The sequence below is a fragment of the Rhizobium sp. YTUHZ045 genome, assembly GCF_051124255.1.
GTDB lineage: Bacteria > Pseudomonadota > Alphaproteobacteria > Rhizobiales > Rhizobiaceae > Rhizobium.
The window spans coordinates 849994-965336 of the sequence record NZ_CP101433.1; the positions used below are offsets into that span (position 1 = coordinate 849994).

Here is a 115343-nt window from a genome sequence, read left to right on the forward strand (position 1 = left end):
GAAACATTTCGGCTTTGCCGTCCCCCGCAACCATGGCCACAATGTTCTTGCCGCAATTGGGGCGATGCTTGATGGCTCGGCCGAAGCTTTCATCGGCCTCGGCGGCAATTTCGCCCGCGCCACGCCCGACAGCGCGCTGGTCGAAAAGGCGCTGCGGCGGCTGAAACTGACGGTGCACATCGCCACCAAGCCGAACCATTCGCATCTGATGCCCGGCGAGGCGTCCTTCATTCTGCCCTGCCTCGGCCGCACCGAGATGGACCTGAACGCTGCCGGCAGTGGCCAGCTCGTCAGTGTCGAAGATTCGATGAGCATGGTGCATGGATCCGCCGGAATCAACCGGCCGGCCTCGCCGCATCTCCTCTCGGAAGTCGCCATCATTGCCGGCATTGCGCAGGCGACGGTCGGCTCCTCCGTGGTCGACTGGGCGGAACTCGCCAACGACTACGACCGCATCCGCGATCATATCGCGGCGACCATTCCCGGCTTTGAAAACTACAATGCCCGCCTGCGCAAGCCGCGCGGTTTCCATCTGCGCAACTCGGCCGCCCATCGGGAGTGGCAGACGCCGGCAGGCAGGGCATCATTTTCTTGCCCGGCGCTTCCAGAGGAGACCGTGCATCAGCGTGCGCGAAGAGGCGAGGGGCGTTTCGCTCTGCAGACGTTCCGGTCGCACGACCAATACAATACGACTGTCTACGGTCTGGATGACCGATATCGCGGTGTCTACGGAGAGCGGCAGGTCATCTTCATTCATCCGGCGGATCTGAAAGCGATGAATGCCGAGGCCGGTGACCGTGTCGACGTGATCGGCGAGCACGATGACGGTATCGAGCGTATCGCGCGGGATTTCCGCTTCGTGCCCTATGATATTTCGCGGGGCAGCATTGCCGGCTATTACCCTGAACTGAATGTGCTCGTGCCGCTTGGCAGCGCCGGCGAGGAAAGCGATACGCCGACCTCGAAATCGATCATGGTTTCCTTGCGCAAGCGAGACGCCGCGTGAGCAACGAGGCTATCGGCTCCGACCGTTTTCTTGCCCTTGTCGCTGCGGCGCAGGATAGGGACCTCCGACTGACCTCCTTGCAGGCCGGTCTGCTCGTCGCTGCCGAGCTCGGGATCGCGTCCGACAGCCGCTCCTTTGCGCGCATGCTGGGGATCGCGCATGCCCTTGTGTTGCGGGACCTCAGCGCGCTGGCGGAGCGTGATGATATGCTTCAAGTCGTCAATCGGGATCCGAGGACAATGCGAGTGCACTACCGATTGGCTAAGCCCTAAAAACCGAAAGCGCAAAGAGCGAAGCTGAAAGATTGCGGTGCGCTTCAGCTGCAAGTTACCGGCGGCTCATGCGCTTTCTCGTTTCGGACGGGTATTCGCCATAGGTTGCCTTGTAGACCGCAGAAAAGCGGCCGAAATGAAAGAATCCCCATTTGAGGCAGATGGCCTTCATCGTCTCCCTGCACTCGGGATCGATCAGATCCTGCCGTGCGGCGCGCAGACGAAGCGTCAGCAGATAAGCGGCGGGGGACGTTCCCTTGAACGCGCGAAAACCGGTTTCGAGGGCTCTGCAGGAGACGCCGGCCGCTTCCGCCACCTTTGGCATGGTGATCGGCTGATCGATATTGGCCTGCATGAACTCGATCGCTCTGCGCACATGCCTCGGAGCGATAAGGGCGGCGCCTTTGTCAAGGAAATGCGACAGCCGGTGTGGCACCATGCGCACGACCAGATCGGCGAGCGCCTGGGTCATGTGAGCCATAGCGATCGGCGACTGCAGCAGGGGACCGTCGTCGCGCATCCCTGAAATGATCGTTTCGGTGAGGTTGCCGATCGTCCGTCCGGCCGGCGTCGACAGATCCAGTTCGGGCAGAAGGTCGAGCGAGCCGCTGAACGGCATTTCGAACGTACGGCCGATCGTCTGGAGGATGACGGGCCAGTTGATCAGCAGTTCGTCGATGACGTTGCCTTGCCCGTGCATGAGAACGCTGTCGGGTTCGAAATTATTGTAGAGAAGCAGTTTGCCTTGCCCGGCCTCGGCCTTGCGCGTCCCATAGGTGACTCCCATGCCGCCACGGCGCGGCACGACGAGCGACAGATACTCCGCCGTGCTGACAGTCGGCTCGATGTTGAATTGGAACTCCGCCTCATGATAGCCCGTCAGCAGGACGGCGCTCTCGGCTACCGAAAAATCCAATCCCCAATGAAAGTCCTTGGCGCGGCCGACAGGCTCGGCATCAAACGCGCCGAAAGCGCCGCCGAGGGTTTCCACCATATTGTCGAAAGACGAACCGTGGAATCGGAAGGAGAATGGCTGGGCGCTGTTTTCCGTCATGCTCTCCTCCTTATTTCATCTGACGTCGCGCATAACGCGACACCTCGGCCACTTGGATCAGAATGAAGTACGTCCCTCTTTTTGTTCGCACGTCGCCGAGCGTCATCTTTCTCCTCACCCTTGCCAGGGCATGACGGACGAGGCTCGGCTGTATATTAGCGGATAAGAAGCCAGAGCGCAGTAAGCGGCAGCCAGACGGGCAAGTTTCAACCTGATCCAGGTGCCGGTATTGCTGGCCGGGGCAAGCCGATCCAGGCAGAGCTCGCGCGTGGCGGGCGTCGGCAACGCAGACCTTTTAAATGTTTTATCGATAATTCCCATCTGTCGGATTTTCCTGGCCAGTCGGCAGGAACTGACAGAACCGGCTGCACTTGGCAAGGCCTTGGAACTGCTGCTTTGATGGTGATCCCGTGATGAAACGATTAGCCAGCGTGCGCATAGGGCACATTCAAGGCGCCATCCAAGAGTCGCCTGCCGAAGGTTCTGAAGTGGACCGCTCGAGATAGCCTTCGGCAGGCTGACAGGCAGTTGGCATACGCACGGGATGGAGTGCGTATGGATGTAATCCCCGTCCATCATATGGGGTGATCGATGGAGCGGTGGCTTTCAGACCGTAGACCATCATGGCCCCGGTCGGGCTTAGTTTAGTGTTCCCTGGCGATGGAGCAATTGGCGCGCGCCGATATTGTCCGTCAATCGGCTTTTCGTGACGCAGTCTGGACTGGTCCTGCGCAATATGTACAGGTTGACGCTTTCCGCGCCGCTTTTCGGGGCCGGGAATCAGATCTCCAGGTCCGACTCGCCGGCCCTTGGCGAAGCGCAGCGCAGCCGCCGATCTCGACGGCGTCGATACCTAACGAGCGCAATTCCTCGCCCCGCGCGCTGGCCGCCGCGTTGGTCGTGGCGAGCACCAGCTGTCGCCCTCCTCAAAGGTGCGTTCGCCGGTATTGAGATCCAGAAACTGACGCCATTTGGTGCCATTCCATGCTGAGCCATTTGAAGCCCAGCCTCTTCAGGGTCTGGCGCAGCGGTACGTCGGCGGTCGTGCGCTGAGAGTATTGTCGCCGAATGCCCGTCTTCGGCAGGTTTCCAGGCGGTTCCGCAGCCGCACCAGCCGCCATCTTCGTCCAGCAGGAGGACTTGCCGGCCGGACTTGCCTGTCGCGCTATGACCGGCCTCGTGATTGCCCTTTTCGATGCCGGGTAGCGTCTCAACGGATGGCAGGCCTTTCTGGAGGCCGGTTTCGGGAGAATATGAGCCTGTCGCCAGGATCGCGCATCGGCGCCGACGGTCTCGATATTCGATAGGAGTTGAACCTGACGTCGAGTCCGAGCTTTGTCAGTTGCCGCTCGTACTAGCCGATGAGGTCGAGGATCTCCCCCTGGCGAGGCTGCATCCCGGCAAGCAGGATCTCGCCGGCCAGCCGGGAAAGGCCGCCTGCGGAGGTTCACAGCGCGACCGAAAGGGTGTTGTCGTGTCGGGAGGCCACCTCCTGCGAATTCACCATTGCGCCAGCGAGCTGGCGGAAGGTGACAAGGCCCAGTGTTTCCCCCGAAGGCGAAACCACCCTGGCATCATCGTCCGGTGTCGAAGCCAGCATTCGGAGGGCCTCTTCCACCGTCGTGCCCGATGCGATCGTCAAACCGCCCGGCGCCACCACGGTGTGCAGAGGTGTCATGACGGCCTCGACATGGATGACCCGGCCTCGGTTGACCTCCTTGACGAAGTTGGCGATGTAGTCATCCGCAGGGCGCAGCACGATATCTTGGCTGGTGCCCTGCTGGATAACCTCGCCGTCGCGCAGGATCGCGATCTGGTCGCCCAGGCGCAAAGCCTCGTCGAGATCGTGGGTGATGAAGACGATGGTCTTCTTGATCTCTTTCTGAATATCGAGAAGGACCGTCTGCATATCCGTGCGGATCAATGGGTCGAGAGCCGAATAGGCCTCGTCCATCAAGAGAACCGGGGCATCGTTGGAGAGCGCCCGCGCCAGGCCGACGCGCTGCTGCATGCCGCCGGAAAGCTGGTTGGGGTATTTTTGTTCGAAGCCCTTCAGGCCGACGCGCTCGATCCAGCGCATAGCGACGTCAACGGCTTTCGCGCGCTCCATACCCTGCACTTCGAGACCGAAAATGGTGTTGTCGAGGACGTTGCGGTGCGGCAGAAGCGCGAACTTCTGGAACACCATGGCGGTCTGCTGCCGCCGGAACGTCCGCAATTCGGTCTCGTTCATCTTCACGACATCGATGCCGTCGACCAGCACTTCGCCCGATGTCGGATCGATCAGCCGGTTGATGTGACGGATGAGCGTCGATTTGCCCGATCCGGAAAGGCCCATGATGACCTGGATTCGGCCGGAGGGAATCTCGACATTGATATCCCTGAGCCCCAGCACGTGCCCATGTTTTGCGTTGAGCTCGGCTTTCGTCAGGCCCTTCTGCACCGCTTCGACATAAGCCGTGGGATTGGGGCCGAAGATCTTGTAAAGATTGCGGATTTTGATGCCGCCGAAACGATGCTCAGCCATGGACGGTCTCCCGATGCTTCTGGAGCCTTTTGCCATATGCCTGGCTGACCCGGTCGAAGATGATGGCGATGCCGACGATGGCAAGGCCGTTGAAAATGCCCAGCGTGAAGTATTGGTTGGCGATCGCCTTCAGCACCGGCTGGCCGAGGCCCTGAACGCCGATCATGGAAGCGATGACCACCATGGCGAGCGCCATCATGATCGTCTGGTTGATGCCGGCCATGATGGTGGGAAGCGCCAGCGGCAGCTGCACCTTGAAGAGCTTCTGCGACCTGGAGGTGCCGAAGGCATCTGCGGCCTCGAGCACGTCCTTGTCAACGAGCCGGATGCCGAGATCGGTCAGGCGGATCATCGGCGGGATGGCGTAGATGACAACGGCGATCAGGCCCGGCACCTTGCCGATACCCAAGAGCATGACGACGGGGATGAGGTAGACGAAGCTCGGCATGGTCTGCATGACGTCGAGGATCGGATTGACGACGCGCTGCAGCCGGTCGGAACGGGCCATCAGGATGCCGATCGGGATACCGATGGCGATGGAAAGAACCGTGCAGACGAAGATCATCGAGACCGTCCGCATCGTGTCGTCCCACATGTCGAAGTAGCCGATCAGCATCAGCGTCACCAGACAGCCGAGGACGATCTTCAAGCTGCGGCTCGCAAACCAGGCAATGACGAGGATGATCAGGGTAATGATCGGCCACGGCGTTTGCGTCATGAAGCGCTCGGCAGCGATGAGGAAATGCTGCAGCGGGACGAAGAGGCTTTCGATGCCGTCGCCGTAGCTGCGGGTAAATCCGCGAAAGCCGTCATCGATCGCTTTCTTCAGATTGCGAAGCGCGTCATCGTTCATGTGTGGGAATTTATAAAACCATTCCATCTCGTTCCCCTTTCGTCAAAGTGCCGCGGCAGTCTTTTTTGATTTTGTCGGCGCGTGAGAAGCGGTGCGCTTTCGCGCACCGCTATTTTGGCTCAGAGAGCAGCTTCGATCTTCTTGGCTGCCTCGGGCGAGACCCACTTGGTCCAGAGGTCCTTGTTTTCCTCCAGGAAGTGCTTGGCGCCGTCTTCGCCGGTTGCCTGGTTGTCGGTCATCCAGGCCATCAGCTTGTTGACCGTATCGTTGCTCCATGAACGCTTCTTCAGGTAGTCCATGACCTCGGGGCCGACCTTTTCAGAGAAAGGCTTGGCAACGAGAGTCACGACGTGATCGACCGGCCATGCCGCCGGCTTCGGATCGGGGCAGTCGGCAACCGTGATGCAGCGCTTCCACTCGGCAGCATTCTCCGGCACACCGGCTTCGAGCTTGACCATCTGATACTTGCCGAGCAGCGCGGTCGGCGCCCAGTAATAGCCGACCCAGCCTTCCTTGCGCTCGTAAGCCTTGGCGATCGAACCGTCGAGACCGGCGGCAGAGCCGGTGTCGACAAGGGTGAAGCCCGCCTTTTCGGCATCAAACGCCTTGTAGAGCTGCGAGGTGACGACCGTGCCGCCCCAGCCCTGCGGGCCGTTGACGATGGCGCCCTTCTTCGGATCTTCGGGATCGGGGAAGAGTTCCGGATGCTTCAGCGCATCGCCGATCGTTTTGATATCGGGATGGGCGTCGGCGAGATATTTCGGAATCCACCAGCCCTGTACGCCGCCATCCGGCAGCGGCGAGCCGACCTGAACGATGCGGCCTTCTTCCGTGCCCTTCTTGACGACGTCAGGAAGCAGGTCGATCCATGCTTCGGGCGCAATATCGGGCTGGCCCTTTTCAGCCATGGAGGTGATCGTCGGGACGGTGTCGCCAACGGTGATGTCGGCGCTGCAGCCGTAACCTTCGTTCAGGATGAACTTGTCCAGGTTGGAGAGAACTTCGGCGCTCTGCCAGTTCATGCTGGCGATGGTGACGCTGCCGCATTCGGCGGCGCCGGCGAAGGACGCGCCGCCGATCAGGCCGAACGTCAAGCATGTCGATGCAAGTAGTTTCTTCATTCTCGTTCCCTCTATTTAGCGGCTGATCTGGCCAGGCGGGGTGCCGCAGTACCCGCCCTCAACGGTCGTCAGGAAACAGCTCCCATACCCACCGATTTCTTGAATGCTGCCGATAGTCCTTCCCCCACCGCAGCGTCGAACCCGGCGGCGCGCATGCCTTCGATGGCTGCCGCGGTGGTGCCGCGATAGTCGAGAAAGGTTTGGACGATGTCTTCGGGACATTCGTTGCGGCGCTCCAGCAGCCGGCCGGCGCCTGATATCACCGTATTGACGGCGCGGCGCGCAACTTCGGCCGGCAGGCCGCGGGCGACGGCATCGCGCATCATGGCGGCGGCGAGCAGCGCCGGGAATGCCGGCCCGGAGCCGGAAAGGCCTGTGAGATAATCGATGTCGCTTTCCCTTGCGACCTCGTCCTCAGATCCGCAGGTCTCGAAGATCGCGCGGACGACGGCCCGGTCATCTCCAGTGATGTCGTTCGCGCCGATCCAGGGGGTATAGGATTTCCCCACTTCGGCAGCGGCATTTGGCAGGGCGCGGACGACGCGGCCTGTCTTGTGGCGTTGCGAAAGGTCGCCCAGGCGAATGCCGGCCATGACCGAAATCAAGAGCTTGCCGGAAGCATCGAGAGCGAACGGACGCCAGTCGTTGGGGCGAACGGCGAGGAGGATCACATCCGAGCAGTCGGCAAGTTCCTGACTGTCGGTGGTCCAGAAGGAATCCGGGAAACGGTCGGGCTGCCGGCTGCGATAGGAGAGGCAGAGATTTCGAGGATCGACCAGGCCGGAATCGACGATCGTGCCGGCGATGGCTCCACCCAGCCAGCCGCCACCGCCAACAATACCAATCCTCAAGGAAACGCTCATCTCGGTTTCCTCAGCCGGGCCTATAGCCATGCCGCGCGAAGAAGCGGTCGAGCTCCCTCTGCAGCGGCACTTCGCCCGTGTAGATCGCAATATATTCGGGAATCCGTTTCATGCGGACGGCGAGTTCCTCCTTCGACTGCATGGAAATGTACCCGATCTGAACGAGGTAAGTTGTCCGCGCTCTGACATCCGATGTCGTTTCTGGTAACCCGAACCGCATAAACATGCGTTTGAGCGCCTCCAGCCGGATCTGATCCGCCTGCTGGACCTCGGCCAGAAGTTCGTCCGACTGCAAGGCCCAACTGCGCACGGCAAACTCGAATTTGGCGTCGAAGAGGTTGGTGTTCAGCCAGCAATCGAAAACGTTGAGCATCGCTTCTGCGAGCGACTCCGCATAGGCTTCGGACTGCTTGACGATATTGCCGGTGTTTTTCTCGCGCCACCGCGCCACGAGCGCGCTCAAGAGTTCCTCCCGATCCTTGAAGAACCAGTAGAAGCTCGTTCGCGAGAGATTGAGTTTCTTTGCGAGCGGCAAAATTTTCACCGAATCCACGCCGGATTCCAGCAATGACTGGTAAGCTGCCTCCAGCCATCCTTCCTGCGATCCGCGCCAGCCGGTGTCGTTCAAAGCCTGGTCCATGCATTATCTCCTATCAACTTCCGCGGCTTGGCACAAGAAAAATGTACATCAGTGTCGAAAATAATGACCTTCGTGTTTTCAATGTTGACACATATGTACATCACCCTTAGCGTTTGCTTCGATGTTTTAATCCGGAACCACGGTCCATGTCGAACGATCCCCTACTTCAGCCCTATCAGCTCAAGCATCTGACGCTGCGCAACCGCATCATCGTAACCTCGCACGAGCCGGCCTATCCCGAGGACGGCATGCCGAAGGAAAGGTATCGGGCCTATACGGTAGAGCGGGCAAAGGGCGGGGTGGCCTTGACGATGACGGCAGGCTCCGCCGCGGTTTCCAGGGACAGTCCGCCTGTTTTCAACAACCTGTTGGCCTATAAGGACGAGATCGTGCCCTGGATCAGGGAAATGACCGACGCCGTGCATGAAGAGGGGGCGGCGATCATGATCCAGCTCACTCATCTCGGCCGGCGCACGCGCTGGGACAAGGGCGACTGGCTGCCGGTCGTCGCCCCGTCGCATCATCGCGAGGCTTCGCATCGCGCCTTCCCGAAGAAGTTGGAAGATTGGGACATCGAGCGCATCATCAAGGATTTCGCCGATGCGGCCGAACGGATGAAGGCCGGCGGTATGGATGGAATCGAGCTGGAGGCCTACGGCCACCTGATCGACCAGTTCGCGTCTCCGCTCACGAACGAACTTGACGGCCCCTATGGGGGTGCGCTCGAGAACCGCATGCGCTTCTGTTTCGACGTGTTTAGGGCGATCCGCGAGAGGGTCGGGAACGAATTCATCCTCGGCGTGCGCTATACGGCGGACGAATGTCTGCCCGGCGGCAACGGGCAGGCCGAAGGCATAGAGATTTCCAAGCGGCTGCGCGACAGCGGGCTTATCGACTATCTGAACGTCATTCGCGGCCACATTGACACCGACCCGGGTTTGACCGACGTCATCCCGATCCAGGGCATGGCGAACTCGCCGCACCTGGATTTTGCCGGTGAAATCCGCGCCGCGACCAACTTCCCGACCTTCCATGCGGCGAAGATTCCCGACGTCGCCACGGCGCGTCATGCGATTGCAGCAGGCAAAGTCGACATGGTCGGCATGACCCGAGCCCACATGACCGACCCGCACATCGTCCGCAAGATCATCGAGAAGCGGGAAGAGGATATCCGCCCCTGCGTCGGCGCCAATTATTGTCTCGATCGCATCTATCAGGGCGGGGCGGCCTACTGCATTCACAATGCCGCCACGGGCCGCGAACTGACGATGCCGCATATCGCGGCAAAGGCCGAGGTCAGAAAGAAGGTCGTCATCGTCGGCGCCGGCCCGGCCGGGCTGGAGGCGGCGCGCGTCGCGGGAGAGCGCGGCCACCAAGTGACCGTTTTCGAAGCGGCGAACAATCCAGGCGGTCAGATCCGCCTCACCGCCCAAAGCGAACGCCGCCGGGAAATGATCAGCATTATAGACTGGCGCATGAGCCAGTGTGAGAAATACGATGTCACCTTCCACTTCAACACCTGGGCGGAAGCCGACACGATCGAGGCCGAAAATCCTGACGTCGTCATCATCGCCACCGGCGGCCTGCCGCATACCGAGGTTCTCTCAAAGGGCAACGAGCTGGTGGTCTCGTCTTGGGACATCATCTCCGGCGATGTGAAACCCGGTTCCAACGTGCTTGTTTTCGACGACGCCGGCGATCATGCAGCGCTGCAGGCGGCGGAGTTCCTCGCCAAATCAGGCGCCAAGGTCGAGATCATGACGCCGGACCGGTCCTTCGCGCCGGAGGTCATGGCCATGAACCTGGTGCCCTATATGCGTTCGCTCCAAAAGTACGACGTGACCTTCACCGTTACCTATCGGCTTGAGGCCGTCGAGAAGAGCGGTAATCAGCTCGTCGCCCATATCGGCAGCGATTACGGCGGAATTGCTCGGCAGCACAGCTACGACCAGATCGTCGTCAATCACGGGACCATCCCGCTCGACGAACTCTATTTCGAGCTGAAGCCCAAGTCGAAAAATCTGGGCGAGGTCTCGCACGATCAGCTTCTCCAGGGGCAACCGCAATCGATCATCCGCAATCCCGAGGGCAAGTTCCAGCTGTTCCGGATCGGCGACGCCGTCGCTGCTCGCAACACACATGCCGCTGTCTATGACGGTCTGCGCATCGCGAAGGATATATGATTGTCAGAGCGGCCGCCTGTTGGCCGATCGGGAGGAACTGATATGAGTTTGCGAAACGAAAGCCTCCAGCGTTTCCTGGAAGCCGCTTCGATCGCTTTCGGCCAGTTCGCCAGGGCTCCGGCAGCCCGCCGCTCGATCGGGCAGTTCTTCGCGGCGCTGGAGCGGCCGGGGACTGCGCGCGCGGGAGAGGGAAGCCGGTTACCGGTCTGCGCTCACCTCGATATGGCGCTCGCAATCGATACGTCCTATGCTTCGCTGGCGCGATTGATCGAGGGGTTCAAAGGCATCGAGCCAATGCTTGAATGGCGTCGCCGCACAAAGTATGACCACACCACGGCCAGCGACAATTTCGTTGATGGGCATGCCAATGCCATGATCGTCGGGCCGGGTGGATTGGAGGAGCGAAGTGACCTGTGGTTCGGCGTGACATTGATGGCGCCTCACGTGCGCTATCCCGATCACGACCATGCGCCGGAGGAAGTCTATCTCGTGCTGTCCAAGGGAGAGTTCCAGCAGGGGGAGGGGAACTGGTTTTCGCCTGGTATCGGCGGATCGTTCTATAATATTCCCGGGATCAAACATGCCATGAGGTCGGTGGAGGTGCCGCTCTTCGCCTTCTGGGCGTTGCTTGCCGAGCGGTCGCATTGACGGACGGCTGTCTAAAGCATGTCGCGCAAAGCTGTGCGGCGGTTGTGACAACGGCTTACGTAAAAACAAAGAGCGCAGAGCAAGCGAATCTGAAAGATCGCGACGCGCTTTGGATATAGGGGTTTGCCATGAAGATTCTCGTGCCCGTCAAGCGGGTTGTCGACTACAACGTGAAGATCCGGGTGAAGCCGGATGGCACGGGTGTCGAGCTTGCCAATGTGAAGATGTCGATGAACCCGTTCGACGAGATCTCGGTGGAAGAGGCGCTGAGATTGAAGGAGGCCGGCAAGGCGGAAGAAGTGGTGGTGGTGTCGATCGGCCCGGCCAAGGCCGAGGAAACGCTGCGCACGGCGCTCGCGATGGGCGCTGACCGGGCGATCCTAGTCGAGACCGACGACGCCGTCGAGCCGCTCGCCGTCGCCAAGATCCTTAAGGGGGTCGCCGATGCCGAGCAGCCTAGCCTTATCATCGTCGGCAAACAGGCGATCGACGACGATTCGAACCAGACCGGCCAGATGCTGGCGGCATTGCTGGGCTCGGCCCAGGCGACCTTTGCCTCGAAGATCGAGATCGGTGACGGTAAGGCTCAGGTCACCCGCGAGGTCGATGGCGGCCTGCAGACGATCGAGATCAAGCTGCCGGCGGTCATCACCACCGACCTCAGACTGAACGAGCCGCGTTACGCCTCGCTGCCGAACATCATGAAGGCGAAGAAGAAGCCGCTCGACAAGAAGAGCCCTGCCGATTTCGGCGTCGACACGACGCCGCGGCTGAAGGTGCTGAAGACCGAGGAGCCGTCCGGCCGCAAGGCCGGCGTCAAGGTCAAGTCGGTCGCCGAACTCGTCGACAAGCTGAAGAACGAAGCCGGCGTGCTGTAATCGGGCTGGAACAGGAGCAACTATCATGACCATTCTTCTTCTGGCCGACCATGACGGCAATCACCTTTCCGACCAGACCGCCAAGGCGCTGACGGCGGCAAGCCAGATCGGCTCCGACGTGCATGTGCTGGTTGCCGGCAAGGCTGCCAGGGCTGCGGCCGATCAGGCGGCAAAACTCTCCGGCGTCTCCAAGGTGCTGCTCGCCGAAAGCGACGCGCTTGCCAACAATCTCGCCGAACCGCTGGCCGATCTGATCGTTTCGCTCGCCGGCTCCTATGACACGATCGTCTCGGCCGCCACCTCGGTCGGCAAGACGGTGCTGCCGCGGGTGGCAGCCCTTCTCGACGTCGCCCAGGTCTCGGAGATCATCGAAGTCGTCTCCGCCGACACCTTCAAGCGGCCGATCTATGCCGGCAACGCCATCCAGACGGTGCAATCAAGCGACGCCAAGAAGGTGATCACCGTGCGCACCGCTTCCTTCGCCTCGGCAGCGGAAGGCGGTTCGGCAACGGTCGAGGCGATCCCGGCCGTCTCCGATCCGGGCCTGTCGCGTTTCGTCTCCGATGCCCTGTCGGCGTCGGAACGTCCGGAATTGACCTCGGCCAAGGTCATCATCTCGGGCGGCCGCGCACTCGGTTCGGCCGAGAAGTTCAGGCAAGTCATCCTGCCGGTGGCCGACAAGCTCGGTGCTGCCGTCGGCGCCAGCCGTGCCGCCGTCGATGCCGGTTATGCCCCGAACGACTGGCAGGTCGGCCAGACCGGCAAGGTGGTGGCGCCCGATCTCTATATCGCCTGCGGCATCTCCGGTGCCATCCAGCATCTGGCCGGCATGAAGGATTCGAAGGTGATCGTCGCCATCAACAAGGACGAGGAGGCGCCGATCTTCCAGGTTGCCGACTACGGCCTCGTCGCCGATCTCTTCGACGCGCTGCCGGAATTGCAAAAGGCGCTCTGAGCGAGGAGACCGAACGTGGCGCGAGCGGTGGGACGTCCAATCAGACCTGGTGCCGACCTTCTCCTGAACGATGAGGAAAAGCCGGCCTATATCAGGCTGCACGACATCGGCAGGGAAAGGCGTCCTCGGCCGCTGCAGGAATTCCTCAACGATATCGGCGGACTGATGCTGTCGGCTGAGGCTCCCGCCGTTGCCAGTTTCGTTGCCGGCAAGGTGCTGCAGAGGCTGCTCAAGACAGGCAAGGTGCGGCCGGAGGGCGACCCTCTTCCTGGCGTGCCGGGAGGGCTGGATGACGCCATTGGCCATCTGGCAAAATCCGGACGAAAATATGAGGCGATCGCCGGCCAGTTCAAAAGTCTCGCCGACAAACTGCTGTGGAGACGTGGCCGGAGCGGCCCCTTTGCCAGCCTGAACTTCGGCAACACCCACTCCCACGCCGTCCTGATCGGTCCGGGCGGCCTGGAGGAGCGGGCCGATCTCCGGGTGGGCGTGATCTATATGGATCGCTACACGCGCTTTCCCGATCATGTTCAGACGCAACCGCGTGCCTTCATTCTGCTTTCGCCGGGCGAAATCTGCCTCGACGATTCCCAATGGTTTTCCGCCGCGACCGGAACAGTTTTCGCGAATGATGCGGGGCAATCTTTTGCGATAAGATGTACGGCCCAGCCGCTTCTCGCGGTCTGGTGTCAGGTCGAGCCGGGATAACGAGGATGAGGCGGAAGCAGCTCGTTTCGATGTCTAGGTCGTAGCTCTGCATATCTCGCTATCGAAATGATTCAACAGAAAGGATTATCAAATGGACGTTCGCGCCGCCGTAGCCGTTCAGGCCGGAAAACCGCTGGAAGTGATGACCGTGCAGCTGGAGGGGCCGAAGGCCGGCGAGGTGCTGGTGGAGGTCAAGGCGACGGGCATCTGCCACACCGACGATTTCACCCTGTCGGGCGCCGATCCGGAAGGCCTGTTCCCCGCCATCCTCGGCCATGAGGGCGCCGGCATCGTCGTCGATGTCGGCCCGGGTGTGACGTCGGTCAAGAAGGGCGACCACGTCATTCCGCTTTATACGCCGGAATGCCGCGAGTGTTATTCCTGCACGTCGCGCAAGACCAATCTCTGCACCGCCATCCGCGCCACCCAAGGCCAGGGCGTGATGCCGGACGGCACCTCGCGCTTTTCGATCGGCAAGGACAAGATCCATCACTATATGGGCTGCTCGACCTTCGCCAATTACACGGTGCTGCCGGAGATCGCGCTCGCCAAGATCAACCCCGACGCGCCCTTCGACAAGGTCTGCTACATCGGCTGCGGCGTCACCACCGGCATCGGCGCCGTCATCAACACCGCCAAGGTCGAGGTCGGATCGACGGCGATCGTCTTCGGCCTTGGCGGCATCGGCCTGAACGTCATTCAGGGCCTGCGGCTTGCCGGCGCCGACATGATCATCGGCGTCGATATCAACCCGGATCGCAAGGCCTGGGGCGAGAAGTTCGGCATGACGCATTTCGTCAATCCGAAGGAGGTCGGCGACGACATCGTGCCCTATCTGGTCAACATGACCAAGCGGGGCGGCGACCTGATCGGCGGCGCCGACTACACCTTCGACTGCACCGGCAACACCAAGGTGATGCGCCAGGCGCTGGAGGCCAGCCATCGCGGCTGGGGCAAATCGGTCATCATCGGCGTGGCCGGCGCCGGCCAGGAGATCTCGACGCGGCCGTTCCAGCTGGTCACCGGCCGCAACTGGATGGGCACCGCCTTCGGCGGCGCGCGCGGCCGCACCGACGTGCCGAAGATCGTCGACTGGTACATGCAGGGCAAGATCCAGATCGATCCGATGATCACCCACACCATGCCGCTCGAAGACATCAACAAGGGCTTCGACCTGATGCACAAGGGTGAAAGCATCCGCGGCGTGGTGGTGTATTGAGAATGAAAACGATCTCGACCGACAAGTCCTACGGCGGCACTCAGGGCGTCTACGTCGAACGCTCCGAGGCCTGCGATTGCGACATGACTTTCGCGGTATTCGTGCCGCCGCAGGCCGGCGCGGGCAAACTGCCGGTTCTATGGTATCTGTCCGGCCTGACATGCACGCATGCCAACGTCATGGACAAGGGCGAGTATCGGCGGCTTGCCGCCGAACTTGGTCTGGTCATCGCTTGCCCGGATACCAGCCCCCGCGGTGACCACGTTGCCGATGAGGCCGACAACTGGCAGTTCGGCAAGGGTGCGGGCTTTTATGTCGATGCCACTGAGCCGCCCTATTCGGCCAATTACCGCATGTACAGCTATATCGTCGACGAGCTGCCGCGGCTCCTTGCTGCGGAATTTCCGGTCGACATGGACCGCCAGGGGATATTCGGTCACTCGATGGGTGGACACGGCGCGATCACGATCGCACTCAAGAACCCGAATCGCTTCCGCAGCTGTTCGGCCTTCGCGCCGATCAGCCATCCCTCGGTTTCCGGCTGGTCGAAGCCGGCCCTGCGGAAATATCTTGGTGCCGACGAGGCGGCCTGGCGGGCCTATGACGCCTGCTCGCTGATCGAAGACGGGCATCGCTTTCCCGAACTGCTCGTCGACCAGGGAACTGCCGATAGCTTCCTGGAGGACGGGTTGCGTCCCGACGAGCTCAGGCAAGCCTGCGAGGCGGCTGATATCAACCTCAAGCTTCGCATGCAGGAAGGCTACGGCCATTCCTACTTCTTCATTTCGACATTCATGGAAGACCATCTGCGCTGGCATGCGCAGAGGCTGGGAAACTAGTTGCAGAGCTCGGCCGGGCATTTCGCAAACGGCCAGGGAGGGAAGGAGAAGCAATGACCAGCATAGCCATACATCCGGCAGTGGATTCAGGCTTTCGAGCGACTGACGCTGCTTTCGCCGGCGGAACGCTTGTGTGCAACTGCGCAAGCAATCCGGTCAAGGTGAGGATCAAGGGTGAAATCGCCCACAACCATGTCTGCGGCTGCACCAAGTGCTGGAAGCCGAAAGGCGCGGTCTTCTCGCTCGTGGCTGTCGCGCCGACCGAAAGCGTCGAGGTGCTGGAAAACAGCGACAAGCTCGCAGTCATCGATTCCGCAGCTTTGATCCAGCGGCATGCCTGCAAGGAGTGCGGGGTGCATATGTACGGACCGGTCGAGCGCGAGCATCCCTTCCAGGGGTTGTCCTTCGTCCATCCGGAGCGCTTCCAGGAGGGCGGCTGGGCAAAGCCGACCTTCGCAGCCTTCGTGTCGTCGATCATCGAAAGCGGCTTCGACCCTTCGAAGATGGACGCCGTCAGGGCGCAGCTGAAATCATCGGGCCTCGAGCCCTATGATTGCCTCTCGCCCGGCCTGATGGACTATATCGCCACCTGGACCGCCAAAAAGAGCGGCGTCCTGGCCGCCTAATTCTTCGGGGGGCGCCGAACAGGCGCTCCCCGGATGCAGCCGTCATCCGCATGTCGTAACCTCCGGCGATGGCCGGCGTCTTGAGGTCCTGTAATCGACCTTGGCTGGAGCCAATCCAGCCCACCTGCCACGACAACCCATGAGAAGAACTCCGCGAAGGCTGCCGCCGCGGAGCTTTTGCCATGCCCGTCATTTCCGAAAATAAGCAGCGGCATCAAGCCTCCCGCTATCGGCGGCAACAGTCTCCCTTGTCGTCGGGACACTGATCATCGTCCGCGCTCATAAACATGCTCTTCGCAAATTGTGTAATCGAGGAATTATTAATGTGTACAGAGAGTACACAATTATTGACTCTGTCTGGGCGGCGTGTCATCTTCCCCGGCGTAGAGCAACAAGCGACCGGAGATCGACGATGGCGAAGACACCCAAGAGCAATCTCTACGAAGACCTGAAACGCCAGATTCTGACGATGGAGCTGGATCCGGACGCTGATCTCGACGAGGTCAGTCTGAGCGAGAAGTACGGGCTGTCGCGCACCCCGGTGCGGGACATATTTCGTCGCCTTGCCGGCGAGGGCTATATCGACATCCGCGAGAACAGGGGTGCGCGGGTCATTCCGATGAACCACTCCACGCTGCGCAATTTCTTCCTTGTCGCGCCGATGATCTATGCGGCGATCGGCCGTCTCGCCGTGCAGAACTTCAAGCCCGCGCAGCTTGTCGACCTGAGGCAGACCCAGGAACGGTTCCGGGCCGCCAGCGAGACTAAGGACCCGCTGGCGATGGTTCTGGAGAACAATCGCTTTCATGAAATTTTCGGTGAGATGTCGGGCAATGACTACCTGCAGCCGAGCCTCGGCCGGCTGCTCATCGACCACGCACGCATCGGCCACACCTTCTTCCGCCCGAGAAACGATGACATGCGGCGGCGGCTGCAAATTGCCGTCGACCATCATGACGGGTTCATCGAGGCTCTCGGTGCTCACGACGAGAGCGCCGTGGTCGACCTCGTCTTCGAACACTGGGAACTGTCTCGCGAGAACATGGAGATGTTCATCGCCCCGCAAGGCCTTAAGGCGGATGCCCATCTTGGCGGTCCGGCCACGCAGTTATTGGAGAAGTCATCGTGAAATTTGAGGGGATCTATACACCGGCGGTGACGCCGCTCGATCAGGATGGACAGATCGACCGGCCGGCATTCGCTGCCGTGCTCGAGTCGCTGATTGAGGCCGGCGTCCACGGCATCATTGTCGGCGGTTCGACGGGCGAATACTACGCCCAGAGCAGCCAGGAACGTTACGAGCTCGCCGCCTATGCGAAGGAAGTCATCGGGACGCGGCTGCCGCTCATCATCGGCACCGGCGCCACGCGCACGGAAGATTCGGTCGAATACGCCAAGTCGGCGAAGGAAATCGGTGCGGATGCGATCCTGGTGTCGTCGCCGCCATACGCATTGCCGACCGAACGCGAGAATGCGGTGCATGCGCTGACGGTCGATCGGGCGGCCAACCTGCCGATCATGCTCTACAACTATCCCGCCCGGATGGGTGTGGTGATGGGCGAGGAGTATTTTTCTCGCGTCGGCAAGTCGAAGAACGTCGTCGCCATCAAGGAAAGCTCCGGCGACATGGGCAATCTTCACCTGCTCGCTCGGAAGTTCCCGCACATTTCGCTCTCCTGCGGCTGGGACGACCAGGCGCTCGAATTCTTCGCATGGGGCGCGAAGAGCTGGGTCTGCGCCGGTTCCAATTTTCTGCCGCGCGAGCATGTCGCCCTCTATGAGGCCTGCGTCGTCGAGAAGAACTTCGACAAGGGCCGGGCGATCATGAGCGCGATGCTACCGCTGATGGATTTCCTAGAATGCGGCAAGTTCGTCCAGTCGATCAAGCACGGTTGCGAGATCATCGGCCTGACGGCCGGCCCGGTACGCGCGCCGCTGCGCGGACTGAACTCCGAAGAGAAAAGAACCCTTCAGACCGTCGTTTCCACGTTGAAGCGCACGGTCGGCCAGATCACGTCGGGAGCCAACCAATGCATGAACCCTTGACCGCAGCCGAATACAAGGCGATTGCCGCCGGTCTTCAACTTCCGACCAACGCTTTCATTGACGGCGCATTCCGTCCGGCAAATTCCGGCAAGACCTTCACCTCCACCAACCCGGCGACGGGTGAGGTCCTTGCCGAGATCGCAGCCTGCGATTCCAGCGACGTCGACTTCGCCGTTGAGAAGGCGAAGGACGCGTTCGACGACGGACGCTGGCGCCTTCGCTCGCCGGGTGAGCGTAAGGAAGTGCTCTTGAAGCTTGCCAAGCTCATGGAGCAGAACAGGCACGAACTCGCCGTTCTGGAAAGCCTCGACAGCGGCAAGCCGGTGCGCGAATGCCAGACGGTCGACGTTCCCGATACGATTCATACGATCCGCTGGCACGCCGAGCTCATCGACAAGCTCTATGACAACACCAACAATGTCGGCGCCAATGCGCTGGCCATGGTGGTGCGCGAGCCGATCGGCGTGGTCGGCTGTGTTTTGCCGTGGAACTTCCCGCTGCTGATGCTGGCCTGGAAGATCGGTCCGGCGCTCGCCGCCGGCTGCTCGGTCATCGTCAAGCCGGCGCAGGAAACGACGCTCACGACGCTGCGCGTCGCCGAGCTTGCCCATGAGGCGGGTATTCCGGCTGGTGTGTTCAACGTCGTTACCGGCTCCGGCCGGGAGGTTGGCGAACCGATCGGCCTGCACATGGACGTCGATATGGTGGCCTTCACCGGGTCGACGCCGACCGGCCGCCGCTTCCTGCGTTACGCCGCGGACTCCAACCTCAAGAAGGTCGTGCTCGAATGCGGCGGCAAGAACCCGGCGGTGGTGCTGGCGGATGCGGAAGACCTCGATCTCGTTGCCGAGCAGGTGGTCAACGGCGCCTTCTGGAACATGGGCGAGAATTGCTCGGCCACGTCGCGCCTGATCGTCCATGCCAGCATCAAGGACGAACTGCTGCAACGCATCGGCGCCTATATGCGCGAATGGAAGACGGGCGATCCGCTGAACCCGGAAAACCGTATTGGTGCACTCGTCAGCAAGACCCATTTCGAGAAGGTGAAATCCTTCCTCGATGATGTGAAGACCGAGAAACTCTCGCTCGCCCATGGCGGTGAGACCTATGAGGGGGCCTTTATCGAGCCGACCGTTGTCGATGGCGTCACGCCGAAGAGCCGGCTGTTCCAGGAGGAAATTTTTGGACCGATCCTTTCGGTCACCACCTTCGAAAACCTGGCCGAGGCTACCGCACTTGCCAACGATACCAATTACGGCCTGACCGCGTCGATCTATACCGGCAGTCTGCGCAACGCGATTCGGCTCTCCCGCGATATCCGCGCCGGCCTCGTCACCGTCAATTGCTTCGGTGAGGGCGATGCCTCGACCCCCTTCGGCGGCTATAAGGAGTCCGGTTTCGGCGGTCGCGACAAATCGGTCTTCGCCCACGACAATTACTGCGAGCTCAAGACCATCTGGATCGACATATCCGAACGGTCGGTGGACGAGACGATCCGATGAGCCGCCGTGTGATCAAGCACCTGCCGACCGACACCGGTGTTTCGGGGTGGGAGGCGACCAGCGAACGTGCCTTTCCCGTAACGGCGCTTGAACACGACATTACCGCAGACTGGCTGATCATCGGCGGCGGATTTGCCGGTCTGTCGGCGGCACGCCGCCTCTTGCGATCGCGGCCCCAAGACAAAATCGTCGTCCTGGAGGCCCGCGAACTCGCCAAGGGTCCGGCCGGAAGGAATTCCGGCTTCATGATCGACGTGCCGCATAATCTGTCCTCGGGCGAGTATTCGGTCGCCGACGAAGCGGCGACGAAGGACGAGATTCGCCAGAACCGTCTGGCGATCTCCTTTGCCGCCGATGCCGCAGCCGAATACGGCCTGTCCGCAGAGACATTCGATCCGGCGGGCAAGGTGAATGCCGCAGCCTCCGAGCGGGGGCTGGGGCTCAACGACAACTACCGGAAGTCGCTCGAAAAGATCGGCGAGGAACATCGCGTTCTCGACGCCGATCAGATGCGGGAAATGACAGGCTCGCGTCACTATCTCGGCGGGCTCTATACGCCCGGTGCCGTGATGATCCAGCCCGCCGATTATATTCGCGGCCTGGCACACGGGCTTTCTTCGAAAGTCGCGATTCACGAGCATTCGCCGGTTCTGGAGCTTGCGCGCGAGGGCCGAACCTGGAAGGCAAAGACCGCGCGCGGTTCCGTATCTGCGCCCAGGGTCATTCTGGGTGTAAACGGCCATATTCAGAGCTTCGGCCACTTCCGAGGCCGGCTGATGCACATCTTCACCTATGCGTCGATGACATCGGCCTTTTCCCAGAACGAATTCGGCGGCGACGTCACCGGCGTCGATCGCTGGGCGCTGCTGCCGGCCGATCCGATGGGCGCTACGGTGCGCAAGATCACCAAGAACGGGCGTTCGCGGATCGTCGTCAGGACCAGGTTCACCTACGACCCGAGCCTCAAAGTATCGGAGAAGCGGGTCGCCGGCATTGCGGCCGAGCAGCGCCGCTCGTTCGATGTCCGGTTTCCGGGGCTGGAGCGCCTTCCGATGGAATACAGCTGGGCGGGTGCACTCTGCCTCAGCCGAAATCATGTGCCGGCGTTCGGTGAGGTCGAGGAAGGGCTCTTTTCCGCCTGCTGCGAAAACGGTCTCGGCACCGTCAAGAGTACCTTTGCCGGCATGATGGCGGCAGATCTTGCGACGGGAGCCGCAAGCCCCGAGCTCGACAAATACAAGAACCAGCCGAAACCGACGAGACTGCCGCCCGAGCCCATCGCATGGCTCGGCATCAACTCGGTCATCCGCTTTCAGGAATTGCGAGCCGGCCGCGAGGGATGATCCCTCGGCCGGCGCAATATGAAGACTGCCGTCCGCAGGCTTCAATGAGAATGGGAACGAAAACCAGGAGTAACAACAATGAAGACTTTGTGGAAGGCGCTTTGCGCCGCTGCGGTGATTGGGATCAGCATCCTGCCTGCCCGCGCGGAAGAGAAGACGATCAATCTGGGAACGATGGCATGGGAAGACCTGACCCCCATCACCGGTATCACCAAGAAGGTTCTCGAAGATGCCGGTTACACCGTGAAGGTCACTGAATTCTCCGAATGGGGCATTGCCTATGCCGCCCTTGCCAAGGGCGACATCCAGGCACTCACCTCGCAAACCGACTACGTCGCTCAGGACTATTGGGACAAGAACAAGAACCGCCTGGAAAAGATTTCCCCGGTGTCACACGGCCTCTATCAGGGCGTGGCCGTCCCGAAGTATGTTCCGATCGACTCGCTCGAACAGCTCAATGAAAACGCTGACAAGTTCGGTGGCAAGATCATCGGCATCGAACCGGGCGCCGGCCTGATGCGTGATACCTCGAATGCGGTCAAGGAATATGGCCTCAAGCTCCAGCTCGTCGAAGGCAGCACGGCTGCGATGACGGCGGCGCTGAAATCCGCTTACGATCGCCAGGAGTGGATTGCGGTCACCATCTGGGAGCCGTCCTGGATGGTTCAGAAGTACGAGGTCAAGTACCTCAAGGATCCGAAGGGCGTCTTCCCGCCGCCGCAGAGCTACTACTGGATCGGCCATAAGGGCTTCTCCGAGGAATACCCGCATGCCCGCGAGGTCATGGCCAGTGTCTACGTGCCGATCGCCGATATCACCGCCATTAACGGCGCGGTCAAGGATGGCAAGACCATGGACCAGGCAGTGCAGGATTGGATCGGCACCCACGCCGACCTGATCAAGCGTTGGGAAAACATCAAGAAGAAGTGAGCACCTCGTGGCCGCCCGATCCGTCGGGCGGCCATCTTGAAACCTAATGAGAAGCCAGCGCCATTGGCTCAAAGGGGATCGCCATGAAAACCGTCAATATCGATGCCGAGGATGTCCTGATCGACTGCCAGTCCCTTTGGAAGGTCTTCGGGGGCAAGTCCGCTGCGGCGATGAAGTCGATCAAGGAGCGTGGTCTCGGCAAGAAAGAGGTCCTGCAGGAGTTCAATTGCGTCGTCGGCGTCTCGGATGCGAGCATTCAGGTGCGGCGCGGCGAAATCTTCTGCATCATGGGGCTGTCGGGCAGCGGAAAATCGACGCTCATTCGCCTGCTCAACAAGCTGATTACGCCGAGTTCCGGCAAGGTTCTCGTCAAGGGGCGTGATCTCGCCAGCCTGTCGCCGGTCGACCTCCGGCAGATGCGCGCCAAGAATATCGGCATGGTGTTTCAGAGCGTCGCTTTGCTGCCGCACCGGACAGTTCTGGAAAATGCGGCCTTCGGCCTCGAAGTCCAAGGCATCGCGAAGGCGGAGCGAAACAAGACCGCCGCCGCCGCCCTCGAGAAAGTCGGCCTCGCCGACTGGGTGAGCCGCTATCCCAGCGAACTCTCCGGCGGCATGCAGCAGCGCGTCGGGCTTGCCCGCGCGCTTGCCTCCGACCCCGAGATCATTCTGATGGACGAGCCGTTCAGCGCGCTTGACCCGCTGATCCGGCGCCAGCTTCAGGACGAATTCCGCCAGCTGACGAAAGCGCTCGGCAAATCCGCGGTCTTCATCACCCATGATCTCGACGAGGCGATCCGCATCGGCGACCGCATCGCCATCATGAAGGACGGTGTCATCATTCAGACCGGCACGGCCGAGGAAATCATCCTCAACCCGGCCGACTCCTATGTCGCCGAGTTCGTCGCCGGCATCTCCCGCCTGCATCTGATCAAGGCGCATTCCGTCATGCGCAGCGTTGCCGAATTCCAGCAGAGCGCTGCGAATTCCGATATCGCGTCGCTTGCGCGCACGACGCCGGATGCCGATATCGACGAGCTTATCTCCCTGACGATGCAATCGGACCGCGACGCCATTGCCGTCGTCGATAACGATCGAGTCGTGGGCGTCGTTACACCGCGCAGCCTCTTGATGGGTGTCAAGGGAACCTCCGCCCCCGATCTGACGGCGGCGTGACCCAGGGAGCTGATTGACATGGACAGTTCAGCCTTCACCGATCTTTTCGACGAATGGACGGACTCCGCGCTCGAGTGGGTGAGCGACAACGGGGAATTCCTGTTTGACTACATCAGACAGCTTCTCGAGGGTCTCTATGACGGGATCCTCTGGCTGCTGGAGCTTCCGCCGTTTTACGTGGTCGCCGTCATTGTGGCGCTGATCGGCTGGCGGCTGGTCAATGTCTGGTTCGCGCTGCTGAGCGGCGTCGCGCTGGCGCTTTGTTTTTCGATGGGGCTGTGGCCGGAGACGATGAGCACGCTGGCTCTGGTCCTGACCGCCACCACGATCGCCCTGGCGATCGGCATTCCGGTCGGCATTGCCGCCGGCTTCTTCACGGCTCTCGATCGCTTCATGGAGCCGGGCCTCGATCTCATCCAGACCATGCCACCCTACATCTACCTGCTGCCGGCGATCGCCTTGCTCGGCTACGGGCCGGCGACGGCGCTGATCGCCACCGTGATCGTCGCCGTGCCGCCGGCCATCCGCCTGACCTCTCTCGGCATCCGCATGACGCCTAAGGAATTCATCGAACTCGGAGAGGCACTCGGGATGACGCCGGCGAAAATGTTCTTCAAGATCCGTCTTCCCTTTGCGCTGCCGAGCATCATGGCGGGTATCAACCAGAGCCTGATGATGGCTTTCGGTATGGTCGTCATCGCCGGCATCGTCGGCTCCGGCGGGCTCGGAGAGACGATCTATGGCGCGATCAGGACGCTCGATATCGCGACCTCGATCAATGCCGCGATCGCAATCGTGGTACTGACCATGGTGATTGACCGGATAACCCAGAGTGCTGCCCGCCTGGGAACAGGGAGGAAGTCATGAATCCTGCGATCCTGCAGTTTTCGCCGGGCGCCTTCCTAGCCCCAGCCGTCGATTGGCTCAACACCAATCTTCATCCGCTGTTTGCGGCCATCAGCACCGTGGTCGAAACGGTCCTGTCGGCAATCGAGACGGCACTGCTCTTCGTGCCGCCTTATGCGCTGATCGTCATCGTCGTCCTGCTGGCATTCTTCGCAGTCAGCCTGCGCGCCGCGATCCTCGCCGGCCTTTGCCTCGGCTTCTGCCTGCTTGTCGGGCTGTGGACGGCGTCGATGCAGACGCTTGCTCTTGTGACCGTCGCCGTTGTGATTTCCGTCCTCATTGCCTTCCCAATCGGCGTGCTTTGTTCGCGCTACAAGACATTGGAGGCGGTGGTTCGCCCGATTCTCGACGTGATGCAGACCGTGCCGCCATGGGTCTATCTCATTCCGGCGGTGATGATCTTCAGCCTCGGACGGGTGCCGGCCATTATCGCCACCATCGTCTATGGCATTCCGCCGATGCTGCGACTGACGACGCTGGCCTTCAATCAGGTGCCGAAGGTGTTCCTCGAGCTCGGCAGCGCCATCGGCGCACCGCCCCGCTCGATCCTCTGGAAGATCGAAATTCCGCTCGCCAAGCAGACACTGCTCGTCGGTCTCAATCAATGCATCCTTCTGTCGCTTGCGATGGTGGTGCTCGCCGGCCTCGTCGGCGCAGGCGGTCTCGGCGCGGAAGTGACGCGGGGCCTGACGCGCATGGAGTTGGGGCTCGGCCTGAGAGCAGGCCTGGCGATCGTCGCAGTCGCTCTTCTGCTCGACCGGCTGTCTCGCGGCCTGCTCGACCGCGGCAGTCTGCCGAAGGCGAGATGAGCAAGGAGATGGTGGAATGAGACACAGCTTCTTCTGCATCGATGCGCACACCTGCGGCAACCCGGTTCGTCTCGTTGCTGGCGGCGGCCCCCTGTTGCCGCACGTGCCCATGGGCGAACGACGCGAGATCTTCGTCCGTGACCATGACTGGGTGCGCAAGGCGCTGATGTTCGAGCCGCGGGGGCATGACATCATGTCGGGTTCGATCATCTATCCCGCCTATCGGCCCGATTGCGACTTCGCCGTGCTGTTCATCGAAGTAAGCGGCTGCCTGCCGATGTGCGGCGCCGGCACCATCGGCACCGTGACCGCCGCGATCGAGGAAGGCCTGATCAAGCCGCGCGAGCCGGGAAAGGTTGCGATCGAAACGCCGGCGGGCAGGGTCGACGTCACCTATGAGGAGAGGGATGGATATGTCGATTCCGTCCGTCTCCACAATGTCGCAAGCTATCTTCATGACGCCGATGTCGCGGTGGATGTGCCCGGAATGGGTCGCCTGCGCGTCGATATTTCCTATGGCGGTAACTATTATGCAGTCGTCGAGCCGCAGGAGAACTGGAGCGGACTCGGCGGCATGAGCGCATCCGACATCGTCGGCTGCAGCCAGAAGCTCAGGACAGCGCTTGCCGATATCTGCAATCCCGTTCATCCCGACGATGCCAGGATATCGGGCGTGCATCACGCGATCTGGTGTGACGGCCCCGTGAACGACGTGTCGGACGGGCGCTGCGCGGTCTTCTACGGCGAGAAGGCGATAGATCGCTCGCCGGGCGGCACCGGCACATCGGCGCGCATGGCCCAGCTGCATGGCAAGGGACGGCTTACCGTCGGGTCGAGCTACCGTCATGAAAGCCTGATCGGAACCATCTTCGAAGGCCGTGTGGAGGCCGATGCAAACATCGGGCCTTATCGCGGCGTCCTCCCGAGTATCGGAGGCTGGGCGCGGGTCATCGGCCACAACACCATTTTTGTTGACGACCGCGATCCGCTGGCGCACGGTTTTCAGATCAGATGAGCGCATTTAGGAACGGTGATGAGATGAATATGCGACCCGGGCAGCATCGGCAGGCAGACGGCGCCGCAAAGCCCGCCGCCCGGCTCAAGGTCGGATTCGTTCTGTCGCGGTCGTTCACGCTGTCCGCCTTTGCGCTGTTCGTGGATACGCTGCGGCTAGCCAGCGACGAGCAGGACCGTTCCGGAAGAGTGCTTGCCGACTGGCAGGTGATCGGCAGCACGCGGCATCTGATCACCTCGAGCTGTGGCGTCCAGGTCGCTCCGACGTCTGACTTCGTCGATCCCACGCGCTTCGACTATATCGCCGTCGTCGGCGGCCTTCTGAGCGTGGAGAACCCCGTCGATCAGCAGACCATCACCTTCCTCAAGCAGGCGGATGCCAAGAAGGTGCCGCTGATCGGCGTGTGCACCGGTACGTTCATCCTTGCCGCCGCGGGCCTGATGAAGCGGCATGAATCCTGCGTCAGCTGGCTGCATTATAAGGAGTTCCGCGAGCGCTTTCCCGATCTCGCCGTTCGCTCCGACCGGCTCTTCAATCTCGATCGCCAGCGCGGATCCTGCGCCGGCGGCAGCAGCAGTGCCGATATGGCGGCGCTGCTGGTCAGGAAATACATCAGCCGCGATGCCGAACGGAATGCGCTTGAAGTGCTGCAGATCGAGAAGGCCCGTGCTCCGGCCGACATTCAGCCCCGGCGTCCGCTCTATGACGATTATGACGACGCCCGCGTCAAGGCGGCGATGATCACGATGGAGCAGTTCGTCGACGGCAGCATGCCGATCGAGAAGCTTGCCGCCATGGTCGGGCTTTCAAGACGGCAGCTGGAGAGGATCTTCATCGAGAAGACGGGAATGTCTCCCGCCAAGGCCTATAATCGGGTTCGCATGGAGCGGGCAAAATCGATCCTTGCCCAGTCGAAGGCGCCGCTGATCGAGATCGCGCTCGATGTCGGCTTCGAAAACGCCTCGCAATTCACGAGGACGTTCAAGCGCACATTCGGGCAGACGCCCTCGCAGCATCGCGCGGCAGCTGCGAGAGCGCACTGAACATAGCGAGCATCAGATATTCTCCCAGGGGAAGCTGTCCAGCCGCGCCATTCGTCGTGACCAGGGAGTGTCGCTCAGCGCTCGATGATCAGATCGCTGAGCGGCTTTGAGCAGCAGGGCAGGAAGAAGCCGGCGTCGATTTCCCTCTGGCGGATTCCGCCATTGTGGTTCATGTCGACCGTGCCGGACGTCAGCTTCGACTTGCAGGTGCCGCAGACGCCGTTCGCGCAGGAGGATGGAATCCGGACGCCCGCTTTCTTGGCGCAGGAAAGCACGCTCTGGTCGCTGGAGACCTCGATGCTGCGGGCCTGCTTGGCGAAGCTAACCTGAAAGACCTTGATAGCCGCTTCCTGAACGGCGGGGACCTCAGGTTCGTCGATGACAGCGGCGTCGAAGCTTTCCTCCACATAGTTCGAGGCGGGTACGCCGAGTTCGCCAGCGATGCCGCGCGCCGCCGCCATGAACGGCGCCGGGCCGCAGCACATCACGCTGCGCTCGACGATGTCGGGAACGGCAAGCCGCATATACTCCGCCGAAATACGGCCGGATAGCCCTGGCCAGGATGCTTCGCCCGCGACGGTCTCGGGCAGAAAGTGCAGCCGAAGGCCTCTTAGCCTACGGGCGATGCAGGCAAGCTCGTCCCGGAAAATCAGATCCTGCGGCGTGCGTGCGGCGTGCATGAAGACGACATCGGCGGGGTCGCAACTGTCGGCGATCTCACGCAGAATGGACATGACAGGCGTGATGCCGGAGCCGCCCGAGAGCAGCAGGAGCTTTTGGCTCGTACCGGATCGCACGAAATGACCGAGTGGGCCGTTCGCCTTGACCGATGCCCCCGCAACCAGCGTGTCGTGCAGCCAGTTGGAGATCTTGCCGCCGGGAACGCGCTTCACCGTTACCGAAAAAGCGTTGGTGCGATGCGGCGAGGAGGAGATGCTGTAACAGCGGCTTTCGGCCTCTCCATTATGATCGAGGTCGAACAGGAAATACTGCCCCGCCTTGAACGCGAACCGCTTTCCCTCGGGCGATGCGAAGGTGAAGGTCTTGACGTCATGGGTCTCCTGCTGGACGTCGAGGCAGACGAGCGTGTCGTCTTCCTCGGGGTTCCAGAGCGCGGCGGGGGCAGCCTTTCTGATCGATACCTGTGGGCTTCTAGTATCCATGGGCGCGCATCCGATCGATGTACCAGGTGGCGAACTTGTCGAGGTTCGTCTCGGAGAAGCGGGAATAGGGGCCCGGCTGATAAGCGGGATCGAGCGTGCCGGCGTGGGAACGCGCGACGAGATTGGCGTCCTGATCCGTCGTTGCGATCCAGACATCCGTCAGCTTGTCGAGATCGTAATCGACCCCTTCGACGGCATCCTTGTGGACCAGCCATTTAGTGCGCACCAGCGTCTTGCCCGCCGAAAGCGGGATGACGGTTGCGACAACCGCATGGTCGCCCATGAAGTGGTTCCAGCTGTTATGACCCCAGAGATGCGTGTCGCCGAGATCCTTGCGGGTCATCTGCCCGAGCAGCTTGGAGGAGGCTGCGGTGGCGTCGTGGGTCTGGGATTCGCCGGCGCCTGCTATGATCAGCCGCTGCGTGCGGAAGTTTGTGGCGCAGTCGGTGAGCTGCTCGATGGCAGCCGAGGGAAAGCCGTCGGCCTCCCATGCCTGCGTGCGCTCCTCGTAAAGCCGGAAATGCTCTTCCGCCTGCTCACGATCTTCGGGGCTCAGCGTCTCCGGATCGAAGCCGAAGTCGAGATCGACAAAGGAGACGCAGAGTTCGGGGTGGTTGGCGGAGCAATGGTAGCATTCGCGATTGTTTTCCATCGTCAGCTTCCAGTTGCCATCCTCGATGACGTCGGTCTGGTGGGCGATTTTGGCATTGCGGATGTCATAGGGAGCGAGACGCTCGGCCATCGCCTTTTCGAGGCCGGCAATGTCCTCGGGCGGATTGTCGGACAGGCAGACGTAGATCAGGCCGCCGATCGATTTGAAGGTAACCGGCTTAAGGCCGTGACAGTTCTTGTCGAAATCCTTGCCCATATGAGGGGCGTAGCTGAGTTCGCCCGTCAGTTCATAGGTCCAGGTGTGGTAGGGACAGACGAGCTTCGAAACGATCGTCTTGCCCGGATTGAGAAGGCGGGAGCCGCGATGGCGGCAGACATTGTGCAGGACGCGAATTTCGCCGTCGTCGTCACGCAGGAGGATCAGGCTCGTCTTGCCGATATCGATCACCGTTGCGTCGCCGGGCTCGGGAACGTCACAGTCGAGGCCGACGCAAATCCAGTGCTTGTGGAAGAAGACGTCGATGTCCGCTTCGAACACATCTTCCCTGGTGTAAAGGCCGGCCGGCAGAGAATGACCGTCGGCACGGGCGTCGAGAAGGGCCGAAATCGAAGATGGAAGCTTGTTCAGCATGAGAACCTCTTATGTGAGAGTTTCCCTAAATTGCCCTTGCAGTTACAGGGTTTCAACGCCATAAAAAATTACGCTTGCATAATATTTTCTCATGTGAAAAGGGTTCGAGATGCAGTTTCGACGGCGGCTCCCCTCGCTGACGGCACTGGTGACGCTGGAAGCGGTTCTGCGCAGAAAGAGCTTCACCACGGCCGCGACCGAGCTCGGTGTCACCCAGGCGGCGGTCAGCCGGCAGATCGCCTTGCTGGAGGCGGAGTTCGGCCAGCCCTTGTTCGTGCGCAAGCACCGGGCAATTGAGCCGACTGCAGCCTGCATCAGCCTCGGCGCGACGCTCGCCAAGAGTTTCGCGGATATCGCCGAGAGCGTGGAAGCAATGCAGTCGCGCAGCCAGGACGTGGTGACGATTGGGGCGACCGTCGCCTTCTCGTCCTTCTGGCTGCTGCCCCGGCTGGCGGAGTTCCGCCGGGTGAATCCCGGAATTCTCGTGCGGGTGATTTCCCAGGACAACCCGATCGCGCTCGACGACGGAGAGATCGACGTGGCCATCCGCTACGGCATGCCGCCCTTCAGCGACGGAACGGTGATCGCGTCGCACGGCGACGTCATTACCCCTGTCTGCTCACCAGATTATCTCAAGCGTCGCGGAAATGGCCCGCTGGGCTCAACCGACGAATTCATCGAAACCGACGTTCTCGACCGTTCCTGGTACAGCTGGTCGCAATGGGTATCGCTCACCGGCGCCAATATCGAGGTCAAGCCATCGCTTCGCTTCAACCACTATACCGAAACCATCGCCGCCGCGCGCGCGGGGCAGGGGATCGCGCTCGGATGGCGCATGCTGATCGGCACGTTCCTCGAAGACGGAACCCTGGTGAGCGCCGAGGCAAGCGAACTTGCCGCCGAAGATCGCTACAATGTAATCGTGCCGGTCAAAGCCAAGCGCAGCAATGCCCGCAATCTCGCCGCCGCCTGGCTGACGGCATCGCTGCATGGTTGATCACAGGCCGAGCCCGGGCGTTGCCGTCCGATGCACGCCCTTGGGGACGAAGGCGAAGTGATCCGCAAGGCCGAGAAAATCGGCTGAGAGGTGAATGACCGAAAGCCACATCTCCGTTCCCTGCAGGCTCGGCTCGGCGCCGTCGGCGAAGGGGAAGCCCTCGCCGTCCCGCCATCTGTCCAGGGCTCTTGTTATGAGATTGCGGGCAATCGCCTCGCCGTCGGCCCGCCGGCAATCGGTTTGCCGGGCAATCAGCAGCAGGGGATGGATCGTATCGAGCAGATTGCAGGCATTATACTTCGCGCCGACAAAACCCTTGTGGTTACGATAGTTGAGGTGAACCGTTTCGAGCGCGGCGTGCGGATGCGGAAGTGCTGCGCCGAACTGGGCGTAGGTGCCGCGCGTCAGGCGATAAAAACCGTTCACCGGCTGGAGCCATCCCTCCAGCACCGTCGGCTCGCCCCATAGGCCGGAGACGCTGTTGGCATTGCGGTTCAACCATTCGAACAGCGCCTGGCGTGATTGCCGGATGCCGAAATACCTGGCGTTGAAATAGATGGCGGTGCCGATGACATCGACCACGCTGCCGGCATGCCACGCCCGGCTTTGCCAGGGCAGGGCGCTCAGCCACGCGTCGAGCCCTGCGGCGTCGAGCTCGACCGCGCGGACAGGGTGCCGCGGATTCGAGCCGAGCAGTTCAAGCGCATAACCGACCGAAAGGACGTTGTAGAGCGCCTTCGGATCATCCCTCAGCAGCGTCCCATGTGCAGGCGCATATTCTTCCGGAAAAAGGCCGGTCTCCCGGTCTTGCAGGCTTTGCAGGCGCTCCACGGTCTCCGACTGATCGAGGCCCGGCGGCAGTTGGCCGAAGCCGGCGGCGATTTCGATCGCGTCGCACAGATGCCGGATCGCCGGTCTCTTCACGCCGTCCGCTTCCAGCGATTCATAGGATTCGGCCTTTTTCCAAAGAGAGAGAATATCCGGCCATTGCTCATTCGCCTTCTGCCCTAGGCTGACCAATTGGTCTTCGACATCTCCCGCGCTCGATTTCCTGGCCGCCGAGCCTCGGCTGCGCAACACTCGGGCAGGCACACCGCCGGCAATCGCCATCGCGGGAATGTCCCCGGTGACAACCGCCCCGGCAGCGATGACGGCGCCGTTCCCAATCGTGACGCCGTCGAGGATCACGCAATTGGCGCCGATCCATACATCGTCGCCGATGACGATGCCGAGGCTGACGACGCCCTGGCGGTGTATGGGCAGATCAGGATCGTCGAAGCCATGATTGAAGCCGACGATCGACGTATGCGAGGCAATGCGGACCCCATTGCCGCACGTCACCTTGCCGGAAACGCAGGCATAGGGATTGATGGAACAATCATCGCCGAGGATCACTTCGCCGCGCACCAGCGCGTGGCCCGCAATCCACGACCGCTCGCCCATCGTCAGGCTTTCGGTGAAGATCGCGGCATTCTCGGCGATATAAGAGGTCTCGGCGAGCGCGGCGGCGCATGATCGCCGGAGCGCGGCTTTGCGGGCGAGGTGAGCGGGATGATCGAGGTCCGACGAGATACGCTCCCACGGAAGATATTGTAGCCGGCGGGCTTCCTGATCTTCGCTTGCTGATGCTTGCGAACGACTGGCGTGGTCCATCCTGTTCCTCATCTTGAATTCTTAGCTCCGGCCGCCGAATATGCATCTGGCTCTAGCGGTTCGTTGCCTCCGTTACGAAAGCAAGACCGTCCCCGATGACTTGGGGATAAGGCAATCGGCGGCAACGCGCCGTAAACGGACATTGCCTCCGTTATAGAACGTTGTTAGGCATACTCAACTTCAATGTCCGCACGCCTTTCGAAACTTCCTATCATTTCCTCAGCGACCTGCGAGCGCGCATGAATCTCTTCGTTGTTATATTAGGCGCGCTCGCCATTTGCGCCTTGCTGTTCATAGCCGCTATCGCAATTCTCTTTCTTGGGCTGCGCCGCCTTTGGCGACGGACGCGACCTGACCAGCTCTTCCTGAGAACTCTCATCATAGCTTTTGGTCTTGGGAGTATTGCATTGCCCTGCCTGGCCTTCAAAATTCATGAGCGAAATTACATTCTCGCACGGGTTCCCGAACCACTCGAAGTGGCGGAGATCGAATATCGCCTGGAAGAATCTTGGGGCGTCGGATTTATGCCGGGGGACAACGAGACCGGTTTCGTTGTCTACAGACTGACCAATGACAGCGCGGACTGGGCACGCAAGCAGGGGAGCCAACTGGGCGATATGCTTTCGGGAGCAAAAGGAGCGTGGTTTGAAACACCTGTCGATGACGGTAGCAATCAGGCTGCCATAAGTCGTTGGCACCCCTACGACGATGATCCGGAAATGCTGGCAACAGGCCGTATACGGCGCCACCCTCCTACGATACTTGAATATCTGGAAAAGTACGGCTTCTTGATCCCGATTGAAGGGCACGATCACGAAGCCAACCAGTCAATCCAGTCAAGCGGATCGTTTTACTCCTACGGGGAGGGCGGCAGTGTCACAATCGTTGATCCGCGCCAGGGCAAGGTTTATTTCGCCTATGCTGGGTGAGTTTCCGCGGGTCATATGCAATGCATTATTCTTTCGGTCCGAGGACTGCTTCGGATCGTAGCGATCGCAAAGGTCGCTTCGACTAGAGTCATTCTCATAAGTCTCTCGCCGCCATCGCCCTCGTATTTGATCCGTGTTGCCCATCGCTTGGTAGCCGCGATCCACCTACCAGATTCACGAAAGAGTCGACCCAAATTTGTCCCAGCCTTCCTTGATCGTCTCCATCGCGACGTTGGTCGACGTGTTGGCTACATGTGGCAGGGTTGAGATGCGTTCGCCGAGGACGCGGCGGTAGCGGCCGATATCGCGGGTGCGGATCTTCAGGAGATAGTCGAACCGGCCGGCGATCATGTGGCATTCCTCGACTTCCCTGATCTTCTTGATGGCCTCGTTGAAGCTTTTCAGCGCCGCCTCGCGGGTATCGGAAAGTTTCACCTCGACGAAAGCGATGTGGTCGAGCTGCATTTTCGCCGGATTGAGGACGGCCTTGAAGCCTTCGATGTAGCCGTCGTTGATCAGCCGCTTGAAGCGGAGCTGGCAGGGCGTCTTCGAGAGGCCGACACGTGCCGCCAGATCGGTGATCGACAGTCTGCCGTCCTCGGCCAGCGCCGCTAGGATCTTTCTGTCGAACTGGTCCAATTCACTAAAGACGTCCGGTTCTGTGGCCATTTGAACTCTCGTTGATCATTTCATAAGTTCATACAGCTTGAAAACCGCTAAAATCAAGTGAGATCGCGATTTATGGCTGTGGTAGATTATGCGTCGGCAATGGGAGGAAGGCGCGAGCGCCTGGCGCATTGCCGGGATCGGCAGCGTCGTCGCACCAAAGGGGGATCACGGATGCATGAGAAACAAGCTGATGACGATCGGAAACCCGACTTGCTCGTTCACTATAGGCCGGTGGCGATAAGAGCGGTTGCGGCGGCATTCATCGTCAAGCGCGACAAGCCGGATACGCGCCCGCTTCGCGAGACGGAATATTCCGGGCCCGCTTTTATGGATGATGCGCTCTGGGATGACGACCCCAGTGTTCCATTTATCCGTTAGACGAAACATTCTTTGATCAGGGACTCCCATGTTGAACGCAGCGATCGACCCCGCATCCTCCAATGATCCCGACGAGGGCGCGCCATTCGCCGCCTTCGCGCCGCCGATCCGGCCGCAATCCGAGCTTCGCCAGGCAATCACCGCCGCTTATCGCCGCCCGGAAACCGAATGCCTGCCGCCGCTTGTTGCGGCCGCGCGCGTTTCCGAGGCGAAGCGTTATGACATCCGCAGCACCGCCCGCACGCTGATCGAGGCGCTGCGCGCCAAGCACAAGGGCACCGGCGTCGAAGGGCTGGTTCAGGAATACTCGCTTTCCAGCCAGGAAGGCGTGGCGCTCATGTGCCTTGCCGAAGCACTGCTGCGCATTCCCGATACGGATACCCGCGATGCGCTGATCCGCGACAAGATCGCCGAGGGCAACTGGACCTCGCATATCGGCGGCGGCAAATCCATGTTCGTCAACGCCGCCACCTGGGGTCTCGTCGTCACCGGCAAGCTTACCTCGACGGTCAACGACCGCAGCCTGTCGGCGGCGCTGACGCGGCTGATCGCGCGCGCCGGGGAGCCGGTGATCCGTCGTGGCGTCGATATGGCCATGCGTATGATGGGCGAGCAGTTCGTCACCGGCGAAACGATCGAGGAGGCGCTGAAGCGCGCTCGTCCGCTGGAAGCCCGGGGGTTCCGCTATTCCTACGATATGCTGGGTGAGGCGGCGACAACTGCAGCAGACGCCGAGCGCTATTTCAAGGATTACGAGAAGGCGATCCACGCCATCGGCAAGGCGGCGCATGGGCGCGGCATTTATGACGGCCCCGGTATTTCGATCAAGCTCTCGGCCCTGCATCCTCGCTATGTGAGAGCGCAGGCCGGCCGGGTGATGGGCGAGCTGCTGCCGAAGGTCAAGGCGCTCGCCGCGCTCGCCAAGTCCTATGATATCGGCCTCAACATCGATGCCGAGGAGGCAGACCGGCTGGAGCTTTCGCTCGATCTTCTCGAAGAGCTGTGCTTTGCCCCCGAGCTCGGCGGATGGAACGGACTCGGCTTCGTCGTGCAGGCCTACGGCAAGCGCTGCCCCTTCGTGCTGGATTACATCATCGATCTCGCCCGCCGCTCCGGGCGGCGGATGATGATCCGTCTCGTCAAGGGCGCTTATTGGGATGCGGAGATCAAGCGCGCCCAGCTGGATGGTCTTGACGATTATCCGGTCTATACCCGCAAGATCTATACCGACGTCGCCTATATCGCCTGCGCACGAAAGCTGCTTGCCGCAGCCGATGCCGTCTTCCCGCAGTTCGCCACCCACAATGCGCAGACGCTCGCCACGATCTATCATCTGGCAGGGCCTGATTTCGCAGTCGGCAAATACGAATTCCAGTGCCTGCATGGCATGGGCGAACCGCTTTATGACGAGGTGGTCGGGAAGGAGAAGCTCGACAGGCCCTGCCGCATCTATGCGCCTGTGGGAACGCATGAGACGCTGCTCGCCTATCTCGTCCGCCGCCTGCTCGAAAACGGCGCCAATTCCTCCTTCGTGCACCGCATCTCCGATCCGAATGTTTCGGTCGAGGCGCTGATCGCCGATCCGGCCGAGACCGTCGCGGCCATGCCCGTCGTCGGCGCCCCGCATGTGCAGATCGCCGCGCCCAAGGCGCTTTACGGCAGCGCACGCGCCAATTCGAGCGGCCTGGATCTCTCCAGCGAAGCCACGCTTTCGGATTTGGCGCAGACGCTCGCTTCCACGGCTGCGACGCCCTGGCATGCGCTTCCAATTCTCGCCGACGGGTCCACCGACGGCGTGACGCGCGAGGTCCTCAATCCCGCCGATCACCGGGATGTCGTCGGCACCGTGACCGAAGTGAAGGTAGAAGAGGCTGCCCGTGTCGTTGCGATGGCGGCGGATTACGCGCCGCAATGGGCGGCCGTACCGCCGGCCGAGCGCGCCGCCTGCCTCGATCGGGCCGCCGACATCATGCAAGCCCGCATTAAGGTGCTGATGGGCATCGTCATGCGCGAAGCCGGCAAGTCCGCCGCCAACGCCGTCGGCGAAGTGCGCGAGGCGGTCGACTTCCTACGCTATTATGCCGATCAGGCGCGCAAAACCCTCGGTCCGTCGCATCTGCCGCTCGGGCCGATCGTCTGCATCAGCCCGTGGAATTTCCCGCTGGCGATTTTCACCGGCCAGGTTGCCGCCGCACTCGTGGCCGGCAATCCCGTGCTGGCGAAGCCGGCCGGGGTCACGCCAATCATCGCTTCGGAGAGCGTCAAGATCCTCCACGAGGCCGGCGTGCCTGTCGGCGCCCTGCAATTCGTGCCCGGCAGCGGCCGCCTCGGCGCCGGCATGGTTGGGGCGCAGCAGACGGCGGGCGTCATGTTTACCGGATCGACCGAAGTTGCCCGCATGATCCAGGCGCAGCTCGCCGAACGCCTGTCGGCGACCGGCAAGCCGATCCCGCTGATCGCCGAAACCGGCGGTCAGAACGGCATGATCGTCGACTCCTCGGCACTGGCCGAGCAGGTGGTGGCCGACGTCATCACCTCCGCCTTCGATAGCGCCGGCCAGCGCTGCTCGGCGCTTCGCGTTCTCTGCCTGCAGGACGACGTTGCCGACAGGACGCTCGCCATGCTGAAGGGCGCCTTCCGTGAATTGACGATCGGCCGCACGGATCGCTTGAGCGTCGATGTCGGCCCTGTCATCAACGACGGCGCGAAGGCGGAGATCGACCAGCATATCGAAGCAATGCGCAGCGCCGGCCGCAAGGTTGAGCAATTGCCGCTGCCGGAAGGCGCTGCAGCCGGCACTTTTGTTCCGCCGACGATCATCGAGATCAAGTCCCTTTCGGACCTGACGAAGGAAGTCTTCGGGCCGGTCCTGCATGTCGTCCGCTTCAAGAGAAACGGCCTCGATCGCCTGATCGACGACATCAACGCCTCGGGTTACGGCCTCACCTTCGGGCTTCACACGCGGCTTGACGAAACGATCGCGCATGTGACGAGCCGTATCAAGGCCGGCAATCTCTACGTCAATCGCAACATCATCGGCGCTGTTGTCGGTGTGCAGCCTTTCGGCGGCCGCGGCCTGTCTGGAACGGGGCCGAAGGCCGGCGGCCCGCTTTATATCGGCCGGCTGGTGCAGCGCCCGCCCGTGCCGCCGCAGCAGGATTCCGTCCATACCGACCTCGCCCTTCGCGATTATATCGTCTGGCTCGATAAGAAGGGCCTGACGGGCGAAGGTGAAGCGGCGCGCGGTTATGCAAGCCGCTCGGCGCTCGGCCTCGAACGTGAGCTCACCGGCCCCGTCGGCGAACGCAATCTCTACGCGCTCCATCCGCGCGGCCGCATCCTGCTGGTGCCGCAGACCGAAACCGGATTGCATCGCCAGATCGCCGCAGCGCTTTCCACAGGCAACCACGTCGTCGTCGACGCGGCTTCCATATCGAAGTCGGTGCTGGCGGATCTTCCGGCGGCTGTCGCCAGCCGCCTTTCCTGGACATCGGATTGGGAAAAGGACGGGCCTTTCTCCGGCGCGCTCGTCGAAGGGGACCGCGACAGGGTTCTTGCCGTCAACCGGAAGATTGCCGCGCTGCCCGGCCCACTTCTCTTGGTCCAGGCCGCGACGAGCGAGGAACTGGCAAGCGATCCGGAAGCCTATTGCCTCAACTGGCTGCTGGAGGAGGTGTCGACCTCGATCAACACCGCCGCTGCGGGTGGCAATGCGAGCCTGATGGCCATCGGCTGATCGATAGGCCGAGGGGGCAGAAAGGCCGGCTGCCCAGGTTCCAACTCCCCTTTCGTCATGCTCGGGCCTGTTCCGAGCATCTGCGAGCGGTCGAAAGGCAGCAGATCCTCGGCACAAGGCAGCACAAGGCCGAGGATGACGCCGGGTAAAGAGCGAGCTTTGTCAGCGAGTCTGATGAGGCAGAAAATGCGGCGCCTCGGCCACGCCTCCGATGCTCCGAACAAACTCGACACCATTGACCATTTTTTTAGCAGTTGCGGCTATCGTCGCGCCATGAGGCGTGACCATTCCTGGGGGCGGGGCTTTCTATGGCGTTGATTGATCGACTGTTGCAGCGTATGCGGATTGTCACGAAGGTTCTCTTCTTCGTGGTGCCTCTGATCGTCCTCATAGCAGGCATAGGGCTTTTCGGCTATTTCACCGCCGGCACGCTCAAAGGCCAGATGACCCTGACGCGGCAGACGATCGACACGCTTTCCAGTTTCCAGCAGCTCAGATCCTCGCTGACGGCCTTTACCGATCTTCCGACGGCGGCCACGCGCGATCGGCTGATCGCTGGCATTTCCGATCAGGAGAAGGGCGCTGCGACGCTCGATGCCATGCTGATCGATCCGTCCCAGAAGCAGCAGATCTCGGCGGTGCGCGAGCTCGGCGGCAAGATGCAGGGGAGCGCCGACGCGCTTTGGGCCGTTGCACAGGAGCGCACGAATACCGAACAGGCGATCGATACGGCTGTGGCGCAGCTTTTCAAGGAGAGCCAGACTGCCCGCAAGCAGCTCGACGTCCTTCAGGATCAGGCGAACGGAAAGGAAGCCTTCGTCCGGGCGCTTCTTCTCGATGCCTCCGCTTACAAGAACATCGCCCAGCGCATTGCGAAATTGCGCAAGGCGACCGCTCAGGCGACGGTACCCACGGATATCGCCGGCGCACTCGGCAGCCTGCTGCCGCCGCTCGTCAAGGAGGTCGGCGGGAGCGCCGCAGTCGCCTCCGACAAGGCCCAAAGCCAGATTGCCGCGCTGAAGCCGGCATTGGACAAGCTCGCGGCAATGGCCAAGGACAGCGCTAACCTTACGCTCGACGGCTATGCCCCCGTCGACCAGGATCTGCAGGGCTTTGAGGAGAAGTTCGTAAAGCTCGCCTCAGGGAATGCGGATACCGCTATCGAGCGTTTTGTCGGCATGGATGCGAACATCGGCACGCTTCGCTCGATGGTGGCGATCGTCGGTGCCGCTTTCAAATCGATCGACGATCTGCGCCTGCATCTGAGTGAACTGAACAGGCGGGTCGATGCCGAGGCGCGGGACGCCGTTCTCGCCGATCTCAAGGCGCTGCGCGAAAGCGCTGCTCAGCTTGTACCATTGAGCGGGAAAAACGCCGCCTTGCAGGAACTTGCGAAGAAGATCGAGCCCTCCCTCGCCACGATCGAAAAGGATACGTCGCTGCTGATATCGGTCGCAGACCGGTGGCGGGCAGAGCGGGGGACGGCGACCGAGCTCGTGGCCGCCGCAAGCCATACTCTGGAGCAATTCGTCAGCACCGCGCAGGAGAGCGGCAAGGACATCAGCCAGCGTTCGGCCACCATGTCGCTCGCGGCGATGATTGCCGGCACGGTGCTTGCGATCATCGGCGGCCTCATGCTGATCGAAACGCTGCGCGGACCGCTGAAGCGGATCACCCAGACGATGACGAGACTTGCCGCCGGCGATCTCAACGTGCCGATCGGCGATGGCAAGCGTGGCGACGAAATCGGCGATATGATCCGCTCGGTGACCGTCTTCCGCGACCAGGCGCTCGAAAAGACCAGGCTCGAAGAGGTCGCTGAAACGAACAGGGCGCGGGACGAACAGGAGCAGGCTCGCCGCGCAGCCGAGCAGGCGCGCATCGAAGCCGAGCAGAGCGAGGCCCTGGACGCACTCTCAGACATGCTCGGCAAGCTTGCCGACGGCAACCTCGCAGCCGTGATGAGCGAGGAGCTGGCCGCCGATTATGTCGCGATGGCCAGGACCTATAACCAGGCGATCGATGCGCTTCGCCGCACACTCGCCGAGGTTCGCAACACCACCTACGAAATCGCCGAGGGCAGCACCAATCTTTCAGGCGCGGCCGACGATCTGGCGCGGCGCACGGAACAGCAGGCGGCCGCCCTCGAAGACAGTTCACGTGTGCTTGGCGAACTCACAGCCAGCGTTCGCACGACAGCGGAAAATGCGCGCCAGACATCGGTTTCCGTCGCCGAGGCGCATCGGCAGGCGGAGCATTCCGCGGCCGTCGTCGCCAAGGCCGTCGACGCCATGGACGCCATCAACCGTTCGTCGGACAAGGTCTCCAGCATTATCGGTGTGATCGACGAGATTGCCTTTCAGACAAATCTTCTCGCCCTCAATGCCGGCGTCGAGGCGGCGCGGGCAGGGGAGGCGGGCAGGGGTTTTGCCGTCGTCGCACAGGAAGTGCGCGAGCTTGCACAGCGCTGCGCCAAGGCTGCCCGCGAAATCAAGGATCTCATCTCCAACAGCGCATCGCAGGTGGGCACGGGCGTCAGGCTCGTCGAGGAGACCGGCCAGGCGCTTTCGGCGATCATGGAGCATTTTACCTCTATCAACGGGCTGGTGCAGGTCATCTCGACTGCCACCAGCACGCAGTACAAAGGCATCGACGAGGTCAACAGCGCCGTTCGCGACATCGAGCATATCACGCAGCACAATGCCGCAATGGTGGAGGAAAACACCGCCGAAATTCACAGGCTTCGGCAGCAGGTGGAACTGCTGAACGAGCGGATTTCCCGCTTCCAGACCGCCGACGCCCGCAAGGCTCCGCCTGCCGTAAGCCCACGGATGGCCTTGGCCTCCTGAGGGACTCGGCCTTCTCTTTGCGACGCGCTCTAGAAATCGGCGACTTTGCCCCAGGCGGACGCCGCGAAGCGGTTGGGATGATAGGGCCTGGGATCGACGATCGGCTCGTCGCCCGTGACGATATCGGCGATCAGATGACCGGCGCCTGGTCCGATGCCGAAGCCGTGGCCGCTGAAGCCCGCAGCGAGGATGAAACCTGGAAGGGTGGCGATTTCGCCGATCGCCGGCACGCCGTCCGGCGTGCTGTCGATATAGCCCGCCCAGGCGGCGTTGATTTCGGTGTTCTTCAAGGCGGGCAGCAGCTTGAGCGCCCGTGAATGCGTGAGGGTAATGGTGGCCTGATCGACTGCCGGATGGAGGATGCGCATGCGCTCCATCGGCGTCGGCCTGTCGAGCCGCCAGCGCGCCAGAGATTCGTGGCCCGAGCGAATCCCCTCCAATCCGCCGGGTGCCAGACTCCGCCAGCGGCGGGCGAACATGGGCAGGAACTGCGGCGCGAAACGAAACTGCTGCGCGGTGGGATCGACGCGGCCGCGGCCGCTGATCGCCAGCGTGTAACCGCCGTTGCCGCGACGTGTCACGGAAACCGCCGATGTATGCAGCGCATCCGGCAGGCCGGCTGCGCCCGGCGAAACCGACAGGATCGATGAGCGGATCGAGGCCTGCGGAAATCGAATGTCGAGCTGGCGGCAGAAGGAGGAGGCCCAGGCTCCGCCCGCCAGGATCGCGACCTTTGTCTGAATCGTGCCATGTTCGGTGACGACGCCTGAAACTCTGCCGCCTTCAATGTCGATGCCGCGGGCCGCACAGGATTGATGCACCGTGCCGCCGAGCTTCAGGATCGCACGCGCGATGGCAGGCGCGGCTCTTGCAGGATCGGCGGTGCCGTCGGTCGGCGAAAAGACCCCACCTTTCCACGCCGTGCCGGTGGCCCGCCCGCGTTCGGTTGCCTCCGCACCGCTCAGCATATGCGTCGTGACGCCGACGGATCGGGCGAAATCGCGCCAACGCGCCCAGCCGGAGAGTTCCTCATCGCTGTTGCTGAGATAGAAGAGACCGCATCGGCGGAAGCCGGTGTCCTCGCCGGTCTCAGCGGCGAAGCGCTCCCACAGATCGAGGCTCTTCGTCGACATCGGCAATTCGCGGGCGTCGCGGTTCTGCTGCCGGCACCAACCCCAGTTGCGGCTCGATTGTTCCGCCCCGACAAGGCCTTTCTCGACGAGGGCGACCTTCATTCCACGTCTGGCCAGATAATAGGCCGCGAAAACGCCGACGATGCCGCCGCCGATCACGACCGCATCGGCGGCAGCGGGCAGCTGCGGTGTGGTGTTGACGCGCGTGAGCGGTGCGGGCATGGTATGGTCTCCGTTTCAGGCCAGTCTAGCGGATCCGATGCGGCACCTTTGCCGGAGTTCATCCAGCGACAGCAGAAGATTCCGTCTTGCGGGCCAGCCGGCAGCCATTTGTGCTTCGGCATGTCCCGCAATCCGATCGACACCCCTTTGTAATGTGTTAAGCTCGACGTTGAAAAGGCTGCAGCATAATCTGCTGCATCCTTGGCGATCTCGAGCAAGCAAAGGCGCATGTGATGATGAAACTTGACCGGATCGACATAAAAATTCTCTACGAACTGCAGAAGAATGGCCGCGTCACCAATGTGGAGCTCGCCGAACTGGTCAATCTGTCGCCGAGCCCCTGCCTGATGCGGGTGAAGAAGCTGCAGTCCGAAGGTTACATCGAAGGCTATTCTGCTCAGATCAACGTCAGCAAACTCGGGCAGACGCTGACCGTATTTACCGAAATTACCTTGAAAAACCATCGGCAGATCGATTTTGCCCGCTTCCTTGCTGCGATCGAGAAGGTCGACCAGGTGATCGAATGCCATCTCGTTTCAGGCGGCTATGATTATCTGCTGAAATTCGTCACCGCCGGCATCGACGAATATCAGACGATCATGGAGCGGCTCACGGACATGGACGTCGGCATTGATAAATATTTCAGCTTCGTCGTCCTGAAATCACCGATCATCAAAGCGCACATGCCGCTGACCACATTGTTTCCGCATTAGAGCTATCGAAAGCAAAATGATATAGCGGTTTTGCGTCCGTCATCCCGCGTGCATATCGGTTTTCTGTGTCGCAGGTTGTTCCCCCCATAATATAAGCTTCCTACCGGTTGGAAGGACTTGCGACAAAATCTCATTCTTGCCTTCCGGAGCCATGTTGGCTGCCACTTGCTGGGGTTCTGCAGCGGTGTCGAGGCTTTCCAGCACGACCCGACCCGGCGAGCGCTCGATCCGGCAAGCGCCTTGCTTTGATTTCAAGAAGGGCGGATCAGTCGCTCATAGAACGACTGCATGATTCTTGAGGCAAAGCTGAGCTAGGAAATTCGCGTGAGACCGGCACTCAGTGCCTGCAATAGGCCCGCACCAGTTCCGGATCTTGCTGGAGTTCGTCAAGCCAGGCCGGATCGAGGGTCGGTACCGACGAGAAGAGCAGCTGCGAATAGGGATGCTGCGGCGCCTTCACCTTGGCGGGCGTGATTTCTTCGACCTTCCGGCCGCCATACATGACGACGATCTCGTCGCAGATCGCTTCCACCACCGACAAGTCGTGGCTGATGAAGATGTAGGAGAGGCCGAGTTCGCGCTGCAATTCCTTGAGGAGATCGATGACGGCGGCAGCGACCACGGTGTCGAGCGCAGAAGTGATCTCGTCGCAGAGGATGAGCTTCGGGTCGGCGGCGAGCGCCCGGGCGAAGTTGACGCGCTGCTTCTGCCCGCCCGACAGTTCCCCAGGCCTGCGGTGGCGCAGATTGCGGGGAAGGCGCACCATGTCGAGGAGTTGGTCGATCCGGGCGTTTCGCGCCTGTCCATCCATGCGGTGGTAAAAAACCAGGGGCCTGGCGAGGATGTCTTCGACGGATTTTGCCGGGTTGAGTGCCGTATCGGCATATTGGAAGACGATCTGCATCTCGCGCAATTGATCACGTGAGCGTTCGCGAGCGCTACGGCGCAGTTCCGTGCCATCGAAGACGATCTTGCCGACGGCTGCCGGCAGGATGCCGGCGATAGTCCGGGCGAGCGTCGACTTGCCGCAACCGGATTCTCCGATGATGCCGAGGTTGCGTCCCTTTTCCACCGTCAGGCTCACATGCTCGACCGCGCGAACCAGAGGAAGGCCGTCGGCCTGGCGCTGTCCGTACCCCGCGACGAGGTTTTCGATCGTCAGAAGCGGCGCCGGCGCGGCCTCTATTGCGCCCGCCGTGCCGCGTGATTTCGGCTCGAAGGCTGCAAGCAGCTCTCTGGTATAGGGATGCTTTGCATCATTGAGGATTTCTTCGGTGGTGCCGGTTTCCTGGGTCTCCCCGCCCTTCAAGACCACGATGCGGTCGGCGATCTGTGCGACGACGGCCAGGTCGTGCGAGACATAGACCCCTGATATGCCGCCCTTTTTCATCACCGATTTGAAAGCGCGCAGGACTTCGATCTGGGTCGTCACGTCCAGCGCCGTCGTCGGCTCGTCGAAGATGACGAGAGTGGGATTACCGATCAGTGCCATGGCGGCTGCCAAACGCTGCAACTGGCCGCCGGAAACCTGGTGCGGATAACGGCTGCCGATCGTCTCCGGTTCGGGCAGGGACAACGCCCGGAAGAGTTCGACCGCTCTGGCGCGCGCCTCTTCCGGCGACATCAGGTGATGAATACGCGTGACTTCGATCACCTGATCCATGATCGATGTGGCCGGGTTGAAGGCGGCGGCCGCCGATTGCGGGACATAGGCGACCTCGGTGCCTCGCACCTTGGCGCGCTGCTTTTCACCGAGCTTGACCATGTCCTTCCCGCCGACCGAAACGCTGCCACCGGTTATGCGGCAGCCCGCGCGGGTATGGCCCATGAGGGTCAGGGCAATCGTCGTTTTGCCCGAACCGCTTTCGCCGATCAGCGCGACGATCTCGCCTTCGGCAATATCAAGACTGACGCCCTTGATGATCTCGACGCGGCGGCCGGAATCGGTGGTGGCTTCGACCTTCAGGTCACGGATTTCGATGAAATTGCTCATGACACGCTCCGGTCGCGAATTTTCTGCGGCAGGTTGTCGATCAGCAGGTTGACGCTGATCGTGAGGCTGGCGATGGCGATCGAAGGGAACATCACCGCCGGCGCGCCGAAGGGGAGGCCACCGATGTTCTCACGCACGAGCGCGCCCCAATCGGCATAGGGCGGCTGGACGCCGAGGCCAAGGAAGGACAGTCCCGACAGCAGCAGGACGATGAAGACAAAACGAATGCCGAGATCGGCAAGCACCGGGCCGACGATGTTGGGCAGGATTTCCGAGCGAATGAGATAGAGGGTGCTTTCACCGCGGATGCGCGCGACGGTGATGAAATCCATTGCATTGATGTTCACGGCGAGTGCCCGGGCGAAGCGGTAGGAGCCAGGGATGTAGATCACCGACAGCGTCAGGATCAGAACCGGGATCGAAGAGCCGACCGCGGCGACCACCACCAGGCCGAAAAGCTTGCTCGGAATGGAATTCATGGCATCGAGGAAGCGGCTGAGGATCGTGTCGAGCCAACCGCCGACGGCCGCCGCGAACATGCCGAGCACCACACCGCTGAAACAGGCGATCGTTACCGCCGCCAGCGAGATGCCGACCGTATAACGCGCGCCCATCAAAATTCGCGACAGCATATCGCGGCCGAGATAGTCGGAGCCGAACCAGAGCTCCCGGCTCATCGGCCCGAAGTAATCGAGATCGACAATTTCGCCGACGGGATAAGGGATAATCAATGGCGCGAAGATCGCGACGAGCGCCCAAGCGAGGATGACGATCAGGCCGATCGCTCCGACGAGATTGAAGTGATAACCAAACCGGGTTCCGGGCAGCCGGTCGGAAGTGGTCTCGGAGCGGGTCATGGTCATCGGAGCCTCGGATTGGAAAGAATGGCGATGATGTCGGCGATGGTGATCAGCAGCAGATAGCCAAGACAGAAGATCATCGCGCAGCTCTGGATCAGCGGCAGGTCGCGGGTGGCTACGGCATCCAGCATCAGCTTGGCGATACCGGGGTAGTTGAAGATGGTCTCGACGATGATGACGCCTCCGAGCAGATAGGAGAGTGACAGCGCGACCGCATTGACGATCGGGCCGAGCGCATTCGGCAGCGCATGGCGAAAGACGATGCGAGGCCGGGAGGCGCCCTTGAGCAACGCCATCTCGACATAGGGCGTGTTGAGCGTCTCGATCACCGCTGCACGTGTCATTCGTATCATCTGGGCCGAGACGACGAAGGTGAGCGTGATCACCGGCATGGCATAGACGCGCAACAGGTCGCTCAGACTGTGGACCTCGTTGGCCAAGGAGAGCGCGGGCAGCCATTTCAGGTAGACGGCGAAAATGAGCGCGGCGGAGGTCGCGACCATGAATTCCGGCACCGAGATGACGCCGATGGTGATCACGGTGACGATCCGGTCATAGACGGTGCCGCGCAGCATTGCCGCGGTGATCCCGAGCGTCAGCGCAATAGGCACGGAGAACAGCGCGGTGACGCCGGCAAGTTTCAGCGTATTAATGAAGCGGCCGGCAATCAGGGCGGCGACGGGCATTTCGTTGGCATAGGACGTGCCGAGGTCGCCCTGCAAAAGACCGACGACCCAGCGCAGGAACCGAAAGAGCGCCGGTTCATCGAGATGCATGGCCTTGCGCAGGCCTTCGACGGCTTCAGGCGTGGCGGCCTGACCGAGCAGGATCGTCGCTGTATCGCCCGGCAGGAGCGTTGTCGCGAAGAAGACCGCGAAAGAGACGATCAGCAGTGTGATCACGGCGACGAACAATCTGCTCAGCACAAGGGATAAGACCTGGTTGTTCACGGGTGGCTCCCCTTTCGTCTCGGTCGGTTTCGAAAGAACCGGGGCTGGGCTGCAGCCCCGGTCCTTTATCTATCAGGCTTCAAGCCAGACGTACTCGGCGAAGGCATATCCCATCTGACCGCCGAGCGGGTTGGGCTCCAGACCCTTGAGCTTGGCAGTCGTGGCATCGACATTCGAGAGGTAAGCCGGAATGATAGTGCCGGCTTCATTGGCAATCATTGCCTGCATCTCGTCGTAAATCGCCTTGCGCTTCTCCTGGTCGAGCGAGCCGCGTGCTTCGATCAGCATCTTGTCGAACTTTTCCGACTTGTATTGGCTCTCGTTCCAGGGGGCCTGCGAGGAATAGAGCAGCGAGAACAGGATGTCCGGCGTTGGACGCGGATTGATATTGCCGAAGTGGATCGGCGCCTTGAGCCAATAATTGTCCCAGTAGCCGTCGGAGGGAACCCGCTGGACATCGAGCTTGAGACCGATTTCGGCGCCTGACGCCTGAATGATCATCGCCATGTCGATGGAGGAGTTTGCCGCCTCGGAGGCGATCACGGGAATGGGTTGACCGAGCACGCCGGCCTTATCGAAGTGGAACTTCGCCTTGTCCGGATCGAAGGCGCGCGGCTTAAGCTCGGCGTTGCGGTAATAGTTGGCGGGGGAAACGGGCTGGTCGTTGCCGATTTCGCCAAGACCACGAAGCGCGGATTTGACGATCTGTTCGCGGTTGACGAGATACTTCATGCCCTCGATGAAATCCCGTTTGTTGCCGGGATCCATGTCCAGCCGCATGTTGAGGTTGGTATAATTGCCGGACGTCGTCTTCGACAGGGTGAAGCCGTCACCTTGGGCTTCGACGAGGCGCATAGAGCGTGGATTGATCGATGCCGCGAGGTGGATATCGCCCGAAAGCAGGGCGTTGACGCGGGCATTGTCGTCGCTGATGGCGAAATATTCGAAAGAGTCGACGTTGGGGCCTGATTTCCAGTAATTCTTGTTCTTGATCCCGACCGAACGAACGCCCGGCTCGAAGACTTCCCTGACAAACGCACCGGTGCCGTTGGCCTTGGTGAAATCGGTCGTGCCGTCGGCAACGATCATGAAGTGATGCATCGACAGGATGGTCGGCAGGTCGGCATTCGGATCGGCAAGCGTGATCTCGACGGTCTGCTTGTCCACAGACTTGAAGCCGGTCATCTGGGCGGCGATCTTGGCGACCTTCGAGCCCACCGAGGGGTCGAGATGACGTTTCAGCGAGAAAACCACGTCATCGGCCGTTAGCGGCTTGCCGTCGTGGAAGGTGACGCCCTTCTTCAGCTTGACCGTCCAGGTCTTGGCATCCTTGGATTCGATCGCCTCTGCGAGCTCCATCTGCGGCGTACCGCTCTTATCGAGGAAGGTCAGGCGGTTATAGAAGGAACAGCAGCGGACATAATCGGTAGAGAGCGACGCCTTGGCAGGATCGAGGGTATCGGCGGTCGAGGACGACCAGCCGGCCGCCTTGAGCGCTCCGCCGGAAACGGGCGTGGCGGCGAGCGCCTTGCCGGCGCGGCCGAGCACAAGCCCGCCGGCGGACATGGCAACGCCGCCCGCAAGCATCATATGTAGCAGCTCGCGACGGGTTGCGCCACGACGGATGGCGGTTTCGATCATGGCGTCGTCGGATCTGGTCCAATTGGTGATCTTTTCGTTCATCTCATTCCCCTTTTCTTCTGTGACGGGGCTGCCTGCTAGGCGAGCCCGGTCCGGTGCTAAAAGTCATGCGCGCGCGGCGGCCACGGCCTCTGCGAGGCCTGCCATCGACGTGAAATGATAGTCGGGTGCAGTGAACTCGGCCGGCTCGATCGTGCCGCCGTAGCCTTTCTGGGCATGCCGTCGCTCGATCCAGCAATTGGTAAGGCCGAGTTTCCTGGATATTCCGATGTCGTGATACTGGCTCTGGGCGACATGCAGGATGTCATCTTTTGAATGTCCCTCCGAGGCGACGTAGTAGAATACCTTCTCGAAGAATGCGGGATCGGGCTTCTCAGTGCCCGTATCGTCGGCGGTGAAGGCCGCGTGGAAGGGACTGCCGAGCTCCTTCTCGAAGAATTCAAATGCCCAGCGGCGGGCGTTGGTCATCGCCACGAGGCGGTAATCTTTCGCGAGCTCCGCCAGTGCTGCGGCGCTGTCTGCGAAACCTTTCCAGCTCTTTGCCGAGTCCCGCAAACGTTCGCCGTATTTGCGACCGTTGGGCAGGCCGAGCTTTGGCGCGATCGCCAGGTAGACGCGCACGAGGTCGTCGGGAAAGAGGTCGGCGTCGTCGGAGTAGCGGGCCTCGCGATAGAGGCTAAGCGCTCGCTCGCTATCGATTTCACTTCCTGTTTCGGCAGCAATCCCGGCAAGGCAATCCTTGAGGCCGCCCTCGAAGTCGATAAGTGTGCCGACGACGTCGAAGGTCATGTACTTGAATTCCGGAAGGCTCTTGTTCACGCGAATTCCCCAGTGTTCGGCTCCGTTGGGAGCGCGGCTTCTCAAAGGAAGAATATTCCGTTCCCGGCGGGATCGTTGTCCCGCTCTTGTATTAAGGCCCGTAATTGTCGTGATCGGGGCCTTTCTTGGCTTTCAGTTTGTCACCTGCGCTGCGCCGGATTCTCCGAAATGGCGCCATGGAGCGGCACAAAATACCGAATCTGGCTGTTTCGCGGTATTCTCAGGCCCGCAGCGCCCGACGCACATCCGGGTCCTCCAGCGTCTCGTCAAGCGTCAAACGTGTGCGTTCGACGATCGCATCGATCTCGGTTTCGGTGCAGCACAGCGGCGGTGCGTAGCCAAGGACGCCATTGCCGAACGCGCGGATGACGAGGCCGTTTTCCCAGGCGCGATCGAAGATGCGGCGCGCCGGCTCGGCGGATGCCGGCATCGGCGTCCTGTTGACCTTATCGACCACGAGCTCGATGGCAGCAAGCATGCCGCGGCCGCGGACATCGCCGACGAGCGGGTGATCCTTCAGCGATTCCAGCCCCTGCATCAGCCGCCTCCCGGCCTTGACGCCATTGTCGAGAAGGCCGTTTTCGTAGAGGTTCAACACTTCGAGGCCGACGGCGGCGCTGACGGGATGGGCCGAATAGGTGTAGCCATGACCAATGGCGGTAGCACCCGCGCCCTCGGCAATCGTTTCATAGACGTGATCGGCCATGAAGACGGCGCCCATCGGGACGTAGCCGGAGGTGAGGCCCTTGGCGGTCGTCATGAAATCGGGCACGACCCCTTCCTCGTCGCAGGCAAAAAGCGGCCCGGTCCGGCCAAAGCCGGTGATCACCTCATCGGCGACAAAAAGGATGTCGTGCTCGCGGCAGAATTCCCGCATTGCTTTAAGCCAGCCTTTCGGCGGCACCAGTACGCCGCCCGAACCCTGGATCGGTTCGACATAGAAGGCGGCGACGCGTTCGGGCCCGATTGCCTCGACCTTGCCTTTCAGTGCCGCGAGCGAGGCCTCGATGATCGCCCCCGGGCTGTCGCCGACTGGATTGCGGTAGGCGTAATGTGACGGAATTTTATGCTGCCAATCGAAGGGAAGGCCGAAGCCGGCATGGAAGGCAGGCAGGGCAGTCAGGCCCGCACCCACCGTCGAGGAGCCGTGATAACCCTGTTCGACCGAGATGAACTGATCGCGTTCGGGCCGCCCTCGAGCATTCCAATAGTAGCGGATGAAGCGGACTGTGCTGTCCACCGCATCTGAGCCGCCGAGCGTGAAGTAGACATGGTTCAGATCGCCCGGCGCCCGGTCAGCAAGCTCGGAGGCGAGCCGGATGGCAGGCTCGGAGCCGAGGCCGAAATAGGCCGTCGCATAGGGAAGCTCCCGCATCTGCTGGGCCGCCGCCTCGACGATGCTCTCATGGCCGTAACCGGCATTGACACACCAGAGGCCGGCGAAACCGTCGATCAGTTGTTTGCCCGAGGCGTCGGTGACCGTCGCTCCCTTGGCTGAGGTGAGCACGCGCACGCCATGCTTTTCATGGCTGCGGTAGGATGCAACGGGATGAATGAGATGGGCGCGATCGAGTTCGATGAGCGAGTTGCTGTACATGGGATCTCCGGATCAGCCGAGGGCCTGACTGGCAAGGGCAAAGGTGGTGGCGGTCCGGGCGGCGACGTCGCCGGCCGATGGCTTTCTCATGGCGATGCCACCTCCGACATGGGCTAGCCCCAGTGTGTCGAGCCATGGAGAGAGTCCGGTTTCGGCAGTCGTGTCCACCCTGAGGAACCTTCCTAGACGACCGGCGATGTGATGTTCGATGAGTTTCCTGGCGTCGTCGATGTCTGCGGCGACCACGGGTCCGATCACCTCGCCGCGACCAAAGGGACGCAGGCAGGCAAAACCCGAGACAACGCCGTTGCGGCGAATGACGGCGAATTCGCCCACCTGTGCGAGATAGGTGATGAGCTTTTCGCGGTCGGCGCCGAAGGCAAGGCGGTCGAGCCCAATGATGCCCGGGAGATCGCCCGCGGTGGTGGCGCTCGTGCCGGCCGGCGCTCCGATTTTTCCGGCAAGGCCTTGGTGCTGCAGCACTGTCCCGGTTTCATGAAAGCCGAGCTTCTCGTAGAGCGGCAGGCCCTCCGTTGTCGCGACCAGCCGCAAAGGCCGGTCGCCTGCGATCTGCAAGGCGACCTCCATCAGCCTGCGGCCGAGGCCCCGGCCGCGCATGGTCTCGTCGACGATCACCATGTTGATGGTCGCACAATCCCGCTTGTATGGAGTGACGAGGACGGTGCCGACGACCCTGTCGTTTTCGATTGCAACAACGCCTTCGCTCAAGGTCAGCGCCATCTGCCAGTCCTGCGGCCGATGCGGCCAGCCCGCCTGCCTGGAGAGCGCAACGGCTGCCTCCAGATGATCTGGGCTAAATGCAGCGATTTCGATCTGACGTGTTTGCATCGGGCCGTCCTTCATGTCGTGCCCGCAAGTCTGCCGGAGCCCCGGCGGGCAGATCGTCTGAAGGCCGCGGTTCAGGCAGTATCTTATAGCATTAGGCCGAGGGGCTGCCGCATCTTATGCTGGAGCCAATCGATATCCACGCTATCCAAACGGGCTCGGGGCCAAAATGGCTGGGCTCGTCGGGGCAGGTCAGTGCATCATTGCCAGCGCTGCCGCAAAGAAGTCGTCGCCACCGAAATTTCCGGATTTCAATGCCAGAAGCATGTCGCCCTGCCGATTGCCGACCGTGCGCAGCACCGGCACGCCGGGAGCAATCTCGGGGCCGATCAGAAATGCCGGGATGGCGAGCCTGTCGACGGCGGCCCCCGAGGTTTCACCGCCGGCGACCACCAGGCGCCGCACGCCTCTCTCAACCAGTTCGGCTGCTATGATCGAGGTCGCGGTCTCGATCGCGTGGCCGGAGGCCTCCCGCCCATATTGCGATTGCAGGCGGGATACCGTTTCCGGCGTCCCGCTCGCGGCGACTATGACGGGACCGGCGGAGATGCGGTCTACAGCCCAGGAAATCGCGGCGGCGATCTCATCCGGGCCTGACATCAGCCGCTCCGGATCAAGCCGCAGCACAGGCATCGACCGTTCGGCGACCTCGAGCTGGCGTAGTGTTGCCTTCGAACAGCTGCCGGCAACGATCGCCGAAAACCCGCCGACAGGGCGAATGACGTCTTCAGCTGTTGCACGGCCGGATATGCGGCCGGAACGGACGAGCGCCCGGGCAAGGCCGAGGCCAAGGCCGGAGGCACCGGTCGATACCGGCGTTTCGAGCGCAATCTCGCCGAGCGTTTCAAGATCGGTTTCGAAAATCGCGTCGGCGACAGCCATGGTCACGCCCGTCGTGCGCAACGCATCGAGCCTCGCCCTCGCGGCGGCAGGGCCGGCCGCGATAGCTGCCAGATCGATCAAGCCGACGGCGCCTCGCGATTGCCGAGTAAGAACCCGCACGAGATTGGCGTCGTGCATCGGGTTGAGGGGGTGATCCTTGAGCGGGCTTTCGTTCAATGGTTGGTCGCCAACGAAGAGATGGCCGAGATAGACGGTACGCGCTGTTTCCGGAAAGGCTGGTGTAACCAGTACGCTGCCGCCGCCCGCAGCATCGCGCAAGGCCTCGGTGACGGGCCCGATATTGCCGGCATCAGTGGAGTCGAAGGTCGAGCAGATTTTGTAAAGCACATGCCCGGCGCCCCGCTGGCGCAGCCATCGGTCAGCTTCCGTGGCTGCCTTTACCGCCTCCGAGGCCGGGACGGAGCGGATTTTCAGTGAGACGACAACGGCGTCCACGTCGGGCAGTGTGAGCGAGGGATCGGGGATGCCGACCGTCTGCACTGTGCGCAAGCCGTTCTTTGTCAGCGTGTTGGCGAGGTCCGATGCGCCCGTGTAGTCGTCAGCGATCGATCCGAGTGAAATAGCCATCGTCTAGCTCCGTGCAAAAGGGGCGAACCAGCCCAGGCCGTCCAGCGTGCGGCCTCGCGGAATATATTCGCAGCCGATGAAGCCATCATAACCCAGCCCGTCGATTTGGCTGAACAGATAGGGATAGTTCAGCTCTTCCCCATCCGGCTCGTTGCGTGACGGCACGCTGGCGATCTGGATGTGGCCAGTGATCGGCAGCAGGCGCCGCAATGCCATGGCAACGTCGCCATGGATGATCTGACGGTGATAGATGTCGAATTGAAGCTTCAGGTTCGGCAGGCCGCATTCGGCGATCAACCGCTCGGCGATGCCGAAATCGTTTAGGAAATATCCTGGCATGTTGCGCCCGTTGATCGGCTCAAGCAGAAGATCGATTCCCTTTTCTCCGAGCCGGCCGGCGGTATAGGCGACGGAGCGCCGGTATGAGGAAGAGGCGTCCTGATCATGAGGATCGGCGATGCCTGCCATCAGGTGCAACCGTTTGACGCCCGTCGCCGCCACATAATCCAGCGCCCGCTCGACATTGGCCTTCAGCTCGTCGAACCGTCCGGGAAGGGCAGCGATGCCGCGTTCGCCGGCGCCCCAATCGCCCGGCGGCAGGTTGAACAGGGCCTGCTGCAGATTGTTGCGGGCGAGCCGTTCGGCGATGGCCTCCGGCGTGACTTCATAGGGAAAGAGATATTCGACGGCGGAAAAGCCGGCTTCGGCTGCGGCGTCGAAGCGGTCGAGGAAGGCCCATTCGTTGAACATCATCGTCAGGTTGGCGGCGAAAGCAGGCATGTCGACTTCCTTTACAGGCTCTGCGGCTCCTTGGCGGGGCCGGGCAATTCTGCGCCGGAAAGCATGGCATAGAGGCGTGCGAGTGAGGAATCGTCGTCGCGGCCCATGCCGGCCCCAGCCGCCGCCAGATACATTTGCAGAGCGGCTGCCGCGAGCGGTGTCGGATATCGTTCGGAGCGGGCCATATCCTGGACGATGCCGAGATCCTTGACGAAGATCTCGATGCTGCTGAGCGGCGTATAGTCTCCGGCCAATACATGCGGCACGCGGTTTTCGAACATCCACGAATTGCCAGCCGAGGCGGTGATGACTTCATAGACCTTCTCAAGGTCAAGACCCTGCTTGGCCGCAAAGCTGATGGCCTCGCATGCGGCCGCGATATGCACCCCGGCGAGAAGCTGGTTGATCATCTTGAATGCGGCGCCCGTACCGGCCGCGTCGCCGAGCTCGTAGACCTTGCCGGCCATGGCGTCGAGCCCCGGCCGCGCTGCATTGAAAGCCTGCCTGGAACCGGAAGCCATGATCGTCAGCTCGCCAAGCGCGGCCTTGGCCGCACCGCCGGATATCGGCGCGTCGAGATAGTGCAGACCGAGGGCCTCGGTCCGCCCCGCCAGATCACGCGCGACGGCCGGATCCATGGTTGCCGACGAGATGAATACGGCGCCCGCCTTCATCGCAGCCGCGACACCCTCTGCTCCGAACAGCACAGCCTCGGTCTGCGCGGCGTTGACGACCACGCAGACGATGATATCGGCCTCCCTGGCTGCGTCGGCAGGAGTCGCCGCGCCACGTCCGCCTTCGGCCACGAAGCGGTCCACTGCCGCCGGCGTTATGTCGTATCCGACGACGTCGAGACTTGCGCGCTTCAATGACCGTGCCATCCCCAATCCCATGGAACCAAGACCGATGACGGCCGCGATGACGGTGGAGCCTGAGTGTTCGGCAAGCGGTGTCATGGGAGTTTTCTCCAGTCTTGAAAGGCATGCCCTGGGCGATGAAGCGGTTTTTGGCAGCGCTGCCATTTTCCTACTCTCTTTTGGCAGCGCTGCCAACTGCAGATTGGCAGCGCTGCCAAAAATATCTTGCTTCTGGTCTGAAGTGATGAAAAATGTATGTCGCAGCGAGGCGTCCCGAGGATAGTTTCGCGCTTCAGATGCCGGGTTCAAGATTGACCATGGAATTCAAACATCAGGCGACGGTGACCCTTGCAGAGGTCGCGGAAGCGGCCGGCGTCGGCGAGAGCACGGTGTCGCGCGTGCTGCGCAATCACGGTTCATTTTCCGGCAGAACGCGGGAGCGGGTAATGGCCGCGGTCGAGCGGCTGGGCTATGTCCCGAACCGGATCGCCGGAACGCTTGCCTCCACCGGTTCGCGCCTCGTCGCCTTCGTTATTCCCTCGCTGTCTAACATCGTATTTTCCGACGTGCTGCGTGGAGCGAGCGCCGTTCTGGAAGAAAATCGCTATCAGGCGGTCTTTTCGGTCACGGACTATGATGCGGGCAAGGAGGAGGCTCTCGCAACCGCCATGCTTGCCTGGCGGCCGGCGGCAGTGATGCTTGCGGGGTATGAGCACACCGACGGCACGGCGAAGATGCTGCGCGCCAGCGGATGTCGGGTCGTCGAACTGCTCGATCTGGATGGCGATGCCCTCGATATCGCGGTCGGCTTCTCGAACCGCGCGGCCGGGCGGGAGAGCGCTGCCTTCCTGCTCAGGCGGGGCTACCGACGGATCGGCTATGTCGGTCACGACCTGGACCGCGACACCCGCGCCGGCAAGCGATTTTCGAGTTTTTGCGAAACTCTCGACGCCAACGGAACTCCGCTCATCGCTCGGGAAATCCTGGCGGGCGCTTCCTCAGTTGAAAACGGCAAGCAGGGACTGGAGCGACTGCTCGCACGAGCGACCGGCCTCGATGCGGTCTACTTTTCCAACGATGACATGGCGCTCGGTGGTTATTTTCATTGTCTCGCTCAAGGGATCGCCATCCCCTCGCAACTCGCTATATTCGGCTATAACGGCCTCGATATCGGCCGAGCAATACCGCAACCCTTATCGACCATCCGCACGCCGCGTGTGGCGACGGGGCAGATCGCCGCTGAGCTGGTCATCGCCAACGCGCCGCCGCAGGCCATCGATCTCGGTTTTGAACTGATCGAAGGGGCAACTGCGTAACCTGGAGGAACCACCATGTCCGACGCGCGCATGCGTGAGGAAATCTGCCGATACGCTCGCTCGCTGTTCGAGCGCGGGCTGACGCCCGGTTCGTCCGGCAATATATCGTTGCGGCTGGAGGACGGCGGCTGGCTGGTAACGCCGACCAACGCCTCGCTTGGTTTTCTCGACCCGGCGCGGATCTCCAGGCTCGATGCGCAAGGCCGTTTGCTGTCCGGCGACAAGCCGACCAAGGAAATCCCGCTTCACACCGCCCTCTACGAGACACGCGGCAGCGCCCGCGCCATCGTCCATCTTCACTCCACCCATGCGGTGGCGCTGACCATGCTGCCGGAGATCGATCCGCGGGCCGCCTTGCCGCCGATGACGCCATATTATCTCATGCGCGCCGGGGAGACGGCTTTGGTGCCGTATTATCGTCCTGGGGATCCGGCGGTGGCTGACGCAATCCGCGGACTGGCAGGCAAATATTCGTCGGTGCTTCTTGCCAATCATGGACCTGTTGTCGCCGGTGACAGCCTGGAGGCGGCGGTCTTCGCGACCGAGGAACTGGAGGAAACGGCGAAGCTCTATCTGCTGTTGCGCAACCTCAATCCCCGTTTCCTCAGCCCGGCCCAGGTGGCCGATCTCGTCGATACCTTCGGTCTCGATCTTCCGTCGCATCATGACCACGATCACGACTGAACCCGAGCGCGCGCAACCTTCTGCCAAACGCCGCTTTCGATACGATAGATTCTGCTTCGGATGCCGCCAATTCGGGTAAGCCACGGATAAAGCGGTGCCTATGATTGTGAAACATCCCGGTTCCAATCATTCAAGGATACGCAGATGACGACGTTCCGCCCGAAATACATCACCTTCGATTGCTACGGCACGCTGACCAACTTCCAGATGGCGGAAGCGGCGCGCGACCTCTACGGCGATCAACTCGAGGAGCCGCGCATGGCGGAGTTCGTCAGGAATTTCGCCGCCTATCGTCTCGACGAGATCATGGGCGCCTGGAAGCCCTACGCCGAGGTGGTGCACAACTCGCTCGAGCGGACATGCAAGCGCAACGGCGTGACATTTCGCGACGAAGCAGCGCAAATGGTTTACGAGCGTGTTCCCACCTGGGGGCCGCATCGGGACGTACCCGAGGGCCTTGCCAGAGTTGCCAAGGAAATTCCTTTGGTGATCCTGTCCAACGCCATGAACTCCCAGATCATGTCGAATGTCGAAAAGCTCGGCGCGCCCTTCCACGCGGTTTATACCGCTCAGCAGGCCAATGCTTATAAGCCGCGCTTCCAGGCTTTCGAATACATGTTCGACATGCTCGGCTGCGGGCCAGAGGACGTGCTGCATTGCTCGTCCTCCTTCCGCTATGATCTGATGTCGGCCCACGATCTCGGCATCAAGAACAAGGTCTGGGTCAATCGCGGTCACGAGCCGGCAAATCCCTATTACGGCTATGTCGAGATTCCCGACATCTCCGGCTTGCCTGGCGTTGTCGGCCTCTGACGGAGATAAGAGGATGCAGTTCCAGTCCTACTGGCACGACACAGCGCGTGCTTTTGCCGATGCGGCTCAAGGTCCTGTCGAAGGACATTATGATGTCGCCGTGATCGGCGCGGGCTTTACCGGGCTTGCAGCGGCGCGCCAGCTTGCTAAAGCCGGCGTCAAGGTCGTCGTACTGGAGGGCGAACGGGTGGGCTGGGGGGCATCGGGGCGCAATGGCGGCCACCTCAACAACGGACTGGCTCACAGCTTCCTGTCCGCGAAGTCAGCGCTCGGAACGGAGAGGGCTATTGCGCTTTATCGGGCGTTCGATGAATCCATCGACACCATTGAGAGGATCGTCGCCGAGGAGGGCATCGATTGCAATTTCCGTCGCGCGGGAAAGCTCAAGCTTGCCTCTAAGCCTCAGCATTTCGATGCCATTGCCCGCAACTTCGAGGCTGTGCATAGAGAGGTCGATCCGGAGACGGCGCTTCTTTCGGCGAATGACTTGAAGAGTGAGGTTGGCTCGCCCTTCCATGGCGCCATGCTCTCGAAAAAGAGCGCGATGATGCATATGGGCCGCTATGTCGCCGGACTTGCCGCCGCGGCCGTCCGCCACGGCGCCGTCATCTTCGAAAAGGCTGCCGTGACCGAACACAAGCAGGGCAATGGGCGCCACAGCCTTGAGACGGGGCGGGGCACCGTCACGGCCGACCACGTGTTGGTCGCTACAGGCGCCTACACGCCGTCGCTCTTCGGCTATTTCCGCCGCCGGATCATTTCCGTCGGCAGCTTCTTGCTCGCTACCCGTCCGTTGAGCGACGCCGAAATCGCAGCGACGATGCCGGGAAACCGGACCTGCGTCACCTCGATGAACATCGGCAACTATTTCCGGCTATCGCCGGACAAGCGGCTGATCTTCGGCGGCCGCGCACGCTTTTCCGCCACGTCTGATCAGCGGTCGGATGCAAAGAGTGGCGATATCCTGCGCGCCGGCCTGGCTGAAATCTTCCCGCAACTTGCCGGCGTCGAGATCGATTATTGCTGGGGCGGGCTCGTCGACATGACGAAGGACCGCTATCCGCGCGCCGGTTACGTCGATGGCGTGTGGTACGCGATGGGTTATTCCGGCCACGGCGCCCAGCTCTCCACCCACCTCGGCATGATCATCGCCGACGCCATCATGGGCAAGGCGGACCGCAATCCGGTAAAGGGGCTCGATTGGCCTGCCGTTCCCGGCCATTTCGGCAAGCCGTGGTTCCTGCCGGTCGTCGGGCTCTACTACAAGACACTTGATCGCTTCATGTAAGCGCGGTGTGGCGAGCGCGGCTAGTCATTCTCGCGCCTGTGTCGCAAAATCTCGCAGCAGTGGGTGACAGGCAGGATCCAAGATCCCTGGCTTGCGATAGGGTTTAGGAAGGGCGCCGGAATGAACTCCCGGCGCCCTTTGTTTTGCTGCCGGTCAGGAGAGACCGCCGATGTGAAGGCTCTTCATTTCCAGATATTCCTCAATACCGCATTGTGCGCCCTCGCGCCCGAGGCCGGATTGCTTGACGCCGCCGAACGGAGCGACTTCGGTGGAGATGGCGCCCGTGTTCAGCCCGATCATGCCGAACTCGAGCGCTTCGCCGACCCGCCAGGATCGTTTCAGGCTCTCGGTGTAGAAATAGGCGGCAAGGCCGTAGGGGGTGGAATTTGCAATGCGGATCGCCTCTTCCTCGGTGTCGAACCGAAACAGCGGGGCAACCGGTCCGAATGTCTCTTCGCTGGCAAGCTGCATGTCGGTCGTCGCGCCGCCAAGCACCATCGGCGCCGCATATTGATCGCCGCCCGGCATAGAGCCGGCGGTGGCGAGGATCTTGGCTCCCTTTTCCACCGCATCGTCCACGTGACGCTTGATCTTCTCGATCGCTGCCTTGTTGATCATTGGCCCGATATCCGTTCCGGCCTCCGTGCCTGCCCCGACCTTCATAGCAGACACGCGCGCGCCGAGTTTGGCGGCAAAGGCATCGTAGACGCCGGACTGGACGAGAAGACGATTGGCGCAGACGCAGGTCTGACCGCCATTTCGGAATTTGGATGCGATGGCGCCCTCTACGGCGAGGTCGAGATCGGCATCGTCGAACACGATGAAAGGCGCGTTGCCGCCGAGTTCGAGACTGAGCCGCTTGATGCTGTCAGCGGCACCCCGCATCAACAGCGAACCGACGCGGGTCGAGCCGGTGAAAGAGATCTTGCGGACGGTCTCGTTCGTCATCAGTTCGTCGCCGATTGCGGCCGGCATGCCGGTAACGATGTTGATGACCCCCTTGGGGATGCCGGCGCGCTCCGCCAGTACGGCGAGCGCCAGTGCCGAGAAGGGGGTCAGCTCCGATGGCTTGATGACCACCGTGCAACCGGCCGCAAGCGCAGGCCCCACCTTGCGGGTGATCATCGCATTGGGAAAATTCCACGGCGTGATGATCGCCGATACGCCGACGGGCTCCTTGAGAACAACGATCCGCCGGTCCGCGATAGGCGAGGGGATGGTCGTTCCGCCAATGCGGCGCGCTTCCTCGGAAAACCATTTGATGAATGAGGCGCCGTAGCGGATTTCGCCTCGCGCCTCCGTCAGCGGCTTTCCTTGTTCCCTGGTCAGGATCAGCGCCAGGTCCTCGATATTGTCGAGCATAAGGTCGTGCCAGGCCTCGAGCAGGGCGGCGCGCTCGGCATGGGTCTTTGCCCGCCATGGACCAAACGCTTTTTCCGCCGCCACGATAGCGGCTCGTGTGTCGGCTCCGTCCATGTCGGGCACGCTGCCCAGCACATGCTGCGTCGCCGGATCGATCACCTCGATCGTGCGCCCGGCTGCGCCCCCGCACCATTCTCCGTCGATGAGCCCCTGCTGACGCAGCAGGCTTGCATCCCTCAATCCGTTCATCTTATCCTCTTTCATAAATACCTCCACAAATCCGGGCGCAAAGCCGCAGCGTGTTTTTGCGACGTGCTCTAGCCGAGTGCCGAAAGCACCGATGCGGTGATCGCCTCCGTCTTGTCCTTGCCGGGAACGGCGCCGATGCCGCGCGCCGTCGTCACCTCGATGGCGGCCATTACCCTGCCGGCGGCGGCCGCTTCCCCGAGATGCTCCAGCATCATGGCGCCCGACCAGATGGCTGCGATCGGATTGGCGATTCCAAGATGAGCGATGTCGGGTGCGGAGCCGTGGACGGGTTCGAACATGGACGGCGCCTGGCGATCAGGATTGATGTTGGCGGATGCCGCAAAGCCGAGCCCGCCCTGGATGGCGGCGCCAAGGTCGGTCAGAATGTCGCCGAACAGATTGGACGCGACCACGACATCGAGACTATCAGGCGCCATGACCATGCGGGCGGCCATGGCGTCGATATGGTAGCTCGTGACTTCGACATCCGGATATTCCGCCGAGAGCCTGTGGGTGATCTCGTCCCAGAAGACCATCGAATATTTCTGCGCGTTGGACTTGGTCACCGACGCGAGTTTGCCGCGCCGCACACGCGCCTGCTCGAAGCCGAAACGCAGGATGCGTTCGACCCCCTTTCGGGTGAAGATCGAGGTTTCCACCGCCACCTCGCTGTCGGTGCCGTGATGGACGCGGCCGCCGGCGCCGGAATATTCGCCCTCGGTGTTTTCACGGATGCACAGGATATCGAAGTCTTGCGACCGCAGCGGTCCCTGCACGCCGGGCAGCAGCTTGTGCGGGCGGATGTTGGCATATTGTACAAAAGCCTTGCGGATGGGCAGCAGCAGCCCATGCAGCGACACGGAATCCGGCACCTTGCTGGGCCAGCCGACAGCGCCGAGCAGGATGGCGTCGAAGGACCTCAGGGTCTCGATCCCGTCGGCCGGCATCATGGTGCCGTTTTCGAGATAGTAATCGCATGACCAGGGGTAGCGGGTCGCTTCAAGAGAAGCACCGCTCGCTCCGGCTGCCTTTTCGAGCACGGCCCAGGCAGCATCGGTCACGTCGCGGCCGATGCCGTCTCCCGGCAGAAGGGCAATCCTGTAAGTCTTCATCTGAGCTCCTTAAAGGCTGATGAGCACGCTCTTGCTCTTGCGGTTGGCATGATAGGCTTCGCGGCCGAGGTCCTTGCCGATGCCGGACTGCTTGTAACCGCCGGTCGGCAGGATATGGTCGCGCGACCGGCCGTAACGGTTGACCCAGACGGTGCCGGCCTGCAGGCGCCGGGTGAGGCGGATCGCCCGCGAGAGATCACGGGTAAAGAGGCCCGCCGCCAGCCCATAGGATGGGTGGTCGGCCAGCCGCAGCGCCTCCTCTTCATCCTCGAAGGTCTGGATTGTCAGGACAGGTCCAAAGATTTCCTCGAGAACCGCGGGCGATGTTGCCGTCACTCCCGAAATCAGCGTCGGCGCGTAGAAATATCCCTCACGATCGAGCCGGCGGCCGCCGGTGAGGCATTCGGCGCCGCCGGCGATGGCGGCGCGGATGATGCCCTCCATACGGGCGATCTGGCGTTCGGAGATAACGGGCGAATAATCGGTCGTTTCCTCCCAAGTCGGCCCTGGTCGAATTGCCGCCAGTCTGGAAAGCAGTGCCGCTGCGAGCGCGTCCGCCACCTTCGCCTCGACGATGAGACGAGATCCGCATATGCAGGCCTGGCCGGCATTGGACAAGATGCTGGCGGCGATGGCGCCTGCCGCAAGATCGAGATCGGCATCCGCAAAGACCAGCTGCGGGCTCTTGCCGCCGAGCTCCAGCGTCATCGGCTTCACGCCCGTCCTGGCAATATTGGCCATGATCGCCGCGCCGGCCGCGGTCGAACCGGTGAAGCTGACCTTGGAAATTCCCGGATGCCCGGTGATGGCGGTGCCGGTGATCGGGCCGTCACCCAGCACGACGTTGACGAGGCCGGCGGGCAGGCCTGCGCGTACCGAAAGCTCGGCAAGAAAGAGCGTCGAAAACGGTGTCATCTCCGATGGCTTCAACACCACCGCATTGCCCGCAGCCAGCGCCGGGCCAAGCTTCCAGCCCGCCATTGACAAGGGGAAATTCCAGGGTGTGATGGCGCCGACGACGCCATATGGTTCCGTCACGATCATGCCGAAATTCGTGTCGTCGGTCGGGACGAGATCGCCGCCTTCCTTGTCGGCGAATTCGGCAAAGAAGCGGATCTGCTCGGCGGTGACGGCGATATCGCCGGCGACGAGATGGCCGACGGGGCGGGTCGAGGAAAGCGCTTCAAGCTTGGCGAGAGTCTCCGCCTCGGCTTCGATCAGATCTGCCCAGCGCTGCAGCGCCTTGGTGCGCTCGCGCGGCCGCACACCACCCCAATTGCTTCTATCTAACGCCCCCCTTGCCGTCTCCACGGCTTGGTCGACAAGGGCTGCGTCGGCAAGCGGACAGCCGGCATAGGCCTTGCCGTCGGACGGCCGGTGCATATCGATGACGGCTTCGGCCGGAACCAGCCGGCCGCCGATGAAATGCCCCATGGGCAGGGAAATCGAGTTCGGATCGAAGCTGAGTGTCATTGCATATCCTCGGCATGAGCTGAGGTAAGCCTAGCTGGGGAAAGCGAGCAGCATGCATCGACCGGCGGTGCCGGGGCGGCGAAAAATTGCGTTTTCGCCGCCGCCATCAGTCAATTCTACGGCGTCACGTCACGGTCACGTAGATCTTGCGCACCGTCTCGAGCGTCTTCCAGACGCCGACGAAACCCGGCTTCATGACAAAACTGTCGCCGGCCCTATAAACCACCGGTTCTCCGCCTTCCGGCGTGAGTTCGACCAGGCCGGAAAGGATATGGCAGAACTCGAAGGTCTCGCCCTTGATCGAACGGGTCTCTCCGGGCGTTGCCTCCCATACGCCGGTATGAACGGTGTCTGCGCGAGCAACATCCTGCGCCCAGGTCTTGAAGGTGGGGTTGCCCGCGATCAGACGCTCCGGTAGGGGACCGGACTCACGCGGCGCATGGGACGGGTTGGTGTCGATTGTCTTAAGCAGGGACATGGCTTTCCTTTCGAGGTGTGGATGGTTGGTGAGATGATCAGTAGCCGCGGCTGCGATCGATCAGCCCGATCGGGTCGAGGCCCGCCCGGTGCCGTTTGATGTTGCCGATCACGGCGGCCGCAGCGGTTTCGGCTTGGGTGACGCTGGCAATATGCGGCGTCAGTAAAATCTTGGGATGGCTCCAGAAGGCGTGGCCGGATGGCAGCGGCTCCGGATCGGTAACATCGACGACGGCGCCGGAGAGATGTCCGGCGTCAAGGGCTGCGACAAGCGCCTGGTGATCGAGCTGGGCGCCGCGACCGACATGAACGAGTGCGGCCCCGATCGGAAGCCTGGCGAAAAGCTCGGCATCCAGCAAGCCGCGCGTCTCCTCGGTCAGCGGCAGCATGCAGACGAGAATGTCGGTGGTAGCAAGCAGGGTCTCGAGTCCCTCGCCGCCACTGAAGCATCGAACGCTGTCGATCTCGCGGGGAGTGCGGCTCCAGCCGGACAGCGGAAAGCTGAAGGGGCGCAAACTCTCAAGCACCGCGCTTCCAAGCATGCCGAGCCCGAGCACGCCGATGCGGCGTTCCGCCGCCTGAACGGGTGCGATCGGTTGCCAGATCCCGCGGCGCTGCTGATCGAGATAGGCCGGCAGATCGCGATGGAGCGCGAGGACGGCGAGCGTCACATATTCCTGCATCATTCTGACGATGCCGTCCTCGACCATGCGCACCACTTTGACCCGAGCAGGCACGGCGTCGATGCGGAACTGGTCGATGCCGGCGCCGATCGAAAACAGGATTTCGAGGTTGCGGTAACGGGCGAGATCATCCGGCACGGTCCAGGTGATCAGGTAGCGCACAGCCTCCGGTTCGACCGAAGCCGGATCCATGGCGAAGGCCATGTCGGGCAGCTCGCGCGCGAAGGCGTCGGCGAATATCGCGCCGCGCTTCGCATCGGAATTGAAGAGAAAGGTCATCGCAACGGCTCCTTGATCTGACGTCAGGCGGTGCAACGTCGGGCGAGTGCCTCGATCATGCCCTGGCAGGCCAGGAGCTCGCTCGCTAGGATGAATTCGTCCGGTCGGTGAGCACGGGCGATATCGCCCGGGCCGCAGATGATCGCATCCATGCCGGCGCGCTGGAAAAGGCCGGCCTCGGTGCCGTAGCTGACGGCGGCGAGCGGCTCGATGCCTGTGAGTTCGCCAAGCAAGTGAGCAAGCGGCGCATCGGCTGCAAGCGACAGCGCCGGATAGGCGCTGAGTTGGTGCCATTCCGACTGAAAGCCGCGTTGCGGCAGCGCCTCGGCCATCGCTCGCAGCGGCGCCAGCAGCGTGGCCGGGTCGATTCCAGAAATACCCCTGGCCTCGAACTCGGCTTCGCAGCTATCGGGAATGATGTTGACCGCCTGGCCGCCCTTCAATGTGCCGACCTGAAGCGAGGAATAGGGCGGTTCGAACACAAGATCGAACGGACCCTGCGTCAGCCGCTCGGCTTCGGCGCTGGCGCAAGCCAAGACCTCGGTCATGGCGTGAATGGCATTTAGTCCCTGGTCCGGGCGGGAGGAGTGGCCGGAGCGGCCCCTGACAGTCAGCCGAGCGGCGGCCTTGCCCTTGTGTGCGCGGATCGCCCGCATACCGCTTGGTTCGCCAATAATCGCGCCGAGCGGATGTGCACAGAGCTCAGGCAGGCGCGCGATCATGTGCGGAACGCCGCGGCAGCCTGCCTCCTCATCGTAGGAAAAAGCGAGGTGGATGGGCCGGCGGAGGCGCGCCGCCGCGAGTGCGGGGACGGCGGCAAGCACGACGGCGAGAAAGCCCTTCATGTCGGTGGTTCCGCGACCGTAGAGGCGGTCCGCTTCGGCGCGGAGACGGAACGGATCGCTGCTCCACCCGCCTTCCACGGCCGGAACGACGTCCATATGGCCGGAGAGGATGTAGCCCGGCGTCTCCCTTGGGCCGATCGTTACGAAGAGGTTCGACCGGTCGCCCTCGGGACCGGCAATCTCCGTGGCGACAATACCGTGGCTTTGCAGGTAATGCCTGATCCACCCGACGATCTCGCCGTTCGGCGTGCCGACGACCGAGGGAAAGCCGACCAACCTTTCGAGGATTTCAACTGCCTGCATGAGCGTCCTCGCATCGCGGGATATAGAAATTGTACCGGCCAACGGCGCAGCCGGCGGTCGGGGTCTGGTCAATGACTGTAGGGACCCGGCCAGGCTTTATTTGCCGAAACTGCATCGGATTTGGACGATTGTTGTGTTTGCACGGGCTTCGCCAGTGAATTGTATCGCGCGATCCGTTCTAATCTCGACGAAGGAACTTCCGGGCGCAGCTTTCCCTATGGGTGGCCGGACAACACCGCAGGAGGGCGGGAGTGAGTGCACTGACATCCGAATCCAGGTTGGTCGATAGTTTCGAGACGCGCATAACCGGGATCGACAGCGTCGATCTCGACAAACTGCATGCGCTTTCGATGTCCGTCGCCTGGCCACACCGCCGTGAAGACTGGCAATTCCTGCGCGAATTCGGCCAGGGCATTGCGGCCATCGATGAAATCGGCCGCATCCTGGGCTCTGCGATGTGGTTTCCCTATGATGGCCGGTTCGCCACGATCGGTATGGTGATCACCTCGCCGCGCCTGCAGGCCAATGGCGCCGGGCAGTGGCTGATGGGCCATGCGCTCGACCAGGTTGCGGGAAGAAATCTTGGGCTGAACGCGACGCGGGCGGCGCGACGGCTTTATCTGGCCTTGGATTTTGTCGGTGAGGCGCCCGTGTTTCAATGCCAGGGCGAAGCGACAGCGCCGCAGAATGTGGAACTGCCGGCCGGTGCCGCGATACGGCCCGTAGAAGCTGAAGATCTGGAGACGATCGCGGAACTGGATCGCGTTGCCTTCGGCACGGACCGCACGCTGCTTCTGACACGGCTCATGGCACATTCCAAGGGCGTCGTATTGGTTCGCGCCGGCCGGGTCGAGGCCTTCTCGCTTTGCCGAAGATTCGGGCGCGGCCATGTCGTTGGGCCGGTGGTGGCGGTCAGTGACGCAGACGCGATTGCTGTCGTCCATCCGCATGCGCTCGAGCATGCGGGGTCATTCCTGCGCCTCGATACGCGCGAGAAAGCCGGGATATTCGCCGATTTTCTCTCCCGCTGTGGCCTTGCTGTCTTTGACTTCGTGACAACCATGTCGCTGGGCCACCCTTGGCTTCCAATTCCGGGAGGTCATGTGGGACATCGGCCGAAAACCTATGCGCTGGTCAGCCAGGCGCTCGGCTGACGGAAATTAACCGCCGGGATATATGGGCATGGCCGAAGCCTCGATACGTTCGGTTTCGGGTCGGAAGGAACGATATTGCCACAGGCCTTGCGCCGTTTCCCGCCGGTATACGGTCTCGAGGCAGAACACCGTGTCATCGATCGGCAGGACAGGATGCCAAGCATATGCTCAGCCGATCGAGCGCAGCCCGAGGTAGGCCGCCAGGCTAATGGCAGAAAGCGCGATGGTCAGACTGGGGCGGGCGTCGTCGAACATTGCCGCCAGCAAAAGGCAGAGCATCAGCACGACGGATTTGGCCCAGAGATTTTGGTCGGAGATGGTAAAGGCGACTGCCGCCAGAAAGACCGCGCTTGCGACGACCGTGACGGGAGCGGATTTCTCAGCGAGGTCGCCGCCGGGAAAATACGGCAGAAGAAAACGCCGCATGCTCAGGCCTGAAGCGACGCTTAGAAGAAGGCAGGTCAAAACAAGGTGCAGCATATGGTCGGCGCCGGTCGTTCTACAGATCAGCATAGAGACGCAATCTCCATGCCAGCCGAAAAACGCTCGGTAGCGGGGCCGATCCCGGACTTTGCGTGGCTATTTCGGTGGCGTCTCGATCTTTTTTTCGGCAATCACTTGGCTGTCCGGCCTGCCGATGGCGCGGACTTTATGAGAAGGTCGCGCCCGGGAGCCCTCACGCTGCCCCGATTCCGGTTTTTGCGCCTGTGTCTAAACCCGCTTGAGCTCGGGTGATGATTTTTATATAGAGAACGATGACTCGCTTTAATTCCGGAAAAGAGATTTTTATTGGACCTTTCGTCAATCGAGATATTCCTCGCCGTTGCCAGCGATCGCAGCGTTACGAAGGCTGCAAAGGCCGTCGGGCGGGTGCCGTCGAATGTGACGACGCGCATCCAGCAATTGGAGGAGGACCTTGGCGCTTGCCTATTCAGCCGTGACGGGAAGAAGATGACGCTGACGCGGGAGGGCGAAACCTTTCTCGCCTATGCGAATCGGCTGATGGCGCTGGCGCTCGAAGCGCGCCAGGCCGTGCGGCCTCTTGCTCCATCGGGAACATTGCGGGTTGGCACGATGGAGAGCACGGCGGCAAGCCGGCTGCCGGCGGCGTTGACGCAATTCAACCAGATGTGGCCTGACGTGTCGCTGCATCTGACGATGGGCGCGTCTCGCGATCTCGCCCGCGATGTTCTGGCCGATGCGCTGGATTGCGCGCTTATTGCCCGCCCACCGAAGGCGATGCGGGAGGAGGATCTGGATTTCGATGCCGAACTCGAGGCGCTGGAGATGGAGACGGTCTTCATCGAAGATCTGTTGATCGTGCTGCCATCCGGGCATCCCGCCATCAAATCCGCGGCCGACCTGCGTGTCGGGTCGCTCGCGGCTTTGGAACCCGGCTGCACCTATCGCCGGATTGCCGAAGATTGGGCGCGCAAATCGAGCGACCTGCCGACGATCGAGCACGGTTCCTATCATGCGATCCTGGCGAGTGTTGCGACCGGAAATACCGCGGGTGTGATGCCAAGGTCCGTTCTAGATCTCATGCACTGGCCGACTGCCGTTCAAACCCATCAGCTCGGGCCGGTCGAGACCCTGCTGGTTTACCGCAAGGACGATTGCCCTAGCGCCTTCAGTGCCTTTCATGAAGTGCTTGGCGCAACCAAAGGCAGAGATGTCAGGCTGGCGGCAAACTAGCTCCGGCGTCTCGTCCTCCACCTCCAGATAATCCTCACTCCCAATTGGTCTTCGCATGCAATTTCCCGTTTCACCGAAGGTAGGGCCGAGCCGTTTTCGCCGCTTTCGATTGTTTTCGCCCATTCTGGCCGGCGCGACGCTAAGAGAACGATTGATCGCCTGTTTCGGGGCCTTGCTAGGCATCGGTCTCACTGGCGTCATCAGCGGTTATCTGTTCGGTCAGGGGCCGCATCTTCCGCTGATCGTCGCACCGATGGGCGCGTCGGCGGTGCTGCTTTTCGCAGTGCCGGCAAGCCCGTTGGCGCAGCCATGGGCGATCATCGGCGGCAATACAATTTCCGCCCTGATGGGGATTATTGCTGCGTATTTCATTCGTGATCCGATCATCGCGACGGGCGTCGGCGTTTCGCTGGCCATCGGCGCAATGTCGTTCACGCGATGCCTGCATCCGCCGGGAGGGGCTGCGGCACTGACCGCCGTGCTCGGCGGCCCCGTCGTTGCCGGGTGGGGATTCCTCTTTCCCTTCGTGCCGGTCGCTCTGAACTCCTGCATTCTCGTCGGGCTCGGGCTGCTGTTCCACAAGCTTTCAAGGCGGAACTATCCGCATGTCGTGCCGAAGCCGGCGGAGAACACCCACCAGACGATCGATCCGCCATCTCCCGCGCGGGTGGGCTTTCGCGAGGAGGATGTCGATGCCGCTCTCGAAGCGCTCGACGAAACATTCGATATCGATCGTGCGGACCTCGGGAGACTGCTGCAGCAGGTCGAGCTGCAGGCGGCTATCCGATCGAACGACAAGATCAGCTGCGCCGATATCATGTCGCGGGACGTGATCGCCATCGGCGAAACGTCCGACCCGGACGCCGCGCGACATCTTCTTTTGAAGCATAATATCCGCACCCTGCCGGTGAAAGATCGAGAAGGCCGTCTGATCGGCACTGTCGGCTTGCGCGAATTGTTTGGGGGCGGCGATACGATTGCCCACGCGATCTCCAAGCCGGCGGTGGCAAGAGCTTCGGATCTCGCCCTGTCGCTGCTGCCGGTTCTGACGGACGGGCGCACCCATGCCGTCATCGTCGTCGACAACGACCACCGGATACTCGGCCTGATATCGCAGACCGACCTTTTGAGCGCCGTGGCGCGGCTGCTGCCGAACGACGGCGACACAATCGCGGCTGTGGCGTGAAACGTGCGGAGCGGCTCGGATTGCTGCCGGCCCATTACGGCGGCCGAAGGCGACATGCCTTCGGCGTCAGCCCTTCCGATATGATCTCGGCTATGACGTCAAGCGGATGCGGGACGCGCTCGTCATCGATTGCGTGCCGGCGCAGTCACCGGCGTAGTCGGGCGTCCGTTTGTCTCAAACAGGCCGCGGGCCGCCTGAACCATCGACTGCAGATGATTGGCATCGCGCACGCCCTGTCGGTAGAGCTCGATGATGATGCTCGCCATTCGTTCGGCTTCGTCGCTGTCTCTTGCCACTGCGTGATCGGCGCTGAGCTTGTCGAAGACGCGTTGGCAGGTTTCGAGATCGCGGGAGTCCAACGGCACCTCCGATCGGCTTAGGATCGTTTGAACCATCTTCATTCTCTCGGAAAAGGCCCGCCCGGCGTGTCCGGGCGAGCCTGAGACCCTGACTTAAAAGTCCATACCGGCGCCGGGCGGCATTGCCGGAGGAGCATCCTTCTTCGGCTTCTCGGCGATCATCGCTTCCGTCGTCACCAGCAGGCCGGCGATGGAGGATGCATCCTGCAGCGCGGTGCGAACCACCTTGGCCGGATCGATGACGCCCTGCGCGTAGAGATCGCCGAATTCGCCGGTCTGAGCATTCCAGCCATAGGAGAAGTCGCTCTTCTCGCGCAGCTTGCCGACGATGATAGAGCCTTCGGCGCCGGCGTTTTCGGCGATCTGTCGAGCCGGGGCCTCGAGCGCACGGCGGACGATGTCGACACCGACGCGCTGGTCGTCATTGGCAGTCTTGATATTGCCGAGCGCCTTGACCGCGCGCAGAAGCGCCACGCCGCCGCCCGGCAGAATGCCCTCCTCGACCGCTGCCCTTGTTGCATGCAGCGCGTCGTCGACGCGATCCTTCTTCTCCTTCACCTCGACCTCTGTCGAGCCGCCGACGCGGATGACGGCAACACCGCCGGCCAGCTTGGCGAGGCGTTCCTGCAGTTTCTCGCGGTCATAGTCGGAGGTGGTTTCTTCGATCTGGGCCTTGAGCTGGGCAATGCGGCCTGAAATTTCCCCCTTCGAACCGACGCCGTCGATGATCGTCGTGTTTTCCTTCTCGACCGTGATCTTTTTTGCCCGACCGAGCATGTTGAGCGTCACATTCTCGAGCTTGATGCCGAGATCTTCAGAGATGACGGTGCCCGCGGTCAGAATGGCGATGTCTTCCAGCATGGCCTTGCGGCGGTCGCCGAAGCCAGGCGCCTTGACGGCAGCGATCTTCAGGCCGCCGCGCAGCTTGTTGACGACGAGCGTTGCAAGCGCTTCGCCTTCGACGTCTTCAGCGATGATGAGGAGCGGCTTGCCCGACTGAACGACAGCTTCGAGGATCGGCAGCATCGACTGCAGGTTCGACAGCTTCTTCTCATGAATGAGGATATAGGGGTCCTCGAACTCGACCCGCATCTTGTCGGCATTGGTGACGAAGTAGGGGCTGAGATAACCCCGGTCGAACTGCATGCCTTCGACGACTTCGAGTTCGGTCTCGGCGGTCTTGGCTTCTTCAACGGTGATGACGCCGTCATTGCCGACCTTTTGCACGGCCTCCGCCAGGAAGCGGCCGATTTCGGCATCACCATTGGCGGAGATCGTGCCGACCTGGGCAATTTCGGCATTGTTGGATATCTTGCGGGCGTTGGCCTTCAGTTCTTCGACGATCGCGCTGACGGCGAGATCGATGCCGCGCTTCAGGTCCATCGGGTTCATGCCCGACGTCACGGCCTTGGCGCCCTCCTTGACGATCGCCTGGGCGAGCACCGTCGCAGTCGTGGTGCCGTCGCCGGCGATGTCGCTGGTCTTCGAAGCGACTTCGCGGACCATCTGGGCGCCCATGTTCTCGAACTTGTCTTCGAGCTCGACTTCCTTGGCGACCGAGACGCCGTCCTTGGTGATGCGCGGCGCACCGAAGGACTTGTCGATCACGACGTTGCGGCCTTTCGGGCCAAGCGTGACCTTCACGGCGTTGGCCAGGATGTCGACACCGCGCAACATTTTTTCGCGGGCTTCGACGCTGAATTTGACTTCTTTAGCAGCCATGTCCTCACTCCTTCATCGGCAGCATGCGCATGTCGCCAAGTGTACAGCGGTTTTGCGATGACGACATGCGTAGAAATTAAGATCTAAAGCGCGAGGAGCGAATCTCAGAGATCGCACCGGGCTTTAGCATTGATTTTCGACTTGATGGACTCAGGCGGCCTCTTTCCGCTCGCTCTGAGCTTCGATGATACCCATCACGTCGCTTTCCTTCATGATCAGCAGGTCCTCGCCGTCGATCTTGATCTCCGTGCCGGACCATTTGCCGAACAGGATGCGATCGCCGACCTTGACGTCGAGCGCCTGGATCTGGCCGGCATCATTGCGCGCACCGGGGCCGACGGCGATGACCTCGCCTTCCTGCGGCTTTTCCTTGGCGGTGTCGGGAATGATGATGCCGCCCTTGGTCTTTTCTTCGGAATCGACGCGGCGGACGAGAATGCGGTCATGAAGCGGTCGGAACGACATGTCTTCCTCCATAGACAAACAATGACGACGTTGTCGGCTCTGGCCGAACCGGATTGACGAGGTCCGGGTGCAAAGTCGCGCCTTGCGCGAATGATCTGGTTCGAGCGTTTTTCGATTTCAAGAGGAGCAGGAGAAAAATTAGCACTCTCTACCGGCGACTGCTAGCAGCTCTCCCCGGGAACAGAAGGCCCACTCCTGCGTTCGGCATAATGACGATCTCGTCCCCTCGGCTCGAAGGCGAGTTCAAACTGTACATGGCTTGAATCCGGATGTCGGCGTTCCTAGCTCTCAGGGGATCGAGGCTCGAAGAGCTCGATCACCGTCCCACGTCTTTAGGAGTGAGTGAGATGGAAGAGAAGACCAATATAATCAAAGACCTCACTATCGAGGAACGCGAGGAGATCTTCGTCGACATCGCTCGCACGCTGGAGGATACGGCGCGCGAGGCGCTTGTCGAAGGCAATACGCACTTTGCCGTACTCTCCAACAACATGGCCGAAGCAATCCGCGTCAATGCCGACGAACTCGCTCGCGACGATCCCGAGAATGCCGAGCGCGTGTTGCTTCAGGCAACGGCCATGATCTCGCAGTTCGAGGCCGTGCACCCTTATCGCATGGTGAGCATGGCCGTTCACTGATTGCCGGCAGCACGGTTCGGCTCGACCGCCCGCCCGAATCAATCGCCAGCATGCGGAACTCTCGCGGCTGGCGGAGGTTATTGGATCACAGCATCGAAAGGTGATCCATGACCACTTCCCCAACCAACATGTCTCCCGAGAGCGGAACCGACGATGCGCGCTCATTCGACACGCAGCAAGCCGAGGCCGATCGCCAGGCGGCATTGGAAGCCGCTCGACGCAACGCGCGTTCGACGGTTGATCGCGATAGCGGTACTGAGACACCAAGCCTGAAACTCGCGAAGGAGTATCTCAGCCTCGGCGGGCGCCGCCGGTCCAAAATTGATGACAACATCACCACTGTTCGCCAATGGGAGGAGGATCCCCCGGCGGCCGAACGCTTCTGGAAAGAGCGGGTGGAGACCCTCCCAAAGGATGAGCGCAAGCAAGTGGAAGATTTTCTTCCCACCATCAACACGCCTTGAAAGACGAAGCTGCGCTGAGAGCCGTCGGGAGCGCCGGAGCCAGACGAACGCTGCAAGGTCAGGTCGAAACTGGAGAAGATCATGGCCATAGACAAACACGAGCAGATACGGCGGCGCGCCTATGAAATCTGGGAAGCCGAAGGTCGCCCTGAAGGTTCGGACATGCGTCATTGGATGCAGGCCTGCGACGAGCTGGCTGGCGAAGACGAGCATGAGACGCTGCAAGACCTGCTTGATCAAGACGACAGAGATGATGCGGCCTTGCTTCAAGGAGCCGGGGAAAGCGGTGATCTCGATCCGCCGCGAGCCGGCCTTGCTCAAGTTGCCGGGGCGACGACACCCGATATCGAGATAACAACGGGTGAGAAGCCTTCCCAGCGAAGAATCAGAAGGACCGAAGGGCCGTAACCGCGATGCAGCATCTCGACCATGCCACGCAAATCGCCATAGAGGCGCATGAAGGGCAGGTGGACAAGACCGGCCGGCCATTCTTCGAGCACTGCCAGCGGGTCGCGCTTCTCGTGTCGGGCGACGAGGCGCGAACGGTCGCCTATCTTCACGACGTCGCCGAAAAAGGCAGCGGCTGGACGCTCGACAGGTTGAGGGAGGAAGGCTTCCCGCCGGCGATCATTTCCGCGGTGGATGCCTTGACGCGGCGGCCCGAGGAGACTGATGACGAATTCGTCAGACGCGCCGCATCGAATCCGCTGGCCCTGCCAGTCAAACAGGCCGACCTCGAAGACAATCTCCGACAGGCCGAACAAGCCGGCAAGAAAACCGAAAAATACCAGCGCGGTCTGGATCTCCTGCACGACATCCGGAACGAACGCTAGGTCTGGGCGACGCCGAAATCTCAAGGAATGTCCTGCCGCGCGTCCTTTGCTCCACCTGATATTTTCCATCGCCCGCAACCGTTCTTCAACCATAGAACGTGGAGCACCCTGGCGCCGACCTGGGGTGAGGGGCGTGTTAACCCGCACGACTTATAGTCGCGTCCATGTGGACGAAGGGGGGAACGGTCGTGTCCGGCGAATTGCACACAATCTTGGCAATGGATAGCACGTTGGCAGGCCTGCATGGTGTCGGTCACGCCCTTGAGCGGCGTGGTATCGTGCTGCGCCTTCAGCTCGACCGAGCTGAGTTTCACGATTTGGCCGCCAAAAGACCGCTGCCGGCGCTCATTTTGCTGGACGCCCTGTCGCCGGAGAGACGGGGTCTCGAAGACTGCCGGCGTCTCAAATCAAACCCCATAACGTGTGATATTCCGGTCATCATCGTGGTCTCGCCGGAGGATGAGGAGGGCCGGATCGGAGCGCTTGCCGCCGGTGCTGTCGATTGCGTTTCCAATCTTGTCTCCACCGCGGAGCTCGTCGCCCGCATTAACCGACATATCGAGCTCGGCGCAGTCCAGGCGGACCTGCGGCGGCGCAACGAGCAACTCGATACGGCGCTTGCCAGCATGGGACAAGGCGTCTGCCTGTTCGATGAGGCCGGCCGGCTGCTGCTTTCAAACAACCGTTATGCCGAAGTCTACGGACTTGATCCCTCCGTCATCCATCCGGGACAGTCACTCGAAGACATCCTCAAGCTGAGACAGGGGGTCGGCGCCGTTCCCGCCACCTCGACCTCGGAATATCTCGCCTGGGCCGAAGCGACCAACAGGGGCGATACGCCCCGAGACTGGATCAAGGAACTCAAGTCGGGCCAGATCATCCGCGGCTATCATCAGCGCACGTCGGACGGCGGCTGGGTATCGACCCACGAGGACATCACGCAGGCCTGGCAGGCTGAAAAGGCCCTTGCGAAGGCGCATGTCCAGGCAGAAAGCGCCGAGCAGGAGGCGCGGGCGGCGCATGCACGTCTTCTGGCGGCTTTCGAAGTCGTCCCCGAGGGCCTCGTCTTGTTCGACGAGGAAGACCGCTTCGTCCTGTGGAACCAGAGATATGAGCAGCTTTACGCCGAAAGCGGCGATATGCTCGTGAAAGACATGCGCTTCGAAGACCGCCTGCGTGCTGGCCTCGAACGCGGCCAATATCCAGAAGCGGTCGGGCGCGAGGAGGAATGGCTGGCGGAGAGGCTGGCCCATCATGCAAAGCCCACCAGCAAACACGAGCAGCGCCTACCCGGAAACCGCTGGATACGGATCGAAGAACGCCAGATCTCCGAAGGCGGCAGTGTCGGCATACGCGTCGATATTACCGACCTTAAAATGCAGGAGGCGTCGTTCAGGCTGCTGTTCGAAGGCAACCCGATGCCGATGTGGGTTTACGATCATGAAACGTTGAGATTTCTCCACGTAAACCAGGCTGCCATCGATCATTACGGCTATCGTCTGGAGCAATTCCTGACGATGCGGCTATCCGATATCGAGGCGCAGGAATGCAACCCGCCGCAGGCCGTCGTTTTCGATGTCGAGGATCCTGCCTCGTCCCGCTCTTCCCGCCATCTCAAGGGAGATGGCACGGCCATCGAGGTCACCGTCTATTCCACCTGTCTGAACTACAAGGGCCAGGCGGCATCGCTGATGGCTGTCGTCGACGTCACCGAGGCCAAGCGCGCCGAAAAGGCATTGCTGCAGCACCGCGACACGCTTGAAGAGATGGTGCGCTCCCGCACGGTCGAACTGGCGCGGCAGACAGAAGAGCTCGAACGCATGCTCGAACAGGAAAAGCAGATCAACGAATTGCAGCGGCAATTCGTCTCGATGGCGTCGCATGAATTTCGCACCCCGCTTGCGGTGATCGACGGCGCGGCGCAACGGCTCATTCGGCGCAAAGAGGCAGCGACGCCGGAGTTTCTTTGCGAAAAAGCCGATCAGATCCGCGGTTCGGTTTCGCGCATGCTCGAACTGATGGAAAGTATCCTTGCTGCCGGGCGGTTGGACCACGGAAGGATCAATATCGTGCACAAGCCGTGCTCGATCGCGGAAATCATCGAAATCTGCGGCGCCCGCCAGGAGAGCATCCGGCGCACCCACCGTTTTCTGCTCGACCTCGATCGGCTTCCTCCGAGCATTTATGGGGATCATCCCGCGCTCGACCAGGTCTTCAGCAATCTCTTCTCGAACGCCGTGAAATATGCGCCGGATTCTCCAAACGTCCACGTCACCGGATGGCAGGAAGGGGACGGCGTTTGCATCACTGTCCGCGACGAAGGCATCGGCATCGATGCCGATGATCTCCCGAAAATGTTCCAGCGTTATTTTCGCGCCAGAAGTTCCACCGGCATTGCCGGCACTGGCATCGGCCTTAATCTCGTCAAGCAGATCATCGAACTTCACGGCGGATCGATAGAAGTGGCAAGCAGCCGCGGGAATGGCACGACCTTTACGCTGCGGCTTCCGATTGGCGCCGAGACGTCGGATGAACTGCGCGTTGCTGCTGCCCGCTAGGCAAGGGCGGGAGTTAGGCCCGCTGGCGGAGGTGTTGAAGAAGGGCCATCAGAGCGTTGGCCTTCATCGCGCCAAGCGCGGATCTCCTCACACGGACTATCGCGGCGTCTGTGGACGCGGCCGTACAAATGTCGGAAAAGCATATAATCGGTTGCTAAGGCCTTTGCTGCCGCAGTTCTTCATAGGTTTTACGATATTGACGATAATTTTTCTTCTTCGGCATGGCGAGACGACCTGGAATGCCGCCGGCCGCTTTCAAGGTCACAAGGATTCCCCCCTCACTCAGAGAGGGCAGCAGCAAGCGGATCAGATGGGTGAACTTCTTGCCCGCGAACTGGAGCGGTCCTTCGATCAGATCGATGTTCATGTCAGTCCGTTGGGTCGCACAAAGGAAACGGCGGCGCGGATTGCACGATATGTGCCATTGGCCAGCCGCGATGACCCACGATTGATGGAGGTCACGACTGGATCATGGGACGGCATGAGTCACTATGAAATCAGCATGGAATATCCGGGCATGCTCGAAGGCGCCACCGGTTTCGATTGGTTCTTTCGATCTCCGGATGGAGAAACATTCGATGCAGCCTGTGCCCGCGTCGAGGAATGGTTGTCAGGACTTCGCTCGACGACGATCGCCATATCCCACGGGCTGACGGGGAGGCTGATACGAGGCATGTATCTTCGACTATCCAGACAGGAAATGCTGGAACTGCCGGTGCCGCAGTCCGGATTTTATCGGCTTCAGAATGGTCAAGCCGAACTTGTGGAATCTCCGCCGCGATCGCAGTGTCGACCTGACGAGAATGCTCGGCGATCAGGAGCTTGCGGCGATTGAGAAGCCGCATATGGAGCCGGAGCTCAATCATCTCGACTTCGATCCGCCATGCCCCGCCGACGGCGCACGCCTCACCAAGCTACATCAGGAGAGCGAATGCCGGCACCCGAACGCCTTTCTCGCGGAAGTGCCGCTCCAACTCGCCAAAATGCGGGCAGGCCGGCGGGTTCTCCAGCGCCAGTGCCCAGTCCTCCTGAACAGGCAGAGCCAGTGCCGCGCTGACTAGCAGGGTGGTTCCCGGGCCGATTTCGCCGCGCAACTGCGGCAGCAGGGTCTTGGCGTGGACGAGGTTGGTGTTGGGGATCGGGTTCATCGCATGGCCGGTTCTCGGATGAGGCGAGAGGTCGACGATCGCGCTGATATCGGTCTGGCCGTACCAGATAGCACGGCCTTGCGCATGCTCCGATCGATCGGCGTTGAAATCGGCGCGTTCGATCGCAAAGCCGCCCTCGATGGTGCTCAGCGCACGCGGTGTCGCGATGCGGTGGATGCGGATGTGCCAGGGATTGGCGGGAAGCAGCCAGGTTTCGATGGTGACATCGTTCCAAGGGCGCCAACGCGAATAGAGCCGGTCGCCCGCGATCAGTGCCTCCTCCATGGTTTCACGCATGCGGAAATGAACGCCGTCGTCGGAGAGGCCGAGCATGCCGTCGAAGCTTGCGGCGGCAAAATTCCGGTCGTCGGCTTCGATGTTGAAGGCGTAGCGGGTGGAATAGACGAATTTCGAGTATTTCTCGTTTGCGCCGCGCATCTTGTCATGCTGCTGACCGGAAGAGAGAACGACCACATTTCCCGGCGTGTGCATGGCGACCATGCCGGCCGGCTTCAACGCCACGGGCTCAGGGAAATCCGGCTGCGGCATCTCTTCGGCGGTCCAGAACGGATGATCCTGGGGAAGGGCGAGCGGCAGGAAGAATTTCAGCGCCCAATAGGGCGAGCCGGGCGAATTGTAGCTCTCGCTCATCAAGAGGTTCGGATAGCCATAGCCGATGGAGAGCACGCCGTCCCGATCGGCGATCGGCATGGCCGACCACCAGCGGATGTGGCGCATATAATACCCCTTGATCTCCGCCCATGGCAGCGCTTTCACCCCGGCGAAGGCAAGCGCTCCCCAGAAGCCGCCGGCCGCGAAGCGGTAGGTCTGGCTGCGGCCGAAGGCGAGGGCTGCGCCATCAGGGCCGAACCAATGGCGGATATCCACGGCGAAGATCTTGGCGCGATTGCGGAACCGGTTCTTTCGCGCCTCGTCGCCGCGCGCCAGTACCGTGTAGATCAGGCCATAGAAATGCATGGCGAAGGGAATGTAATGGTCGACCCGCCGCACCGGTCCGTCGCGATACCAGCCTTCACCGATGTCGAAAGCTTCCAGTTCATCGAGATAGGCGGCGGTTTTTGCCATGTCGAAAGCGACACCGACGCGCTCCAGCCCGAGGTCGATCAGGACGCGGAAGAATTTCCAGTTGTTGTCGATGAATTCCAGTTCGCGCGCTGCAAGAAGATAGGCGGCGACGGTCCTTTTCTCGCCGTCGCTCAGCGGTTCCCAGATGTGTTCGGGCACCAGCGCCAGCGCAAAACCGACGGCGGCGAGCTCGACCAGCCTCTGGTTGCGGTCGGCCAGGTCGCCCCAATATTCGGAATGCGCAGGATTCGTCCCATTCGCCAACCCGCGTCGATAGAGGTTCCAATGCGGGAAGTGGCCGCCGCCCGCAACGAGCGGAACGATGCCCCAGAGCGGGCGTGCAAATCCTTCGAGATCCGCTGCCGCCCGGTCGAAAATCGCGCCGGTAGCGCTAAGGCGCACACGGGCGCCGCCTTCGGAGAAATAGGGCAGAAGCGGCTTGAAGAGATCGATGATGGCCTTGGCCAGATCGTCGCGTGTCTTCAGCGGGTTGCCGGAAAGCGGATTGGCCTTGGTGGGATCGTAGATCATCGTCAGTCCCAAATTTTAGAACAGGAACCGGCCGCGGGCGAAATGCTCACCCGCGGCCGCGATGTCGTATGGCGTTTACTTGATGGCCTTCACGCCTTCGGTCATTTCTTTCAAGCCGTCGTCGACGGAGGCGTTATCGGTCATGATCGCGTCATGGGCGCGGTTCAGGACGACCTCGATCTTGGCGGCGTTCGGATTGACTGCCATCTCCAGGTAGGTCTTCGACGGTATCAGCGCTTCCTTGCTGGCCGCGTCCTCAGGGAAGCCGGGCGTTGCTGCGATCTTCGCGCTGACGTCAGCGGTCTTGAGCGCGGGGAAGGTGCCTGTCGACGCGATAACGGCCGCGCCCTCCGGACCGGTGACGAATTTGATGAAATCGAGCGCGGCTTCCTTGTGGGTGGAATTGGCGTTGACCGCCAGGCCCGAAATCTGCGCCGCCGACGTGCCGGCCGCGACGCCGTCGGGATGCGGGAACTTCACGATGCCCCAGTTCTTGCTCTTCGATTCACCCGACTTCACCTTGGTGATCTGGGTGCCGACGAACCAGGTTCCCATCGGCAGCATGCCGATCGTGCCGTTGAAGAAGAGCGCCGAATAATGCGTGTTCGACGTCTTCAGGAAGGCGTAGGAGGGAATGGCGCCGTCCTTCTGCAGGGTGAGCGCTCGCTCGTACCACGGCTTCAGGAAAGCGTAATCGCCATCGACGAGCGTGTGTTTTCCGTCGAGGATGCCGGGCAGCTGAACGGTCGAACGCCAGGTATGCAGCAGCGCGCCATAGGTCTTGTTGGTGCCCATGCCGCCGGCAAGCTTCTCGGCGGTTGCATCGAACTGCGCCCAGGTCATGTCATTGGTGGGGTAGGGCACGCCGGCCTTATCGAAAATGTCCTTGTTGTAGTAGACGACCCAGAAGTCGGAGCGGAAGGGTATCGAATAGATCTTGCCGTCGATGGTCAGTTCCTCGATCAGGCCGCCATATGGAGCCGGATCGATCTTCTGATCTTTCACGAAGCCGCTGAGATCGGCGATGTTGCCGGCGCGCACCAGGTTGGTGTAGCCCGGCACGTCCTTGACGGTGACGATGTCGATGTCTTTCGAGCCGCCGGTCAGCTGCGTCGAGATCATCTGCTGATAGTCTTGCGAGCCGAGGTCCATCGGCTCGAACTTCACATTGGGGTGCTTGGCCTGATAGGCCTCGATCAGCGGCTTGTAATAGGCTGTCTTGTCCCAGTCCCACAAAGCCCATTTCAGGGTCACAGCATCCTGAGCGAGCGCTGTACCGGCCGTTGTTGCGGCCAAGGTGAAACCCGCTACGGCGAGTTTCACCGTCCTCCCGAATTTATCCAAATACATTTCTGTTCTCCTTCCCTGGATCGTCTCTGGATCGACTGTTTTATGATGCGTTTGGTGCATGCGGTTTACGGTGCGGCTGCGGTGTCTCCGGCTGGTCCAGAACCATCACTGCCGCCCGATGGACGCCGAATGCGACGGCGAACATTCCGAGTGAAAAATTGAAAGTCGCCGGCATGAACACGGAAACCGGATAGAAGAGGATATGCGCCAGCCACAGGGCAGCGTTGAAGGCCAGTGCCACGATTGCCGGAAGCGGACGGACGACAGAGGCGAGCGCAGCGAGACGAAGGAGCCGCAGAGCCGGCAGGTCGCGCATCACCATCAGCACGATGAGATGGCAGGCGGTGACCGCAAGGAAGGCGGTGGCGACAAGCGCCACGGCGAGCGGGGCGGCGAGAATCAAGTTCTCCCTCGCTCCGGCGCCATAGGTGAGGATCACATAGATGCAGATCGCAAAGGCCGCGGCCAGCGCCAGACCCCAGGCGGTGGCGCGCCGGAAGTAACGCAGGAACGCTTCCGCAAAATCCCTGAGGAGATAGGTGTTGCGATCCTCCACCAAAGCCACCGAAACCCGCGCCATGGCGGCGAGTGCCGCCGGCAGCGTCACGACGAGGAGCGAGGCCAGGAGGAACAGGATGTTGAGCTTGACCACCTCCCACCATTCGCGGGCGAGGGTCTCGATGAACAGGGCAACGCCGGTCTTCGCAGGCGCATCCTTCGGAACGCCCGGCCCCTCCTTCGTCCACATGTCCCGCAGCCACTGCATCGCCGTCTCCCGCTGGCGCCTCAGTAAAGAATCGAGCGTTCGGTTTCCTTGTCGAACAGCTGGGCATTGCTCATGTCCGCCACCAGCGTCGCCTCGTCGCCGATCGCAGGCCGGAAGCGCGGCGACACGCGAGCGATGAGATTGCGCCCGCCGGCCACCATGTTCAGATGCACTTCCGAACCCATCGGCTCGGCAAGCTCCACCACCGCCTTGAGCGGCGCCAGGTTCTCGGGCGGAATGTCGGCCGGCGGCAGTTCGTGGAAGTTCTCCGGACGGATGCCGAGCACCAGCTCGCGGCCCTCGTAAGGGGCGATTCTGCCCTTGTCGAAATGACCGGGCAGCGGCAGTTCCCGGCCGTCGAACACGGCAACGAAGCCGCCGCCCCGGCGCTGAATGGTCGAGGGCAGCATGTTCATCTGCGGCGCGCCGATGAAGCCGGCGACAAACATGTTGACGGGACGGTCGTAGAGGTTCTGCGGCGTGTCGACCTGCTGGATGTGCCCGTCCTTCATCACGACGATCCGGTCCGCCATGGTCATGGCTTCCACCTGGTCGTGGGTGACGTAGATGAAGGTGGCGTCGAGGCGCTTATGCAGCTTGGTGATTTCGGAGCGCATCGTCCCGCGCAGCTTGGCGTCGAGATTGGAAAGCGGTTCGTCGAGCAGGAAGACGGCGGGATTGCGCACCATGGCGCGGCCGAGCGCCACGCGCTGGCGTTGCCCGCCCGAAAGCGCTTTGGGCTTGCGGTTCAGGAGATGGGTGATGTCGAGGATCTTGGCCGCATCCTGGACCTGCTTGTCGATGAAATCGCGCGAAACCTTCCTCAGCTGCAGGCCGAAGGCCATGTTTTTGTAAACGGTCATATGCGGATAGAGCGCATAGTTCTGGAAGACCATGGCGATATCCCGATCCTTGGAGGGAACGTCGTTCATGACGTCGCCGCCGATCCGGAGCTCTCCGCCCGATATCTCCTCGAGACCGGCAATCATCCTCAGCGTCGTCGATTTGCCGCAGCCGGAGGGGCCGACCAGGATGATGAATTCCTTGTCCGCGATCTCAAGATCGATATCGTGGACGACGGTGAGCGCGCCGTAGGATTTGTTCAGCTCTTTAAGCGAAATGCTGGCCATTGGGTCCTCCTGACGTCACCAATAGGAAGACCAGCGGCGTGACAGCCGCGTCAAAGCTTCCATGTAATAATAATCTCCCCAGGAGACGCATTCATCGACGCCCTCGCCGCGGCAGGTGTTGAAGGGCGATTTCTTCGAATAGGTGGCGTGCAGCACCAGCCCGTTCGAGACCGCCGGATCTCTCACTGCATAGTGATCGGCAAGGCTCTTCATCATCCGCCGTGCCAGTATGCGATAGCGCTCGGCGGCTTCGGCTTCGACGAGTTCGGCCATTTCAAGCAGACCGCAGGCGGTGATCGACGCCGAGGAACTATCGCGCGGTTCGCCGTCGCCATCCGAAAAAACGAGATCCCAATAGGGCACCATGTCGGCCGGCAGCCGGTTGAGATAGAAGCTGAGCAGCCGGTCGAAAGTCTGGCGGTATTCCTCGATCCGCTCGTAGCGATAGGAGACCGCCATGCCTGCGATGCCCCAGGCCTGGCCGCGCGCCCAGGCGCTGTCGTCCCGGTAGCCCTGCTTGGTGGCGCCGCGCACCGGCGCGCCGGTGACCGGGTCCATGTAGAAGGTATGGTAGGTGGAATCGTCGGGCCGGACCGAATTGGCGAGCGTGGTGCGGGCGTGAGTGAGGGCGATCTCGCGGTATTTTGGATCGCCGGTCTCGCGGCTTGCCCAATAGAGGAGCGGCAGGTTCAAGAGGCAGTCGATGATATAGCGATATTCTTCTGCCTTGCCCTTGTGGCCCCAGGCCTGGATGAATTGGCCGATCGGCTGGAAGCGCTCGATCAGCTGGTCGGCAGCGAGGATCGCGGCTTTGCGGCCGTCTTCGTCTCCGACCAGCTTCCAGGCGGCGATGCAGGACGGCGAATAGAGAAAGCCCATGTCGTGGTGGTCGGTCTCGATCCGATTGACGATCCGATGCAGGAAGGACTGGACCTGGATCTGCGCCGCATGCCGGAAAACCGGATCGCCGCCGTGCTCGAAGGCGAGCCACAGCTCTCCGGGCCAGAAGCCGGCGGTCCATTGGGTGTTCGCCACGGCGGGATAGAAATTTCCGACACTCGAATGGTTCTGCGAGGCGTAGGTGAATTCGGGAAGGTTACGCCAGATCTGCGTGACGGCAAGATCGAGCGCGGCTTTGACCTCTTCATCGGTGATCGGCTGCGGGGCGACTGAGGAAACGGCGTTCATGGATTTAACCCTTCAGTCCCGTCGAGGCGATGCCCTCGACGAAGAAGCGCTGCAGAGAGAGGAAGACGACGAGAACCGGAATGAGGGCGACGACGGATGCCGCCATGATCAGCCCGTATTCGGCCGAATATTGCGAGATGAACATGCGCAGGCCGATCTGGACGGTCTTCAGCTCGGTCTTGGTGAGATAGATCATCGGCCCGAGGAAATCGTTCCAGGTGCTGACGAAAGTGAAGATCGTCAGCGTCGAGAGGGCGGGCTTCGACAGCGGCAGCATGATGCGTGCCCAGATCTGATATTCGTTCATGCCGTCGATACGGGCTGCCTCGCAGAGTTCGGTCGGGATCGACATGTAGAACTGCCGCATCAGGAAGACGCCGAAGGCAGTGAAGGCCTGCAGGCAGATCAGCGCCAGATGCGTGTTGTTGAGGCCGAACTCGCGCATCAGCAGGAACTGCGGCACCATATAGACCTGCCAGGGCATGGCGATGGTGGCGATATAACCGAGGAACAGCGTGTTCTTGTAGGGGAAGTTCAGCTTGGCGAAGGCGTAAGCCGCAAAGCTTGAGGTCAGAAGCTGCAGCAGCGTGACGATGATCGTCAGCTTCGAGGTGTTGTAGATAAAGAGCGCAAGCGGGATCTTCGTCCAGATATCCACGTAGTTCTGCCATTGCGGCTGTGACGGTATCCACTCGATCGGGAAAGCGAAGACGTCGCGGCTGAGCTTCAGGGATGCCGAGAGCATCCAGGCGAAGGGCATCAGCATGACAATCGTCACCGTGATAACGATGGCGTAAAGGAGGACCGTTTTGGCGGTAATCTTACGTCCCGCGATCTTCATGCCTCATCCTCCCTCTGACGGCGGAACTGGAAGACCGTGACGGCGAGCACGAGCAAGAACAGGACGAGCGCCACCATGCTGGAATAGCCGAGATCCCAGGAAATGAAGGCCTCGTTGTAGATGTGGTAGACAAGAACCAGCGTCGAGGTGCCGGGGCCGCCCTGGGTAATCATGTAGATCTGGTCGAATACCTTGAACGATTGGATCGTCAGCATGACGGTCACGAAGAAGGTCGTCGGTCCGAGCTGCGGCACGGTGACATGGATGAACTTCTGCCAGGAATTGGCGCCGTCGAGATCGGCGGCCTCATAGAGTTCGGAATTAATGCCCTGCAGCCCGGCGAGATAGATGACCATGTAATAGCCCATGTTCTTCCAGATGCCGAAGAGGATCACCGTCACCATTGCCCAATGGCGATCGGCCGCCCATCCCGGCATGTTTTTCGGATCGAGGCCGAGCGCATAGAGGATCATGTTCACCGGCCCCATCTCGGGATTGAAGATCATGTTCCACACGACCGCGACGGCGACCAGCGATGCGACATAGGGAAAGAACATCGCGGTGCGGAAGAAATCGCGCCCTACGATCTTCTGGTTTAGGAGAACGGCGAGGCCGAGCGCGCAGAGCAATGTCGCCGGCACCGAGGCAAGCGTGTAGATGATAGTATTCCAGAAGGCTGCGATGAAAGCCTTGTCCTCGAAGAGCCGCCAGAAATTGTCGAGCCCCGCGAAGGTGATCGCGTTCGAGCCGTCCCAATGCATGAATGCGAGCGCGAAAGCGAAGAGGATCGGCCCGAGCGTGAAGACGGCGAAGCCGAGGAAATTCGGCGCGATGAAAGAGTAAGCAATGAGCGCGCTGCGGATCTTGCGCTGCCGCTTGGACAAGACCGCGACCTTCCGGTCAGAAGTTGCCGGGGCGCCATCCGTTGCGATGACCGAATTCGATATGGACACCGATGCCTTCCTCCTGCGCGGATCTCTGCGACTGACGGCTTGTGGATTTCCTCTGCCGGCCGCCGCAATTCTCCCTCCGTCCAGCGGCATAGCACATATCTGGCACTCGTCAAACAAGTTATGAATAGATCATACAAATTTTATGGTAGACGCTGGAAACATATGATAGGTGAGCATGGAGGCCAGACGCTTGTGGCGGCTTTTTCAGCGCGGGGAGGAACATGTTCAGCGAGATTTCAGGAGATCTGACTGACAGCCTGGGCGACTTCACGCCCGGAGCGGTTTCTTCCGATCGAGACAGATGGAGCGCGGTGCCGCAGGCGATGCGCGAGGCGGTTATTCGCGATGCCGAAGCTACATTCGCGCGGGCATGGCCTCTAATCACCGCTTCGGATTATCGCGAATACACGACGAGCGGCAATCGCTCGCGTTTTGAGGAGCTTTATTTCACCAGGCGGCGGATGCTCAATGATGTCGTGCTGGGCGAGCTCGTCGAAGGCAATGGACGGTTCCTGCCAAAGATCATTGACGGCATCTTCCTGATCGCGGAGGAGAGCGGCTGGCAGCTTCCGGCGCATAACGCCTATGAACGTGGTGGCCCGCGCCTGCCGCTTCCCGATAATTCCCAGCCCGTTGTCGACCTCTTCGCCGCCGAAACGGCAGCCCTGCTCGCAACGATCGTCGCCGTGCTGGGCGAGGCGCTCGACGGCGTCAGCCCTGAGATCGCCGCACGGGTGGCGCGCGAGATCGAAGGCCGCATTCTCTTGCCCTATCTCGGTCGGCACTTTTGGTGGATGGGCCGTGGCAATGAGAGGATGAACAACTGGACAGCCTGGATTACCCAGAACGTCCTGCTGGCGACCTTCTCGCTGAACACCGATCAGGCGACGCGCCGGGCGGTTGTCGAGAAGGCGCTCGCGAGCCTCGACGCTTTCCTGAAGGACTATGCCGAGGACGGAGCCTGTGAGGAGGGCGTGCTCTATTATCGCCACGCGGCGCTTTGTCTCCATGGCGCCTTGACCGTTCTGGACGCCGCGGCGCCAGGCCTTTTTGCCGGGATCTGGCAGCAGCCGAAGATCCGAAACATGGCCGAATATATCGCCAACATGCATGTAGCCGGCCGCTACTATTTCAACTTCGCGGATTCCTCCTCCGTCGTCGAGCCCTGCAGCGCACGGGAATATTTGTTCGGCAAAGCGGTTGGTTCGCAGATGCTGGCGGACTTCGCCGCAGCCGACAGGGCTGCCGCCGAACACCCGCATTTGCCCGGGCAATGGAACCTCTGGTATCGCGTGCAGGAACTGCTGGCCGGTTCGCAGATCCGGATCGCCGAGCCGTGTGCGCTGTCGCGGCCGGAAATTTTTTATCCCGGCATCGGCCTGTTTATTGCCCGCGACGATCGGTTCTCGCTTGCGGTCAAGGGCGGCAACAATGGTGAGGGCCATAATCACAACGACGTCGGCAGCGTGACCCTCTACAAGGATGGGCACCCGTTCCTGATCGATGTCGGCGTCGAGACCTATACGGCAAAGACCTTTTCGCCGCGGCGCTACGAGATATGGACGATGCAGTCGGCCTATCACAACCTGCCGACATTCGACGGCGTCATGCAGTCCGCCGGGGAAGCTTTCGGCGCGCGCGATGTCGAAACTGAATTCGGTGATAACCTGGCGCGCATATCTCTCGACATCGCAGGCGCCTATCCGGCGGAAGCGCAACTGCGCAGCTATCGGCGTGCCGTCTCCCTGGTTCGCGGACGCCATGTCGAGATCGTCGATACCTATGACGGCGACAAGGCGGCGGTTCTATCGCTGATGACATGCCTGCCGCCGACGATCACCCGGGACAGGATCGATCTTGCCGATCTCGGCAGCATTTTCGTCGACGGCGCCGGGCCGATCGAAATCGACGAGATCGAGGTGAATGATGTCAGGCTGAGGTCGGCCTGGCCCGAGAAGCTCTATCGCCTACGCATTCCGCTTGCCGGGTGTCTCCTGAAATTGCTGATAAATTAGATGGCTAGAGCCTGATGCTATCAGGAATCATCAGGCTCTGAGGAGGACGAACATGGAATTGACGCTGAAGATCGTGGATGCCGACGGGTTCGTATTGGCAAGCGCCACCGGGCAGGATGAGACCTTCCTGGTCTATCGCCAAAGCTATCGCGAAGGCGAGCAGGTGATTGTGGAAGTCTCCAGGCCCGGACATGTCTTCCTCGCGCTTGACAGTGCGATCCAACCCAGCCTGGTCTATATGAAACAATGCGCCTATGCGCTTACAGTGCCTTTCGGCGACAAGCGCAAATCCTATTCCCCGAACGCGTTCAGTGGCGATATCCACCGGCTGTCCGTGCGCTGCACGCGCCCCGAGGAGATCGCTCACCGACGCAATCTTGCGCTCAATCCCTGGGACGATCACGCCAATCGGGCGCTGTTTCCGCATGCGCGCGCCAATGTCGAAACCCGAGGCGAAGCGGTCTTTGCCGCCAGAAACGCCATCGACGGCGAAAAGGCCAATGACGATCATGGCTTCTGGCCCTATACGAGCTGGGGCATCAATCGCGATCCACAAGCGGCGCTGACGGTGGAGTTCGGCAGGCCGGTCCGCGTCGATGAAATTGTCTTCTACCTTCGCGCAGACTTCCCGCATGATTCCTGGTGGGAAGAGGTGAGCGTCACCTTCTCGAGCGGCAAGACCTCTCGTTTCCCGCTCGTCAAATCCGGCGCGGCGCAGGGCTTTTCCATCGAGCCTTGCATAGTCGAATGGGTTGAACTACACGGCCTCATCAAGGCTGAGGACATCTCGCCCTTTCCGGCGCTGACGCAGATCGAAATCTGGGGAACGGAGGTGGCCGGCGCTGCAATCTCCGGCGTCGAAGATGAGGTCGGGCGCGCGCCCCTTGCTCTTTCTCTATGAGTCTACCGCCGGTTTCGTCCGGGCCGCGCTCGGCGGGCTGTCATGCAGGCGGTTCCAGGCGCGGCGCAGTTGCCGGGCCGAGCCGAAGCCGGCGCGCATGGCCACGGCCTCCATATCCAACCTTGAGCCGGCGAGCATCTCCCGGGCGAGCGCTACGCGCATGCGGTTGACGAAATCCGTGACACTCATGCCGGTATGTTCGTTGAACAGCCGTGAGAGGTTTCGCGGGCTGGCGCCGCTGAGGCGTGCGAGAGAGGCGACCGACCAGTCGCGGGAAGGATCGGCGGCGACTGCATCCTGTACGCGATGGATGGCCGGGTGGATATGGTTGCGGCCTTCGAGCCAGGGCGAAAGCTGCGGATCCGAGCCGCCGCGCCTGAGATAGACGACGAGATAGCGCGCCACCGCAAGCGCGCAGGCAGGTCCGGCCGCTTCGGCAACGATGTGCAGCATGAGGTCAATGCCGGCGGTGATGCCGGCGCTCGTCAGGCGCTCCCCATCCTCGACGTAGAGCCGATTGTCCCGGACGCGCGCGGTGGGCGCGAGCCTTGCCAGATCCTCCATACAGCCGTGATGGGTGGTGCATTCGCGGCCGTCGAGCATTCCGGCCTCGGCAGCGAGCAAGGCGCCCGAGCAGATCGAGGCCAGCCGAACCCCCGGACGAATAGCCCGCTTCAGCCAAGAGACGATCGCGGCCTGCGCGGCGCGCTCATCTTCGTCCCAGGGACGGTTGTTCTCCATCGGCACGTCGGCGCTGCCGGCGATGACTACAAGCGCATGATCGGGCAATCGCTCCGGCAAGGCGGCGACACCGGTCACCGCAAGGCCGATCGAGCTCCCGACCGTTGCCGACGGACCGACATAGGTGACGCTGAAACGGACTGGCTTCTGTTCGAGGTTCGCCTTGCGCAGCACTTCGATCGGACCGGCGATGTCGAGCAGCAGCACGCGCGGGGGCACGACGACGTAGACAGGAATATCGAAGGGCTGCGCTCTATCAGTCATGCCGCGAGTTGCTCTCCGCGCCCCGCCAGCGCCTGTTCGACGGTGGCGATCCGGGCGAAACGGCCCGACAGGACCAGTTCCGTGCGGCCCCGGATTTCCCCGGCGCTCCATGTGCGTCCCGATGCGTCGGTCATCGGGAAGGTCAGAGTCGCTTCGCCGACGTAGTCGATTTGATAACCGAGATCCCAGGCATGACGGGTCGTGGTCTCGCAGCACTGTTCGGTGCGGATGCCGGAGACGATGATGCGGCGAACGCCATTCCCGGTCAGCCATACGTCGAGGCCGGAACCGACGAGTGCGCTATGACGGTTCTTCCTGAAGATCGCTTCGGGAGCGATCCTGAGCGGAGCGAGCGTTCTGACGAAGCCCGAGCTTTCCGAAAACGGCCCGCTTCCATCGACATGAAAGATCTGGATGACGGGTATTCCGCGGGCTTCTGCGCCGTCGATCAGAGCCTGCTGGCGTTCGATATAGGCGGGTGCGAGGCTTTCATCCCAATAATCACGCTGCCGGAAGGACTCCTGGGCGTCGATGACGAGAAGAATGGTATCATAGCCGGACATTTCTTGCTCCTTGGATATTGCTGATGAAGCCATCTTCGGCAATCTCAAGCCACAGGAAAATGCCCGCACTGGACAAATAACGGACAATTCGCGCCAATGAATGCCATGAATGAGATTGAGCCCGGAGGGGAAGGCGATATCCAACGCCTGCCGGCCTTGCATGCGCACGCTTCCGCCAAGCCCTCAGCACGTGCTAAGTGGGACGGATGAAACTGCTTGTGGTGGAGGACAACAAGGATCTGGCGGCCTGGCTGGGCAAAGCCCTGCGGCAGGCGCAATACGCTATCGACCTTGCCTATGACGGCGAGGACGCCGAGCATCTGCTGAAGGTGGCGGAATATTCGGCGATGATCCTCGACCTTTCGCTGCCCAAGCTTGACGGGCTGACGCTTTTGAAGCGGCTGAGACAGTCCGGCAGCAAGCTGCCGGTCATTATCCTGACTGCGAATGCGAGCCTGGACGGCCGTGTGGCCGGGCTCGACAGCGGCGCCGATGACTATCTCGCCAAGCCTTTCGAAATTGCTGAACTCGAGGCGAGGATCCGTGCCGTGGTGCGCCGCGGCCAGGACCGGGCATCCTCCGAGATCACCGTCGGGAACCTGCGTTTTTCCGGGGGGACGCGGCAGTTCTTCGTCGCAGACGAACCGCTGCAACTGACGCCGCGGGAATATGCCGTTCTCGAACAGCTCGTCATGAAGCTCGGCACCACGGTCTCGAAAGCCGCCCTCTCCGGAAGCGTCTTCGGTTTCGACGACGAGGCCGATCCCAGCGCCATCGAAATCTACGTCCACAGGCTGCGCAAGAAGCTCGAGAACAGTTCGGTTCAGATCGCGACGCTGCGCGGGCTCGGCTATCTCCTCAGACATGTCCAATAATGTAGTGACAAAGGCCGGCGGAGCGATCGTGCGGCTCAGCCAGAGTCTGAGGGTGCAACTGCTCTGTTGGGTCCTGCTGACGCTCTTCGGCGCCATCGCCTTCAATCTCTACGACAGCTTCTGGTCGGCCGACGTGACGGCAAAGCTGGTGACGGATCGAACGCTCCTCGCCTCGGCGCGCGTCATCGCCGAGGCGGTGCGCGTCGACGAGGGCGGCAATGTTCAGGTGGATGTGCCGCCGGCCGCGCTCGAGATGTTCGATACCGGCTTCGGCGACCGTGTCTTTTACAAAGTCATCACCGCTTGGGGCAATCTGGTGAGCGGCTTTCCCGATCTGCCGCTGCCGGCCGTCCAGCGCGCCGGCGAGGATCGCGCCTTCCACGGCGCCGATGTGCGCATACTGATGCTCGATCATCCGGTCGTCGGTCTTCCCAACGACGGCACGATCTCCGTGACCGTCGCCGTGACGCATAACAGCCAATATGCGATGCGAAGACAGTTGTGGCTTTCGGATTTTTCGAAGCAGTTCGTGCTCGTCTTCCTCGCAAGCCTGGTGACCATCCTGGGGCTCCAGCGCGGCCTTGCGCCCGCTCTGAGGCTGCGGGACGCCGTGCGCCGGCGCGGGCGCAACCGTCTGGATCCGCTGCCGCCGGAGATGGTCCAGAGCGAGCTGCGCCCGCTCGTCCATGCGCTGAACGATCATATGGAGCGCGTCCAGAACCAGATGGCCGCACAGCGGCGCTTCGTATCGAACGCGGCGCATCAGTTGAGGACGCCGCTCGCGCTGATTTCGACGCAGGCGAGTGTCGCGTCCCGCGAAGACGATGCAGCCCGCCGCGACGAGGCGCTTGCTGCCCTGCGCACCAGCACGCGGCAGATTTCGCGCCTCGCCAGTCAGCTTCTGACCTTGTCGCGGGCCGAGCCCGGCAGCCGCCGCCCGCGCAGCGATGCGACCGATCTCAGCAAAGCTGCCCGCGAGATCCTCGAGACCTATGCCGAAGAGGCGCTCAAGCGCAACATCGATCTCGGTTTGGAGGCGGACCGCTCCGTTGTCGTCGAAGGCGACGGGACGATGCTGCGCGAGATGCTGGTCAACCTCATCGACAACGCAATCCGTTATAGCAAAGCCGATGGACGGGTGACCGTCGCCGTCGGGCAGGAGAACGGCCACGCCGTCGTCACCGTCTGGGATAATGGGCCGGGCATTCCCGAAGGGGAGCGCGAGCAGGTTTTCGAACGGTTCTACCGGATCATGGGAACCGAAAGCGAAGGGAGCGGCCTCGGGCTTGCGATCGTGCGCGAGGTCGTTGACGGCGCCGGAGGTTCGGTTTCACTCGGTGCTGCTGAAGGCGGCGGCCTCGTCGTGACGGTGCGGCTTCCGCTTTAAAACAGGCGACGCATCAAATGAATAAGGCCGGGCATAGCGCCCGGCCTTCGCTTCGATCTGCCTTGGGAGGAGGCGGATTACTGCGTATCAAGCTGCTGCTGCGGACGCCATTTCGCAAGGCGGTTTTCGATCAACGTCATGATGTATTCGGCAAAAAGAGTGACGACCATGACGAGGAGGATGGCCGCGAACATGCCGGCCGCGTCGAAGGTGCCCTTTGCGATCGAGATCAACTGGCCGATTCCGAAGCGGGCGCCGACGAATTCGCCGACGATTGCGCCGATGATCGCAAAGCCGAAGGAGACATGCAGGCTGGCGAAGATCCAGCTCATCGCCGAGGGAATGACAACCGTACGCGTCACCTGCCAGTCCGATGCGCCCAGGATGCGGGCATTGGCAATCATGTTGCGGTCGGCTTCGCGCACGCCTTGGAACGCGTTAGCGAAGACGACGAAGAACACCATGATGAAGGCGAGCGCCACCTTGGACGGCAGGCCGAGACCCATGATCATGATGAAGATCGGGGCCAGGACGACGCGCGGGATCGAGTTGATCGCCTTAATGTAGACTGAGAAAATATCGGAGAGGAAACGGTTGCGGCCGAGGCCGATGCCGACGAAGACGCCGGTGATCGAGCCGGCGAAGAAGCCGATCAGCGCCTCCTCCATCGTCACCCAAAGATTATACCAGAGCGACCCTTCGGTGGTGCCTTCGGTCGCCCATTCGTAGAGCCGCTCAAGCACGCCGCTCGGGCTCGAATAGAAGAACGGGTCGATCCATTGCATGTTGGAGGAGAGCTCCCACATGCCGATTACGAAGACCAGGATGGCGGTCTGCCAGAAGCGCACCAACGTGTTGCGCCGGCGTATCGCCTTCAGCGCGGAGGCTTCGATCTCGGCATCTGACGTGCCCGGGCGAAACAGGGTGGCCGAACCGGCCTCGAATGTGACGTGTGCCATGATATCCTCCGTCAGGCCGCTTCGCTTGCGCGGCGGTAGCTGGTCTCGACCTCTTCGCGGAGATCCTCCCAGATCGTCTTGCAGTAGTCGATGAAGCTCTGCTCGTAGCGGATCTCCGACACCACGCGCGGGCGGGGAAGATCGATCGGATAGACCGATTTCACCGTAGCGGGGCCGGCGGTCAGAACATAGACCTTGTCGGCAAGTGCCACGGCCTCTTCGAGATCATGGGTGACGAACACCACCGAGGCCTTGCGCTCGGCCCAGAGTTTCAGCAGTTCTTCGTGCATGACCGTGCGGGTCTGCACGTCGAGTGCCGAGAATGGCTCGTCCATCAGCAGGATTTCAGGTTCGTTGATGAAGGTCTGCGCCAGCGAGACGCGTTTGCGCATGCCGCCGGAAAGCTGATGGGGATAGTGGTGGAGAAACTTCGACAGGCCGACGCGGGCCAGCCAGTCGCGGGCGCTCTGTTCCGCCTCGGCGCGCGACTTGCCGCGGAACAGCGGACCGGCCATGACATTGTCGATCACGTTTTTCCAGGGAAAGAGCGCGTCGGTCTGGAACGCAAAGCCGACACGCGGGTCGATGCCGGTGATCGGCCCGCCCATCAGGCGGACTTCGCCGGCACTCGGGCGTGCGAGGCCCGTCACGAGGTTGAGCGTCGTCGACTTGCCGCAGCCGGTGGGGCCGACGACGGCGACGAACTCGCCGCGGGCAACCGTCATGTTGAAATCGCGCAGCGCAGTCAGCGACTTGCCGGTCGGCGAGACGAAGCGTCGGCTGACATTGATCAGCTCGATCGCTGGGGTCTGTTTGGTGTCCTGTTGCATGGTGATACCTGGAGGCGTGCTTAAGGGCGCGCACGCAATGCCCATGATCGAACGGACGCCGCTTCCGCTCAGGAGCTGGAAGCGACGCGACGGCCTCACTTGACGTTCTTGACGAACTCGGTCGTGTAGGTCTTGGAAAGGTCGATCTGCTTGCCCTTGACGTTCTTGGAGAACTCCGAGAGCACGGCAAGCACGGTCTGCGGACCGTCCTCCGGCATCACGCCGTCAGGCGTGAACATGCCCTTGCCCTCGTCGAGAGCCTTGATGTAGCCGTCCTTGTCGCCGACGTAGAAATCCTTCGGCATCTTGTCCGCGATCTCGGCGGCGGAATGCGTATTGATGTAGCGCAGCGTCTTAACGAAGGCGTTGGCGAGTTTCTGTGCCTCTTCCTTATGTTCCTCGACCCAGGAAGTTTCCATGTAGAGCGAAGCGGCCGGATAGGTTCCGCCGAGCGCCTTGCGGGTCGCGTCGACCGTGCGCATGTCAACGAGAACACTCGCTTCGCCCGTCTTGATCAGGCGCGAGATCGTCGGCTCCGTCGTCATGCCGGCCTGGATCTGATCCTGCTGCATCGCGGCGATGAACGTGCCGCCGGCGCCGACCGGAATGGTGACGACGTCGCCAGGCTTGAGGTCGGCCTTGGAGGCCATGAAGAGGGTGAGGAAGTTGGTGGAGGAGCCGAGACCGGTAACGCCGAGGCTCTTGCCCTTGAAGTCGGCCGGCGACTTGATCTCGGGATGTTTGCTCGAAACCATCTCGACCTCGCCCGGCGCCTGGCTGAACTGGACGATGGATTCGACGAACTTGCCCTTGGCCTGCAGGTCCACACAATGGTCATAGAAGCCGACGACGCCTTGGACGGCGCCTGCCAGCAGCTGGTTTTCGGCATCGACGCCGGCAGCTTCATTCAGCAGCTCGACGTCGAGACCTTCGTCTTTGAAGTAACCGAGGGATTCGGCGAGTTTAGCGGGCAGATAGATCTGTTTCTCATAGCCGCCGACCATGATGGTGATCTTGTCGGCCGCGTGGGCGGTGCCTGACGTGAACGAGGCTGCGGCGAGAAGCGCGGAAAAAGCGACGGTGTGAAAAAGGCTGCGTGAAGAACGCATTGATATCTCCTCCTGTTGGTTTGCCTGCATCGTCGTCTCGTCACCTCAACCCGTGTCTCCTCCACGATGCTGCCTTTTCCTAAGACGTCGAAGCTTTCAACTAGCTTTCAGCCGCGAACGATCAATCTATCGCGTGAATCGGCGGGGAAAATGATGGGCCGGCGCCCGAGCCAGCAAGGCGGGCAGCTTACAAGGCGGCAGAGCGTTTCCGCTGGCTTTGTCTCCCGCCAAGGCGCCCGGACGCTCGGGAGTGGATATCAGCTGGTAAAGTTTCGCAGATCCTTGAGCAGGTTGCGATATCTCGCCTGGCTGCCGACCAGATGCTCGCGCATGGCGTTGCGGGCGGCCTGATCGTCCCTGTCGGAAATGGCGACGACGATCGCTTCGTGTTCCCTGTGGATCAGCTTTCGGTAGGCGGTCTGTTCGGCCGTCCTTGTTTCCGGCACGAGCCTCGATTGCGGGATGATCGCCGAGCCTTGGGACTCCAGGAAGTGCTTGAACAGCGGATTGTTCGTCGCCTCGGCAATCGCGACATGGAGTTCGAGATCGGCCTCGCGGATCGATTGATCAGTCTCGATGCACTGGAGGATTTTCCGGTGGCATTCGAAGATCGCTTCCTCCTGCGCCGGCGAGCGGCGGAGCGCGGCAAGCCCCGCCGCCTCGATTTCGACAGGTGTGCGGATCTCCAGCACTTCCAGATCGGAGGCGACGCGGGCTTTGTCGACTTTGCGGCCCGACAGCGCCAGGTCGGGGCTGATCACGAAAATGCCCGCGCCCTGGCGCACCTCGACCAGCCCGTCAGAACGGAGCGCGGCCACCGCCTCGCGTACCACGGTGCGGCTGACGCTGTGTGTCTCGGTCAGCTCGTGCTCGCTCGGAAGCTTGTCGCCGGCGGCGTACTGGCCGCTGAGGATCGCTTGCCGCAGGCTTTCGCCGACCTGTGAAACCAGCGACCCCGAGCCCCTGCTGCGATCCTTCCCCTGCATAGCCACGCCTCGACCCCCGCATCGGCTTCGATCCGGCGCCGTTCGAACCAGCCGCGCCCCGAAATTTACGATTCATCACACATGTATGACAAATATTGCGGTCTTTCAATGGATGAACCGTGCCTGCCGCTACCGGATTGCCAGCAAGAATGGTCTTTTGGATGGGATCTCGTAAGCTTTGGGCGCGGCATTCTCCCACGCCCCTCATCTCCGTCGCGCAGCCCGCTTATACGCCAACGGCAACGTACAAGGATGAGGCTCTCTTGGGGCTCCAGTCCGATGTCCTCTTCGCCTCTTTCCTCGCCTGGTGATGAGATTTAGCCAAGCCCTTACAGCCGCCTGGTCGACTCCCCGCGCACGAATCTCGGCGTCAGGATGAAATCCTGCGGCGGCTCGGCGGCGGCTTCCGGGCTTCCGATCCTGGCGAGCAGGCGCTGTGCCGCCAGTTCGCCGAGCTTCTGCGCATCCTGCACGACCATGGTGATGCGGGGCGTGATGACGTTGCTCCAGGGCACGTCGTCGACCATTGCCAGCGATACGTCGTCGGGACAGCGGAAGCCCATTTCCTGCATCACCTGCAGGGTTGCGAGCCCCGTCATGTTGTTGGCGCCGATAATGGCGGTCGGGCGGTCGCGGCGGGTGAGCAGGCGCATCGCCTGCGTATGGCCGCCGCTCCTGGTATAGCCGCCCTCGACCACGAGCGACGGGTCGACGTCGACGCCGGCGCCGGCCATCGTGTCCGCGAATCCCTTCAGGCGCTCGTCGGCGGTGTGCAGGCCGCTCGGGCCGGAGATGAAGGCGATGCGCCGATGGCCGAGTTGCAGCAGGTGCTCGGTCAGGATCGTCGTCGTCAGCGGATTGTCGGAGCCGACGAAGTCGCGCTCGGCGCCCTCCACCTTCTGGTCGAACATCACGATCGGCGTCTTGAAGTCGCGCAGGAAGGTTGCGTATTCCTCGCCGCGTCCGTTTGCCGCCAAGGCGATGCCTGCGATTTTCTGCGCCTGCAGCCGCTCCAAGAGCGCCCGTTCGAGATCGGCCCTGCCGGAGGAATCGGCAATCAGTACGAAATAGCCGTGGTCGAGCGCCTGATGCTCGATCTCGCGGCGGATGTCGCCAAAGAACATGTTGCCGAGATTGGCGGACACGAAACCGATGAGCGAGCTGCGCCCGCGCGCCAGCGTCTGGGCCACGGGATCGATGCGGTAGCCGGTCGATTGTATCGCCTTCTGGATGCGGTCGAGCGTCTCGGCGCCGACCCGCTTGGGGCTATTGAGCGCGAGCGAGACGGTCGAGATCGAAACCCCCGCCAGGCGCGCGACATCTCGTATGGTCGTCATGTCTATCGAACCGGTTCTAAAGCTTTCTTTTGTCAGATTTTATTTGTTGTTGCAACACGCTGCGCATTATTGGCTGCTGGCGCGCGGTTTCAAGGGTCGTTCCGCCATCTGCGAATTTCGGCTTGACAGGTGCCGGGTCAAGGACGATGCTCAATCGCCGAACCGGTTCGATATGAAGTGGAACCGGAAAACAGGGAGGAGAAACCTGTGACGAGTTCGGAGCGCCAGTCGGAAAATTCGGTGCCGGGAGCGGGTAAGCACGCCTGGTTCAGCCATGATCGTCTTGGACTGTTCATCCATTGGGGCCTCTATGCCCTCGGAGCGCGGCATGAGTGGTTGAAGAACCGTGAAGAGCTGACCGACGACCACTACCAGCGCTATTTCGACAATTTCGATCCCGATCTTTACGATCCGAAGGAGTGGGCGCGCCGCGCACGTCTCGCCGGCATGAAATATGTCGTGGTGACGACCAAGCATCACGAAGGTTTCTGTCTCTGGGACAGCAAGGTCACCGATTACAAGGCGCCGAACACGCCCTGCGGCAGAGACCTGCTGACGCCGCTGGTCGAGGCCTTTCGGGCTGAGGGGCTGAAGATCGGCTTCTACTATTCGCTGCTCGACTGGCACCATCCCGATTTCCCGATCGACGTCCACCACCCCTTGCGCAATCACCCGCAAGCCGAGGCGCTGAACGCCGGCCGCGACATCGCCAACTATGCCGCCTATATGCGCGAACAGGTGCGCGAGCTTCTGACCGGCTTCGGCCGAATCGATATCATCTGGTTTGATTTCAGCTATCCAGGCCGCGAATATCGCGGCCTGCCCGGCAAAGGGCGCGCCGACTGGGAGAGCGAACGCCTAGTCGAGCTGGTGCGCGAGTTGCAACCCGAAATCATCGTCAACAACCGCCTCGATCTGCCGCCGGGCAAGCTGCCCGATATCACGACGCCAGAGCAATATACGCCGCGCGTGGCGCCCGCTGTCGCCAGCCAGGGAGTGCTCTGGGAGGCCTGCCACACCTTCAGCGGTTCCTGGGGCTATCATCGCGACGAGGATAGCTGGAAGAGCCCGGAGCAGATCATCCAGTTGCTTATCGATTCCGTCGCGCTCGGCGGCAACCTCCTGATGAACGTCGGCCCGACCGGCCGCGGCACCTTCGATGCCCGCGCCATCGCCGCGCTCGAGGTTTACCAGAACTGGATGGAGGTCAACGCACGTTCGATCTACGGCGCCGGTCCGTCCACATTTCCAGTGCCGGCCGGCTGCCGCTACACCCAGCGCGGCAACCGCCTCTACTTGCATGTCTATAACTGGCCTTATCGCCACATCCATATCGAGGGGCTCGCCGACAGGATCGCCTATGCGCAGTTCCTGCACGACGCCAGCGAAGTGCGCTGGCTCAGCCACACCAGGGATGTGGATTCCAATATCGGCGTGATGGTGCCGGAAGGCATGATCACGCTCGAACTGCCGGTCCGGCGACCTGACGTAACCGTCCCGGTGATCGAGATCGTCCTCAAGGCGTGAACTCGGTCGCACTCGCGTGTTCATTGCGTCATGGAGGGAGGAGAAACCCATGAAGGTTCTGAAGAAAACGCTTTTGCTTGCCGCGATTGGCGGCAGCCTCTTTGTCACATCCGCCTCGGCCGAACAGGTCACTCTGACTTGGCAGATGTGGACCGGATCCGACGCCGACACCAAAGGCTGGCAGCACCTGGCCGACATGGTGACCGCCAAATATCCCGATATCAAGGTGACGCTGACGACGACGGGCTGGGTCGACTACTGGACGCGGCTGCCGGTGCTGGCGGCGTCGGGCCAGCTCGCCGACATAGTTTCGATGCAGTCGCTGCGTATGCCGAATTTCTATTCGCTGCTCGAACCACTGAATGACCGGATCGCGGCCGACAAGTTCGACGTTGGGGCCTTCACCCCCTCGATCATCGGCGGCATGTCCGTCGACAGGCAGCTCTACGGCCTGCCCTATGACGTCGGTCCGTGGGTCATCTATTATAACCAGGACGCGCTCCAAGCTGCCGGTATTCCTTTACCGAAGCCGGGCTGGACGCTCGCCGAGTTTACTGATGCCGCCAAGAAGCTGACGAAAGACGGCCAGTATGGCTTCGGCATCACCCCGCAGAACTATTCGGTGCTGGCCTCGGCCTGGGGCGATAAATACGTCAACGATGCCGGCGAGCTCGATCTTACCAATCCGAGCGCCATTGTCGCTGCCGAGAGGGTGATCGGCTTTGCCGCCAAGGACAAGATCGCGCCGCTGGTGCCGTCGAGCGCCGATGCCGGCACGGTCATCCAGGGCCGCTTCTATTCAGGCAATGTCGCCATGTATGTCGACGGTCCGTGGTCGATCATCGGCATGAAGGACAAGGTCAAGTTCAAGGTTGGTTCCACCACGCTGCCGCGCGCAGACGGAGAGCTTACGGCCGTCACGGCGGGCTCCGGTTTCGGCATTGCCACGACGAGCAAGAACAAGGACGCGGCCTGGAAGGCGATCCAGGTGCTGACCAGCCCGGAAGCATTGCAGTATCTCGCCGAGCAGGGCCGCGCTCTGCCGGCGCGTACGGCCTCGCAATCCTCCTGGTACAAGGTGGCTGCCAAGGACATCACCAATGGGGGCGAGGCGCTGGATTATTCGCTGGCGCATTCGGTGCCCTATGTCATCACCAACAACTGGGCTGCGGTCGAAAATCTCTTCAACCAGTATTTCCCGCCCGCCTTCGGCGGCAGCGCCGACGCCAAGCAGACAATGGAAACCATCCAGAGCCTCGCGCAGCAATAGAGCGTGCCGCTAGAGCGTGGCGGCAGGAGCTGCCGTGCATGGAGGAAGAGATGTCGGAAAGCGCCATTGCCGAAATTGCCCTGCAGCCCGGTCAGTCCAGGCGCTTCCTGAAGCCCGAGACGCAGACGGCCATGCTGTTCCTGCTGCCGAGTTTCCTCGGCTTCATGATCTTCATGGCCCTGCCGATCGTTGCGTCGCTGGCGCTCTCCTTCACCAACTGGCAGCTGATCTCGACTCCGTCCTTCGTCGGCTTTCAGAATTACATCAAGCTCTTCACCGTCGATCCGGCCTTCTATACCATATTGCGCAACACGCTGTTCTTCGCTGTCGAGTATCTGGCCGTGAATATCATCGTTTCGCTGACGCTCGCGGTCTGGATATCGAGCCTCAAGCGCGGCAAAGCGATCTTTCGGGTGATCTTCTTCCTGCCGACCTTTACCCCGACGATCGCAGCCTCCGTGGTCTGGCTGCTGATCTTCACGCCGGACGGGCTCGCCGACAGCGTCATCCGCTCGCTCGGCCTCGGGCTGCCCAATTTCCTGCTGAGTTCGAGCTGGGCCATGCAGGCGGTCGTGCTCGTCACGCTCTGGGCCAATGTCGGCTACAACGTCGTGATGTTCAACGCCGCGCTCGACCTGGTGCCGAAGCACTATCTCGAAGCGGCGATGATCGACGGCGCCGGTCCCTGGCGGCGCTTCTGGCGCATCCGCCTGCCGCTCATCTCACCGACGGTCTTCTTCGCCACCGTCATGACGGCCATTACCTCGCTGCAGGTCTTCGACGAGATCTTCGCCATGACGCGTGGCGGCCCTGGCTCGGCGACGGCGACCCTCGGCTTCGCCATCTACCAGAAGGGCTTCACCAATTTCCAGATGGGTTACGCGTCGGCGCTCGCCTGGGTGATGTTCGTCATGATCATGGCGCTCACCATCCTGCAGTTCCACATGCAGCGCAAATGGGTGCATTATGACGACTGACCCGGCCTCACGGCATCCGCATCCGCATTCCCAGTCCCGGAACGGGTACCGCATTATGCGGGGGATCGGCACCTTCGTCAGCTACGCTGCATTGTCGCTGATCGCGCTGCTCTTCCTCTTTCCCTTCTTCTGGATGGTGTCGAATGCGGTTCGCTCCAACACCGAAGTGCTGGCTGTGCCGGTTCGCATTCTTCCCGAGGAATACCAGTGGGGCAATTTCGTCGAGGCGCTGGTGTCGCTGCCCTTCGGCACCTTCCTGCTGAACTCCTTCGTCGTTGCCTGCGGCGTAACCGCGATCGTCATCGTGGTCTCCTGCCTGTCGGCCTATGCTTTCGCCAGGCTGCGGTTCCCCGGCCGTGAGGGACTGCTGCTCACCTATCTCAGCACACTGATGATCCCGCAGGTGATGCTGGTCATCCCGCTCTTCCTTCTGGTCAGCAAGCTCGGCTGGATCAACACCTATCACGGCATGATCCTGCCGGTCGCCTTCTCTTCCTTCGGCACCTTCCTGCTGCGGCAGTTCATCCTCGGCATTCCCAAGGATCTCGACGAGGCGGCGATGATGGACGGGGCCTCGCGCCTGCGCATCCTGGTCAGGGTCATCGTTCCGCTCGCCATGCCGGCGATCGGCCTGCTGTCGCTCTTTACTTTCATCGCGCAGTGGAAAAGCTTTCTGTGGCCGCTGATCGCCACCAGTGGGCTCGAAAAGGCCACGCTGCCGCTCGGGCTCACACTGTTTCAGACGCAGCAGGGCACCGCCTGGAACTACATTATGGCGGGCGCCACCATCTCCATGGTGCCGGGGGTAATCCTCGCCATCGTGCTGCAGAGGGTAATCTACAAGGGCATCAGCGTCGGCTCCGGCTTCGGTGGAAGATAACGGTAATAAAACAAAGGCTTGAGGTGTCGGTGTCAAGTTTGCCGCGGCGCGTCTCAAGTCCAGGCGGCCGGAGTCGAAGAAGGGGCTGTCGCCACGGCAAGATCACGTCCCCGCCGATACTTCTAGCTCCGGCGCGAAAAGTAAAATTTAACCAAAATTTGAAATAACGCGCTTCTATCCGAATTGCGCAGGGGAATTCATGAAAACGGCCACGCTTGCATCCATCGCCTTGGCGATGTCGGTCTCTGTTGCCAACGCTCAGACGATCGGCGTTTCAATGTCCGATCTCGACAAATTCAGGACGGCGCTTCTCAATGGCGTCGTCGCCCACGGGCAGACGGTCTCCGGCCTCAAGCTGGTTACCGAGAACGCCAAGGGCGACAACGAGCTGCAGAAGAAGCAGGTTCAGAAGCTCATCGCCGACAAGGTCGACGCCATCATCCTGGCGGTCTCCGATGGCGATCTCGGGCCGCAGATGACCAAGATGGCGGCGGATGCGGGCATTCCGCTTGTTTACATCAACAACGTTCCTTCGAACCTGCTCGATCTTCCCGAAAATCAGGTCGTGGTCGCCTCCAACGAAAAGGAATCCGGAACGCTGGAGACGAAGCAGGTTTGCGCGCTGCTCAAGGGCAAGGGCCGCGTCGTCGTGCTGATGGGCGAGCCTTTCCACGCCGCGGCCCGCGCCCGAACGCAGGATATCTCGGATGTCATCGCCACGCCCGGCTGCAAGGGCCTGGAGATCGTCGAGCGGCAGGCTGCCTACTGGTCGCGCGATAATGCCGACCAGCAGATGCAGGAGTGGCTTGCGGCCGGCGTCAAGTTCGACGCCGTTATCGCCAACAATGACGAGATGGCGCTCGGCGCGATCCGCGCCATGAAGAAGGCCGGCATGCCGATGAAGGATGTCGTCGTCGCCGGCGTCGACGCGACCGACGATGCGCTTGCCGCGATGGTATCAGGCGATCTCGATGTCACCATTCTCCAGAGCGCTGTCGGGCAGGGTGCCGCGGCGGTCGACGCCGCCGTGAAGCTCGTCAACAAGGAGAAGGTGCCGCGCGAAAACAACGTTCCCTTCGAACTCGTCACACCTGAGAACATCTCCAAATACCTGCCGAAGAGCCAGTGAGCATAAGAGGCCTATAATGTTGCATTTCTGGAATAAATTCGGCATTCGCGCGCAGATCACTTCCGGCTTCGTGCCGTTGATCCTGCTGATGAGCCTGCTGACCGTCAGCGCGATCTCGGGGATGAACGGCCTTGCCGCCATTTTCTCCTCCTATCGCGCCACGGCGGGGCAGAGCCTCGCCATCTCGGATTACAGCGATCAGCTGCACCAGATCCAGATGTCGGCGGAAGCCTTCCGCTCCACGCCGACGCAGGCTGTCGTCGACAATTTCCGCGCCGGCGAGAAGGCCTTCGAGGCTGACGATCCGCGTTTCGCCGGCAACAAGGAGCTGCAGTCCGGTCTTGCGATGATCCGTCAGGATATCGCTGCCTACGGAAAGGCCTTCGAACAGATCGTCACCCTTCAGGCCCGGCGCGACCTGCTGATCTCCAAGGTCACCGAATTCGGCCCCTGGACGAGTGTCGCGCTCAACGACGTCATGCGCAGCGCCTGGCGCCAGAACGACGTCGCCCTGCTGCACATGACGGCAGAAACGCTGGAGGCTCTGAACCGCAGCCTCTATTTCTCCGAGCGCTTCGTCCACTCCAACGATTTTGCCGCCTATGACATGGCGCAGGCAGCGCTCGCCCAAGCCGTGGCGCTGAACGACGCCGCCGCCAAGGCCGCCAAGAACGAGCTGCAGAAGAAGCGTTTGATGGGCGCCGGCCAGCTCATGCAGAATTACACCGCGCGCCTCGGCGACATGAAGGAGGTGCTGCAGACCTCTGGCAATATCCGCCAGACGCAGCTCAACGTTTTGGCGCCGAAGATCGCAGGCGAGTTCAAGGATCTGCAGGCGACCGTGACCGGCGCGCAGAAGAATCTCGACGGCTCGGTCGAAGCGACGGTGGCCTCGGCCACCAGCACGACGCTTGTCATCAGCGGCCTGTTGATCGTCATCGGCCTCGTGCTCTCCTATTTCGTCGGTCGCCTGATTTCCTCGGCGGTGCGCGGCATGGCACAGTCCATGGAACAGCTTGCCCGCGGCGACGATGCCATCGTGATCACGGGCGTCGAGCACCGGCACGAACTCGGCGCCATGGCGCGTTCGCTGAAAGTGTTCCAGGAGACCGGCCGCGCCAAGCTGATCGCCGAAGCCAATGCCGAGCGGGCGCGTCTGGCGGCCGAAGAAGAGCGGCTGCGCCAGGAAGCCGAGCGTCTCAGCGATGCGCAGGTGATGGAACACGCCTTCCGCCAGATTTCGATTGGGCTTGATGCACTCTCGAAGGGCGATCTCTCGGTCCGCGTCGGCGAAGTCGACCATCGCTACGTCCGGATCCGTGATCACTTCAACAGCTCGGTGGCCAGCCTTGAAGAAGCGGTCGACTCGGTCATCCGCGCGGTCACCACCATCCGCTCCGGCCTTGCCGAAATCTCCACTGCTTCCAACGATCTTGCCCGCCGAACCGAACAGCAGGCCGCCTCGCTGGAAGAGACCGTCGCGGCCCTCGGTGACGTCACCCGCGGCGTCAACGGAACGGCCGAGGGCGCAAGCCGCGCCCAGGCGGCCGTGGCGACGGCCCGCACCAATGCTGAAAAGGGCGGCGAGATCGTCTCCCGAGCCATCGCCGCAATGACGGAAATCCAGAACTCGTCGTCAAAGATCGGCAACATCATCAGCGTCATCGACGAAATCGCCTTCCAGACCAACCTCCTGGCGCTGAATGCCGGCGTCGAAGCGGCCCGCGCCGGTGAAGCGGGCAAGGGTTTTGCCGTCGTCGCGCAGGAAGTCCGCGAGCTTGCCCAACGCTCGGCCAATGCGGCCAGGGAGATCAAGGAACTGATTTCCACCTCCTCGGCGCAGGTCAAGACGGGCGTCGAGTTGGTCGGCGAATCCGGTCTCTCCTTGGAGCAGATTGTCGAGCAGGTCTCCGCGATGAATGCGACTGTCGCTGAAATCGCCGTCGCCGCCCGCGAGCAGGCGACGAGCCTGCGCGAAGTCTCGGCTGCCGGCGACCAGATGGACAAGGTGACGCAGCAGAACGCGGCGATGGTCGAAGAAACCACGGCCGCCGCCCAGAGCCTGACGCACGAGACAGAAAGCCTCGCCGAACTGCTGCGGCGCTTCAAGACGGGCAGTGGCCTAGCATCGGTCCATCAGCACTACGCAATAGCGTCATAAGTGCTGTTTGACGCAGGCAAACATCGCCGCTGTGAGAACGGCGGCGATGAACGCGCGTGTAAGATCGCGTCAGTGGCTTCCGGATGCCGGAGCTTGTGGGGCGCCGGCGATGCTTCGGCGGACGTGGCGAATTGCAGTCCAGACGGCAAAAAGCACGAGCGGGATGGCTCCGAGAACGGCGAGTTTCGCAATATGCGGATCGACACCCAGTTCGGAAATGCTTTCGAGACAGATCTTCGCCAGGCCGACGGTATAATAGGTGATGGCGATGACGGAGAAGCCTTCGACAGCCTGCTGGATATGAACCTGAATGCGCGCCCGCTCTTCCATCGAGGTCAGCAGCGACGCGTTCTGATCTTCGAGCTGGACCTGCACGGTCGTTCTCAGGAGGTCGCCGGCGAGGCTAACGCGTTCGGCGAGTTCGTCGAGGCGGCGCTCGGCGGCACGAACCGAGCGGACGGCTGGTTGAAACCGGCGGTCGATAAATGTGCCGATCCTCTGGCGCTGCTCGGCACGTTCTTCGCGAAGCTCCGACAGCCTGCTCGCGACGATTTCGGCATAGGCTTTTGTCGCGCCGAAGCGGTGGCGGGCAAGCGCCGAGAAATTGAGCACATCAGAGGAGAGCCTGGTCACCTCGGAAAGCAGCGCCTTGTCGACTTTAACCGCACTCTGCATATGGCTGATCAGGAGGTCGAGGCGCTGGTCGAAGGTGGAAAGCTTCGAGACAGTCTCGCGTGCCATCGGCATGGCAAGCAGCGCCATCATCCGATATGTTTCGATCTCCAGGAAACGCCTGACCATGCGGCCGGTGCGATAGGCATTGAGATTGCGGTTGAAGAACAGGAATTCCACGAAGCCGCTGTCCGTCAGACGGAAGTTCGAGTGCACCTCCGCATCGCCGCCGCCGACCCTTGAGGCGACATAGTCGAGCTTCGGTTTTTCGAGGGGAGGCCCGTCTTTTTCGTCGCGCACCAGCACGCGCACGGCCGCTATGGTCTTGCCGTCGATCTGGCGGCAGCACGCCTGAAAGGCTTCCGGTGGCTGACTGCCCGGTTCTGCCGACGCCGGCACGACGAAGGTCAAGGTCAGGAATTCGGTATGAGCTTCCCATTTCAGCCGGCCGTCGCCGACACGGCCGATGCCGTGGTTGCCCTCTCGGGTGGTGGTGACATCTTCCAGTCCCGGCAGCGAAGCCGGGAACGGTGGAGGGGCATTGTCGCCGACGATGGCGATGTGCCAGACGTCGGTGTCGCCGTCGAAGTAAAGCGACGGGCGCGCATGGAGCTCATTGTGAAGTTCTCTTCGCAGCGGATGCTCGGAGCCGAGTGGCATGGAGAGGCACCTCAATGGACTGGACCGCCGGTTGGTCGACGTTCGTAAGTTGAGCCTGACACCGGCGAGCCCGCCAGCCGATAACGCCTATAGCCTCTCGCAAAGCTCGTGTCACGACGCCGCGGAACCGTCCTGTCTATCAGCGCGAATCTGCCGCACCGGCTTGCCCTGAATCAGAGCAGGCCCGAGGGCAATGAGGCTTTCGAAAAGCTGAGCAGCGGCGAAATGGATCAGCCACGGCCCGTTGCGAGGCCGTGGCTGATGCGTGCGCACATTCTGCGGGAAGGCGTGATCAGATTACTTGGCGGCAAGCGCGCCGTTGATCTTGTCGACGTCGGCGCTCATGGCCTTGAAGGTGTCGTCGAGGGAAAGTTCGCCGACGATCAGCTGGCTCATCCGCTGGACGATCAGCTGGTACACGGCAGAGGATCCCTTGAGACGTTCGAGGTCACGGGCCGCCTGCGGCACGCTGTTGCGGCTTCCGAGGAAGACGGCCATGGCGTCCTTGGCATTCTTGCTCTCGAGCTTGTATTGCGGGTCCGTGATATCGGCGCCGGTCAGGATGACGTAATTTTCGGCGATCTCGCGCTGGACCTTTTCAGAGCCGAGGAACTCGATAAACGCGGCCACGGCTTCGGGATATTTGGTGCGCTTGAAGCCGACGATCGCGGTGCCGCCCGGCATTGCGTAGCAGCCGGCATCGCCGCAAGGCGCGCTGATGGCGGTCCAGTCGAAGGAGTCGGCGATCTTCTTCTGGAACGGATTGACCATCCAGTTGCCGGCGATATAGGTCACGACATTGCCGTTGACGAACTCGTCGCCCATGTTTTTGTACTGGGTTCCGCCGGCCGCACCCCACATTTCCTTCGGGAAGGAGCCGTCCTTCGTCCAGTTGTAGAGGTCCGTGATGTAGCGCTTGGCCGCATCGTCGGGGAAGAAGAACTTGCCGTCCTTGACGTAGTTCGCGCCGTAGGAGAAGGCAGCACCCGAGAAGCGATGGCCCGAGCGGTCCATCGTGAAGGGGATCTGGGCGCCGGTCGCCTTGGCGACGCGGGCGGAGGCCTCGACGATCTCCTTCAGCGTGGCGGTCGGCTTCGGAAGCGGTTCGTTTGCCTGTTCGAAGAGCGTCTTGTTGACGAAGGGCAGGTTGAAGGTCTGCGAGGCAATATAGCCGTTGATCGAGTTCGGATCGTTGACGCCTGGGAAACGAAGCGTGTTCAGGCTATCGCCGTGCAGCTTGGCGAAGCCGTCCGGATCCTTCATGTAGGGGTGCATGTCGAGATAATAGGGCGCAAGCTGCCAATCGGTGATCTTGGCGATGTCAGGACCCTCGCCGACGGCAAGCTGTACCGGCAGCTGCTTGGCGACCGCGTCATAGCCTGAAGAGACGAAGTTGACCTTGACGTCGGGATGCGCCGTTTCGAATTCCTTGCTCAGCGCTTCCATCCGCTCGACGTAAGCCTGGTCGTCGTCGGTGAACAAGAAGGTGATCGTCTTGGTTTCCGCCATGGCAGTGCTGGACCAAGCGAGGGAAACGGTCGCCAACGCCAGTGCGAAAGCCCCTGATAGACACGTTTTCATTTTCATCCTCCCATGAAAACATTTTCATCAATCGCGGCCTCGGCCATCGATATGACAATTTCATATACTTGACTTTCGTCTCGTCAAGCTATTTCCTGCGGCGATAGCGAGGTTTTTGAGCATTTTCCGAAAATGATGCTCACGAAGTAACCAGTGAAAAAATTTTCATATGATTGCGGAGGAGGCAGTCTGTGAACGCGGAATGCATCAAGCAACCGGACGGCATGGCGCCCGCCTACAGCGTGGCCGAGGGCCAGACGATCACCGCGTGGGCGGTTTCCGGCCTCATTGCCAGCTATTTTCCCGGCGAGCCGGCGCCTGCCGAAGACCGCGTCAACTATCGTTTCATCAACGGCTTCGTCGACGTCGGCGACCTGCCTTGCCGCAAGGCCTTCTGGTCGACCATGGTCGGACGCGAGCTCATGCCCGACACAGCTTGGCCGACCGAAAGCCTCTATCTTCCCGGCTCGAATCGCCGCGTCGAGTTCACCAGCTTCTGGCATGTGCCGACGCATGTCAGGAAATGGCTGAAGGGCACCTTCACGACGGACACCCCGCGCACGCTCAACCTCGCGCTCAAGACCTGCGGCGGCGTGCGCATTTGGGTCAACGGCCAAGAGGCGGTGCGCTTCGAACCCTTCAAGCGCAACGTCGAGAGCGCAACCGAGATAAGTTTGCCGCTCCAAGCAGGCGACAACGAGATTCTCGTCCATACCGAAGATCTTGCCGAACGAGACACGACCTGGTTCTTCGAACTCGAAATGCTGGACAAGGAGCCGCTCTGCGTACTGCTGCCTGTATCGCTCGATCAGGATGAGGTGCGGGAGCTGGAAGCACTTTCGCGCGGCGTGCGCCCGGCCCGCGACGTCTTCGTCAGAGAGCCGCTGGAGATCATCTTCGATACGGCGCCGGAGCGCGACCTGCCGGTGGAGCTAAAAGTGGTCGGCCATGGTCATGAGCGCCCGATTCTCGCTCATGCAAAACTGACCCTGCATGCCGGCCAGAATCGGCTGACGGCGGACGATGTCTGCACCATTGCCGACGGTTATCACGGCATCCACATGACGATCGGCTCCGGGCCGGGCTCGGTCACCCGCGTCATCGATGCCGCCTTCATGGGCAGCATTTCGCCATTGCCGGCAGAGGCATCGCTTGCCGCCCGCAAGCGGCAGGCGCTGGAATACAGCGCCCGCTTCGGCGCCAACCGCGCCGGCCGCCTGATCGCCATGATGGAAACCGGCTACGACGACCGGGAGAGCTTCGACCGCATTATCGATGCGACGCTCGCCTCCATCGATGCGCGCGAGGATTGCTCGGATTTCATCATGGTGCCGCTCCTGTGGCTGCTCGGCGCCTATGGTGACCGCATGCCCAAGGCCACGGTCGAGCGCATCCGTCACTCCGTTCTCTCCTATCGCTACTGGGTCGACGAGCCAGGCAATGACGCGATGTGGTTCTGGAGCGAGAACCATGTGCTCTGCTTTCATACCAGCCAGCTTCTGGCCGGACTTCTCCTGCCCGACGAGCTGTTCTCGGCCTCGGGGCGGACGGGACGGCAGCAGGCGGAACTCGCCGTGGAGCGCCTCGGGCGCTGGTTCGACAGCGTCGAGGCCCATGGTCTGGCCGAGTGGAACTCGGCCGCCTATTACCCGATCGATTTCATTGGCCTGCTGGCGCTGGAGCGCTGGGCCGAAAGCGGAATCGCCGGCCGGGCCCGCGGCCAGATCGATCTCATCTTCCGCATGATCGCTCTTCATACGCTTGCCGGTGTCCCGGCGGGGTCGCAGGGGCGCGCCTACGACAAGGAACTGCGCGCCGGCCCGCTGACCGAGCTTGCGCCTTTCGCCCAGGTCGCCTTCGGCACGGGCTGGCTCAACAATGGCGTGGCGGCGCTCACCATGTTCTGCGCCGGCGGTTATGAACCGCCGGCCGATCTCGCCGAGCTTGCTTCGCTTTCGCGAGGAAGAAGCGTCGAGGCCCGCTACAGTCAGGGGCTGGAGAGCGGAAAGCTCGTGCTCTTCAAGAGCGAGGCCGCGCAGCTTTCGACTGTCGTCGATCACAAGACTGGCCGAAAGGGGCATCAGCAGCACGTACTGGATGTCCGGCTCGCCGGTCATCCGATGGCGAGGCTCTGGGTCAACCATCCCGGCGAAGACGATCCGTGGGGCAATCAACGGCCGTCCTATTGGGCCGGCAACGGCATCCTGCCGCGTGTTGCCCAGCATCGCGACGTCGCCCTTTTGATCGAGGACACGGGCGACGCGCGGCATGCCTGGACGCACGCCTATATTGGCCGCGACGGGCTCGACGATCTGATTGTCGAAGACAAATGGCTGATCGCCCGGTCGGGCAGGGGATTTGCCGCTCTCTGGGCCTCGAACGGCCTGGAGCTGATCACGGACGGCCCGACCGCCGGCCGCGAGGCGCGCTCGCATGGATCGCTCTGCGGTTGGGCGGCCATCGTAGCATCCGGCAATGACGATGCTTTCAAAGCCTTCATAGAGCGCCTGTGCCAGACGGCGGTGTCCTTCGATCCGACGCTTCGGCGCCTTTCCCTGACGCCGCCGGGCGCCCCGGCGATCGCTCTTTCCTATGCCGACGGTTTTTCGATCGCCGGTCAGCCCCGGCCGTTCACGCATGAACAGCCGCATCCGATCCTCACCCACGACAGCGCCGCATTCCAAGCCGGCACTGACGGGCCGTTTTACTGCTAAAACATAGGTCTCCAGCATGAACACAGCATCTGTCGACAACGCCGCCCTCCTGACGACGATCGATCGCGTGGCGACGGCTTTCAGCCGGCTCAGGGGCATCAAGGAAGGTCTCGTGACGGACAATGCCGCCTCCGGCATCCAGTTCGACGAATGGGACTGGGAAGTCGGCGTCGGCCTTTACGGATTCCTGCGGCGTGCGATTTCCGCCAACGACCAGAAGGCGCTGCAGGAGCTCGTCACTTGGTACAGCGCCCAGATCGAACGCGGCATTCCGCCGCGCCAGATCAACAGCACGGCGCCGATGCTGCCGCTGGCAATCCTCGTCCAGCATGTTGACCGCCCGGATTTTCGCGCCCTCGTCGAAGACTGGGCCGGCTGGCTGATCAAGGAACTGCCGAAGACCGAGGACGGCGGCTTTCAGCATGTCTGCAAGGAGCGCGTCAACGACGGCGAATTGTGGGACGATACGCTGTTCATGGCCTGCCTCTTCCTTGCCCAGGCCGGGGTGCTCTGCGAGCGCAAAGACTGGATCGACGAGGCCGTCTATCAGTTCGTGCTCCACACGCGCTATCTCTCCGATCCGGTGAGCGGCCTCTGGTATCACGGCTGGACCTTCAACGGCCGCCACAACTTCGCCAACGCCTTCTGGGCACGCGGCAATGCCTGGATCACCGTTGCCATTCCCGAACTCTTCGACCTCGTCCCGACGCTCGGCGAGAAGGACCGGCGTTTCCTGTCGAATGTCCTTGTCAGCCAGGTGCGCTCCTTGAAGGCATACCAGCGGCCGGACGGCATGTTCACGACGCTTCTGGACGATCCGTCCTCGCCGTTCGAAACCTCGGCAACGGCTGGCATCGCCTACGGCATGTTGCGCGCTATCGATGCCGGCATTCTCGACGAGAGCGACAGGGTCCATGCGGAGCGCGCGCTCAAAGCCGTGATGGCGCAGATCGACGACGAAGGCGTCGTCCACGGTGTTTCCGATGGCACGCCGATGGGCCATGATCTCGATTTCTATCGGCGCATCCCGAACCTGCCGACGCCTTACGGCCAAGCGCTGACCATGCTGCTGCTGACCGAAGTTCTGATTGAGAACGGCCGCCGCCAATGAGCGCTCCCTCCCTTGTCGCGATTGAGGCGCTCGACAGCGACAACACCGACCGTCTGCAGGCGGCGATCGACGGCCTTTCTGCTTCCGGCGGCGGACGCCTGGAGCTCCTGGCGGGCATCCACCTCTGCCGGGGGCTTCAGCTGCGCTCCGGCGTCGATCTGCATCTGACCGCCGGCGCGATCCTGCGTCCCATTCCCGATTATGCCGCTTACGCGCATACGACGGTTTCGGTGATCGCCGAGAAGTCGGATCGCGGCATGATCGTGGCGAGGGAAGCGCGGCGGATCAGCCTGACGGGGGAAGGGCGCATCGAAGCCGGCTGCGAAAGTTTCATCACAGGAGACGACGAGACGGTCGGAACCTTCATCCCGGCCGAATTCCGTCCTCGCGTCGTCGTCTTTGAAGGCTGCGACGATGTCGAGATCAGTTCCGTCACCATCAGCCGCTCGCCGATGTGGACGCTGCATTTTGTCGACTGCACCGATGTCGCGGTCCGCTGCGTCACCATCGAAAACGACCGCCGCCTTCCCAATACGGATGGCATCGTGCTCGACGCCTGCCGCGGCGCCGTCATCGAGGACTGCAACATATCGACGGCCGACGACGGCATATGCCTGAAGACGAGCATCGGTCCTGAAGGTGTGGCCATTGGCCGGTGCGAGAACATTGTCGTGCGCCGCTGCTCCGTTCAGAGCTTGAGCTGCGCGCTGAAGATCGGCACGGAAACACATGGCGATGTCACCAATATCCTGTTCGAGGATTGCAGCGTCGCGTCTTCCAACCGGGCGCTCGGCATATTTTCCCGCGACGGCGGCAGGATCTCGAATGTGAGGTTTTCCAGAATCTCGGTAGAGTGCCGTGAAACGCCGGATGGTTTCTGGGGCTCGGGGGAGGCGCTGACCGTCAATGTCGTCGACCGTATCGCCGAACGCCCCGCGGGCGCCGTCGAAAATCTCATCGTCGAAGATGTGACCGGCCGTATGGAAGGGGCGATCACCATCATTGCGGCCGCGCCGTCAGGCATCCGGAACGTGTCGCTGGCCCGTATCGCCGTCGATCAGCAGCCCGGAGAGCTCGGCACGGGGCGGACCTACGACCTGCGCCCGACGAATGCCGACCTCGCGCCGAAGGCGGATGGCGGCGGGCGTGCCAATGCCTGGACCCGAGGTTCGGACGGACGGGTGATCGGCCTGCAGGACTATCCCGGCGGAATGCCGGCCGTCTACGTGGCCGATGTCGCCGGCATATTGATGAACGAGGTGCGGATTACGAGGCCTGCACCGCTGCCGCAAGGCTGGAACGCAATCGACGTCGTCATGGAAACGACGGCATCTGATGGGAGTGGGGCATGGCAGAACTGAAACTTTCCACCGTCAACAAGTCGTATGGCGCTGTCAAAATCCTGCATGACGTCGAACTCGACATCAAGGACGGCGAATTCGTCGTCTTCGTCGGTCCGTCGGGCTGCGGCAAGTCAACCCTTTTGCGGGTCATTGCGGGCCTTGAGGAGGTGACCTCGGGCGCAATCGCGATCGGTGGACGCGACGTCAGCGCGCTGTCACCGGCCGAGCGTAAAATCGCGATGGTCTTCCAGTCCTATGCGCTCTATCCGCATATGAGCGTACGCAAGAATCTGGCTTTCGGCCTGGAAAATCTGAAGTTCAAGCGGGCAGAAATCGAGGCGCGCATTGCCGAGGCGGCCAGGATGCTGGCGATCGAACCCTATCTCGACCGGCGTCCGAAGCAGCTTTCCGGCGGCCAGCGCCAGCGTGTGGCGATCGGCCGGGCGATCGTACGCGAGCCCGACATTTTCCTCTTCGACGAGCCGTTGTCGAACCTCGATGCGGCGCTGCGTGTCCAGACCCGGGCCGAGATCACCAAGCTCCATCGCGACATCAAGACGACGATGATCTACGTCACCCACGACCAGGTCGAGGCGATGACCATGGCCGACAAGATCGTCGTTTTGCGCGCCGGTCGGGTCGAGCAGGTCGGCGCACCGCTGGAGCTCTTCGATCATCCGCGCAACCTCTTCGTCGCCGGATTCCTCGGTTCGCCGCGCATGAACATCATCAAGGGCAAGGTCTCGGGCGTCGGCGAAAGCGGCGTCGTCGTCGATGTCGGCAACGGCGGCACGATCGTCAGCAATGTCGATCCCGCCGGCATTGCGGTCGGTCAGTCGGTTGTTGCCGGTATCCGGCCCGCGCATTTCTCCCGCTCCAGCGAGCGGGGCCTGCCATTCGTCGTGCAGTATCATGAGGGGCTCGGGACCGAGACCTATGTCTATGGCAACCTCGCCGGGCAAGACGATCAGATCATCATCCATGAAGCCGGCCATTTCGCGCCGGTTTCGGGCGACCGGATCATGATCGATGCCGATCCAGCCCGCGTTCATCTGTTCGATCCCGAAAGCGGCCTGGCCTTTGGCAGGCGGTCCGGGCAGGGGAGGCGCTGACATGGCAGAACTCACAGCCGGTACATTGCTGTCTCAGACAGGCGAAACGGCGATGAGGGTGGTCGAGGCGCCGATGAATGCGATCGAGCGTCTGTTCGGCCGCAAGCGGATGCCATGGCTGTTCCTGGCGCCGAACCTCATCCTGTTCGCCATCTTCACCTTCCTTCCCATCGCGATCGCGATCGGCTACGCCTTCACGGGCGGCACTAATCTCTTCGTCTCCGACCGGCCGTTCGTCGGTCTCGACAACTTCCGCACCCTGCTTTCCTGCGGCAATTATCTCCAGCCAGGAACCTGCCAAGAATCGCTGTTCTGGACGGCGGTGTGGAACACACTTTGGTTCGTGGCCTTCAACGTCGTCGCCACATTGCTGGTGGCGCTGATCACGGCGCTGATCCTCAACCGGGCGATCTTCGCGCGTGGCTTCTTCCGGGCGATGTTCTTCTATCCGGTTCTACTGTCTCCCGTCGTCATCGGCCTGATCTGGAAGTGGTTCCTAGATCGCAACGGCCTGCTGAACGCCTTCTTTCAGATGCTTGGCGTTCCCCCTGAGATCTTCCTGCTTGATGTCGGCTGGTCGCGCCTTTTCGTTGTGGTCGTGTCGGTCTGGTTCCATATGGGCTTTTACA

General features: G+C 61.7%; 101 protein-coding genes (2 of these 101 only partly in view). 54 read left to right on the plus strand and 47 right to left on the minus strand.

The window, feature by feature from the left end:
• Positions 1 to 1006 carry the final stretch of an FdhF/YdeP family oxidoreductase gene (locus NMA58_RS26255; protein WP_434713783.1) on the plus strand. 1289 nt of this gene lie to the left of the window's left edge, so the window shows 1006 of its 2295 coding nt (coding positions 1290-2295); the start codon falls outside the window, past its left edge; it ends in the stop codon at positions 1004 to 1006.
• Entirely contained in the window at positions 1003 to 1278 is a 276-nt protein-coding gene (locus NMA58_RS26260) for a hypothetical protein (RefSeq protein WP_434713785.1), read from the plus strand. Before NMA58_RS26255 ends, NMA58_RS26260 begins: the two co-directional genes overlap by 4 nt.
• 55 nt (positions 1279 to 1333) lie before the next feature.
• Here the strand turns inward: NMA58_RS26260 and NMA58_RS26265 are convergent, their stop codons facing one another.
• The 6 genes from NMA58_RS26265 to NMA58_RS26290 all read right to left on the minus strand — a co-directional run bounded on the left by NMA58_RS26265 (position 1334) and on the right by NMA58_RS26290 (position 8336).
• The gene (locus NMA58_RS26265) at positions 1334 to 2332 is read right to left on the minus strand and encodes an AraC family transcriptional regulator (RefSeq protein ID WP_434713786.1); all 999 of its coding nucleotides are present in this window, start codon (positions 2330 to 2332) and stop codon (positions 1334 to 1336) included.
• 1447 nt (positions 2333 to 3779) lie between these two features.
• On the minus strand, positions 3780 to 4859 hold the full coding sequence (locus NMA58_RS26270) for a quaternary amine ABC transporter ATP-binding protein (RefSeq protein WP_085781790.1): 1080 nt from the start codon (positions 4857 to 4859) through the stop codon (positions 3780 to 3782).
• Positions 4852 to 5739 (minus strand): ABC transporter permease, encoded by an 888-nt coding sequence (locus tag NMA58_RS26275; RefSeq protein ID WP_097601207.1) that lies wholly within the window; start codon positions 5737 to 5739, stop codon positions 4852 to 4854. Before NMA58_RS26275 ends, NMA58_RS26270 begins: the two co-directional genes overlap by 8 nt.
• Before the next feature lie 92 nt (positions 5740 to 5831).
• Positions 5832 to 6833: an ABC transporter substrate-binding protein gene (locus NMA58_RS26280; protein WP_097601208.1), complete on the minus strand. Its 1002-nt coding sequence runs from the start codon at positions 6831 to 6833 to the stop codon at positions 5832 to 5834.
• Between the two features lie 68 nt (positions 6834 to 6901).
• Positions 6902 to 7696: a pyrroline-5-carboxylate reductase family protein gene (locus NMA58_RS26285; protein ID WP_434713788.1), complete on the minus strand. Its 795-nt coding sequence runs from the start codon at positions 7694 to 7696 to the stop codon at positions 6902 to 6904.
• Positions 7697 to 7706: 10 nt separating this feature from the next.
• Positions 7707 to 8336: a TetR/AcrR family transcriptional regulator gene (locus tag NMA58_RS26290; RefSeq protein ID WP_434713790.1), complete on the minus strand. Its 630-nt coding sequence runs from the start codon at positions 8334 to 8336 to the stop codon at positions 7707 to 7709.
• Between the two features lie 146 nt (positions 8337 to 8482).
• On the opposite strand from NMA58_RS26290, the gene NMA58_RS26295 reads away from it, so the two are divergent.
• The 18 genes from NMA58_RS26295 (at position 8483) to NMA58_RS26380 (ending at position 27161) form a co-directional block, all read left to right on the plus strand.
• Positions 8483 to 10519, plus strand: a complete 2037-nt coding sequence (locus tag NMA58_RS26295) for an FAD-dependent oxidoreductase (protein ID WP_434713792.1) — start codon at positions 8483 to 8485, stop codon at positions 10517 to 10519.
• Between the two features lie 42 nt (positions 10520 to 10561).
• On the plus strand, positions 10562 to 11167 hold the full coding sequence (locus NMA58_RS26300; RefSeq protein ID WP_434713793.1) for a dimethylsulfoniopropionate lyase: 606 nt from the start codon (positions 10562 to 10564) through the stop codon (positions 11165 to 11167).
• A gap of 128 nt (positions 11168 to 11295) precedes the next feature.
• A complete protein-coding gene (locus tag NMA58_RS26305) occupies positions 11296 to 12045 on the plus strand; it encodes an electron transfer flavoprotein subunit beta/FixA family protein (protein ID WP_434713795.1) in 750 nt (249 codons plus the stop codon).
• Between the two features lie 25 nt (positions 12046 to 12070).
• Positions 12071 to 13000 carry an electron transfer flavoprotein subunit alpha/FixB family protein gene (locus NMA58_RS26310; RefSeq protein WP_434711540.1) on the plus strand — a complete coding sequence of 310 codons (930 nt, stop codon included), beginning with the start codon at positions 12071 to 12073 and terminating at the stop codon, positions 12998 to 13000.
• A 15-nt stretch (positions 13001 to 13015) separates the two neighbouring features.
• Positions 13016 to 13708 (plus strand): dimethylsulfonioproprionate lyase family protein, encoded by a 693-nt coding sequence (locus NMA58_RS26315; protein WP_434713796.1) that lies wholly within the window; start codon positions 13016 to 13018, stop codon positions 13706 to 13708.
• 91 nt (positions 13709 to 13799) lie between these two features.
• Positions 13800 to 14927, plus strand: coding sequence for an S-(hydroxymethyl)glutathione dehydrogenase/class III alcohol dehydrogenase (locus tag NMA58_RS26320; protein WP_097599304.1), 1128 nt, complete (start codon positions 13800 to 13802; stop codon positions 14925 to 14927).
• Between the two features lie 2 nt (positions 14928 to 14929).
• Positions 14930 to 15766: an S-formylglutathione hydrolase gene (gene fghA, locus NMA58_RS26325; protein WP_434713799.1), complete on the plus strand. Its 837-nt coding sequence runs from the start codon at positions 14930 to 14932 to the stop codon at positions 15764 to 15766.
• Between the two features lie 53 nt (positions 15767 to 15819).
• Complete coding sequence (gfa, locus tag NMA58_RS26330) at positions 15820 to 16392, plus strand: S-(hydroxymethyl)glutathione synthase (protein ID WP_434713801.1); 573 nt, start codon at positions 15820 to 15822, stop codon at positions 16390 to 16392.
• A gap of 412 nt (positions 16393 to 16804) precedes the next feature.
• On the plus strand, positions 16805 to 17521 hold the full coding sequence (locus NMA58_RS26335) for a GntR family transcriptional regulator (RefSeq protein ID WP_434713802.1): 717 nt from the start codon (positions 16805 to 16807) through the stop codon (positions 17519 to 17521).
• On the plus strand, positions 17518 to 18438 hold the full coding sequence (locus NMA58_RS26340; RefSeq protein ID WP_434713803.1) for a dihydrodipicolinate synthase family protein: 921 nt from the start codon (positions 17518 to 17520) through the stop codon (positions 18436 to 18438). The genes NMA58_RS26335 and NMA58_RS26340 overlap by 4 nt, the downstream gene beginning before the upstream one ends.
• Positions 18423 to 19940 carry an aldehyde dehydrogenase gene (locus NMA58_RS26345; RefSeq protein WP_434713805.1) on the plus strand — a complete coding sequence of 506 codons (1518 nt, stop codon included), beginning with the start codon at positions 18423 to 18425 and terminating at the stop codon, positions 19938 to 19940. Before NMA58_RS26340 ends, NMA58_RS26345 begins: the two co-directional genes overlap by 16 nt.
• Entirely contained in the window at positions 19937 to 21283 is a 1347-nt protein-coding gene (locus NMA58_RS26350) for an NAD(P)/FAD-dependent oxidoreductase (RefSeq protein WP_434713807.1), read from the plus strand. The genes NMA58_RS26345 and NMA58_RS26350 overlap by 4 nt, the downstream gene beginning before the upstream one ends.
• A 78-nt stretch (positions 21284 to 21361) precedes the next feature.
• Positions 21362 to 22213: a glycine betaine ABC transporter substrate-binding protein gene (locus NMA58_RS26355; RefSeq protein WP_434713809.1), complete on the plus strand. Its 852-nt coding sequence runs from the start codon at positions 21362 to 21364 to the stop codon at positions 22211 to 22213.
• A gap of 83 nt (positions 22214 to 22296) precedes the next feature.
• Positions 22297 to 23388 carry a quaternary amine ABC transporter ATP-binding protein gene (locus NMA58_RS26360; RefSeq protein ID WP_434713810.1) on the plus strand — a complete coding sequence of 364 codons (1092 nt, stop codon included), beginning with the start codon at positions 22297 to 22299 and terminating at the stop codon, positions 23386 to 23388.
• An 18-nt stretch (positions 23389 to 23406) separates the two neighbouring features.
• Complete coding sequence (locus NMA58_RS26365) at positions 23407 to 24255, plus strand: ABC transporter permease (protein ID WP_434713811.1); 849 nt, start codon at positions 23407 to 23409, stop codon at positions 24253 to 24255.
• Complete coding sequence (locus tag NMA58_RS26370) at positions 24252 to 25103, plus strand: ABC transporter permease (protein WP_434713812.1); 852 nt, start codon at positions 24252 to 24254, stop codon at positions 25101 to 25103. Before NMA58_RS26365 ends, NMA58_RS26370 begins: the two co-directional genes overlap by 4 nt.
• A gap of 16 nt (positions 25104 to 25119) precedes the next feature.
• Positions 25120 to 26118 carry a 4-hydroxyproline epimerase gene (locus NMA58_RS26375; RefSeq protein ID WP_434713813.1) on the plus strand — a complete coding sequence of 333 codons (999 nt, stop codon included), beginning with the start codon at positions 25120 to 25122 and terminating at the stop codon, positions 26116 to 26118.
• A gap of 29 nt (positions 26119 to 26147) precedes the next feature.
• Entirely contained in the window at positions 26148 to 27161 is a 1014-nt protein-coding gene (locus NMA58_RS26380) for a GlxA family transcriptional regulator (protein WP_434714408.1), read from the plus strand.
• A 74-nt stretch (positions 27162 to 27235) separates the two neighbouring features.
• Here NMA58_RS26380 and NMA58_RS26385 read toward each other — a convergent pair whose 3' ends face one another.
• Positions 27236 to 28324, minus strand: coding sequence for an FAD-binding oxidoreductase (locus tag NMA58_RS26385; protein WP_434713814.1), 1089 nt, complete (start codon positions 28322 to 28324; stop codon positions 27236 to 27238).
• Positions 28314 to 29567, minus strand: coding sequence for an aromatic ring-hydroxylating oxygenase subunit alpha (locus tag NMA58_RS26390; RefSeq protein ID WP_434713815.1), 1254 nt, complete (start codon positions 29565 to 29567; stop codon positions 28314 to 28316). Before NMA58_RS26390 ends, NMA58_RS26385 begins: the two co-directional genes overlap by 11 nt.
• 109 nt (positions 29568 to 29676) lie before the next feature.
• Between NMA58_RS26390 and NMA58_RS26395 the strand changes: the two genes are divergently transcribed.
• On the plus strand, positions 29677 to 30564 hold the full coding sequence (locus NMA58_RS26395) for a LysR substrate-binding domain-containing protein (RefSeq protein ID WP_434713816.1): 888 nt from the start codon (positions 29677 to 29679) through the stop codon (positions 30562 to 30564).
• Here NMA58_RS26395 and NMA58_RS26400 read toward each other — a convergent pair whose 3' ends face one another.
• Entirely contained in the window at positions 30565 to 32217 is a 1653-nt protein-coding gene (locus NMA58_RS26400) for a DapH/DapD/GlmU-related protein (RefSeq protein WP_434713818.1), read from the minus strand.
• A 239-nt stretch (positions 32218 to 32456) separates the two neighbouring features.
• Between NMA58_RS26400 and NMA58_RS26405 the strand changes: the two genes are divergently transcribed.
• Positions 32457 to 33146 carry a hypothetical protein gene (locus tag NMA58_RS26405; protein WP_434713819.1) on the plus strand — a complete coding sequence of 230 codons (690 nt, stop codon included), beginning with the start codon at positions 32457 to 32459 and terminating at the stop codon, positions 33144 to 33146.
• A gap of 174 nt (positions 33147 to 33320) precedes the next feature.
• Here NMA58_RS26405 and NMA58_RS26410 read toward each other — a convergent pair whose 3' ends face one another.
• Entirely contained in the window at positions 33321 to 33815 is a 495-nt protein-coding gene (locus tag NMA58_RS26410) for an Lrp/AsnC family transcriptional regulator (protein WP_434713821.1), read from the minus strand.
• Between the two features lie 171 nt (positions 33816 to 33986).
• Here NMA58_RS26410 and NMA58_RS26415 point away from each other — a divergent pair, with 171 nt between their 5' ends.
• The 3 genes from NMA58_RS26415 to NMA58_RS26425 all read left to right on the plus strand — a co-directional run bounded on the left by NMA58_RS26415 (position 33987) and on the right by NMA58_RS26425 (position 40778).
• Positions 33987 to 34193: a hypothetical protein gene (locus tag NMA58_RS26415; protein WP_434713822.1), complete on the plus strand. Its 207-nt coding sequence runs from the start codon at positions 33987 to 33989 to the stop codon at positions 34191 to 34193.
• Between the two features lie 28 nt (positions 34194 to 34221).
• Positions 34222 to 37929 carry a trifunctional transcriptional regulator/proline dehydrogenase/L-glutamate gamma-semialdehyde dehydrogenase gene (gene putA / locus NMA58_RS26420; RefSeq protein ID WP_434713823.1) on the plus strand — a complete coding sequence of 1236 codons (3708 nt, stop codon included), beginning with the start codon at positions 34222 to 34224 and terminating at the stop codon, positions 37927 to 37929.
• A gap of 308 nt (positions 37930 to 38237) precedes the next feature.
• Positions 38238 to 40778, plus strand: coding sequence for a methyl-accepting chemotaxis protein (locus NMA58_RS26425; protein WP_434713824.1), 2541 nt, complete (start codon positions 38238 to 38240; stop codon positions 40776 to 40778).
• 29 nt (positions 40779 to 40807) lie between these two features.
• Here the strand turns inward: NMA58_RS26425 and NMA58_RS26430 are convergent, their stop codons facing one another.
• Complete coding sequence (locus NMA58_RS26430) at positions 40808 to 42133, minus strand: NAD(P)/FAD-dependent oxidoreductase (protein ID WP_434713825.1); 1326 nt, start codon at positions 42131 to 42133, stop codon at positions 40808 to 40810.
• 236 nt (positions 42134 to 42369) lie between these two features.
• Here NMA58_RS26430 and NMA58_RS26435 point away from each other — a divergent pair, with 236 nt between their 5' ends.
• Positions 42370 to 42846 carry an Lrp/AsnC family transcriptional regulator gene (locus tag NMA58_RS26435; RefSeq protein ID WP_004679019.1) on the plus strand — a complete coding sequence of 159 codons (477 nt, stop codon included), beginning with the start codon at positions 42370 to 42372 and terminating at the stop codon, positions 42844 to 42846.
• 337 nt (positions 42847 to 43183) lie between these two features.
• Here NMA58_RS26435 and NMA58_RS26440 read toward each other — a convergent pair whose 3' ends face one another.
• From NMA58_RS26440 to ltnD, 10 genes are all read right to left on the minus strand, one after another.
• Positions 43184 to 44839, minus strand: coding sequence for an ABC transporter ATP-binding protein (locus tag NMA58_RS26440; protein ID WP_434713826.1), 1656 nt, complete (start codon positions 44837 to 44839; stop codon positions 43184 to 43186).
• Positions 44836 to 45702, minus strand: a complete 867-nt coding sequence (locus tag NMA58_RS26445; protein WP_434713827.1) for an ABC transporter permease — start codon at positions 45700 to 45702, stop codon at positions 44836 to 44838. Before NMA58_RS26445 ends, NMA58_RS26440 begins: the two co-directional genes overlap by 4 nt.
• Positions 45699 to 46649, minus strand: a complete 951-nt coding sequence (locus NMA58_RS26450; RefSeq protein ID WP_434713828.1) for an ABC transporter permease — start codon at positions 46647 to 46649, stop codon at positions 45699 to 45701. Before NMA58_RS26450 ends, NMA58_RS26445 begins: the two co-directional genes overlap by 4 nt.
• A gap of 72 nt (positions 46650 to 46721) precedes the next feature.
• Positions 46722 to 48332, minus strand: a complete 1611-nt coding sequence (locus NMA58_RS26455) for an ABC transporter substrate-binding protein (RefSeq protein ID WP_434713830.1) — start codon at positions 48330 to 48332, stop codon at positions 46722 to 46724.
• A 63-nt stretch (positions 48333 to 48395) separates the two neighbouring features.
• A complete protein-coding gene (locus NMA58_RS26460) occupies positions 48396 to 49109 on the minus strand; it encodes an HAD-IA family hydrolase (RefSeq protein ID WP_434713831.1) in 714 nt (237 codons plus the stop codon).
• 220 nt (positions 49110 to 49329) lie between these two features.
• A complete protein-coding gene (locus NMA58_RS26465) occupies positions 49330 to 50706 on the minus strand; it encodes an aspartate aminotransferase family protein (RefSeq protein ID WP_434713832.1) in 1377 nt (458 codons plus the stop codon).
• Between the two features lie 12 nt (positions 50707 to 50718).
• Positions 50719 to 51555, minus strand: coding sequence for a GNAT family N-acetyltransferase (locus tag NMA58_RS26470; protein WP_434713834.1), 837 nt, complete (start codon positions 51553 to 51555; stop codon positions 50719 to 50721).
• Positions 51556 to 51744: 189 nt separating this feature from the next.
• Positions 51745 to 53022, minus strand: a complete 1278-nt coding sequence (gene otnK / locus NMA58_RS26475; protein ID WP_434713836.1) for a 3-oxo-tetronate kinase — start codon at positions 53020 to 53022, stop codon at positions 51745 to 51747.
• 3 nt (positions 53023 to 53025) lie between these two features.
• Positions 53026 to 53802, minus strand: coding sequence for a 2-oxo-tetronate isomerase (gene otnI, locus NMA58_RS26480; protein ID WP_434713837.1), 777 nt, complete (start codon positions 53800 to 53802; stop codon positions 53026 to 53028).
• A gap of 11 nt (positions 53803 to 53813) precedes the next feature.
• A complete protein-coding gene (gene ltnD, locus NMA58_RS26485; RefSeq protein ID WP_434713839.1) occupies positions 53814 to 54758 on the minus strand; it encodes an L-threonate dehydrogenase in 945 nt (314 codons plus the stop codon).
• A gap of 218 nt (positions 54759 to 54976) precedes the next feature.
• Here ltnD and NMA58_RS26490 point away from each other — a divergent pair, with 218 nt between their 5' ends.
• The 4 genes from NMA58_RS26490 (at position 54977) to NMA58_RS26505 (ending at position 58760) form a co-directional block, all read left to right on the plus strand.
• The gene (locus tag NMA58_RS26490; RefSeq protein ID WP_434713840.1) at positions 54977 to 55975 is read left to right on the plus strand and encodes a LacI family DNA-binding transcriptional regulator; all 999 of its coding nucleotides are present in this window, start codon (positions 54977 to 54979) and stop codon (positions 55973 to 55975) included.
• A 15-nt stretch (positions 55976 to 55990) separates the two neighbouring features.
• Entirely contained in the window at positions 55991 to 56659 is a 669-nt protein-coding gene (locus tag NMA58_RS26495; protein ID WP_434713841.1) for an aldolase, read from the plus strand.
• Positions 56660 to 56803: 144 nt separating this feature from the next.
• Complete coding sequence (locus tag NMA58_RS26500; protein ID WP_285194594.1) at positions 56804 to 57472, plus strand: haloacid dehalogenase type II; 669 nt, start codon at positions 56804 to 56806, stop codon at positions 57470 to 57472.
• A gap of 13 nt (positions 57473 to 57485) precedes the next feature.
• Positions 57486 to 58760, plus strand: coding sequence for an NAD(P)/FAD-dependent oxidoreductase (locus tag NMA58_RS26505; RefSeq protein ID WP_434713842.1), 1275 nt, complete (start codon positions 57486 to 57488; stop codon positions 58758 to 58760).
• Between the two features lie 153 nt (positions 58761 to 58913).
• Here the strand turns inward: NMA58_RS26505 and NMA58_RS26510 are convergent, their stop codons facing one another.
• From NMA58_RS26510 to argE, 6 genes are all read right to left on the minus strand, one after another.
• Positions 58914 to 60371: an NAD-dependent succinate-semialdehyde dehydrogenase gene (locus tag NMA58_RS26510; RefSeq protein WP_434714409.1), complete on the minus strand. Its 1458-nt coding sequence runs from the start codon at positions 60369 to 60371 to the stop codon at positions 58914 to 58916.
• Between the two features lie 68 nt (positions 60372 to 60439).
• Positions 60440 to 61483 carry a tartrate dehydrogenase gene (locus NMA58_RS26515; RefSeq protein WP_434713843.1) on the minus strand — a complete coding sequence of 348 codons (1044 nt, stop codon included), beginning with the start codon at positions 61481 to 61483 and terminating at the stop codon, positions 60440 to 60442.
• A gap of 9 nt (positions 61484 to 61492) precedes the next feature.
• On the minus strand, positions 61493 to 62956 hold the full coding sequence (locus NMA58_RS26520) for an aldehyde dehydrogenase family protein (RefSeq protein ID WP_434713844.1): 1464 nt from the start codon (positions 62954 to 62956) through the stop codon (positions 61493 to 61495).
• Between the two features lie 124 nt (positions 62957 to 63080).
• On the minus strand, positions 63081 to 63434 hold the full coding sequence (locus NMA58_RS26525) for a cupin domain-containing protein (protein ID WP_221127150.1): 354 nt from the start codon (positions 63432 to 63434) through the stop codon (positions 63081 to 63083).
• A 37-nt stretch (positions 63435 to 63471) separates the two neighbouring features.
• Positions 63472 to 64395 carry a 2-hydroxyacid dehydrogenase gene (locus tag NMA58_RS26530; RefSeq protein WP_434713845.1) on the minus strand — a complete coding sequence of 308 codons (924 nt, stop codon included), beginning with the start codon at positions 64393 to 64395 and terminating at the stop codon, positions 63472 to 63474.
• Between the two features lie 23 nt (positions 64396 to 64418).
• On the minus strand, positions 64419 to 65543 hold the full coding sequence (gene argE, locus NMA58_RS26535; protein ID WP_434713846.1) for an acetylornithine deacetylase: 1125 nt from the start codon (positions 65541 to 65543) through the stop codon (positions 64419 to 64421).
• 251 nt (positions 65544 to 65794) lie between these two features.
• On the opposite strand from argE, the gene NMA58_RS26540 reads away from it, so the two are divergent.
• A complete protein-coding gene (locus NMA58_RS26540; RefSeq protein ID WP_434713847.1) occupies positions 65795 to 66697 on the plus strand; it encodes a GNAT family N-acetyltransferase in 903 nt (300 codons plus the stop codon).
• 168 nt (positions 66698 to 66865) lie between these two features.
• Here NMA58_RS26540 and NMA58_RS26545 read toward each other — a convergent pair whose 3' ends face one another.
• A complete protein-coding gene (locus tag NMA58_RS26545) occupies positions 66866 to 67177 on the minus strand; it encodes a hypothetical protein (protein WP_434714411.1) in 312 nt (103 codons plus the stop codon).
• A gap of 309 nt (positions 67178 to 67486) precedes the next feature.
• Between NMA58_RS26545 and NMA58_RS26550 the strand changes: the two genes are divergently transcribed.
• Together NMA58_RS26550 and NMA58_RS26555 are read left to right on the plus strand one after the other, a co-directional pair.
• A complete protein-coding gene (locus NMA58_RS26550) occupies positions 67487 to 68392 on the plus strand; it encodes a LysR substrate-binding domain-containing protein (RefSeq protein WP_434713848.1) in 906 nt (301 codons plus the stop codon).
• Positions 68393 to 68447: 55 nt separating this feature from the next.
• Positions 68448 to 69578 carry an HPP family protein gene (locus NMA58_RS26555; protein ID WP_434713849.1) on the plus strand — a complete coding sequence of 377 codons (1131 nt, stop codon included), beginning with the start codon at positions 68448 to 68450 and terminating at the stop codon, positions 69576 to 69578.
• Between the two features lie 122 nt (positions 69579 to 69700).
• Here NMA58_RS26555 and NMA58_RS26560 read toward each other — a convergent pair whose 3' ends face one another.
• The 3 genes from NMA58_RS26560 to groES form a co-directional block, all read right to left on the minus strand.
• Complete coding sequence (locus tag NMA58_RS26560; RefSeq protein ID WP_434713850.1) at positions 69701 to 69973, minus strand: hypothetical protein; 273 nt, start codon at positions 69971 to 69973, stop codon at positions 69701 to 69703.
• Between the two features lie 57 nt (positions 69974 to 70030).
• Positions 70031 to 71659: a chaperonin GroEL gene (gene groL, locus NMA58_RS26565; RefSeq protein ID WP_434713851.1), complete on the minus strand. Its 1629-nt coding sequence runs from the start codon at positions 71657 to 71659 to the stop codon at positions 70031 to 70033.
• A 150-nt stretch (positions 71660 to 71809) separates the two neighbouring features.
• Complete coding sequence (gene groES, locus NMA58_RS26570; RefSeq protein WP_085781736.1) at positions 71810 to 72124, minus strand: co-chaperone GroES; 315 nt, start codon at positions 72122 to 72124, stop codon at positions 71810 to 71812.
• A 347-nt stretch (positions 72125 to 72471) separates the two neighbouring features.
• Here groES and NMA58_RS26575 point away from each other — a divergent pair, with 347 nt between their 5' ends.
• From NMA58_RS26575 to NMA58_RS26600, 6 genes are all read left to right on the plus strand, one after another.
• Positions 72472 to 72762 carry a hypothetical protein gene (locus tag NMA58_RS26575; RefSeq protein ID WP_097600515.1) on the plus strand — a complete coding sequence of 97 codons (291 nt, stop codon included), beginning with the start codon at positions 72472 to 72474 and terminating at the stop codon, positions 72760 to 72762.
• A 107-nt stretch (positions 72763 to 72869) separates the two neighbouring features.
• Positions 72870 to 73226 (plus strand): hypothetical protein, encoded by a 357-nt coding sequence (locus NMA58_RS26580; RefSeq protein WP_434713852.1) that lies wholly within the window; start codon positions 72870 to 72872, stop codon positions 73224 to 73226.
• An 81-nt stretch (positions 73227 to 73307) separates the two neighbouring features.
• Positions 73308 to 73634, plus strand: a complete 327-nt coding sequence (locus NMA58_RS26585) for a DUF2934 domain-containing protein (protein WP_434713853.1) — start codon at positions 73308 to 73310, stop codon at positions 73632 to 73634.
• 5 nt (positions 73635 to 73639) lie between these two features.
• The gene (locus NMA58_RS26590; protein ID WP_430957338.1) at positions 73640 to 74059 is read left to right on the plus strand and encodes an HD domain-containing protein; all 420 of its coding nucleotides are present in this window, start codon (positions 73640 to 73642) and stop codon (positions 74057 to 74059) included.
• A 230-nt stretch (positions 74060 to 74289) separates the two neighbouring features.
• Positions 74290 to 76617 (plus strand): PAS-domain containing protein, encoded by a 2328-nt coding sequence (locus NMA58_RS26595; protein WP_434713855.1) that lies wholly within the window; start codon positions 74290 to 74292, stop codon positions 76615 to 76617.
• A gap of 196 nt (positions 76618 to 76813) precedes the next feature.
• Positions 76814 to 77452 carry a histidine phosphatase family protein gene (locus NMA58_RS26600; protein ID WP_434714412.1) on the plus strand — a complete coding sequence of 213 codons (639 nt, stop codon included), beginning with the start codon at positions 76814 to 76816 and terminating at the stop codon, positions 77450 to 77452.
• Between the two features lie 79 nt (positions 77453 to 77531).
• On the opposite strand, the gene NMA58_RS26605 is transcribed toward NMA58_RS26600, so the two are convergent.
• The 7 genes from NMA58_RS26605 to NMA58_RS26635 form a co-directional block, all read right to left on the minus strand.
• Positions 77532 to 79382: a DUF2264 domain-containing protein gene (locus tag NMA58_RS26605; protein ID WP_434713856.1), complete on the minus strand. Its 1851-nt coding sequence runs from the start codon at positions 79380 to 79382 to the stop codon at positions 77532 to 77534.
• A gap of 75 nt (positions 79383 to 79457) precedes the next feature.
• Positions 79458 to 80732 (minus strand): ABC transporter substrate-binding protein, encoded by a 1275-nt coding sequence (locus NMA58_RS26610; RefSeq protein WP_430957341.1) that lies wholly within the window; start codon positions 80730 to 80732, stop codon positions 79458 to 79460.
• A 40-nt stretch (positions 80733 to 80772) separates the two neighbouring features.
• The gene (locus NMA58_RS26615; protein ID WP_434713857.1) at positions 80773 to 81498 is read right to left on the minus strand and encodes a DUF624 domain-containing protein; all 726 of its coding nucleotides are present in this window, start codon (positions 81496 to 81498) and stop codon (positions 80773 to 80775) included.
• A 20-nt stretch (positions 81499 to 81518) separates the two neighbouring features.
• The gene (locus tag NMA58_RS26620; RefSeq protein ID WP_430957343.1) at positions 81519 to 82628 is read right to left on the minus strand and encodes an ABC transporter ATP-binding protein; all 1110 of its coding nucleotides are present in this window, start codon (positions 82626 to 82628) and stop codon (positions 81519 to 81521) included.
• A 15-nt stretch (positions 82629 to 82643) separates the two neighbouring features.
• A complete protein-coding gene (locus NMA58_RS26625; RefSeq protein ID WP_434713858.1) occupies positions 82644 to 83816 on the minus strand; it encodes a glycoside hydrolase family 88 protein in 1173 nt (390 codons plus the stop codon).
• Between the two features lie 4 nt (positions 83817 to 83820).
• A complete protein-coding gene (locus NMA58_RS26630) occupies positions 83821 to 84657 on the minus strand; it encodes a carbohydrate ABC transporter permease (RefSeq protein WP_430957345.1) in 837 nt (278 codons plus the stop codon).
• The gene (locus tag NMA58_RS26635) at positions 84654 to 85610 is read right to left on the minus strand and encodes a carbohydrate ABC transporter permease (protein ID WP_430957346.1); all 957 of its coding nucleotides are present in this window, start codon (positions 85608 to 85610) and stop codon (positions 84654 to 84656) included. The genes NMA58_RS26630 and NMA58_RS26635 overlap by 4 nt, the downstream gene beginning before the upstream one ends.
• A 221-nt stretch (positions 85611 to 85831) precedes the next feature.
• On the opposite strand from NMA58_RS26635, the gene NMA58_RS26640 reads away from it, so the two are divergent.
• A complete protein-coding gene (locus NMA58_RS26640; protein ID WP_434713859.1) occupies positions 85832 to 87625 on the plus strand; it encodes a heparinase II/III domain-containing protein in 1794 nt (597 codons plus the stop codon).
• 52 nt (positions 87626 to 87677) lie between these two features.
• Entirely contained in the window at positions 87678 to 88526 is an 849-nt protein-coding gene (locus NMA58_RS26645) for a carbohydrate-binding protein (RefSeq protein ID WP_430957348.1), read from the plus strand.
• On the opposite strand, the gene NMA58_RS26650 is transcribed toward NMA58_RS26645, so the two are convergent.
• Positions 88521 to 89531 carry a GlxA family transcriptional regulator gene (locus tag NMA58_RS26650; protein ID WP_434713860.1) on the minus strand — a complete coding sequence of 337 codons (1011 nt, stop codon included), beginning with the start codon at positions 89529 to 89531 and terminating at the stop codon, positions 88521 to 88523. The two genes, NMA58_RS26645 and NMA58_RS26650, sit on opposite strands and share 6 nt — an antisense overlap.
• Positions 89528 to 90094 carry an isochorismatase family protein gene (locus NMA58_RS26655; RefSeq protein WP_434713861.1) on the minus strand — a complete coding sequence of 189 codons (567 nt, stop codon included), beginning with the start codon at positions 90092 to 90094 and terminating at the stop codon, positions 89528 to 89530. Before NMA58_RS26655 ends, NMA58_RS26650 begins: the two co-directional genes overlap by 4 nt.
• Before the next feature lie 206 nt (positions 90095 to 90300).
• Here NMA58_RS26655 and NMA58_RS26660 point away from each other — a divergent pair, with 206 nt between their 5' ends.
• Both NMA58_RS26660 and NMA58_RS26665 read left to right on the plus strand, forming a co-directional pair.
• The gene (locus NMA58_RS26660) at positions 90301 to 90969 is read left to right on the plus strand and encodes a response regulator (protein ID WP_430957351.1); all 669 of its coding nucleotides are present in this window, start codon (positions 90301 to 90303) and stop codon (positions 90967 to 90969) included.
• On the plus strand, positions 90959 to 92356 hold the full coding sequence (locus NMA58_RS26665) for a sensor histidine kinase (RefSeq protein WP_434713862.1): 1398 nt from the start codon (positions 90959 to 90961) through the stop codon (positions 92354 to 92356). The genes NMA58_RS26660 and NMA58_RS26665 overlap by 11 nt, the downstream gene beginning before the upstream one ends.
• Before the next feature lie 77 nt (positions 92357 to 92433).
• Here NMA58_RS26665 and NMA58_RS26670 read toward each other — a convergent pair whose 3' ends face one another.
• From NMA58_RS26670 to NMA58_RS26690, 5 genes are all read right to left on the minus strand, one after another.
• Complete coding sequence (locus tag NMA58_RS26670; RefSeq protein ID WP_434713863.1) at positions 92434 to 93315, minus strand: ABC transporter permease; 882 nt, start codon at positions 93313 to 93315, stop codon at positions 92434 to 92436.
• Between the two features lie 11 nt (positions 93316 to 93326).
• Positions 93327 to 94145 carry an ABC transporter ATP-binding protein gene (locus NMA58_RS26675; RefSeq protein ID WP_430957354.1) on the minus strand — a complete coding sequence of 273 codons (819 nt, stop codon included), beginning with the start codon at positions 94143 to 94145 and terminating at the stop codon, positions 93327 to 93329.
• 95 nt (positions 94146 to 94240) lie between these two features.
• Positions 94241 to 95254 (minus strand): ABC transporter substrate-binding protein, encoded by a 1014-nt coding sequence (locus NMA58_RS26680; RefSeq protein ID WP_430957355.1) that lies wholly within the window; start codon positions 95252 to 95254, stop codon positions 94241 to 94243.
• Between the two features lie 257 nt (positions 95255 to 95511).
• Positions 95512 to 96240 carry a FadR/GntR family transcriptional regulator gene (locus tag NMA58_RS26685; protein WP_430957599.1) on the minus strand — a complete coding sequence of 243 codons (729 nt, stop codon included), beginning with the start codon at positions 96238 to 96240 and terminating at the stop codon, positions 95512 to 95514.
• 329 nt (positions 96241 to 96569) lie between these two features.
• Positions 96570 to 97577, minus strand: coding sequence for a LacI family DNA-binding transcriptional regulator (locus NMA58_RS26690; RefSeq protein WP_434713865.1), 1008 nt, complete (start codon positions 97575 to 97577; stop codon positions 96570 to 96572).
• A 207-nt stretch (positions 97578 to 97784) separates the two neighbouring features.
• Between NMA58_RS26690 and NMA58_RS26695 the strand changes: the two genes are divergently transcribed.
• The 6 genes from NMA58_RS26695 (at position 97785) to NMA58_RS26720 (ending at position 105521) form a co-directional block, all read left to right on the plus strand.
• Positions 97785 to 99104 carry an alpha-L-fucosidase gene (locus tag NMA58_RS26695; protein WP_434713866.1) on the plus strand — a complete coding sequence of 440 codons (1320 nt, stop codon included), beginning with the start codon at positions 97785 to 97787 and terminating at the stop codon, positions 99102 to 99104.
• 49 nt (positions 99105 to 99153) lie between these two features.
• Positions 99154 to 100374: an ABC transporter substrate-binding protein gene (locus tag NMA58_RS26700; protein ID WP_434713867.1), complete on the plus strand. Its 1221-nt coding sequence runs from the start codon at positions 99154 to 99156 to the stop codon at positions 100372 to 100374.
• 50 nt (positions 100375 to 100424) lie between these two features.
• On the plus strand, positions 100425 to 101351 hold the full coding sequence (locus NMA58_RS26705) for a carbohydrate ABC transporter permease (RefSeq protein ID WP_430957600.1): 927 nt from the start codon (positions 100425 to 100427) through the stop codon (positions 101349 to 101351).
• Positions 101341 to 102231, plus strand: coding sequence for a carbohydrate ABC transporter permease (locus NMA58_RS26710; RefSeq protein ID WP_434713868.1), 891 nt, complete (start codon positions 101341 to 101343; stop codon positions 102229 to 102231). The genes NMA58_RS26705 and NMA58_RS26710 overlap by 11 nt, the downstream gene beginning before the upstream one ends.
• 199 nt (positions 102232 to 102430) lie before the next feature.
• Positions 102431 to 103360, plus strand: a complete 930-nt coding sequence (locus tag NMA58_RS26715; RefSeq protein WP_434713869.1) for a substrate-binding domain-containing protein — start codon at positions 102431 to 102433, stop codon at positions 103358 to 103360.
• 16 nt (positions 103361 to 103376) lie between these two features.
• Entirely contained in the window at positions 103377 to 105521 is a 2145-nt protein-coding gene (locus NMA58_RS26720; protein ID WP_434713870.1) for a methyl-accepting chemotaxis protein, read from the plus strand.
• A 69-nt stretch (positions 105522 to 105590) separates the two neighbouring features.
• Here NMA58_RS26720 and NMA58_RS26725 read toward each other — a convergent pair whose 3' ends face one another.
• Positions 105591 to 106853, minus strand: a complete 1263-nt coding sequence (locus NMA58_RS26725) for a DUF3422 domain-containing protein (protein ID WP_430957362.1) — start codon at positions 106851 to 106853, stop codon at positions 105591 to 105593.
• Positions 106854 to 107150: 297 nt separating this feature from the next.
• The gene (locus NMA58_RS26730) at positions 107151 to 108434 is read right to left on the minus strand and encodes an ABC transporter substrate-binding protein (protein WP_434713871.1); all 1284 of its coding nucleotides are present in this window, start codon (positions 108432 to 108434) and stop codon (positions 107151 to 107153) included.
• 191 nt (positions 108435 to 108625) lie between these two features.
• Between NMA58_RS26730 and NMA58_RS26735 the strand changes: the two genes are divergently transcribed.
• The 5 genes in view from NMA58_RS26735 to NMA58_RS26755 are tightly spaced (at most 16 nt apart) and all read left to right on the plus strand, a layout consistent with a single transcriptional unit that may run on beyond the window.
• On the plus strand, positions 108626 to 111148 hold the full coding sequence (locus tag NMA58_RS26735) for a hypothetical protein (RefSeq protein ID WP_434713872.1): 2523 nt from the start codon (positions 108626 to 108628) through the stop codon (positions 111146 to 111148).
• Positions 111149 to 111164: 16 nt separating this feature from the next.
• Positions 111165 to 112259 (plus strand): glycoside hydrolase family 88/105 protein, encoded by a 1095-nt coding sequence (locus NMA58_RS26740; RefSeq protein ID WP_434713873.1) that lies wholly within the window; start codon positions 111165 to 111167, stop codon positions 112257 to 112259.
• Complete coding sequence (locus tag NMA58_RS26745) at positions 112256 to 113620, plus strand: glycoside hydrolase family 28 protein (protein ID WP_434713874.1); 1365 nt, start codon at positions 112256 to 112258, stop codon at positions 113618 to 113620. The genes NMA58_RS26740 and NMA58_RS26745 overlap by 4 nt, the downstream gene beginning before the upstream one ends.
• Positions 113608 to 114714, plus strand: a complete 1107-nt coding sequence (locus tag NMA58_RS26750) for an ABC transporter ATP-binding protein (protein WP_430957366.1) — start codon at positions 113608 to 113610, stop codon at positions 114712 to 114714. The genes NMA58_RS26745 and NMA58_RS26750 overlap by 13 nt, the downstream gene beginning before the upstream one ends.
• 1 nt (position 114715) lies before the next feature.
• Positions 114716 to 115343, plus strand: partial view of a carbohydrate ABC transporter permease gene (locus NMA58_RS26755; protein ID WP_434713875.1) — the 5' portion only. The gene runs 368 nt beyond the window's last position; only the first 628 of its 996 coding nucleotides appear in the window; it begins with the start codon at positions 114716 to 114718; the stop codon falls past the right edge of the window.

What these genes read in the sequence shown, in the direction of transcription:
- NMA58_RS26265 (WP_434713786.1), bottom strand. Translation starts at nt 2,332, where the DNA reads ATGACGGAAAACAGCGCCCAGCCATTCTCCTTCCGATTCCACGGTTCG.
- NMA58_RS26270 (WP_085781790.1), bottom strand. Translation starts at nt 4,859, where the DNA reads ATGGCTGAGCATCGTTTCGGCGGCATCAAAATCCGCAATCTTTACAAG.
- NMA58_RS26275 (WP_097601207.1), bottom strand. Translation starts at nt 5,739, where the DNA reads ATGGAATGGTTTTATAAATTCCCACACATGAACGATGACGCGCTTCGC.
- NMA58_RS26280 (WP_097601208.1), bottom strand. Translation starts at nt 6,833, where the DNA reads ATGAAGAAACTACTTGCATCGACATGCTTGACGTTCGGCCTGATCGGC.
- NMA58_RS26285 (WP_434713788.1), bottom strand. Translation starts at nt 7,696, where the DNA reads ATGAGCGTTTCCTTGAGGATTGGTATTGTTGGCGGTGGCGGCTGGCTG.
- NMA58_RS26290 (WP_434713790.1), bottom strand. Translation starts at nt 8,336, where the DNA reads ATGGACCAGGCTTTGAACGACACCGGCTGGCGCGGATCGCAGGAAGGA.
- NMA58_RS26295 (WP_434713792.1), top strand. Translation starts at nt 8,483, where the DNA reads ATGTCGAACGATCCCCTACTTCAGCCCTATCAGCTCAAGCATCTGACG.
- NMA58_RS26300 (WP_434713793.1), top strand. Translation starts at nt 10,562, where the DNA reads ATGAGTTTGCGAAACGAAAGCCTCCAGCGTTTCCTGGAAGCCGCTTCG.
- NMA58_RS26305 (WP_434713795.1), top strand. Translation starts at nt 11,296, where the DNA reads ATGAAGATTCTCGTGCCCGTCAAGCGGGTTGTCGACTACAACGTGAAG.
- NMA58_RS26310 (WP_434711540.1), top strand. Translation starts at nt 12,071, where the DNA reads ATGACCATTCTTCTTCTGGCCGACCATGACGGCAATCACCTTTCCGAC.
- NMA58_RS26320 (WP_097599304.1), top strand. Translation starts at nt 13,800, where the DNA reads ATGGACGTTCGCGCCGCCGTAGCCGTTCAGGCCGGAAAACCGCTGGAA.
- fghA (WP_434713799.1), top strand. Translation starts at nt 14,930, where the DNA reads ATGAAAACGATCTCGACCGACAAGTCCTACGGCGGCACTCAGGGCGTC.
- gfa (WP_434713801.1), top strand. Translation starts at nt 15,820, where the DNA reads ATGACCAGCATAGCCATACATCCGGCAGTGGATTCAGGCTTTCGAGCG.
- NMA58_RS26335 (WP_434713802.1), top strand. Translation starts at nt 16,805, where the DNA reads ATGGCGAAGACACCCAAGAGCAATCTCTACGAAGACCTGAAACGCCAG.
- NMA58_RS26345 (WP_434713805.1), top strand. Translation starts at nt 18,423, where the DNA reads ATGCATGAACCCTTGACCGCAGCCGAATACAAGGCGATTGCCGCCGGT.
- NMA58_RS26350 (WP_434713807.1), top strand. Translation starts at nt 19,937, where the DNA reads ATGAGCCGCCGTGTGATCAAGCACCTGCCGACCGACACCGGTGTTTCG.
- NMA58_RS26355 (WP_434713809.1), top strand. Translation starts at nt 21,362, where the DNA reads ATGAAGACTTTGTGGAAGGCGCTTTGCGCCGCTGCGGTGATTGGGATC.
- NMA58_RS26360 (WP_434713810.1), top strand. Translation starts at nt 22,297, where the DNA reads ATGAAAACCGTCAATATCGATGCCGAGGATGTCCTGATCGACTGCCAG.
- NMA58_RS26365 (WP_434713811.1), top strand. Translation starts at nt 23,407, where the DNA reads ATGGACAGTTCAGCCTTCACCGATCTTTTCGACGAATGGACGGACTCC.
- NMA58_RS26370 (WP_434713812.1), top strand. Translation starts at nt 24,252, where the DNA reads ATGAATCCTGCGATCCTGCAGTTTTCGCCGGGCGCCTTCCTAGCCCCA.
- NMA58_RS26375 (WP_434713813.1), top strand. Translation starts at nt 25,120, where the DNA reads ATGAGACACAGCTTCTTCTGCATCGATGCGCACACCTGCGGCAACCCG.
- NMA58_RS26380 (WP_434714408.1), top strand. Translation starts at nt 26,148, where the DNA reads ATGCGACCCGGGCAGCATCGGCAGGCAGACGGCGCCGCAAAGCCCGCC.
- NMA58_RS26385 (WP_434713814.1), bottom strand. Translation starts at nt 28,324, where the DNA reads ATGGATACTAGAAGCCCACAGGTATCGATCAGAAAGGCTGCCCCCGCC.
- NMA58_RS26390 (WP_434713815.1), bottom strand. Translation starts at nt 29,567, where the DNA reads ATGCTGAACAAGCTTCCATCTTCGATTTCGGCCCTTCTCGACGCCCGT.
- NMA58_RS26395 (WP_434713816.1), top strand. Translation starts at nt 29,677, where the DNA reads ATGCAGTTTCGACGGCGGCTCCCCTCGCTGACGGCACTGGTGACGCTG.
- NMA58_RS26400 (WP_434713818.1), bottom strand. Translation starts at nt 32,217, where the DNA reads ATGGACCACGCCAGTCGTTCGCAAGCATCAGCAAGCGAAGATCAGGAA.
- NMA58_RS26405 (WP_434713819.1), top strand. Translation starts at nt 32,457, where the DNA reads ATGAATCTCTTCGTTGTTATATTAGGCGCGCTCGCCATTTGCGCCTTG.
- NMA58_RS26410 (WP_434713821.1), bottom strand. Translation starts at nt 33,815, where the DNA reads ATGGCCACAGAACCGGACGTCTTTAGTGAATTGGACCAGTTCGACAGA.
- NMA58_RS26415 (WP_434713822.1), top strand. Translation starts at nt 33,987, where the DNA reads ATGCATGAGAAACAAGCTGATGACGATCGGAAACCCGACTTGCTCGTT.
- putA (WP_434713823.1), top strand. Translation starts at nt 34,222, where the DNA reads ATGTTGAACGCAGCGATCGACCCCGCATCCTCCAATGATCCCGACGAG.
- NMA58_RS26425 (WP_434713824.1), top strand. Translation starts at nt 38,238, where the DNA reads ATGGCGTTGATTGATCGACTGTTGCAGCGTATGCGGATTGTCACGAAG.
- NMA58_RS26430 (WP_434713825.1), bottom strand. Translation starts at nt 42,133, where the DNA reads ATGCCCGCACCGCTCACGCGCGTCAACACCACACCGCAGCTGCCCGCT.
- NMA58_RS26435 (WP_004679019.1), top strand. Translation starts at nt 42,370, where the DNA reads ATGAAACTTGACCGGATCGACATAAAAATTCTCTACGAACTGCAGAAG.
- NMA58_RS26440 (WP_434713826.1), bottom strand. Translation starts at nt 44,839, where the DNA reads ATGAGCAATTTCATCGAAATCCGTGACCTGAAGGTCGAAGCCACCACC.
- NMA58_RS26445 (WP_434713827.1), bottom strand. Translation starts at nt 45,702, where the DNA reads ATGACCATGACCCGCTCCGAGACCACTTCCGACCGGCTGCCCGGAACC.
- NMA58_RS26455 (WP_434713830.1), bottom strand. Translation starts at nt 48,332, where the DNA reads ATGAACGAAAAGATCACCAATTGGACCAGATCCGACGACGCCATGATC.
- NMA58_RS26465 (WP_434713832.1), bottom strand. Translation starts at nt 50,706, where the DNA reads ATGTACAGCAACTCGCTCATCGAACTCGATCGCGCCCATCTCATTCAT.
- NMA58_RS26470 (WP_434713834.1), bottom strand. Translation starts at nt 51,555, where the DNA reads ATGCAAACACGTCAGATCGAAATCGCTGCATTTAGCCCAGATCATCTG.
- otnK (WP_434713836.1), bottom strand. Translation starts at nt 53,022, where the DNA reads ATGGCTATTTCACTCGGATCGATCGCTGACGACTACACGGGCGCATCG.
- otnI (WP_434713837.1), bottom strand. Translation starts at nt 53,802, where the DNA reads ATGCCTGCTTTCGCCGCCAACCTGACGATGATGTTCAACGAATGGGCC.
- ltnD (WP_434713839.1), bottom strand. Translation starts at nt 54,758, where the DNA reads ATGACACCGCTTGCCGAACACTCAGGCTCCACCGTCATCGCGGCCGTC.
- NMA58_RS26490 (WP_434713840.1), top strand. Translation starts at nt 54,977, where the DNA reads ATGGAATTCAAACATCAGGCGACGGTGACCCTTGCAGAGGTCGCGGAA.
- NMA58_RS26495 (WP_434713841.1), top strand. Translation starts at nt 55,991, where the DNA reads ATGTCCGACGCGCGCATGCGTGAGGAAATCTGCCGATACGCTCGCTCG.
- NMA58_RS26500 (WP_285194594.1), top strand. Translation starts at nt 56,804, where the DNA reads ATGACGACGTTCCGCCCGAAATACATCACCTTCGATTGCTACGGCACG.
- NMA58_RS26505 (WP_434713842.1), top strand. Translation starts at nt 57,486, where the DNA reads ATGCAGTTCCAGTCCTACTGGCACGACACAGCGCGTGCTTTTGCCGAT.
- NMA58_RS26510 (WP_434714409.1), bottom strand. Translation starts at nt 60,371, where the DNA reads ATGAACGGATTGAGGGATGCAAGCCTGCTGCGTCAGCAGGGGCTCATC.
- NMA58_RS26515 (WP_434713843.1), bottom strand. Translation starts at nt 61,483, where the DNA reads ATGAAGACTTACAGGATTGCCCTTCTGCCGGGAGACGGCATCGGCCGC.
- NMA58_RS26520 (WP_434713844.1), bottom strand. Translation starts at nt 62,956, where the DNA reads ATGACACTCAGCTTCGATCCGAACTCGATTTCCCTGCCCATGGGGCAT.
- NMA58_RS26525 (WP_221127150.1), bottom strand. Translation starts at nt 63,434, where the DNA reads ATGTCCCTGCTTAAGACAATCGACACCAACCCGTCCCATGCGCCGCGT.
- NMA58_RS26530 (WP_434713845.1), bottom strand. Translation starts at nt 64,395, where the DNA reads ATGACCTTTCTCTTCAATTCCGATGCGAAGCGCGGCGCGATATTCGCC.
- argE (WP_434713846.1), bottom strand. Translation starts at nt 65,543, where the DNA reads ATGCAGGCAGTTGAAATCCTCGAAAGGTTGGTCGGCTTTCCCTCGGTC.
- NMA58_RS26545 (WP_434714411.1), bottom strand. Translation starts at nt 67,177, where the DNA reads ATGCTGCACCTTGTTTTGACCTGCCTTCTTCTAAGCGTCGCTTCAGGC.
- NMA58_RS26555 (WP_434713849.1), top strand. Translation starts at nt 68,448, where the DNA reads ATGCAATTTCCCGTTTCACCGAAGGTAGGGCCGAGCCGTTTTCGCCGC.
- NMA58_RS26560 (WP_434713850.1), bottom strand. Translation starts at nt 69,973, where the DNA reads ATGGTTCAAACGATCCTAAGCCGATCGGAGGTGCCGTTGGACTCCCGC.
- groL (WP_434713851.1), bottom strand. Translation starts at nt 71,659, where the DNA reads ATGGCTGCTAAAGAAGTCAAATTCAGCGTCGAAGCCCGCGAAAAAATG.
- groES (WP_085781736.1), bottom strand. Translation starts at nt 72,124, where the DNA reads ATGTCGTTCCGACCGCTTCATGACCGCATTCTCGTCCGCCGCGTCGAT.
- NMA58_RS26575 (WP_097600515.1), top strand. Translation starts at nt 72,472, where the DNA reads ATGGAAGAGAAGACCAATATAATCAAAGACCTCACTATCGAGGAACGC.
- NMA58_RS26580 (WP_434713852.1), top strand. Translation starts at nt 72,870, where the DNA reads ATGACCACTTCCCCAACCAACATGTCTCCCGAGAGCGGAACCGACGAT.
- NMA58_RS26585 (WP_434713853.1), top strand. Translation starts at nt 73,308, where the DNA reads ATGGCCATAGACAAACACGAGCAGATACGGCGGCGCGCCTATGAAATC.
- NMA58_RS26590 (WP_430957338.1), top strand. Translation starts at nt 73,640, where the DNA reads ATGCAGCATCTCGACCATGCCACGCAAATCGCCATAGAGGCGCATGAA.
- NMA58_RS26605 (WP_434713856.1), bottom strand. Translation starts at nt 79,382, where the DNA reads ATGATCTACGATCCCACCAAGGCCAATCCGCTTTCCGGCAACCCGCTG.
- NMA58_RS26610 (WP_430957341.1), bottom strand. Translation starts at nt 80,732, where the DNA reads ATGTATTTGGATAAATTCGGGAGGACGGTGAAACTCGCCGTAGCGGGT.
- NMA58_RS26615 (WP_434713857.1), bottom strand. Translation starts at nt 81,498, where the DNA reads ATGCAGTGGCTGCGGGACATGTGGACGAAGGAGGGGCCGGGCGTTCCG.
- NMA58_RS26620 (WP_430957343.1), bottom strand. Translation starts at nt 82,628, where the DNA reads ATGGCCAGCATTTCGCTTAAAGAGCTGAACAAATCCTACGGCGCGCTC.
- NMA58_RS26625 (WP_434713858.1), bottom strand. Translation starts at nt 83,816, where the DNA reads ATGAACGCCGTTTCCTCAGTCGCCCCGCAGCCGATCACCGATGAAGAG.
- NMA58_RS26630 (WP_430957345.1), bottom strand. Translation starts at nt 84,657, where the DNA reads ATGAAGATCGCGGGACGTAAGATTACCGCCAAAACGGTCCTCCTTTAC.
- NMA58_RS26640 (WP_434713859.1), top strand. Translation starts at nt 85,832, where the DNA reads ATGTTCAGCGAGATTTCAGGAGATCTGACTGACAGCCTGGGCGACTTC.
- NMA58_RS26645 (WP_430957348.1), top strand. Translation starts at nt 87,678, where the DNA reads ATGGAATTGACGCTGAAGATCGTGGATGCCGACGGGTTCGTATTGGCA.
- NMA58_RS26650 (WP_434713860.1), bottom strand. Translation starts at nt 89,531, where the DNA reads ATGACTGATAGAGCGCAGCCCTTCGATATTCCTGTCTACGTCGTCGTG.
- NMA58_RS26655 (WP_434713861.1), bottom strand. Translation starts at nt 90,094, where the DNA reads ATGTCCGGCTATGATACCATTCTTCTCGTCATCGACGCCCAGGAGTCC.
- NMA58_RS26660 (WP_430957351.1), top strand. Translation starts at nt 90,301, where the DNA reads ATGAAACTGCTTGTGGTGGAGGACAACAAGGATCTGGCGGCCTGGCTG.
- NMA58_RS26665 (WP_434713862.1), top strand. Translation starts at nt 90,959, where the DNA reads ATGTCCAATAATGTAGTGACAAAGGCCGGCGGAGCGATCGTGCGGCTC.
- NMA58_RS26670 (WP_434713863.1), bottom strand. Translation starts at nt 93,315, where the DNA reads ATGGCACACGTCACATTCGAGGCCGGTTCGGCCACCCTGTTTCGCCCG.
- NMA58_RS26675 (WP_430957354.1), bottom strand. Translation starts at nt 94,145, where the DNA reads ATGCAACAGGACACCAAACAGACCCCAGCGATCGAGCTGATCAATGTC.
- NMA58_RS26680 (WP_430957355.1), bottom strand. Translation starts at nt 95,254, where the DNA reads ATGCGTTCTTCACGCAGCCTTTTTCACACCGTCGCTTTTTCCGCGCTT.
- NMA58_RS26685 (WP_430957599.1), bottom strand. Translation starts at nt 96,240, where the DNA reads ATGCAGGGGAAGGATCGCAGCAGGGGCTCGGGGTCGCTGGTTTCACAG.
- NMA58_RS26690 (WP_434713865.1), bottom strand. Translation starts at nt 97,577, where the DNA reads ATGACGACCATACGAGATGTCGCGCGCCTGGCGGGGGTTTCGATCTCG.
- NMA58_RS26700 (WP_434713867.1), top strand. Translation starts at nt 99,154, where the DNA reads ATGAAGGTTCTGAAGAAAACGCTTTTGCTTGCCGCGATTGGCGGCAGC.
- NMA58_RS26705 (WP_430957600.1), top strand. Translation starts at nt 100,425, where the DNA reads ATGTCGGAAAGCGCCATTGCCGAAATTGCCCTGCAGCCCGGTCAGTCC.
- NMA58_RS26710 (WP_434713868.1), top strand. Translation starts at nt 101,341, where the DNA reads ATGACGACTGACCCGGCCTCACGGCATCCGCATCCGCATTCCCAGTCC.
- NMA58_RS26715 (WP_434713869.1), top strand. Translation starts at nt 102,431, where the DNA reads ATGAAAACGGCCACGCTTGCATCCATCGCCTTGGCGATGTCGGTCTCT.
- NMA58_RS26720 (WP_434713870.1), top strand. Translation starts at nt 103,377, where the DNA reads ATGTTGCATTTCTGGAATAAATTCGGCATTCGCGCGCAGATCACTTCC.
- NMA58_RS26725 (WP_430957362.1), bottom strand. Translation starts at nt 106,853, where the DNA reads ATGCCACTCGGCTCCGAGCATCCGCTGCGAAGAGAACTTCACAATGAG.
- NMA58_RS26730 (WP_434713871.1), bottom strand. Translation starts at nt 108,434, where the DNA reads ATGAAAACGTGTCTATCAGGGGCTTTCGCACTGGCGTTGGCGACCGTT.
- NMA58_RS26740 (WP_434713873.1), top strand. Translation starts at nt 111,165, where the DNA reads ATGAACACAGCATCTGTCGACAACGCCGCCCTCCTGACGACGATCGAT.
- NMA58_RS26745 (WP_434713874.1), top strand. Translation starts at nt 112,256, where the DNA reads ATGAGCGCTCCCTCCCTTGTCGCGATTGAGGCGCTCGACAGCGACAAC.
- NMA58_RS26750 (WP_430957366.1), top strand. Translation starts at nt 113,608, where the DNA reads ATGGCAGAACTGAAACTTTCCACCGTCAACAAGTCGTATGGCGCTGTC.